The sequence below is a fragment of the Streptomyces sp. NPDC091209 genome, from assembly GCF_044757755.1.
Taxonomy (GTDB): Bacteria; Actinomycetota; Actinomycetes; order Streptomycetales; family Streptomycetaceae; genus Streptomyces.
Map to the genome: position 1 here is coordinate 131283 of NZ_JBIVVR010000004.1, position 115343 is coordinate 246625.

Sequence of the window (115343 nt, forward strand, 5' to 3'; positions counted from 1 at the left end):
CCGGCTCCCCCCGGGCCCGGGGGGCGGGGCCCCCCCCCCCCCCGGGGGGGCCCCCCCCCGGCCCCCCCCCCCCCCGCGGGGGGGGGGGCCCCGCTGCCGGTTCGAAGCCGGATCGGGGAGAACCGGCTATCCGGCGTCCGTGTCCTCGAGCGCGGCGAGCACGGCCGGTACCGGGATGCGCCCGGAGGCGACCATCTGGGCACCGCCCCGGCGCAGGGCGGTGGCGAAGGGCGCCGCCCACACGTTCTCGTAGACCAGGATTCCGGCGGAGTTGCCGGGCTCCAGGGCCCGCCCGGCTTCCTCGATGTCGTCCTCGCCCAGCAGGCCGGAGGACACGCCCTCGAAGACGGCGAGGTCGAGCGCCCCGTCTCCGTCGAAATCCGCGATCTCCATGCCGACCACGGATCCGTCCTTGTCCTTTCTCACGAACAAGAGGTCGAGGATCCGAATGACGCCGCGGTCCACCAGATCCACCAGGATCGGAAATCCCTCGCCGGTCATTCGGTTGCCGGGAAACTCCACGACCACATAGTCGATCGGTCCCATCTCGACGAATTCATCTTCGCTCACGGCTTCACCCCTGCATGGTCATGGTGGTCCCCCTGCCCCTCGTCCATGCCATTGCAGCATCGGACGCAAGCCGCCGCATTTCGGGTTTTCAGGGGGTCAGGGGGTCAGGCGGTCAGCTGGTAGATGCTCTTGCCCACCAGCCACAGCCCGAGGAACAGCACCAGCGACACCAGCGCCTGGTCCTGGTGTCCCTCCAGCCACGTACGCAGTTTCCCCAGCCGGGCGTGCGCCGATCGCGGCGCGAACGTCGCGTAGAGCTCCATCGTCAGGATGCTGGAAGTGGCGAGCAGGACGTAGCCCATCAGTGCCGCGTACGACGACGCGTGCGAGAGGTCGGCTTCCACGACGGTGGCGGCGCCGGCCGCGACCATCCCCCACGGCTGGAGCAGCAGCGCCAGCCCGGCCGCCGACCAGGTCGAGATCCGTTCGATCCGCGACATGAAGCCGGAGGACCTCTGCCGCTTGCCGAGGTTGCGGCGGGTGCGCTCCGCGTAGAGGACGAGTCCGACGCCGATGGCGAGCTTGGCGGCCAGCGCGGCCGTGGACGGCGCGGACTTCGCGGCCGGTGGCTGCCCGCCGGTCATGAGCAGCACCGCGGCGATGATGCCGACGAAGGTGGCCAGCCAGGTGAGGATGAAGACGAGGCCCTTCCAGATCCCGTTCCGCGACGACAGCACCAGCACGAATCCGGTGACCGGCAGCGGGTCCAGGGCGATCACCAGACCGATGAGGAGCAGGTCAAGGACCATCGCCGCCTCCGCGTGGTCTCGCGCGGCTCGCGGCCGCGGCATCGCGCATGCCTTCATCGTCACCTCCCCCGCCCGCGTCCACAAATCCGCGCATCCGCCCTGGTCGTCGCGGCTCGCGGCGCACTCCCGTACGGCCCAACGGCACTCGCGCCGGGCGCCCGGCGAGCGCGCCGGGCTGCACCCTGGTGGCTCGGTCACCCTCGACGGGGTGCGCGGCCAAGACCCGGCACGGGGAGCGGAATGCACGCAGGCGAAGGACCCGGCCCGGACGGCGGCGGCCGGGGCCGCAGCCGCCTGCGCGAGCGGTCGGCAGCGCTGCGGGCCCGGCTGCTGGGGCTGCGCTCCGGCGCCGAGACGCGCTTCCCGGTGATCACCCGCCTCTCCTCCCATCTCATCGCGGTGAACCTGCTGGACTCCGCGACCCGGCTCGCCGCCCAGGCCTTCCTGACCGCCGTCCCGCTGCTCTTCGTGGTCGCCTCCTTCGCCCCTCAGTCGGTACGCAAGGAGATCGTCGACTCCGTGCACGACATCCTCGGCATCACCGGCTCCGCCGACGAGCAGCTGAAGAAGGTGTACGGCGCCGACTCCGCGGGCCTGCGGCAGAGCACCGGGGCGGTGAGCCTCCTGATGGTGCTGCTCTCCGCCACCGCGTGCAGCCGGGCGATGCAGCGGCTCTGTCAGCGCGCCTGGCTGCTGCCGGCCGCGAGCGCGCGGATCGCCGTCTGGCGCTGGTTCGTGTGGATCGTGACCCTGCTGGCCGTCATCGCCCTGCAGGGACCGCTGCGGACCGGCTTCGGCGTGGGGTCCTGGCTGGGCTTCCCCCTGCTCCTCGTCACCGAGATCGGCGTGTGGTGGTGGACCCAGCACCTGCTGCTCGCGGGGCGCGTCCCGTGGCTTCCGCTGCTGCCCGGCGCGATCGTGACCGGGGTGGCCCTGACCGTGCTGTCGGTGATCGCCAAGGTGTACGTGCCCAACGCCCTCAACCACAGCCTGGAACGCTACGGATCACTGGGCGCGGTCTTCACCGTGCTGTCCTGGCTGATCGGACTGTGCGTCGTCATCTCCGTGGGCATCACCGCCGGTGCCGTCATCGCGCGGGAGTCCGCCGTGGTCCGCCGCCTGGGCTCGCCCGATTAGCTCAACTCGCCGGACATATCGCCCAGAGCTACCTTGGTGATCGGGCCGGATGCCCTCGTCTTCCGGCAGGGCCGGATGCCCTCCTCCACCGGCAGGCCAGGACCACGATCCAAGGGCGGTGGCCGGCATGACCGACTCACGTCACTACGACGTCATCGTTATCGGGACCGGCGCGGGCGGCGGGACCATCGCCCACCGGCTGGCTCCCACCGGCAAACGGATTCTCCTCCTCGAACGCGGCGGCTATCTCCCCCGCGAACGCGACAACTGGGACTCCACCGCGGTGTTCGTCAAGGGCAAGTACCGGGCTCCGGAGTTCTGGTACGACCGGCACGGCGAGCAGTTCCCGCCCGAGGTCAACTACTACGTGGGCGGCAACACCAAGTTCTACGGCGCCGCGCTCTTCCGGCTGCGTCCGGAGGACTTCGGCGAGCTCCGCCACCACGGCGGAGTCTCCCCCGCGTGGCCGCTCGGCTACGCGGACCTGGAGCCGTACTACACCCAGGCCGAACACCTCTACCTCGTGCACGGCCGTCACGGCGAGGACCCGACCGAGGGGCCGGCAAGCGCCCAGTACGCCTGTCCGCCGGTCCAGCACGAGCCGCGCATCCAGCAGCTCAGCGACGACCTGGAGAAGCGCGGGCTGCACCCCTTCCACCTCCCGATCGGGGTGAACCTCACCCAGGACGACCGGGGCCGGGCCACGCACACCAGCGCCTGCATCCGCTGCGACCGCGTCGACGGCTTTCCCTGCCTGGTCGGCGCGAAGTCCGACGCGCAGGTCATCTGCGTCGACCCGGCCCTCGAACACCCCAACGTGGAGATGGTCACCCACGCGAACGTACGACGGCTCGACACCGACCCCACGGGCCGCAGCGTCACCTCCGTCGTCGCGACGGTGGGAGAAGACGCCGGAGGCGCGGACGGGGGCGGCGACGATGCGGCGGGCGGCTCGACCGTCGAGTTCAGCGCGGACATCGTGATCGTCGCCTGCGGTGCCGTCAACTCGGCCGCGCTGCTGCTGCGTTCTGCGAACGACCGCCATCCGCGGGGCCTGGCCAACAGCTCGGACGTGGTGGGCCGCCACTACATGCGGCACAACAACCTTGCCCTGATGGCCATATCCGAGGAACCGAACGACACCAAGTTCCAGAAGACGCTCGCGCTGCACGACTGGTACCTGGGGTCCGACGACTGGGACTACCCGCTCGGCGGCATCCAGATGCTCGGCAAGTCCGACTCCGAGCAGATCCACGGCGAGGCGCCCCGCTGGGCGGGAGCCGTCGCTCCCGACATGCCGTTCGAGGTACTCGCCCACCACGCCGTCGACTTCTGGCTGTGCGGCGAGGACCTGCCCACCGCCGACAACCGCGTCACCCTGGACGGGGACGGCGCCATCCACCTCGCCCTCGACGAGAAGAACAACATCGCCGGGCTCCAGCGCCTGCGTCACGAACTGCAGCGCATGCTCGGCCACTTGGGGATGCGCGAACACCATCTCCTGTCGCACAGCATCTATCTGCACAAGGGCATGCCCATCGGCGCGACGGCACACCAGGCGGGAACGGTCCGCTTCGGCCACGACCCCGCCGATTCGGCTCTCGACATCAACTGCAGGGCCCACGACCTCGACAACCTCTACGTCGTCGACACGAGCTTCTTCCCGAGCATCGGCGCGGTGAACCCCTCACTGACCGCCATCGCCAACGCACTCCGTGTCGGGGACCACATCGCGGAGCGTCTGCAATGACCCCCAAGCACCCGGCCGACAGCCACCCCCCGCACCACACCCCGGCGCAGCGAGCCGCGCTCGGCAAGGCCGCCCGCTCCGCCGTACCCCGCTCCAGCCACGCCGACTTCGTCCCCTCGTCGAAGCGGACCGATCCGGTGGACGTCGTGGAGGGGCAGTCGGCGACCCGGGTGCCCGAACTCGTGCCGATCCGCTACGGCAGGATGACCGAGTCGCCCTTCCGCTTCTACCGCGGGGCCGCCGCCATCATGGCCGGGGACCTCGCCGACACCCCCCGGTCCGGGATCAGGGTCCAACTGTGCGGTGACGCCCACCTGTTGAACTTCCGGCTGCTGGCCTCGCCCGAGCGCCGCATGATGTTCGACATCAACGACTTCGACGAGACCCTGCCCGGCCCCTGGGAGTGGGACGTCAAGCGGCTGTCCGCCAGCTTCGTCATCGCGGGCCGGGCGAACGGCTTCGGCAGCAAGGAGCGCGCCGACATCGTCCGGGCGACCGTACGGTCGTACCGCGAGTGGATGAGACGCTTCGCCGGTCTCGGCAATCTCCCCGTGTGGTACACGCACTTCGACGAGGACTGGGTACGGACCCATATCGCCGGGGAGTTGAGCGCGCGGGGCCGCGAGCGCTGGTCGAGGACGACGGCCAAGGCGCGTACCAGGGACAGCCTCCAGGCCTTCGCCAAGCTCACCCACCTGGTCGACGGCAAGGCTCGCATCGCCCCGGATCCGCCGCTCATCACGCCGCTGCAGGACCTGCTTCCCGACGTCGAACGCGGCGCGCTGGAGAAGCAGATCCGCCGGCTGATCGAACGCTACGGACGCAGCCTGAACTCGGACCGGCGGTTCCTGCTGGAGCAGTACGAGATCGCCGACGTGGCCCGCAAAGTGGTCGGGGTCGGCAGTGTGGGCACCCGCTGCTGGATCATCCTCCTGCTCGGCCGCGACGACTCCGATCCGCTGCTCCTCCAGGCCAAGGAGGCCGACCAGTCGGTGCTGGCGCCGTTCGCCGGCGCCAGCGAGTTCCGGACGCAGGGCGAGCGCGTGGTCGCCGGCCAGCGGCTCATGCAGGCCACCAGCGACATCTTCCTGGGCTGGGAGCGGGCCGACGGCATCGACGGCCGCCGACGGGACTTCTACGTACGGCAGTTGCGGGACTGGAAGGGGATCGCCGAACCCGAGGCCATGGTGCCGTCCGGCATGCGTGCCTTCGGTGAACTGTGCGGTGCCACGCTGGCCCGCGCCCACGCGAGGTCGGGCGACCGGATCGCCATCGCCTCCTATCTGGGCGGGGGTGATGTCTTCGACCGGGCTCTCGTCCCGTTCGCCGAGAGCTACGCCGACCAGAACGAGAAGGACCACCGGGCACTCGTCGACGCGGTCCGCTCAGGACGCGTCAAGGCCGAAGCGGCCTGACGAGCCTGCCGAGCCGGACAAGGAGACCAGCATGGATCGCTATCCGCCCATCGCCGACCACGGCCTGGTCGGGGACCTGCAGACCGCGGCCCTGGTGTCGTCCCAGGGAGTCGTCAACTGGTTCCCCGCTCCACGCTTCGACTCCCCCAGCGTCTTCGCCTCACTGCTGGACCACGACGGCGGCGGCTACTTCCGCCTCGCGCCCGACCACCCCGAGGGAACCTGGCGGCAGCTCTACTACCCGGACACGGCGGTCCTGGTCACCCGTTTCATGTCCCCGGACGGCGTGGGCGAGATCATCGACTTCATGCCGGTCCTGCCGGGCCCGACCCCGACCGACCGGCACAGCCTGGTGCGCATCGTCCGCTCGGTCCGCGGCACCGTGCACTTCGGTCTCGAGTGCCGTCCGCGGTTCGACTACGCGCGGGCGAGCCACGAACTCGACCTGGCCCCCGGCACGGCGACGTTCCGTTCCCCCGGGGCGGTCGCCTATCTCCAGGGCAACATCCCGTTCGAACGCGACGGCCAGGACGTGCGCGGCGGCATCACCCTGGACAACGGCGAGTCGGCGGGCGTGGTGTTCACGGTGTGCGGGCCGGACGGCGAAGCGCCGCCGCTGCCCACGGTCGACACGGTCACCGAGGGCCTCTGGAGCAATGTCGACTTCTGGCAGAAATGGGTGCGCACCTCGAACTACCGGGGCCGCTGGACGGAGATGGTGCACCGCTCCGCGATCACCCTCAAGCTCCTCACCTACGCCCCGACCGGCGCGCCGGTCGCCGCCCCCACCATGGGGCTGCCCGAGCAGGTCGGTGGTGAGCGCAACTGGGACTACCGGTACACCTGGGTGCGGGACGGCTCGCTGTCGGTGCGGGCGCTGCTCGACCTCGGCTTCATGGAGGAGGCGCACCAGTTCACCCGCTGGATCGGTGACCGTCTGGAGGCGCGCGAAGGACCGGACGACGAAGTCCTCCAGATCATGTACCGGGTCGACGGCGACCCGCATCTGACGGAGGAGATCCTGGAACACTTCGAGGGCTACCGCGGCTCGTCCCCGGTACGCGTCGGCAACGCGGCCTCCGACCAGTTGCAGCTCGACATCTACGGCGAGGCGCTCTACGCCCTGGCCGAGGGCCGCGCGGTCGGTGAGCGGGCCGGCTACCACGGCTGGAAGGGGCTGGCCGGCATCCTCGACTGGCTCTCCGACAACTGGGACCGCCCCGACGAGGGCATCTGGGAGACCCGCGGCGGGCGCAAGGACTTCACCTACAGCCGGGTGATGTGCTGGGCCGCGTTCGACCGGGGCCTGAAGCTGGCCGCCGAGTTCAGCAGACCGGCCGACACCGTCCGCTGGACCACGGCCCGGGACGCGATCTTCGAACAGGTGATGGCGCGCGGCTGGAGCGACAAGCAGCAGGCGATGGTCCAGCACTACGACGGCGACGTGCTGGACGCGTCCCTGTTGCTGGCTCCTCGCGTCGGCTTCGTCTCCCCGCGCAGCCCCGGCTGGCTGAGCACCCTGGACGCCATGGACCGGGTCCTCGTCTCCGACAGCCTCGTCTACCGCTACGACCCCGAGGCCTCGCCGGACGGACTGCGTGGCTCCGAGGGGACGTTCAGTCTCTGCACGTTCCTGTACGTCGACGCGCTCGCCCGGGCGGGACGGCTCCCCCAGGCCCGCTACACCTTCGAGAAGATGCAGACGTACGCCAACCATGTCGGCCTGTTCGCCGAGGAGATCGGCCCCAGCGGGGAGCAACTGGGCAACTTCCCGCAGGCCTTCACCCATCTCTCCCTCATCATGGCCGCGACGACGCTGGACGAGGCACTCGACCGGCTGCGTCCCTGAAGGGCGGGATGTCCGGGCCCTGCGGCAGCAGTTCCACGGTCACGAAGGACACCACGGCGGCGAGCACGATCACCGGCACCGTTCCCGAGTTGCCCACCAGGAGCACGACCAGCACGACACCGCTCACCGGCAGCCGGAGCGCGGCGGCGGAGGCGGCGGCCATACCCGCCGCCATGGCCGGCACGACGCCGAACCCCGGGAGCGGCGCGAGCAGGGCTCCCATCGCGCCGCCGAGGAACAGCGCGGGGAACACCGGACCACCGCGCAGGCTGCCCAGGCACAGTGCGTACGCGATGGCCTTGAACACCAGTACCGCCACCAGGCTGCCGACCGACCACGCGTGCGGGTCGGCGGCGAGTTGCGCCAGGGTGGTCTGGCCGGACAGCGCCACCTCGGCCGGCGAGCGCCCGGTCAGGGCCGCGTAGAGCGCCGCGCAGCCGCCCGCGCCGAGTGCGCAGAGCACCGTGGTCCGCAACGTGTGCGCGGAGACGGAACGGGCCGCGTACCGGCCGCCCACGATCACCCAGTGGATACCGACCCCGATGACGAAGGCCATGAGCACCGACCAGAACACGTCCCCGGCGTCGAGGGTCGCGGGCGCCGGCAGCCCGATCCTGAGGCTCCCGGTCTGCAGTCCGGTCCAGTCGCCGAAGCCGGTGAACACGATGGCGCCGACTCCGCTGGCGAGCAGGGCGGGAAGCATCACCGCGAACAGTTGCGGCCCGCCCACCCCGGCGACTTCCATCAGCAGCACGGCGGCGACCAGGGGGCTGCCGAAGATCGCCGAGATGGCCGCGGCGGCGCCCGCGGCACCGAGCAGCGCCGTGCTCGCCTGCGTCGCGGGAGCGCGTACGAGGTCCCTGAACAGCAGCGCCAGACCGCCGCCCAGCGCGATCAGGGGCGACTCGGGCCCGAGCACGGCTCCCAGCGGAAGGCTGGCCAGGGCGGCGAGGGCGACACCCGGCAGCGCGGATTTAGACACCCCGCCGGCGTGCAGGCCCGAGGCCGGGATGTGTCCGCCCCGGCCCGGAATCCACAGCACGATCAGGGAAACGATCAGGCCCGCCACGAGCATCGGCGGAAGCGGCCACCACCACGGCGGATCCGACCACCCGAGATCGTGCGGCCACTGCGCCCACATCAGATGTTCCAGTTGGTGGAGGAGCACCAGGAACCAGAACGCGGCCAGCGACACGGGGACACCGATCAGAGCGCAGAACACCAGCGCCCGCCGGTACCCCGGCTGCATCAGCATGTCCCTCAGCCGCGCGGCCTCCGTGGGCTGGTCGCCCGGAACGGACTCGGCCCCGGTGGACTCGCCACCCGGAACGGGCTCGGCCTCCTCGGACCTCGGCTCGGTGATCGGTCTTCTCCTACGTCCGCTCGGAGGGGTTCTGCGGGGGATCGCGCTGTCGAGCGCGAGCGTACCCACGACACCGGCCGCACCCGCGCCGCCCGCGCGCCGGGCCCCGAAAACCCTCCGGGTGGACGCGCCTCCCCCTCCCGCACGGGCGGGCGCGGACCTCCCGCCCAGGCGCCCCGCTTATCCGTTCGCCCGAACCGGACAGGCGCCCTACCCTCACCCCATGACCAAGCCCCTCGTCGCGCTCCTCAGTGGCGCAGGCATCTCGACCGATTCCGGAATCCCTGACTATCGCGGCCCCAACGGCCTGTGGCGGAAGGACCCCGAGGCCGAGAAGCTCGTCACGTACGAGTACTACATGGGCGATCCGGAGATCCGGCGACGGGCGTGGCTGATGCGGCGCGAGAACGGTGCGCTCCAAGCCGAGCCGAACACCGCGCACCGGGCGGTGGCCGAGCTGGAGCGCTCCGGCGTTCCGGTACGCGTGATCACGCAGAACGTCGACGGACTCCACCAGCTCGCCGGCATGCCCGCCCGCAAGGTGCTCGAACTGCACGGCACCGCGCGGACCGTGGTGTGCACCGAATGCCACGCGCGCGGGCCCATGGAGGACGCCCTCGCCCGGGTCGACGCCGGCGAGGACGACCCGGACTGTCAGAAGTGCGGCGGCATCCTCAAACCGGCGACCGTGATGTTCGGCGAACGCCTCGACCCCGTCGTCCTCGGTCAGGCCGCCGCCATCGCCAAGGCCTGCCAGGTGTTCATCGCGGTCGGCAGCAGCCTTCAGGTCCAGCCCGCCGCCGGTCTCGCCGGCGTCGCCGCCGACCACGGAGCCCGGCTGATCATCGTCAACGCCGAACCGACCCCGTACGACGACCGGGCCGACGAGGTCATCCGCGAACCGATCGGCACCGCGCTGCCGGCACTGCTGCGCGGGCTGCGTACCCAAGGGGACTGAAACGCGCGGTCACCCGGGCGGCGCCCCCGGGTCGGACCTGGGGTCGCCCGCGTTGCCCGTGTCAGTGGACGGACTTGGCCACTCGGGTGAGCAGGGCAGCCGACTGCTCCGGGGCGAGGGCGTGGTCGAACACGAGCTCGCCGGTCATGCCGGGGAAGAAGCGGCCGGCGCTCCAGCTCCGCCGGTACGGGGGTGGGTCGATGACCACGAGCCGGACGCCGTCCACGACCGGGATGTCCGCCGGTGTGCCCTCGTTCCAGATCCATTCGCCGTCGGCGCCGACCAGGTTGAAGGATCCGGTGGTCGGCACCATCCCGGCCCGGTCGCGGCAGCGGGCGACCGCTTCGGCCGACGGCGCCTCGCCCTTCACCAGGCCCCGGCCGATCAGGGCGTCGGCGAGGAGCGTGTGCAGTTGGAAGTTGTCGCCGATGCCGGAGGCACGCAGCGCGTAGCCCGCGCCGGTGGCGCGGTCGAGCGCGACGAGCGGCTCGTCGTCGAGGACGGCGAGGGCGTACGCGAGACACCTGAACGGATCTCTGGACAGGTCCGCGACCCGGGCGACGGCGGCGCGCAGCCCCTCGCGGCCGGGCACCTCACGGCGTACCCGCGGCGAGTTGAGCATGGCCACACAGGCCGGCTCGAACTGCGGAAGCGCCTGCCAGGCCATGACAGGCTCGAAGCCGATCCGCTCGAAGTCGGCCTCCTCCATGCCCTCTCCCTCGTGACCGGGCAGCTTGCCGCGGCCGTCGGCCGCCCACCGCTCGCAGAAGACGGCAGCCTGCTCGAAGGCGTCCAGCGCGCCCGCGAAGACGGCGGGCGCGCAGGCCACCGGGTCGGCGCCCCGCTCGACGCACGCCCCGGTCAGCACGGCCACCCTCGCTCGCGGACCGGGCGGCACCTCACCGAGCAGGGCGGCGAGCCGGGGCCCCGCTGCCCGGAGTTCGGAGTCCGTGGCCTTGCCGAAACCACGCGTCAGCCGCGCGAGGGCATCCTCCGCCGCGTCCCCGTCCTGGGCCTGTACAGCCGCTTCGAACCTCTCCACAGCGGCCGCGAGCCGCCCACGCCCGAATATCATCCGCGCACCCTAGCCGACACCTCGGACACCCCCGGAGCCGTCTCCTTGAGAAGGCCGCAGGGGCGCGGGCGCGCCGAGCCGGGTCAGAAGAGGGCTGATCCGCTCTCGAAGTCCAGGAGTTGCCGTTTGCGGTCCAGGCCGCCGCCGTAGCCGGTGAGGCTGCCGCTCGCGCCGATCACACGGTGGCAGGGCACGATGATGCCGATCGGGTTCTTGCCGTTGGCGAGGCCGACCGCCCGGGAGGCGCCCATGTTGCCGAGGGCTTCCGCGAGTTCGCCGTAGGAGCGGGTCTCGCCGTAGGGGATCTGCCGCAACTGGTCCCACACGCTGCACTGGAAGGGCGTCCCGAACATGCGCAGTTCGACGGTGAACTCCTTCAACTCGCCCTCGAAATAGGCGTGCAGTTGCTCCGCCACCTCGTCGAAGAGCGTGTCGTCGCGTTCGCCGAAGCTCTCCTCCGGCGGGCGGTGACGCTGCCCGACCATGTGCAGGCCGCACAGGACACCGTCGTCGTCGGCGACGAGCGTCAGCGGGTCGTAGGGGCTGTCGATGACCGTGTGCCGTTTCACTGGGCGTCCTTGATGCGTGAGGTGCGTGGAGTGCGTGATGTGCGTGGAGCGTGCGTGCCTGGAGTCGGCTTCGTGGTGCGTGCGGGGTTCGGGGTGCCGGCCTGTGAGGGGAGGAAGTTGATCGGGTGGGTGTCCGTCGCCCACAGGTACTGGACCGCGTAGGCCCTCCAGGGGCGCCAGGCCGCGGCACGGGCCGTCAGGGCCGCGGGGGTGGACGGGAGCCCCAACTCCCGTGCCGCGCGCCGGATTCCGAGGTCGGTGGGGAGGAAGGCGTCCGGGTCACCGAGGGCGCGCATCGCGATCACGTCTGCGGTCCAGGGGCCGAAGCCGGGGAGCGCGAGGAGCCTGGCCCTGGCCTGTGCCCAGTCGTTCTCCACTCCCAAGTGCAGTGTTCCTTCGGCGAGTTGGCTCACCAAGGTGGTGAAGGTGGTGCGTCGGGTGCAGGGCATCGCAAGCGACTCGGGGTCGAGTGCGGCGAGCGCCTCCGGCGAGGGGAAGAGGTGGGTGAGGCCTCCTTCCGGGTCGTCCACCGGATCGCCGTGCGCGGTGACCAGGCGCGCGGCGTGGGTCCGCGCGGCGGCCGTGGAGACCTGCTGCCCCAGTACGGCCCGTACGGCGAACTCGGCCTCGTCGACCGTGCGCGGTACCCGGCGGCCGGGGGCCTTGTCGACCAGCGGCGCCAGCAGCGGATCCGTCCGCAGCTGGCCGTCGACCGCCACCGGATCGGCGTCCAGGTCCAGCAGACGGCGGCAACGGCTGATCGCGACGGACAGGTCGCGCAGGTCGCTGAGGGTCAGGCGGCACGCGATGTGGTCCGGCATCGGTGTCAGTCCGGCGATCCCGTGCCCGTACGGCAGCCGCAGGGTCCGCCGGTACGCCCCGTCGCGCCACTCCTCCACGCCGGGTACTGCGGTCGCCGCGAGGTGTCCGAAGAGGTTGTCGGGGTTGAGCGGGGCGCGGAAGGGGAGCCGGAGGTTCAGGACGCCGGGCGTGCCCGGGGTTCCCGCGGTGGCTCCGGCCCGGTTCCTGGGCAGGCGGGCGCGCAGCTCGCTCGGGGACAGCGCGAAGACCTCGCGGACGGTGTCGTTGAAGGTGCGGATGGAGGAGAAGCCTGCGGCGAAGGCGATCTCGGCCATCGGGAGCGGTGTCGTCTCGATGAGCAGCCGGGCCGTCTGGGCACGCTGGGCACGGGCCAGCGCCAGGGGCCCGGCGCCCAGCTCGGCCAGGAGCTGCCGCTCGATCTGGCGGGTGCTGTAGCCGAGCCGGGTGGCCAGACCCGGCACGCCATCGCGGTCGACGACACCGTCGCCGATCAGCCGCATCGCGCGGGCCACCAGGTCGGCGCGGTGATTCCATTCCGGTGAGCCGGGACTGGTGTCCGGGCGGCACCGCTTGCAGGCCCGGAATCCGGCCTGCTGACAGGCGGCCGCACTCGGGTAGAAGGTCATGTTCTGCGGCTTCGGCGGCACGACCGGGCAGCTCGGCCGGCAGTAGATCCTCGTCGTCGTCACCGCCGTGAAGAACCATCCGTCGAAGCGGGCGTCCTTCGACTGGACGGCACGCACGCAGCGCTCCGTGTCCGTGTGCATCCCGTTCTGCATGCCTCAAGCATCGGACACCCCGGAGGGCTGGGCTGGCGAGAATCCGACATCTACCTTGCCCGGCCTGCGACCGGCCCGCGCCCCCTTCTCCGTCCTGTCGCGCACGCGCCCCGGAGCCGCCGATCCGCTCTCGCGCACGCGATCCCGAACCGTCGCCCGACCCGCCCGATCCACCAGACCCGGCCCCGCCCGACCCGGCTCGACGCTCGGCGGACCGGTACCGGGCGATCGGCGCCGGAGCTCGTCGGCGGGCCGGGGACACCGCCCGCATCCGACGAAACAGATCCGGCGAACCGCGCGCCGGACCGCTTGCCGAACCGACACCCGCACCGCCGAACCCGTCAGCGGACCTCCTCGCCCTGCGCGACCTCCACCTCGTGGTGGAAGGCGAGGACACCCGCCCCCGACGCACCGGCCGAGACGGCGGCGCAGGCGGCGAGGAGGAGGGCGATCCAGGCGGCGGCGCGGGGGCGGTGCCGCGGGGTGGAGAGGAGGGCCGCGACCCGCTGGGGAACGGGACCCGTCGTGGCCGCGGGGGCGAAGTCGGGACGGTCGGAACGGGCGTCGCCGACGGCCAGGGCCGCGCGGGCGATGGCCCGGGCGATCAGCCTGCGGTCCCCCACGGCGACGGCGGCGGCCTCGTCCGCGGCGCGCTCGGCCGAGAGCGCGACGGTCGCGCGGACCGGACGCAGGCCCGGGTGGCAGTGGGCCGCGAGTTCGGCCACGACGAGGAAGCGGTGGTGGCCGCCGGCGTTGTGGGCCCGCTCATGGGCGAAGAGAGCCTCGCGCTCGTCGGCTCCGAGGCTGCGCAGCATCGCCGTCGTGACGACGATGCGATGTGGCCGGCCCGGGAGCGCGTAGGCGTCGGGGTGCGGCGATTCGATGACGCACAGGTCGCCCGCGGCGGGACGGCGGTCGGCCTGGCTGCGCGCGGAGCGGAAGGCGCGCAACTGGCGCAGGGCCGATCGGACGACGGTCCAGGCGCCGAGGGTGAGGGCGCCGGTCGCGGCGGCGGCCGCGGGCAGGACGACGTAGTCCGAGGCCGTGTGCAGGGGGTGGACGAGGTTGCCGAGGCCCGCGAGCAGGGGCAGCTTCAGCAGCCCGGTCAGGACCAGCGCGCCCAGTGAGGCCACCGAGGCGACGGCCAGCACTACGAGCGCGAGGGTCACCGCCCACAGCGCGGCCACCGGGGCGAGCCGGTCCAGGCAGCGGCGGGCCAGCGGCCCCAGGGCGAAGGGGACAAGCAGGGGGATCAGCAGCAGCAGGATCATCCCTCACCCGGTTCCGGACGTGCGTCGAGACCGGGCTCCAGCAGATCCCGCAGGAGCCGCTCGTCGTCGGGGCTCAGCTGGGCGACGAAGCGGGCCAGGGCCGTCCCCCGGTCGTCGTCCCGGTCGAGTTCGCTGTGCATGCGACGCGCGGTGAGGCCGTGCGGATCCTGGACCGGGAAGTACGCGTAACCTCGGCCCAGCCGCTCGCGGCCGACGATGCCCTTCTCGTGCAGCCGGGAGAGAATCGTCGTCACCGTCGTGCGGGCCAGACCGGAGTCCAGCTCGCGTTGCACGCGGCCGGGCGTGAGCGGCACACCGGCGGCCCAGAGAGCCGCCATCACACTGGCCTCCAGCTCGCCCGCCGGTCGGCGCTCGTCCTTGTCACTGCTCATGGGAACGATCCTCACCCCGCCATCGTCTACAGTTCAGTAGACCGTCTACAGAATTGTAGTCAGTCGGGTACGAGTATCGACCGTGCCCGCCCGTCCCAGTATGAGAGGGCCCGCGACGATGGCCGCATCTTTGTTCACAGCGTCACACCTCGCCGTGAATATTCTCAGCGCCCAGTCCCTGCTCGCCGCCTTCGGCGTACTGGGGGTGGGCATGGTGATGTTCGCGGAGACCGGCCTGTTGATCGGCTTCTTCCTGCCCGGGGACTCACTGCTGTTCACCGCGGGCCTGCTGTGCACCGGATCGGGGCACAACGGTCCGAAGCTGTCGCTCCCCCCGCTGCTTGTCGCCGCGGCCGTGGGCGCGCTGATCGGCGCGCAGACCGGGTACCTGATCGGGCGGAAGGCCGGCGGCGCGATGCTCGCCCGCACGTCCTCCCCCCGCCTGCAGTCGGGCGCGCAGCGCGCCGAGGAGCTGCTGGAGCGGTACGGCTACGCCAAGGCGATCGTCCTGGCCCGCTTCGTCCCGGTCGTGCGTACGGTGCTGAACCCGATGGCGGGCGCCCTGCGCGTGCCCGTGCGGACCTTCACCGTGTGGCAGGTGGTCGGCGGCCTCGTGTGGAGCATCGGCCTGACACTCGCCGGGTACGCGCTGGGATCGTCGATCCCGAACGTCGACCGCTATCTGCTCCCGATCATCGCGGTCATCGTCCTCGTGTCCCTGGCCCCGCTCGCCGCTGAGCTGTACCGCTCCCGCCGAGAGGCGGCGGCGAGCAAGGAGGTCCAGGGATGATCCTGGCTTTCGACGGCTCCTCGATCGACGGCTCCGCCTACCGGTACGTCGCCGATCTCGCTCAGGACTCCCCCTCGTGGCTCGACAGCGTGGTGTCGGTGTGGTCGACGTACGGGCTCGGCCTGTTCGCCGTACTGATGCTGCTCGGCTGGTGGCGGGCGCGGCGCGAGAGCCCGCGGGCCGCGCTGGCCGCGCTCGCCGTGCCGGTCGTCGTGGTCGTGGCGTACGTGGTGGATCTGGGCCTGAAACTGCTGGTGCGCGAGGACCGGCCCTGCCAGAGCCTGCACGTGGCGACGCTGGAGGCGTGCCCGGCGCCCGGTGACTGGTCGTTCCCCAGCAATCACGCGGCGATCGCGGCCGCGGCGGCCGTCGCGCTGTTCTTCGTCTCGCGGAGCCTCGGCGGCATCGCCGTCGTGGCCGCGGGCGCCATGGCCGCTTCCCGGGTCTGGGTCGGGGTGCACTATCCGCACGACGTCGCGGTCGGTGTCCTCGTCGGCGCGCTGGTCGCGATGGCGATGACGGCCGGCCTGCGCAGGCTGCCCGACGTGTCGGGGCACCCGCTGGCCGCCTCTCGGCTCGGAGCCCTGCTCATCGCGCCCGGGCTCGCGAAGAGCGGGTGAGCGGGTGAGCACGCGCCGGCGGATCCTGGTCGTCGAGGACGACCACGCGTTGCGTGACGTCCTGCGGCGCGGGCTGCGGGACGAGGGCTTCGACACCGTGCCGGCCCAGGACGGCGCGACCGCTCTGCGGCTCGCCGGGGACGACATCGACGCGGCCGTCCTCGACGTCGGCCTGCCCGACGCCGACGGACGGGACGTGTGCCAGGCGATCCGGGCCAACGGCTTCCCGTCCCCCGTGATCTTCCTGACCGCCCACCACCACCTCACCGACCGGCTGGCCGGCTTCTCGGCCGGCGGCGACGACTATCTGCCCAAGCCGTTCCATCTGACGGAGCTGGCGGCCCGGCTGCGGGCGGCCCTCAAGCGCGCCGGACCGGGTCCGTCCGGCACGACCGGTGACCTGGTGCTGGACCCGGTCGCGCACAGCCTGACCGTGCGGGGTTGTCGCGTCGGCCTGACTCCCACGGAGTTCCGTCTGCTGGCGGCGCTGATGGCGGCGTCCGGGGGAATCGTCAGCCGGAGGGAGCTGATCCGGGCCGGCTGGCCGGAGGGCGCTCAGGTCAGTGACAACACGCTCGACCAGTATCTGACCCGGCTGCGGCGCAAGCTGCGGGACGGCGGCAGCGAGCTGACGGTCACGACCGCGCGCGGTATCGGTCACCGGCTGTCATGAAACGCGCTCCTTCACCCGCCCGGCCGGCCGGCGCGGCGGGTTTCACGACCGGAGGCGCGCGCCCGCCCATGAGAACGTTCGCCTCCCGTTGGCGGCCGCACACCCTGCGGGGCCGGCTCTCGCTGGTCGCGCTGACCACCGCGACCCTCCTGATGGTGATCCTCACGGTGGCGTTCAACACGGTCGTACGACAGCACCTCCAGCACCAGGCGGACGACGAGCTGCGTACCCGGGGCACCGCCGTCGCCGCGACCGTCGACACCAGCGGCGCCCGCGTGCGCGTCCTGGAGACGCCGGGCGAGGAGCTCCTCGACGCGAACGTGTGGATCTACGCGGGCGACCGCCTCCTGGAGAAGCCGCCCTCGGCCACCGCCGTCGGCCCGCTCACCCGCGCGGCCGACGCACTCGCCGGGCGGGGCGGGACCCACTGCGTCACCGCCCGCGCCCACGGCCCGGTCCGGCTGTGCGCGCGACCGGTACCGGGCACCGGCACCGGCGCGACCGTCGTCACCGCCCTGGACCTGTCCCCGTACCGCAGTTCGGCCGACACCCTGCTCTTCGCGTCGCTCGCCCTCGACGCGGCCATGCTCGCCTGCACGTACGCGCTGACACGCCTCGCGGTGGGGCGCGCCCTGCGTCCCGTGCGCACGATGACCGACCAGGCCACCCGGTGGAGCGCCGTGGCCTCCGAGGAACGCTTCGGGAGCATCGCCCGGCCCGTCGAACTCGCCCAGCTGGGCGGGTCGCTGGACGCGCTCCTCGACCGCATCCGGGCCCTGCTCCGGCACGAGCGGCAGCTCACCCAGGAGCTGTCGCACGAGCTGCGCAATCCCCTCGCCCGGATCATCGCCGAGCTCGACTGGTGGCAGTCCCGGCCGCGCTCCGCCGAGGAGACCCGGACCACGCAGGAGGCCATAGCGGACGCCGCCCGGTCCATGCGCACGATCTGCGACACGCTGCTCGACGACGCCCGTGACGGCGCGTCCGCCGCGCCGGGCACCAGTGAGGTCGGGCCCGTACTGCGCCGGCTCGCGGACCGTGCCGTCTCGGCGCGGCCGGCGGTGGAGATCGTCGTCACCGGCCCGCAGGCGGGCCTCGTGGCCGGGGTGCCGGACGCCCTGCTGGAGCGCATCGTCAGCCCCCTGCTCGACAACGCGCTGCGGCACGCCTCCGCCCGGATCGAGCTGCGGGCCGACAGAGGGCCCGGTGGCGTCCGGGTGGAGGTCACGGACGACGGGCCCGGCGTACCCGCGTCGTTCACGCCGCAGCTCTTCCAGCCGGGTCGGCGCGCCGATCCCGGGGACGGACACGGCGGAGCGGGCCTCGGTCTGCCGCTCGCGCGACGCCTGGCCCGCTCCGCCGGAGGCGAGGTGCTCCACGAGGAGGCGGGCACCGCGGGCGCGACGTTCGTGGTCGGCCTTCCGTCGGGCTGAGGGGCACGGTGCCGGGGCCGCCTCGGGCCCGGTCGTCCCGGAGACCGGCCGGCCTCCGGGACGACCGGCCGAGGTGCGTGCGGCAACACACGCGGTCGGACGGTGAGGCGCGGTCGGACGTGAATCGGCCGACGGGCGTGCTGGCAGGCCGATTGAGCCCCGGCCCCCGGACACCGGGCCACCTCCCGGGCGAACCGGCCGGGGTCCGGCACACTTCCCGCACGCCCGTCGTAGACCGAGCCGCCCACCGCGTCGACGGGCCGGGTCCGGCGAGCTTGCGGCCCGGTCCCCTCGGACACCGGGCCACCCCGGGCGAACCGGCCGGAGTCCGGCACACTTCCCGCACGCCCGTCGCAAACCGAGCCACCCACCGCGCAGACGGGCCGGGTCCAGCGAGCTTGCGGCTGCCCCCTCGGACACCGGGCCACCTCCCGGGCGAACCGGCCGGGGTCCGGCTCGCTTCCGGCACGCCCGTCGCAGACCGAGCCGCCCACCGCGCAGACAGGCCGGGTCCAGCGAGCTTGCGGCTGCCCCCTCGGACACCGGGCCACCTCCCGGGCGAACCGGCCGGAGTCCGGCACACTTCCCGCACGCCCGTCGCAGACCGAGCCACCCACCGCGCAGACGGGCCGGGTCCGGCGAGCTTGCGGCTGCCCGGGCCACCTCCCGGGCGAACGGCCCGGGACCGGCACACTTCCGCCCCGGTCCCTCGGGCATCGGGCCACCTCCCGGGGATCCGGCCCGAGACCGGCACGCTTGCGAGCCCTCGGGCGTCTGGCCACCTCTCGGCTGAACCGGCCGCGAACCAACCCGTCTCCGCCGTGAAAACGGCCGGAGGCGGGCCCGTCTCCGGAAGGAAGTCTCCGGAAGCGGGCCTGCCTCACCAGTGGACCGTGCGGGGTCAGCTCGCCTGAAGGGCGGGCTCCTCGACGGTCGCGACGTCGCGGCGGGTGATCGAGAGGTAGACGACCAGACCGAGGATGACCGCCAGGAACAGCACGCTGGTGACGACGGTGCCGAAGCCCAGGCCGCCGTCGCCGGTCGGCTGCGAGAGGTAGTCGCCGATCGACGCGCCCAGCGGGCGGGTCAGGATGTACGCGATCCAGAAGCTCAGCACGGCGTTCAGGCCGAGCGCGAAGTGCGCGACGGCCACCGCGGCGATCGCGAGACCGAACAGCACGGCGGAGACCCAGTACCCGAGGGCCATCTTCTCGGCGACCATGTCACCGGCCGCGGTACCGAGCGCGAAGGTGAACAGCACGGCGAGCCAGTAGTAGGCCTCGCGGGAGAGCGTGTCGACGCTGTGGATGGACAGCGTCCCCTCCCGGCGGTACCAGACGAAGAAGGTGACGGCCAGGGCGACCGCGAACACGGCGGTGCTGGTCTCCAGCGGCACGCCCAGGTTGTCGGTGAGGTTGTCGCTGATCAGCGTCCCCACGACGCTGATGAGCGCCACGGCGAGCCAGTACACGCCCGCCCGGTAGGTCTTCGTACGGAACTGGACCACCAGGACGACGGCCAGCAGCCCGCTCATGAGCAGCGAGACACCGGTCAGGCCCATGCCCAGCTTCTCGTTCAGGAGGTCGGCCGCGGTCTCGCCGACCGTCGTGCACAGCACCTTGATGATCCAGAAGTACGCGGTGACTTCGGGCACCTTGTTCCAGCGCAGGCTCGGCCCGGCGGAGCGCGGGGCACCGGTGCGGCCGTACGCCTCAGGAGTCCCGGAGGTCTCTGTTGTCTCGTAGGTCATGAGGCCCGAGGGTGTCAGCGGGAGCCTGAACGCATCCTGACTGGCGTACGCCCCCGTGCGCGCCCCTCCTTCACAGCACCCGGCGGCGGATCAGGACCCCCAGCGCCACCAGCCCAGGGAGCAGCGGAAGCCATACGGTGAGCAGCCGGTAGCCGAGAACCGTCGAGGCCGCCGCGCCGCCCGGCGCTCCGGCGAGGGTGAGGGCCAGCGCGAGGGCGGCGTCCAGGGAGCCGAGGCCGCCCGGGGTGGGCAGCAGGACGGCGGCGCTGCTCGCGGCGAGGTAGGCGAGGGCCACCCGCCCGGGGGACAGCGGCAGGTCGATGGCCTGCGCGACGGCGATGACGACGGTGGCGTGCAGCGCGGCGAAGGCGAGCGAGCCGCCCCACAGCGCGGCGGCCCGCGCCGGGACTTCGTGCACGGCGCGGACGTCCAGCAGTACGGAACGCAGCGCGCGCCGCAGCGGCCGGGCCAGGAGGACCGCGGCGACGGCGGCCACCACGCCAGCCGTCGTCCAGGCGGTCACGGTCCAGGCGTTCGCCGTCAGCCGGGGAATGCGAAGGGCGCCGGGGCAGGCCAGGGCGAGGCCGCCGATCAGACAGCCGCGCACGACGGTTCCGGCGCAGGCCTTGACCGCGAGCGCGGTCGCGGACCGGGCGACGGGCAGTCCGCAGCGGGTCAGGAAGCGCAGATTGACGGCGCCCGCGCCGAGTCCCGAGGGCAGTACGTGGTTGGCCGAGGCGGCCGCGAACTGCACCGCCACCAGTCGGCCGGCGGGCAGCGGCTCGGTCACCGCGCCCTGCTGGGCGAGGGCCGAGCACGCCCAGGTCGCCAGGGTGGCGACGGTCGCCACCAGGAGCCAGCCGCGGTCGGCGTGGGTGAGACGGCCGGCTCCCGCCTCGATCACCGGCCAGTGCCGGTGGGCGAGAAATCCGGCGCACAGCAGCACGAGCAGCGAAAGCCCGGCATGCCACCCCATCCGCCCGTCCCCTGCGGCCAGCCGCCTGCCGACGGTCATCCATCTGCCGTCGGCCGTCATGGGCGAAGACGGCCCGCTTGGTCCCGGCACGGGCTCGGGCGACGACGCCCCCTGGCCGTCGGTCGTCGGTCCCGCGACGGGGCCGAAGCCGGCCACGGACACCGGCGCTCGGCCGGGCAGAGCGCTCCCGGCCTGTCCTCGCGTCGGAGGGCCCACCGGTTCGCCGCCGGGAGACCGGCTGGGGCCGGCCGCTCGACCGCCGCGGGCCGCGGGCCCGCTGTGCGCCGGCGAGGGCGTCTCCGGCGGAAGGGTCACGGCGTACGGCTCCCCGCTCCTGGGGAGACGTAGACGTCCAGGTCACCGGCGCGATGGGGTGCCCAGGTGCGGGCGTACGCGGGCGGCCTGCCCCCCGGAGCGGTGACGACGGCGACCGGCGTGCGCCGGGCGGAACGCGCGATGCTCTCCGTGGTGGCGTTGGCGTTGTGGCCGCCGATCGCCAGGGAGGAACAGCCGGTGTAGAAGGCGATGGGGACGGACTGAGTGCCGGTCAGCGCGCAGGGCGGCCGGACACCGAGCCGGTGCAGTTCCGCCGCCGTCACCGACCAGCCGTGGTGGCTGTCGGTGGTGCGCCGCACCGCGGCCTCCAGGACCGCGAACTGCACGGCCAGATGTCCGGCCAGACCGACGGCCACGAGGGTCACGATCACCGGCCGTCGGCGGGGGCTCGCGTCGGTGACCAGGTGCACGAGCGCGTCCGCGACGGGGATCGCGACGAGCGCGTAGAGGGGCAGCAGGAAGCGCGGGGCCGCGTATCCGATCATGAAGAGGTACGGGATTGCGGCTGTCGTGGCGCAGGCCAGGAGCAGCAGAGTGGGGGCCGTGCGGCGGGCCCTGAAGGCGATCACCAGGCCGAGGACGGCGATCAGCGGCAGGACGAACCACCAGGCCATCACCACGGGGTTCGGCATTCCGCCGGTGCACGGCCGGCACAGCACGCGTCCGCCCAGGCTGCGCATCTGGTCGCCGACGGCGATGTTCCAGCCGAGGCCGCCCTGGATGCGCGAACCGTCGGAGAGCCGTTGCCCCAGGCCGCCGTAACTGACGTAGGCCTCGATGATCCACTCGGCCGCCCCGGCCAGCAGGCCCCCGACGAGCGCGAGGAGCGGCCGGATCCGCCGCCACCCGGGGACGCCCACGGCGAGGACGAGGGGCGGCAGGGTCACCCAGACCGCGTCCGGGGGCCGCATCCACGCCATCAGGGCGGCGCTCAGCCCGATCCCCCACAGTGCCGCCCGGTCACGGCCGCCGTCGTGTGCCCGCAGAAAACACCCGACGCAGACCAGGGCGCCGATCGCGACCCAGTAGTTGGGCATGGCCTGCGGACCGTAGAAGAGGGTCACCCACAGCGTGGCGAACAGGGCGCCCCCCAGGGCGAGGACCCGCACGGGGAAGAGCCCGCGCCAGACGCGCAGGGCCACGAACAGGCCGAGTCCGGACAGCAGGGCGAGGTAGACGCGCAGCAGGACGGTGGACGACGACCAGGAGGCTATCGGCGCCACGAGCAGCGAGACACCGCGGGCCCGTGGCGCGCTGAAGAAGGCCGCGGGGGCATGCGGGGAGACCTGGCTGACGTAGACCGTCTCGTCCCAGCCGAGACCCATCCCGGGGTGCACGATGATCAGTTGGGCGAGCGTGAAGGCGGCCGCGACCAGGGCGAGCAGGCCCAGGTCAGAAGGGAACCGGGACACGCGGGCCGCTCCGTCCGGCGGTTTGGGCCGCCGGGCGCCGATGAGCGGGACGTTCAGGGTCTTGGCCATCGTCCACCCTTCAGCCCTACACGCTGTAGGGTTTCTTCACCCTACAAGACGTAGGGTGAAGGCGGGAGCCAGGGGAATCATGGACAAACTACCGCCCACCGGAAGAAGGCGCCGAACGGGACGGGCATTCGAGGAAGTACCGGGGGGCGGTATGCGACCCCCCACGCCCGGGGGCGTGCGCCCCGGGCGTGGGCACCCTTTCCGGCTCCCCTACGCGCTGTAAGGTGACGGGCATGGCTGGGACAGGTCCCCACGGACGGGTGGAACGGCGCAGCGCGGGCGAACTGGAGAGTGAAGTCCTCGCCGCCCTGTGGGCCACCGACGACGCGCTGACACCCGCCGAGATCCAGGCCGAGATCGGCGGTGGACTCGCCTACAACACGGTGCACACCATCCTCAAACGCCTGTACGACAAGGGCCTTGTGCTCCGTGACGTTGACGGCCGGCGCGGCGCGTACCGGCCCGCCAAGAACGCGGCACAGCTGACCGCCGAGGCCATGCACGAGGCGCTCGACCGCGGGCCCGACCCGATCGCGGCCCTCCAGCAGTTCGTCACCGGGCTCAGCCGCCAGGAGGAGGAAGCCCTGCGCGACCTCCTCGGAGGGACCGGGCCATGAGGATCGACGTCTACGTTCCGCTCGTACTGGCGCTGTTCCTCACCGGAATCGCCCCGGGGGTCGGCAGGCGGGTGTCGCCGGCCCTGGCGGCCCGGGTCCTCACGGCGGCCGCCGTGCTGACCGCGGCCGCCTCGACCTGGGCGCTGCTGCTGCTCGGGGCGACCCTGATCGACCAGGCGCCGTCGGTGATCGCCGAGGCCGGTGAGGAGGGCCGGGCGCTGCCCGAGCCCGTCCCGGAGGCCGTCGCCGTCCTGGCGGTGGCCGCCCTCGCCGTGATCGCCCACCGGCTCCTTCGTGTCGTACGAGCGCGCGTCGCGACCCGCCGGGTCCTCCTCAGGCTCTGCGAGGGTCACCCGCCGGACAGCGAACTCGTGGTCGCCGCCTCGCCGACCCCGCACGCCTTCGCCATCCCCGGCAAGCCGGGCCGGATCCTGGTCACGGCCGCGATGCTCGGGGCGCTGGAACCCGCCGAACGGCGCGTCCTGCTCGCGCACGAGCGCGCCCATCTCACCCACCGGCACGCGGGGTTGTCGACCGCCGTCGCCCTGGCCGCGGCGGCGAACCCGCTGCTCGTGCCCGTCCGTGACACCGTCGCCTTCCTGTTGGAGCGCTGGGCCGACGAGGAGGCCGCGAGCAGCGTCGGGGACCGGCACACGACCGCCCGCGCCCTGGCCCGTGCCGCCCTGGTGTCCCAGCGTGCCCGACCGGGATGCGCCCTGCACTTCTCCGAACACGCCGTCACCCGCCGGATCGCGGCCCTGCAGACCGCTCCGCCGCCCGTCATGCGGTCCGTCGGCGCGGCCGTTCTCGCGCTCGGCGCGCTGCCCGCGCTGGGCGCGGCCGACGCCACGGGCGATCTGCTGCGACTGCTGGGCGAGACGCTGCCCTAGGGGTAGGAGACCGGGCCACCGCTCGCGGCTCCCACTGTCTGTACGGTCGCGCTCATGACACCTTCCGAGACGGCTCATAACGACCCCTCGCGCTCCGGGCGGGTGCGGTTCGCGACGTTCAACGTGCTGCACGGCCGGCCGATGGCGGACGGCAGGCCCGTTTCGGTCCCGGCCGGGAGCGGCCCCGAGGCGCCGTTCGTCCGGGCCGTCGTATCACTGGACGCGGACGTGCTGGCGCTTCAGGAGCTGGACCGGCTGCAGGAACGTTCGGGCGGGGTGGACCAGGCGTCGGCCGCCGCCGCTGGGTCCGGGGCACCGTACTGGCGCTACGCCTCCGCGTTCCACGGCGTCGCGAAGGCGGCCGGCGGCTGGGTCCCGGAGCCGTCCGAACCGGGGCTGCGGGTGTACGGCCCGGGCGACGTGGGGGACGGTGTCCCCTCGCACGGCATCGCGCTGCTGTCCCGGCTGCCCGTACGGCACTGGAGGGCCCGGCGGCTGTCGCCGGCACCGGTCCCCATGCCGCTGCGGACGCCCGGACGCCGTGGACTCACCGCCTCCAGGGACCAGCCACGGGCGGCGCTGGCCGCCGTCCTGGAGGGGAGCCGCGGGCCGTTCACCGTGGTGGCCCTGCACCTGTCGTTCGTGCCCGGCTGGAACATCCGCCAGTTGCTCACCGTCCGCGCCTGGATCGCCGATCTGCCCCGGCCCCAGGTGCTCCTCGGCGACTTCAACCTGCCCGGCGCGCTTCCGCGGGCGGTCCTCGCCGCGCCCGGGCCGTTCCGCGGCAGCGGGCTCCAGTGGACCCGGCGAACCCGGCGAACCCGGCGAAACCGGCGGGGAGACACCCCGCCGCCGCGCGGCTGGCGGGATCTGGCCCGTACGCCCACCTACCCGGCACACCGGCCGCTCGTCCAGTTGGACCATGTACTGGCCATCGGACTCTCCGCGGGCGCGGCCGGTGCCGCCCACACCCCGAACACCGCGATCTCGGACCACCGGCCGCTGGCGCTCGAACTGCCCTTGTAACCGACCCCACGACCGCGCGGCGAACGGCCGGCCCGGGCCCACAGTTGGCCCGGCGCCCGGCGCCCGGCTGGCATGGCCCCCAGCTGGCATGGCCCCCGGCTGACCCGGCGGCGCGACTGGCGGGGGGCGGCACGACTGACAGGGGCGGCATGCTGACCGGGTCGGACCGCTGATCGAGCCCGCGGCCGACCCGACAGCGCGACCGATCGGAGCGCACGACCGCCCGGCGAACGGCCGGCCCGGGCCCACGCCTGGCCCGGCGGCACGGCCCACGGCCGGCACGGGCAGCACGCCGACCGGGTCGGACGGCTGATCCGGCGCACGGCCGACCCGACGGCGCGACCGATCGAGGCGCACCGCTGACCTGGCCGCATGGCTGATCCTGCGCACGACCGGCGGGGGCGGCACGACCGACCCGGGCCCCACGGCCGCCCGGCGAACGGCCGGCCCGGGCCCACGCCTGGCCCGGCGGCTCGACTGACCGGGCCACACGGCTGATCCGGCGCACGGCCGACCCGACAGCGCGACCGATCGGAGCCCACCGCTGACCTGGCCGCATGGCTGATCCTGCGCACGACCGGCGGGGGCGGCACGACCGACCCGGGCCGCGCAGCCGACCGGGCCCGCACGGCCCACCGTCGGCACCCGCACCCGCGCCTCGACGGCTCTCGGCCGCCCGGGGCGCTCAGTCGGCTCGGCCCGGATTGCGGCCCGTCAGCGCAGGTGGCCGGTGAACGCTTCGTACGCGCGTTCGTCGAAGAGTACGAAGCGGACCTCCTCGACGTCGGTCTTCGCGGCCCGGACGGTCTCCACCGCGATGCGTGCCGCGTCGTCCATCGGCCAGCCGTAGATGCCCGCGGAGACGGCGGGGAAGGCGACGGTACGGGCGCCGAGCTCGTCGGCGACCCGCAGCGACTCCCGGTAGCAGGAGGCCAGCAGCTCCGACCGGTCGTCCCCAGGTGCATAGCGAGGCCCGACGGTGTGGATCACCCAGCGGGCATCGAGGTCACCCGCGGTGGTGGCGACCGCCTGGCCGGTCGGCAGTCCCTTGCCGTAGTGGCCGGCGCGCAGCCTGCGGCAGTCGGCGAGGATCGCCGGGCCGCCGCGGCGGTGGATGGCCCCGTCGACGCCTCCGCCGCCGAGCAGCGAGGAGTTCGCCGCGTTGACGACGGCGTCGACGCTCTGCCGTGTGATGTCGCCCAGCACCAGCGTGATCGTGGTCATGACTCCCTCAGCCTTCGCCAGACGGCTTTCGCCGCGTTGTGCCCCGACATGCCGTGCACTCCGGGACCGGGCGGGGTGGCCGAGGAGCACAGGAAGACGGCGGGATGCGGGGTGCTGTACGGGAAGACGGACAGCTTGGGGCGGAGCATGAGCTGGAGTCCGGAGGCGGCGCCGCAGGCGATGTCGCCGCCCACGTAGTTGGCGTTGCGGGCCGCGAGTTCGGGCGGTCCGGCGGTCGCGCGGGCCAGTACGCGGTCCCGGAAGCCCGGCGCGAACCGCTCCAGCTGGCGCTCGATGGCGTCGGTGAGGTCGCCGGTCCAGCCGTTCGGGACATGGCCGTACGCCCAGAAGACCTGCTTGCCCTCGGGTGCCCGGGACGGGTCCATGACGCTCGGCTGCACGGTGATCAGGAACGGCGCGTGGGGTGCCCGGCCCTCCCGCGAGGCGGCCCGCAGCGCGGTACCGATCTCCGCTCTGCTCGCCCCGACCTGCACCGTCCCGGCGACGCGGGCCTTCTCGGCGGTCCAGGGCACGGGCCCGTCCAGCGCGTAGTCGATCTTGAAGGCGGCAGCCCCGTACCGGTAGCCCTCGTAGTACCGCCCGAACCCCGCGATGCGGGCCAGCGCCTGGGGAGACGTGTCGAAGACGTACGCGCGCGCGGGCGGCAGATCGTCGAGGCGCTTGACCTCGTAGTCGGTGTGGACGGTGCCACCGAGGTCCTTGAGATACGCGGTGATGGCGTCCGAAATGGACTGGGAGCCGCCGCGTGCCACGGGCCAGCCCCGGGCGTGCGCGGCCAGCGCGAAGACCAGGCCGACGGCGCCCGTGCCGACGCCCTCCAGCGGCGCGATGACGTGCGCGACCAGACCGGCGAACAGGGCTTTGGCCCGCTCGTCGCGGAAGCGGCGCATCAGCCAGGTCGACGGCGGCAGCCCGGCCAGACCGAAACGGGCGAGGGTGACCGGGTCCCGCGGCAGTGCGGTCAGCGGCAACGACATGAAGTCGTGCGCAAGGGTGTCCCACTTGCTCAGGAACGGCGCGACGAGCCTGCGGTACGCGCCCGCGTCGCGCGGCCCGAAGGATGCCGCCGTCTCGGCCACCGACCGCGAGAGCACCGCCGCCGAGCCGTCCGGGAACGGGTGCGCCATGGGCAGCTCGGCGTGCAGCCACTCCAGGCCGTACCGCTCCAGGGGCATCGCCCGGAAGGCGGGCGAGTTGACGCCCAGCGGATGCGCCGCCGCACACGGGTCGTGCCGGAAACCGGGCAGGGTCAGCTCTTCGGTGCGCGCTCCCCCGCCCACCGTGTCCCGGGCCTCGAACACGGCCACGGAGAAGCCCCGGCGGGCCAGCTCCACGGCAGCCGTCAGTCCGTTCGGCCCCGCACCCACCACGACGGTATCGAGCATCGACGGCACCTTCGGACTCCTTTGTCAGCCGACGGCCACTGAGGATCAGGATATGCCGGAGGACTGACAGCCTTGACGGCCCGGGGTGTTGGAAGGAAACGCCCCGGAACCGAGTGCCGCCGCCAGGCGGACCGTGTGGCGCCGCCGGACGGACCGTTGGCCCCCGCCCGACGGGAACCGGAGCCCTGGCCGTTCCCGGAGCCCTCGCCGGCCCCGGAGCCCCGCTCAGGCCCCGGAGCCCCGCTCAGGCCCCGGCAGCCACCTGCTGTTCGGTCCGGGCCGTCAGCAGGCCCGTCACCCGGCGGGCCGTGGCCTCGTCCCGGGCCGCCGTGAACGGCAGCGCGTTGCCCCCCGTCACTCGGAACGGCTCGCCACCGAGCGTCAGATGAGCACCGCCCGCCTCCTCGACCAGGAGCAGCCCCGCCGCGTGATCCCAGGCCGCCTCCCAACTGAATGCGGTGGCGTCCAACTCGCCGCGGGCGATGGCCAGATATTCCAGCCCTGCCGAGCCGCACGGGCGCGGGACGACCCCTTCGACCCGCAGTCCGAGCAGCGCGCGCTTCTGCTCGTCCGTGGTGTAGTCCGGGTGGGAGGTCGCGATGTCGAGATCACGGCCGGGCTCGGGCGAACCGGAGCGCAGCGGTATGCCGTCGAGCACGGCTCCCCGGCCCCGGATCGCGGTGGCGAACTCGTCACGGGCGGGCGCGTACGTCCACGAGGCGTGCACCACGCCGTCCAGCACGAGCGCGACCAGCGTGCAGAACCCTGAGTCCCCGTGCACGAACTGCCGGGTGCCGTCGACGGGGTCGACGATCCAGACGGGCGCCGTGCCGCGGATCGCCTCGTAGCTCGCGGGGTCGGCGTGCACCGCCTCCTCGCCGACGACCACCGAGCCGGGCAGCAGGACGGTGAGGACCTCGGTGAGGTACTTCTCGGCCAGCCGGTCGGCGTCCGTCACGAGGTCGTGCGGGCCGGACTTCTGGTCGATCTCGTGCGCCGCGAGCTGCCGGAAGCGGGGCATGATCTCTGCGGCGGCGGCCTCGCGGATGGCGTGTTCCACGTCGGACGCGCGGTGTGCGAGAAACTCGTCGATGGTTTCGATGTCTTCGATCATGGCTCCATGACAGCACGCGCCACTGACAATCCCCACCCCTCCGGGGTACTCAGGGTGGAATCACCATGAATTCCCGGGGCTGACGATCACTCCCGCCGACCGGCGGTAACCGCCACCGACCTGCGATCACCGGCGCCCGGCCCGAGATCACCGACGCCCGGCCCGCCAGCACGCGCATCGGCCCGTCGGCACGCCCGTCGGCCGCCTCACGTCCGACCGCGCCTCACCGTCCGACCGCGTACCCCTGCATCCCGCGCGGATTGGCTCCCGCCGACAGGACACCCGTCGCGGGATTCCGGGCCACCGCGCACAGCCGGCCCTCGGACCAGGACTCGGCGACCGTGACGTCATGGCCCCGGCGGCGCAGTTCCTCGACGACCGCCTCGTCCGTGCGGGACTCGACGGTGAGACTGCCCGGACGCATACCGCGCGGATAGAAGGAGCCGGGGAAGCTGTCGTTGTGCCAGTTCGGGGCGTCGATCGCGCCCTGGAGGTCGAGTCCGCCGCGCACGGGCGGGCGCAGCGCCACGGACAGGAAGAAGTGCGTCTGCCACTGGTCCTGCTGGTCGCCGCCGGGGGTGCCGAACGCCATGACCGGCACGCCGTCGCGCAGGGCCAGGGAGGGCGTCAGCGTGGTGCGCGGCCGGCGGCCCGGGGTCAGGGAGTTGGGCAGTCCCTCCTCCAGCCAGGCCATCTGGAGCCGGGTGCCGAGCGGGAAGCCCAGTTCGGGGACGACCGGGTTGGACTGGAGCCAGCCGCCGCTGGGGGTGGCGGCGACCATGTTGCCCCAGCGGTCGACGACGTCCAGGTGGCAGGTGTCGCCCCGGGTGCCGCCGTCCGCTGCCACCTCGGGTTCCGCGGCCGCGCGGGCCATGGTGGGCTCACCGGCGCCCGGCACCGCGAGCGCGTCGAAGCCGGGCTCCCCGGCGGCCACCACGCGCGCGTGCCCGCTGAGCCGCGGATCACGGCCGCCGGGACTGCCGGGACGCAGCTCGTACGACGCCTTGTCCCCGACGAGCTCCCGCCGGGTGGCGTTGTAGGACTCCGACAACAGCTCGCGAAGCGGCACCTCGGCCGCGTCGCCGTACCAGGCCTCCCGGTCGGCCATGGCGAGCTTGCAGCCCTCGACGAGCAGGTGGACGTACTCGGCGGAACCGTAGCGGGGCAGTTCGGGCGGGAGCAGCGCCAGTTGCTGGAGGAGGACCGGGCCCTGGCTCCAGGGGCCCGCCTTGCACAGGGTCCAGCCTTGCCAGTCGTACGTCGCCGGGGCCTCGTAGGTCGCGGACCAGCCGGCCAGGTCGGCGGCCGTGAGGGTGCCGGTGCGGCGCTCGCCGCTGGTGTCCATGGTGGGCCGGCGGGCTTGCCGGACCAGGGCCTCGGCGATGAAGCCGGAGCGCCATACTTCCCGCGCCGCGTCGATCTCGGCCTCCCGGTCCCCCGCTCCGGAGACCTCGTCGAGCAGCCGTCGCCAGGTCGCGGCGAGGGCCGGATTGCGGAACAGCTCGCCGGGGCGCGGGGACCTGCCGCCCGGCAGATACACCTCGGCCGACGAGGTCCACTCCGTCTCGAACAGCTCCCGTACGGCCTCCACGGTCTCGCCGACGCGCTCCACGGGCGCGTGCCCGTCCTCGGCGTACCCGATGGCGTACTTCAGGACGTCGGCGAGCGGCTTGGTGCCGTGGTCGCGGAGCAGCAGCATCCAGGCGTCGAACGCGCCCGGCACGGCGGCGGCGAGCGGGCCGGTGCCGGGTACGAGATCCAGACCGAGTCCCCTGTAGTGGGCGATCGTCGCTCCGGCGGGTGCGACACCCTGTCCGCACAGCACCCGTAGGGCACCGTCCGCCGGGGCGAGGATGATCGGGACCTCGCCGGCGGGCCCGTTGAGGTGGGGCTCGACGACGTGCAGGACGAAACCGGCCGCGACGGCGGCGTCGTACGCGTTGCCACCGTCCTCCAGGACGGCCATCGCGGACTGCGAGGCGAGCCAGTGCGTGGAGGACACCATGCCGAAGGTGCCCTGGAGGGTGGGTCGGGTCGTGAACTGCATCTGTCACCTCGGGGTTTGCGTTACGTCGGTCGGCGATCGAACATCAAGTGGGGCGTGGGGAGACTCTGGGGAACATGGGCGCGAGACCATTTCCTCCACTTCCTGCATGTAATCCCCGTTGGCCCCGCTGCGCCGGGCAGTCGCCGGCCGATACAGGCTCCCATCGGTTCATGCGCCCCAATCCCCGCCGCCACTGCAACGCATCACGGACGGCTTCTGCCTTCCCCCCCTCAGCCGGGCCGCCTGGCGCCCCTCCTGGACATCTTGGAGCGGGCCGGAAGTTGCGCACGTCGCCCGAGCTGCCGTACGTGACCGACTTGGGCTGGGACAGTGCGTTGTACTGCGAGGTCAGCGTGATGCCGGTCGCCGCGTCGGTGTCGGATTTCAGCCGTCCATCGGTGTCGTAGGTGTAGCTGCTGGTGCCGGAGGCGTCGGTGCGGGTGAGCGGGGATTCGTCGGCGTTGTAGGTGAAGGACGAACTGCCCGCCTGGCCGGAGGTGGTGAGGACGTCGCCGAGGGCGTTGGTGTCGTAGTACTCCGAGGTGCTGCCGACCGCGGAGGCCACCGGACGACCGTTCAGTGAGTGTGTGAAGTGGCGGTCGGCTGTGGTGGCGTCGGCGCCTGTGCCGGTCTGTGCGGTGAGGTCGTCGAGGGCGTCGTCGCGCAGGTCGTAGCTGTAGGTCGTGGTGTCGCCGGTGGTGCAGGCGACGGTGTGGGTGCGGCCCAGTCCGTCGTAGGCGTACGTGGCAGTGACGCCGCTGATGGAAGTCGTGCTCGCGACGCGGCCCGCGGTGTCGTAGGCGGTGTCGGTCTCCTGCTTCGTCTGGGCGCTGGTGGAGGTGTACGCGTACGCCCAGGTGCTGCTGTCGCGGCCCAGGTCGTCGTAGGTGTGGTGGGTGACGGCGCCGTAGGGCGAGGTCTCGGTCAGGCGGTTGCCGGCCAGGTCGTAGGCGTAGGCGTACGTGCCGCGCGTGTCGGTCCCGTTGATCGATATGGCCGGGTCGGTCTGCTGGACCAGGTCGCCCGACTGGTCGTAGGTGTTGTCGGTTTCGCCCTTGGCGTCGGTCTCGCTGAGGACGTCGCCCGCTGCGTCCCCGGGGAGGCTCCGGGGAATTCGAGCGGCACAAGCCCGCACCCTGCCGAAAGGCGCCGAAAGGCGCTGAAAGGCGCGTTTCCGCAGGTCCTGGACTCGACGGGTAACAAAGGACCAGGCCGGCGACCCGGTCACGGAACGTTCAGGACGCGGGCGCCCAGGCCGTCGTCCCCAGGGTGTTGTCCGGGCCGATGTCGAGGAAGGCGGGCAGCCGCAGGATGACCGCGTCCTGCCCCTTCTGCGGTGCGACGCGCAGATACGTGCCGTACTGGGCCGCCATCCGCCAGTAGAGGACGGCCCGTGCGCTGTCGCCCGGGTGGAGCGTGAAGGGCTCCGGGCCGGGGTCGGCGGGCGCCATGGGCACCTTGTCCGTCCCCACCACGCTGTGCACGCCCGTGATCGGGGCGCCCTCCCCGTCCAGGACATGGGTGACGGCCGGGTGGCCGTTCACCTTGTAGGGCCGCTTGCCGCAGTCGGTGAGGGTCAGGGTCATACCGCGCAGGCCCATGGCCGCGTCGACGGGTCCGGCGTCGAGGCGCAGGCCGGAGGGCGGGCAGCCACGGTCCTGTTGCAGCGGCAGGGCTTTCGGCGCCCCGGGCACCACGATGACGAGAGGATCGCCGGTGGAGGTCCCGGCCGCGTGCGGGGCGTGGGCGGCGTCGGTCCCGACAACGCTCGGGACCGGGTCCGGGGCGGAGGTCCGTCCGGGGTCACGCTCACGGTCGATCTCGGCGGACAGGCCGCAGCCGCTGGTGGCCGTGGCGACCAGGCAGGCGAGGACGACCGGGCGGATCCACTTCGTACGGAGACCGACGGCCGGGAGCGTACGGCCACCGCGCGGAGGCACGGCGACGGTGGGGGCGCCGGACCGCCTCGGAAGCTCGACGACGACGGGGGCGCCGGCCCGTCCCGGGCTTGCCGCGATCACGGGCCGATCATGGCACGAACGCTCGGCGGAGGACGTCACCCGGCCTGCCCTCGTGCCGTCACCAGGCCCGACTCATAGGCGAAGACCACGAGTTGAGCCCGGTCGCGGGCGGCCAGCTTCGTCATCGCGCGGCTGATGTGGGTCTTGGCCGTCAGGGGGCTGATGACCATGTGCGCGGCGATCTCCTCGTTGCTGAGGCCGCGTGCGGCGAGCGCGGTGACCTCGCGTTCGCGGCGGGTGAGGCCTTCGAGGCCCGGCGCCGTGGCCCGGTCGGGAGGACGGGCCACGAACTCCCCGATGAGGGTGCGGGTCACCGAAGGCGACAGCAACGCCTCTCCGTGGGCGACGACTTCGATGGCCTGGAGCAGTTCGGCGGGCTCGGTGTCCTTGAGCAGGAATCCGCTCGCCCCGGCCCGCAGCGCCTCGAAGACGTATTCGTCCAGGCCGTAGTTGGTGAGGATGACGACCCGGACTCCGGCGAGCTGCGGGTCGGCGGCGATCCGACGGGTGGCCTCGATGCCCGTCATCACGGGCATCTGCACGTCGACCAGGGCGACATCCGGCAGTTCGGTACGGACCAGGGCGAGCCCCTGGGCCCCGTCGGCCGCCTCGCCCACCACCTCGATGCCCTCCTCCGCGTCCAGCAGGGCACGGAATCCCGCGCGCATGAGTGCCTGGTCGTCGACGAGGGCGACCCTGATCGGGCGGCCCTCCCCGTTCGGCGCGCCCGGATCGATCATCGCGCCTCCTCCAGTGCTTCCAGGGGCAGTTCGGCCCGGACCGAGAAGCCGCCCTCCGCGCGCGGGGCGGCCCGCAGGGTGCCGCCGAGTGCGGTGACGCGTTCACGCATGCCGGTGAGGCCGACGCCCGGGATGGGCGGCCGGGACTGCCGGGCCACGCCGTCGTCATGCACGCCGATCGTCAACTCGTCCGGGGAGTAACCGAGTTCGACCGTCACCTTGGCGGGGCCCGCGTGCCGGGCGGCGTTGGTCAGGGCCTCCTGGACGATGCGGTACGCGGCGCGGTCCACGGTCGCCACGAGCGGGCGCTCCTCGCCGGTCACCCGCAGATCCACGGCGAGCCCCGCGGCACGGGCCCGCTCCACCAGCAGCGCCGGTGTGCCGGTCGGCTCGTCGGTGCGCAACACCTCCAGTGTGGCGCGCAGTTCGCGCATCGCCTCGCCACCGGCCTCCTGGATGGCGAGGAGCGCGGGCGGCACCTCCTCGCCGCGCTTGCGGGCCAGATGGACGGCGACTCCCGCCTGGAGCTTGACGATCGAGATGCTGTGTGTGAGCGAGTCGTGCAACTCGCGGGCGATGCGCAGGCGTTCCTCGCCTGCCCGGCGCAACGCCACTTCCTCCCGGGTCCGTTCGGCCTCCAGGGCGCGCTGTTCGGTCTGACGGAGATAGGCCTGCCAGTTGCGGTCGGCGAGGCCCGTGACCAGGGCGCACAGGAACCAGCCGGCCAGCAGCAGCGTCCGCTCCACCGCTTCCCGCGTCCCCGGTCCGGTCGCCACGAACCCGGCCAGGTACACGGCACTCGCGAGCGCCGCGACTCCCCGGTGGCCTGCTCTGGCCGCCGTGTGCACCGCGCCCAGGACGGGGAGGGCGGACAGGGTGCCGGGGTGGGCGTGCACGACGTACCCCGTCGTGGTGGCGGTGGTGATCGCCAGGACGGCGCGCGGGGCGCTGCGGTAGGCCGCCAGTGCCAGCGAACCTACGGTGATCAGGGTGTAGTCGAGGGGGGTCGCGCCGTCGCCGAACGCGGCCGCGGTCACCACGAGGGCGCCGACCACGACCGCGAGGGCCGCGTCGGCCGGACGCCCGCGGACGACCTGGTCGAGCTGCATGTACGGCACTCTATGCGGGCGTGCCGGCCACCGCGTCAGACCTGTGGACGGATGTCCGGCTACTCCCGCCGGAGTAGTCGGCGCCGGGCACCGGGCCGACCGGGGCAGCCAGGATCACCCTCGCCCGTACGACGCCCGCGACGCCTCCCCCGGGCCATCGTGGACCGCGGCCGCCGTTCGCCCGGCAACCATCCGGTCCCCTCAGGAGGCACCCATGGCCCTGTCCCTCGCCACCCCTTTCAGGTACACCGCCCCGCCCGCGCGGAAGTCCGCCACCGGGGTGACCGCCGACGTCTACGCCCAGCTCGCCTCGGACTTCGGCATGGAGCGTCCGGCCACCTTCGTCGTCCTTTCGTCCGCACCCGAACTCCTCGCCGCCACCTGGGCGTTGATGCGGGAGTCGCTGATCGCGGGCGAGGGCGACCGGACCGGGAAGGAACTCGCGGCGCTCGGCGTGTCGTTGGCCAACCGGTGCCCCTTCTGCGTGGACGCGCACACGATGCTGCTGCACGCGACGGGGGACCACTCCCTCGCCGAGGCGATCGCGCGCGGAGAGACACCGTCCGACGAGGGGCAGGCGCGCGTGCTGGCCTGGGGCCGGGCCAGCCGGACGCCCGGGACACCGGAGTTGACGCCGTATCCGTTCCCCGCCGCGCACGCCTCCGCGTACATCGGCACCATGCTCACCTTCCACTTCATCAACCGGATCGCGTCGGCGCTGTTGACCGAGAGCCTCCTTCCGGGCCATGCGCAGCGGTTCCGGGCGGTGCGGAGTCTGGGCGGCCGGTCGCTGGCCAGGACGGTGCGCCGGCGGCCCGTCCCGGGTGCGGGTCTCACGCTGCTCGACGCCCCGGGGCCCGGTCCCGGCTGGGCGCGGGGCAGTACCGTCGGCCCCGCCTACGCGGCCCTTCGCGACGCCGCCACCGCGGGCGGAGCGCTGCTCGACGAGGCGGACCGTGCCCTCGTACGGGAAACGCTGCAGGGGTGGGACGGCGCGCATCCGTCGCTCGCGTGGGAGGGTCTCCCGGACCGTTCGCGCCCCGGCGCGCGACTGGCTCTGCTGGCCGCCCTCGCCCCGTACCGCGTCACGGACGAGGACGTGGCGGCCTGGCGCACACCTGATCATTCCGACGGCTGCATGGTGCGTCTCGTGGCCTACGGCGCGTTCGCGGCCGTCGACCGCGTCGAGCGGGCCCTCCCGGTCCGGACCGCGAAGCGGTAGTCGTGATCGCGATGCGACGGGACACGGAGAGTGAAGCGATCAGCAGGTCGAACAAAACAGACATCTTGCCACAGCATCAGCCAATCGGCGCCAAGGTGAGTCACTGTCATGACACGGGCATGAAACCTGTTGGCCCTTTCGCACCACAGCGTCTCGTGTGACACTGGCGTCCCGTCCGCAGTGCGGACCATCTCCGCACCATCCCCCACGAGAAGTGCGCTTTGGGTTCTCTTCCTCTGCCGCTCGCGCTCGCCGCGCGCCTGTTGCCGGTCGCTCTGCTCGCCTCCGCGGGCTGGGCCCTGGCCGCCGGCCCGTCCGCAGCGACCCCCAACGCCGAGGACACATCTACGCAGAAGCAGACATCCGGCTCGGCGTCGACTCCGTCGGCCTCAGCTGCCGTCAAGACGTTCGCCGCGTCGCCCGCCCCGTGCAGCGGCATCCAGGTCGCGACGATCAAGTCCCTGGTCCCCGGCGCCAAGACGGCCGGCCAGGAGATCGCGTCGACCGACAAGGCGCTGCGCCGCACCTGCTCGTGGAACGCGCTGAAGGGCTTCGACTACCGCTGGCTCGACGTCTCCTACGAGATCAAGGATTCGAACGCCGCCGCGGCGAAGGCCTACAAGGAGCGGGTGGCCGACAAGAGCGGCGGCGGGGCGGTGCCAGGGGTCGGTGACTCCGCGTACTCCGTGGTGAACCTCACCACCGAGGACAAGCAGCAGACCCGCGAGGGAGTGGTGATCGTCCAGGCGTCCAACGCGCTGGTGGTCGTCACCTACAACGGCAGCGACTTCGAGACCAAGAAGGCGCCCGGCACCGAAGAGATCAACAAGGGTGCCATCAAGGCGGCCAAGGACGCGACGGCGGCGCTGAAGGCCGGCCAGTAGACCTCACTGCGGCAATGAAGGCCGGCCGGTAGAGCCGGAGGACGGCCAGAAGAACTGGCCGTCCTCCGGTCGCCGCGGTCAGACCGTGGTTCTGTCCTTTCCGCGCAGCAGCATCAGGACCAGGTACAGCGCCATCGACGTGCCGAGGCCGACCGCCCATCCGTAGTCGGCGAGCGACTTCAGCGCCGGGATCGGCCGCCCGTCGATCAGCGGGTGGAAGTCCGCGCCGCCGACGGCCAGGACACCGCCCGTGACGAAGGCGGCCACGGCCCGCCAGTTCCAGCCGCCGTCGTACCAGTAGCGGCCGCCCGTGCGGTACAGATCCGCGAGGTCGAGCTTGGTGCGGCGCAGGATCCAGTAGTCGGCGATGAGGATGCCGGCGACCGTCCCGAGCAGACCGCCGACCAGGCCGAGCCAGGTGAAGATGTAACCCTGCGGGTCGGAGTACAGCTTCCACGGGAAGATCAGCACGCCGAGGACACAGGTGACGAGCGCGCCGGTACGGAAGTTGATCTTCCTGGGCGCGATGTTGGAGAAGTCGAAGGCCGGGGAGACCAGGTTGGCCGCGATGTTCACGGACAGTGTCGCGATCAGCACGGTGACCAGCGCGAAGATGATGCCGGCGACGTTGTCCGTCTTCGCGGCGAGCTGGACCGGGTCCCAGATGGCCGTGCCGTACACCGCCTGCGAGCCCGAGGTGACCATGACGGACAGGAAGGCGAAGAGCGTCATCGTGGTGGGAAGGCCGAGAGCCTGCCCCCAGGTCTGCGCCTTCTGGCTTTTGCCGTAGCGGGTGAAGTCGGGGATGTTCAGCGACAGGGTGGACCAGAAGCCGATCATGCCCATCAGGGAGGGCCAGAAGAGCTTCCAGAAGTCGGCGCCCCAGCCGAGCTTCGACGGCTGGTCGAGCAGCGGCCCGAAGCCGCCGGCCTTGCTGCTCATCCACCAGAGCATCACGCCGGCGCCGACGAGCACGAAGGGCGCGGCCCAGTTCTCGAACCGGCGGATGGTGTCCATGCCCCGGTAGATGATGGCTACTTGGAGCGCCCAGAAGATCGCGAACGACAGCCACATGGTCCAGGCGTGGCCACCGACCTGTGAGGCGTTGCGCCAGCCGTCGCCGAAGAGCTTGCCCGCGAGGAAGTAGATCGCCTCGCCGCCGATCCAGGTCTGGATGCCGAACCAGCCGCACGCCACCAACGCCCGTACGACAGCGGGGAGGTTGGCCCCGCGGACCCCGAAGGAGGCGCGGGCGAAGACCGGGAAGGGGATGCCGTACTTCGGTCCCGCGTGCCCGGTGAGCAGCATCGGGACGAGCACGATCAGGTTGGCGAGGGCGATGGTGAGGACGGCCTGCTTCCAGTCCATGCCGACGGCTATCAGGCCCGAAGCCAGCGTCCAGGAAGCGGTGTTGTGGGCCATGCCGACCCACAGGGCCGAGAAGTTGTACGTGGTCCAGGTGCGCTTCTCGACCGGAACCGGCAGCAGGTCGTCGTTGGCGTAGGGGCCGGTGGGCGCGGGAGCGTCGGGCGCGATCTCCACCCGGCCGTCGGGGAGCGTGACTTGTCCGGTGGGCGGGCTGTCCGGGGGGACGGTTTCTGTCATGAGCAGGCCAATCAATGAGGAGTGACGGGAAAGGCCGTGCGGGGACGGACTGCGGGGGGTGCGCGGGGAGCGCCCTGGTCCCCTTCCCGGGACGGCGGGAAGGGGAGAACGAGGGGTTGACCTTCGGTTACTGCCCGTTGATGCCGGGGATGACCCGCGTTCCGTACGCGTCGATGGTGGCCTCCTGGGCGTCGTGCATGTCGTAGACCGCGAACTGGTCGACGCCCAGCTCGCGCAGCGCGTTCAGCTTCTCGATGTGCCGCTCGGGCGTGCCGATCAGGCAGAACCGGTCGACGATCTCGTCGGGCACGAACGCCGTGTCGGGGTTGTCGGCCCGGCCGTGGTGGGAGTAGTCGTAGCCCTCACGGGCCTTGATGTATTCGGTGAGTTCGTCGGGCACGGCCGCCGAGTGCTCGCCGTACTTGGAGACCAGGTCGGCGACGTGGTTGCCGACCATGCCGCCGAACCACCGGCACTGCTCGCGGGCATGGGCGAGCGCCTCCGGCGAGTCGTCCTCGGTGACGTACGCGGGCGCGGCCACGCAGATCTTCACCTCGGCGGGGTCGCGCCCGGCCTCGGCCGCCGCGTCCTTCACGGCCTTGACCATGTATTCGGTGAGGTAGAGGTCGGCGAGCTGGAGGATGAAGCCGTCGGCCTCCTCGCCGGTCATCTTGAGGGCCTTCGGGCCGTACGCCGCCATCCAGACGGGCAGTTCGGCACCCGGCCTGACCCACGGGAATTTGATGACGGTGCCGCCGAGGTCGGCCTCGTCGCCGCGGCCGAGGGCGCGGATGACCTTCATCGCACCGCTTATCCGGGCGAGCGTGTTGGGCTTGCGTCCGGCGACGCGCATCGCCGAGTCGCCGCGCCCGATGCCGCACACCGTGCGGTTGCCGTACATGTCGTTGAGCGTCGCGAACGTGGAGGCGGTGACCTCCCAGGTGCGGGTGCCCGGGTTGGTGACCATCGGGCCGACCGTCAGTTTCTCGGTGTTGGCGAGAATCTGACTGTAGATCACAAAGGGTTCCTGCCAGAGCACGGCCGAGTCGAAGGTCCAGCCGTACGTGAAGCCGTTGGCCTCGGCCCGCTTCATCAGCTCGATGACACGGGAGGCCGGGGGGTCTGTCTGCAGGACGAGTCCGAAGTCCATTGGCGCCACTCCTGGTCGCTCAGAGAAGGTACTGACAGGTGGATCGGGGGGTGTAGACGCCGTGGCCCGCGCGTCCGGTGAACTCCCGCTCGGTGATGACCGGTTCGCCCCGTGAGAGCACGGTCTCGACCCGTCCGGTGACGCGCTTGCCCTCGTACGCCGAGTAGTCGACGTTCATGTGGTGGGTCTCGACCGACATGATCTGCTCGGCGTGCGGGTCGTAGATGACGACGTCGGCGTCGGCGCCGGGTGCGATGGTGCCTTTCTTCGGATACAGGCCGAACATCCGGGCCGGGGTGGCGCAGGCGATCTCGATCCAGCGGCGGCGCGAGATGTGTCCGTCGACGACGGCCTGATGGAGCAGGTCCATGCGGTTCTCGACGCCGGGGAGGCCGTTGGGGATCTTCGAGAAGTCGCCGCGGCCGAGCTCCTTCTGGCCGGTGAAGCAGAACGGGCAGTGGTCCGTCGACACGACCTGGAGGTCGTTGGTGCGCAGGCCGCGCCACAGGGCCGCCTGGTGCTCCTTGGGTCGGAGGGGCGTACTGCACACGTACTTCGCGCCCTCGAAGTCCGGTTCCGCGAGGTTGTCGGTCGACAGGAACAGGTACTGGGGGCAGGTCTCGCCGAAGACGTTCAGGCCCTCGTCGCGTGCACGGGCGATCTCGGCGACGGCTTCGGTGGCGGAGACGTGCACGACGTAGAGCGGGGCGCCGGCGACCTGGGCGAGCTTGATGGCGCGGTGGGTGGCCTCGGCCTCCAGGAGCGCCTTGCGCACCTCTCCGTGGTAGCGCGGGTCGGTCTCACCGCGGGCCAGCGCCTGTTCGACGAGCACGTCGATCGCGATGCCGTTCTCGGCGTGCATCATGATGAGGCCGCCGTTCTCGGCGGAGCGCTGCATGGCGCGCAGGATCTGGCCGTCGTCGCTGTAGAAGACGCCGGGGTAGGCCATGAACTGCTTGAAGGAGGTGACGCCCTCCTCGACCAGCAGGTCCATCTCCTTGAGCGTCTCCTGGTTGACGTCGGAGACGATCATGTGGAAGGCGTAGTCGATGGCGCACTGGCCGTCGGCCTTGGCGTTCCAGGCGTCGAGGCCTTCGCGCAGGGAGTGGCCGACGCTCTGGACGGCGAAGTCGATGATGGTGGTGGTGCCGCCCCAGGCGGCGGCCCGGGTGCCGGTCTCGAAGGTGTCGGAGGCGAAGGTGCCGCCGAAGGGCAGTTCCATGTGGGTGTGGGCGTCGACGCCGCCTGGGATGACGTACTTGCCGGTGGCGTCGATGGTCCGCTCGGCCGTCCACGACTCGGCCGCGGTCGTGCCCGTCGCGGCGAGGGCGGCGATCCGGCCGTCCTCGATCAGGACGTCGGCGTGGATCTCGTCGGACGCGGTGATGACGAGACCACCCCGGATGACGGTACGGCTCATGCTGCCTCTCCTTCCGGTCGTGCGTGCGCTGAGGGGGGTGCGGGGCTGTCAGGGGCTGAGGCCGGCGCTGTTTCCCGGCGGGAGGGCTCGTGAGGCGGTTCGCGAGCGGGACCGTAGGGACCGCCGTGCCGCGGGTGGCTCCGGGCGCCGCCGTCCGGCGCCCGGAGCCGGTCCGGGCCCGCGGCACGGAACGTCCCTAGGGCGCGGTCAGCGGACCGTAGGTCCCCGGGGCGCGGTCGCGGTAGAACTGCCACCGGTCGCGGACCTCGCGGAGTTTGGCCATGTCCAGGTCGCGGACGACGAGTTCGGTCTCCTTGTCGCTCGCCACCTCCCCGACGAACTGCGCTTCGGGGTCCACGAAGTACGAGGTCCCGTAGAAGTCGTTGTCGCCGTACTCCTCGACGCCCACGCGGTTGATCGCGCCCACGAAGTACTCGTTGGCGACGGCCGCGGCCGGCTGCTCCAGCTGCCAGAGGTAGCCGGACAGGCCGCGTGAGGTGGCCGAGGGGTTGAAGACGATCTCGGCACCCGCGAGGCCGAGGGCCCGCCAGCCTTCCGGGAAGTGCCGGTCGTAGCAGATGTAGACGCCGATCCGGCCGACGGCCGTGTCGAAGACGGGCCAGCCGGAGTTTCCGGGCCGGAAGTAGAACTTCTCCCAGAATCCGGGGACTTGGGGAATGTGGGTCTTGCGGTACTTGCCCAGGTAGGAGCCGTCCGCGTCGATCACGGCCGCGGTGTTGTACAGGACGCCCGGCTGTTCCTCCTCGTACATCGGCAGCACGAGGACGAGGCCCAGTTCCTTCGCCAGCGCCTGGAAGCGCCGGACGATCGGGCCTTCGGGGATCTGCTCGGCGTACGCGTAGAACTCCTTGTCCTGGACCTGGCAGAAGTAGGGTCCGTAGAACAGCTCCTGGAAGCACAGGACCTGTGCGCCCTGCGCGGCCGCGTCGCGGGCCGCCTGCTCGTGGACCTGGATCATCGATTCCTTGTCGCCGGTCCATGCGGTCTGGAAGACGGCGGCGCGGATCACTCTGCTCATCGGGACCTCCGGTCGCTCGGTGTGCGAGGAGCTTAGGAATCCCGGACCCGGTCTTTGAGTTGCACCGTGTCACGTCCGAAGTGCTGTGCCGTTCCACGGTGTCACCTCCGCGTCCTTCCGTGTTTCGTCTGAGTCGTCGTGTGTTTCACCGCTGTTGCCCGTCGGGCTCTCGCCGTTGTCGGGCGCCTGGATTCCCTTTGCCCCGCAGACACCTTCACCGTGGTGGCGCATGGAGCTTCACCGTTGTTGTGCGTCGTGCGCGAGCAGGGCGATGTGGACGGAGGCGGCCTGTTCGAAGTCGTCGAGGTCGACGCCGAGGCGCGCCTGTATGACCTCCAGACGGCGGTAGAGCGCGGGCCGGCTGACGTGATGGAGTTGGGCGGTGCGCGACTTGTTGCGGCCGGTGGCAAGGTAGGTCCGCAGGACGGGCAGGAGCCGTGGGTCGGTCTGCGGCCCCGAGAGCAGCCCGTCCAACTCCCGTTCCGCGAACGACTGGACGTGCGGGTCGTCCCGGAGCAGCCGGACGAGACCGCGCAGATGGACGTCACGCAGCCGCACCAGCGCGGGCCGGTCCTGGTCGGCGGGTGTGTCGGCGGCGGCCTCGGCGACGTGCAGGGCCTCCCGCAGTCCGGCGGGGACGTCGTCCCAGGCGGTACGGGGTCCGGCGGCGGCCACGGTGGTGGGCACACCGGTCTCGTGCCGCAGCCGGAGGGCGAAGTGCGCGGCCAGGGCGTCCGCGTCCTGGTCCCGGGCGAGGCTGAGCAGCAGGGCGGTGGCTCCGTCGGACAGTTCGGCGACGAGCCCCGGCAGCCCCAGCAGCCTCAGCAGCCTCAGCACCCGGTCGAGTTGGGCGGGATCGCCGTTGCGGACCACCAGCGGGACGAAGGTGCGCCGGTTGACGGGCAGTCCGGCGGCCCGCGCGCGCGGCAGGAGTTGGCGGGCCGGTACGACACCGCTCGCCAGGTCGGTCAGCAGGCCCTGCGCGGACTCCTCCTCCCAGGTGTGGGCGGAGCCGCCGAGCATGCGGTGCAGGACCAGTGCCTCGGCGGCACGGTCGGCGAGCAGCCGCCCGGTCGCCGCGTCGCCCCGGTGGCCGCACAGCACGATGCGGCCCCATCTCTCCCCCCGTCCGCCCAGTTCGGCACGGATCCATCCGTCGCCCTCGCTGCCGCCCGCCTGCCGGGCGATGCGGTCCCAGTCGCGCAACACGTCGTCGACGGCGGAGCGTTCACCGGCGGTGGCGAGGACGCGGTGGGCGAGGTTGGTGACGACGACGGGGCAGGCGGCGTGCACGGCGATCTCGTCGAGCATCCGCTGGAGCGGGGCCCCGGTGGTGATGAGTCCGGTGAGCGCGGTGCGTACGGCCTCGGAGAGGCTCACGGCGGCGAACTTGCTCCGCACCAGCCTGGACTGCACCTCTTCCGTCAACTCGGCGAAGGGGAAGGGCCGGTGGAGGACCACCATCGGCAGTCCGCAGCGTTCGGCGGCCCGGCGCATCACGTCCGGGGGCGTGGGAAAGGCCCGGCCGAGTCCGAGGACGACCGCGGCGGCCTCGGCGCGGTGCAGCGAGCGGATGTACTCGGACTGGGCGTCGGGGTCACCCGCGAGCAACACCCCTGTGGTCAGGACCATTTCGCCGCCGCTGAGCATGACGCCCACGTCGGCGGCCTCGGCGACGTGCACCCAGCGGACGGACCGGTCGAGGTGGCCGGCGCCCGCCACCACCTCGGGCTCTCCGGCGAGCACCCGGTCCAGGGCGAGGACCTGGCGTACCGACAGGGCGGGTTCCAAGGCGGTGGTCATGGCGGCGTTCCCCTTTTTCTGTGGCTCGGTTCGCCTCCGGTTCGCTGCGGCCGGTGCCGGTGATCGGGCGCGTACCCGATCCTTCGAGTCTTCGCGCGCCCGGTCCTCGACACCGTCCGCCTCTTCGGCTCACCCGCCCGTGCTCAAAATCCGTTACTGGGCCCGCCTCAGGGCGTGTTCCAGGATCGCCGCGCCCTCCTCCGCCTCCGCGACGGTGAGGGACAGCGGCGGTGCGATGCGCAGCACGCTGGTGTTGTGACCGCCGCCCTTGCCGATCAACAGGCCTTCCTCGCGGGCCGCTTCGAGTACGGCCGCGGCCCCTTCGGGGTTCGCCCGGTCGGTGCCGGGCTGGACGAGCTCGATGCCGATCATCAGTCCGCGCCCGCGTACCTCGCGTACACCGTCGAACTGCGCGGCGACCGCGCGGAGCCGTTCGATGAGCAGGCCGCCGACGCGCCGGGCGTTGCCCTGGAGGTCGTGTTCGAGGAGGTAGGTGAGGTTCGCGAGCCCCGCCGCCATCGTGACGGGTGAACCGCCGAAGGTGGAGATGGAGTTGGAGTCGAGGCAGTTCATGATCTCGGCGCGGGCGACGACGCCGCCGATGGACATGCCGTTGCCGATGCCCTTGGCGAAGGTCAGCATGTCGGGCGGGCCGGAGGCGGCGTGGGCCTGCCAGCCCCAGAAGTGCTCGCCGGTGCGGCCCCAGCCGGTCTGCACCTCGTCGGAGATCCAGAGGATCCCGTACTCCTGGAGGACGTCGCGGAAGGCCGCGTACAGGCCGTCGGGCGGTGCGGTGAAGCCGCCGACGCCCTGGACGGGTTCGGCGATCAGCGCGGCGGGCGGGCGCACATGGCCGAGCAGGTCCCTGAGGTCCTCGACACAGGCGTCGATGAACGCGGCGTCGCCGAGGTCGGCGTAGGGGCCGCGGGTGCGGACTCCGCCGTGCACGTACAGCGTCTGGAGCGGTGACAGGGAGGTGGGTGACCAGCCCTGATTGCCGGTGATCCCGACCGCGCTGAACGACCGGCCGTGGTAGCTGTTGCGCATGGCCAGGATCTGGTTGCTCCGCCGGTATGCGGTGGCGAGCAGCAGGGCCGTGTCATTGGCCTCGGTGCCGGACGTGGTGAAGAAGACACGGGCGTCCGGGATGCCGGACAAGTGGGCCACGCGCTCGGCGAGTTCGACCATCGGCCGGTTGAGGTAGAGCGTCGAGGAGTGGATGATCCGGCCGGCCTGCTCGCTGACCGCCTTCGTCACCTCGGGCAGGGCGTGAGCGGTCATCGTGGTGAGGATGCCGCCGAAGAAGTCGAGGTACTTGTTGCCCTCGGCGTCCCAGACGTGGCGGCCTTCGCCGTGGGTGATCTCGATCGGGTCCGCGTAGTAGAGCGCGAGCCAGTCGGGCAGGACGGCCTGGTGGCGGGCGTACAGGTCGGTCATGGCTGCACCAGCCCCTCGTAGGCGTCGGGGCGCCGGTCGCGGTAGAACGCCCACTGCTGACGTACTTCCTCGATGAGGTCGAAGTCCAGTTCGCGGACGACGAGTTCCTCGGCCTTGTCGCTCGCCGTCTCGCCGACGAACTGTCCGCGCGGGTCGACGAAGTACGAGGTCCCGTAGAAGTCGTTGTCGCCGTACTCCTCCTGCCCGACCCGGTTGATCGCGGCGATGAAGTACTCGTTGGCGACGGCCGCCGCGGGCTGTTCGAGCTGCCAGAGGTGGGCGGAGAGACCGCGGGAGGTGGCGGACGGGTTGTACACGAGCTGGGCGCCGTTCAGGCCGAGTTGCCGCCAGCCTTCGGGGAAGTGCCGGTCGTAGCAGATGTAGACGCCGATCCGGCCGACGGCCGTGTCGAAGACGGGCCAGCCGAGGTTGCCGGGCTTGAAGTAGTACTTCTCCCAGAAGCCCTTCACCTGCGGGATGTGGTGCTTGCGGTACTTGCCGAGGTAGGTGCCGTCGGCGTCGATCACGGCCGCGGTGTTGTAGTAGAAGCCGGACTGCTCGATCTCGAACACGGGGACGACGATCACCATGCCGGTCTCGCGCGCGAGCTCCTTCATTCGGGTGACGGTGGGCCCGTCGGGGACCGGCTCCGCCCAGCCGTAGTGCTCCGGCTCCTGGACCTGGCAGAAGTAGGGGGCGTTGAAGACTTCCTGGAATCCGATGACCTTGGCACCCTGCCGGGCCGCCTCGCGTGCGTGTTCCTCGTGCTTGGCGACCATGGATGCGGTGTCGCCGGTCCAGGTGGCCTGGACCAGGGCGGCACGTACGACGTTGGCCATGAGCTGCTCCTTCGACGGGACGTCAGAGAGCCTCTACGCCCGTAGACAAAGGCTGTAGAGGCTCGAAAGTAAGCCCCCCGGACAGCCTTGCCAAGACCATCGTCGTTAACCCGCTGAGTCGATCACGTTTCTGACCCCCACGGGTGAGTGACGTGGCCGGTGTGACCGGCCGGTGCGGCCGATCGGAGGACCGGCGGAGGGCGGCACGCGCCCGCGCGCGGCCGCCCACGCGCGCCGCCCTCCGCAGACACCCACCGCCGTCCGGGAGCACCACCGTCCGCGCGCAGGGTCGGCCGGGGTGACGTGACCGGCCGGGATGGCGTGACCGCCTCGCCGCGCGGGCGGTCACGCCGTGAAACCGGCGACGCGCAGGGCGTGGACCAGGTCCCACTGACATTCGTCGGACACGCTCCGGGCCGCCTGCAGGAGGAGCGGTACGAGGCGCTGCGGGTCCGACTCGGCGCTGCGGGCGGCCTCCTCCGGAGTGCGTACGCGGACGTACGCGTCGAGGAGCGCGCCGATCTCGCGTCCGCGGCCCTCGTCGGCGAGGCCGAGTACGGCGGCCCCGATCTCGGGTGCGGGCCGGGTGACACCCTGGCGCAGCATCTGCCGGCCGTCTTCGGTACGGCCGGCGGCGTCGAGCGCGTCGGCCGCGGCGACCAGCCGGTCGGCTGGCAGTGAGGCCGCCTCCCAGAGCAGCGTGGCCCAGTCGGCGTCGAGGCCGGCGCGGTGGAGTTCGGCGGCGAGCAGCGGGAAGCGTGCCGGGGGCCAGTACGCCGCTTCGACGAGCAGGGCGTGTGCCTCACCGCTGCGGCCCTCGCTCCGCAGCCGGGTGAGCGTGGCGACGGTCTGCGCGGTGAGCCGGCGCGCGTCCGCGTCCGGCGGCTCCGCCCCCGTCCCCGTCTCCGTCCGCGGGCGCGCGGGTTCCTCGGCGGCCCCCGCGAAGCGTGCGCCGCGGGGCGTACGCCTGCCCTGCGCGGGCGGTGCGGGCAGTATCGGTGCGGTCTCGTGCACGGACGCGGGCGTCACGTCCGGCTCCGTCATCCCGGCGAAGCGGGCGCTGCCCCGGGGGCGACGCTTCGAGCGTCTCTTCGGCTGCGTGTCGGGGCCGGGCGGGGTCGTGCCGTCGCCCGTCGCGCCCGACGGGGTGCCTTGGCCGTACGCCCGCTCGGCGCCCGGCGCGAGGTCCGCGGGCGGGGAGCCGGGCTCCGCGTCGACGGCGGGCGCGGGGCTCGCCGGAGGGGACCAGGGCCCCGTCCGCTCGGGGATCGTCCGCTCGGGGACGTTCGGGCGGGGGTCGGGGCTCGATCCGGGACCGGGGGCCTGTCCGACACCAGGGGATTGTCCGGCATCGGGGGCGGGGCCGGGGGCGACAGGGCTCGCGGCGGGGTCGTACGTACCCGCTCGTGCGCCCAAATATGCGCGGGGGCGCACGCTGGGCGTGTCCTCCTCCGCGCCGCGCCGGGCATCTCCCGTGCCGGACGGGCCCCTTTCGAAGCGGTCCCTTTCGGAGCGGCCCCCTTCGGACAGTTCCTCTTCGGACGGGTCCGCCCAGTTCTCCGGCTGCCGCGTCCAGGCGCCGTCTTCGGCGGCCGGGGCCGGAAAGCTCAACGCGCCCTGCGCGCGGGTGCGCAGGGCGTGACGGTCGACGTTGTCCATGCGGTGGCGCAGTTCGGTGCAGCGGGCTCTGGCGCGTTCGTGATCGTCCTGAGCCCAGGCGAGGTCCAGGCGGATCCCCTCGGCCTCTTCCCGGGAGGCCGCCGAGGGAAGCAGCCTGGCCAGTTCGGCCTGGCGTTCGGCGGCGTAGCGCTGTTCGCGGAGCATGACGTCCAAGCGGTCGCCGAGGGCGTCCCGGCCGCCCGGACGGGTGTCGTACGCGGCCAGCGAGGCGTTGTGCAGGGCGCGGGCCCGTCCGGTCTCCTGGGCGTGGGCTCGCTCCCCGTACTCCGCGAAGACGTCCTGGAGGAGCGCCTCCACGACGTCCCAGGGCGGTACTTCCGAGCCTTCAAGGCACGCCCGCATACCGTCGGGGTCGCGTTGCCAGAAGACCCCGCACCAGCCGCCGCCCCGGTCGAGCCGCTTCACCAGCCCGTTCAGGTACCGCGCGAACTCCAGTACCTGTCCCGGGAGTTGTTCTACAGCCATGGCCCAACTCCCCGCCCGACGTGAGTACTCCGACCCGATAGAAAACACCAACCGTGTTACGGATCGACTACGGGGAGTTTTCGGCACGGACGCGGTGCCGCCGGCGATGGACACCTCGCCGTACTGCCGTTCGGACTTGCCGAACGCCGGGAGACCCCGCACGCCTCCCCCATCGGCCGCAGACGACGGGGCCTGCCGCACCCACCACGCGCGGACCGGCGCCCGGGGCGCGCGGAGGGCCACCGCCGCCCGGCACGCGCGGAGCGCTACCGCCTGGCACACCCGGAGCACCGATGCCGGTACGCGCGGAGCCCCGATGCCGGCACACGCGAAGCGCCGATGCCCGGCACTCACGGAGGGCCAACGCCGACACACGCGGGGTGGGGGCCGATACCCACCCGCGCGGAGGGCCGATGCCCAGCCCGCACCAAGACCGCCGCTCCGGCCGACACCCGGACCGCGGGCCCGGACCCGCAGGCCCGGCCCCGTAGACCCGCACCCGGAAGCGGCCCGGCCCACGGTGGGCGCGGGCCTTCGCGCCCGCCCGGCAGCCGCCCCGTCCCCCGCCGGAGCGGGGGACGTTCCGGCGGCCTCAGATGCGACGCGCCTCCCCCGCGGCCACGCGGGGCAGGACGAGCCGAATGAGGGCGGCGACGCCTTCGTCGTCGTTGCTGGGCAGCACGATGTCGGCGGCGCGCAGGGTGTCCTCGTGGGCGTTGGCGACGGCTGCGGCGAGCCCGGCCGCGTGCAGCATGGGGATGTCGTTGGGCATGTCACCGACGGCGGCGGTGTGTTCCGGCGCGAGTCCGCGCCGCTCGGCGAGCAGCCGTAGCGCCTCCCCCTTGTCGACACCGGGGGCGGACAGTTCCAGGAACGCTCCGGTGGACCGTGTGATGACCGCGCGGTCACCGATGACCGAGGCGAGCACGGCGGCCAGTTCGTCCACGAGCAGCATCGGGTGGGCGACGAGGATCTTGACCACCGGGTCCGAGTCCACCGCTGCGGACGCGCGCTCCACCACCGTGTGGCGCCAGAGGTTCGGCACCAGCCGGACGAAATCCGTGTCCAGCCGGAGCCCGGACACGGAGTCGACCCCCACCGCGATCCCGGGCACCGCGTCCCGCGCCGCGCGCAGGATCCCCGCCGCGTCGCCGGAACCGAAGCCCCGGCAGTCCAGCAGCCGCCCCGACACGACATCGACGGTCACCGCGCCGTTGCCGCACACGATGGGCCCCGTGAGGCCGTAGCGCCGGGCAAGGTCCAGGGTGTCCCGGGGCGGCCGGCCGGTCACCCCCACCACGGCCACCCCGGCCCGCGCCGCCTCCGCGAGGGTGCTCAGGGTGCGTTCGCGGATGGCGCCGGCCGAGTCGAGCAGGGTGCCGTCGAGGTCGGTGCAGACGAGCCGCACGACCGTACGTGCGCGGCGTCCGCGCCCGGCCGTGGTTTCCGTACGGATGGAAGGCCGCGCCTCGCCGGGCGGCGGCTCCTGCGAAGTCGCCACGCCGGAGCGGGCGTTGGTGTTCGACATGGCCGGAGGTTAATGACTACGCGCGTAGACGACAAGGGAATATTCCATGAATTCAACAATCTCTTGATCACGCGCGAGCGCGGGCACCCGACACGGGACGCTCGAACCCGGGCCGGCACCCCCGTCCCGCATCGACCGAACCGCCCCGGACCAGGCACGACCACCCTCGGCAGGCACGACCGAGGGCCCGGCAGGCACGACCCAGGGGCCCGGCAGGCACGACCGAGCGCCGGGCGGGGGCGGCCGACCGGGACCCTCCGCCGATGGGCGGGAATCGGCCGGTCGACAGGACCGGCCGGCTGGCGCAACCGATGCGGCCGTCAGACCATCGGCACCAGGGCGCACCGCACGACAAGGTCGTCCATCGAGAGTCCGAGGGCCCGCGCCAGCGCCGCGACCGTGAAGAAGGCCGGCGTGGGTGCCCGCCCGGTCTCGATCTTGCGCAACGTCTCCGCGGAGATCCCGGCCACCCCCGCGATATCCGTCATGCTGCGCCCCGCACGGGCCTCCCGCAGCAACCGGCCGAGCCGCTCGCCGCGTTCGCGCTCTTCGGGGGTCAAGGGGTTTCGGACCATGGGCCCATTCTAATACCGGTATAGTAATTGGCATGGTGGAACTGAAGACGGACACATCGATCGACGAGATGCACGCGGCCGGCCAGGTCGTGGGCAAGGCGCTCACGGCGGTACGGGAGGCCGCCGACGTGGGCGTCTCCTTGCTGGAGCTGGACGAGGTGGCGCACCAGGTCCTGCGCGACGCGGGCGCGAAGTCGCCTTTCCTCGGCTATCGCCCCTCCTTCGCTCCCACGCCCTTCCCCGCGGTCATCTGCGCCTCCGTGAACGAGGCGATCGTGCACGGCATCCCGACGAAGCACCGGCTGCGCGACGGCGACCTGGTCTCCATCGACTTCGGCGCCGAACTGGGCGGCTGGGTGGGCGACTCGGCGATCAGCTTCATCGTCGGCAGGCCGCGCGCCGAGGACGTACGGCTCGTGCAGACCGCCGAGCGTGCCCTGGCCGCGGGTATCGAGGCGGCCGTCGTCGGCAACCGCATCGGGGACATCGCGCACGCCGTCGGCACGGTGTGCCGTGCGGCGGGGTACGGGATCCCGGAGGGCTTCGGCGGGCACGGCGTGGGCCGCCACATGCACGAGGACCCGCCCGTCCCGAACGAGGGCCGTCCCGGCCGCGGACTGCGCCTGCGGCACGGGATGGTCCTGGCCATCGAGCCGATGCTCATCGGCGGCGGCACGGACGGCTATCACGAGGCACCCGACGGATGGACACTGCGGACCAACGACGGCTCCCGAGCGGCCCACGCGGAGCACACCGTGGCCATCACGGACTCGGGCCCCCGCATCCTGACGGCGCGCTGACCGTTCGGGCGTCGGACGGCGCGCCGACCGTTCCGGCGTCGGACTGCGCTCCGAACCGTTAGGGCGTCGGATGGCGCGCCGACCGTCGGGTGTCGACCGCCGCGGGGCAGAAGGGCGCTCCTGCCCCGCGGCCCGACCGCTACGGCGTGGGCCGCACGACCATGGCCGATCCTCCGCCCCGCCGGACCTTCTCCGCCGCGGCCAGCCACCTGCCGTTCGCCAGGCGCTGGACGCCCGTTGCCGCGCCGATCTCCGGGTTCACCTTGAAGGAGTGGCCGATGCCTTCGAGCCGCGCCCTCAACGGGCTGTCGTACAGACCGGGTTCGAGCTCGGTCTGGGCGGCGTTGCGCTGGCTCGCGCGCGGTGCGGCGATCGCGTCGACCAGCGGCAGGCCTCGGTCGACGAACTCGGTCAGTGTCTGCAGCACGGTTGTGATGATGCTCGCGCCGCCCGGCGAACCGAGTGCCACGACGGGCCTGTTGTTCCGGTCGAGCACGATGGTCGGCGAGATCGACGAGCGCGGGCGCTTGCCGGGACCCGGCAGGTTGGGGTCGTGCACGGCCGGGTTGGCCGGGGTGAAGGAGAAGTCCGTCAGCTCGTTGTTGAGGAGGAAACCGCGTCCCGGCACGGTGATGCCGCTGCCGCCGGTCTGTTCGATGGTCAGCGTGTAGGCGACGACGTTGCCCCACTTGTCGGCCACCGTCAGATGCGTCGTGTTCTCGCCCTCGTACGTCGTCGGGGCGGCGGTCCCGGCGGTGGCGCAGGCGGCGGGACGGCTCGGGTCGCCCGGAGCGAGCGGGCTCGTCAGCACCGCGTCGTCCTTGATGAGGCAGGCACGGCCGTCCGCGTACTTCTGCGAGAGCAGGCCCTTGGTGGGTACGTCCTCGAAGGCCGGGTCGCCCACCCAGCGGCCCCGGTCCGCGAAGGCGATCCGGCTCGCCTCGATGTAGTGGTGCAGGTACTGCGTCTCGCTCGCCTTCGAAAGGTCCGTCTTCTCCAGGATGTTGAGCGCCTCGCCGACGGTGGTGCCGCCGGAGGAGGAGGGAGCGATGGAGTAGACGTTCAGACCGCGGTACGAAGTCCTGGTGGGCGCCTGACGCTTCGCCCCGTACGCCGCGAGATCCTTCAGGGACAGCTTGCCGGGGCGGGCGTTGTAGCCGGACGCCGGGTCCACGGGCGGCTCGTCGACGGTGTGGACGATCTCCCGGCCGAGGTCGCCGTGATAGACGGCGCCCATCCCCTTCCTGCCCAACTCCTTGTACGTACGAGCCAGTTCGGGATTCCTGAACGTCGATCCGACGACCGGCAGCGAGCCGCCGGGCAGGAAGAGCTTCGCGGTGGCGGGGAAGTCCTTGAAGCGGTCCTGGTTCAGCTCGGTCTGCGAGCGGAAGGTCGCGTCGACCGTGAACCCCGCGCGGGCGATGCGCTCGGCGGGCTCCAGGACGGTGCCCAGGCGTCTGCTGCCCCAGGTGTCCAGGGCGGTCTGCCAGGTGGCGGGCGTGCCCGGCGTGCCCACGCTCAGCCCGCTGGTGACGGCGTCCGCGAAGGCGAGCGGTTTGCCGTTCTCCAGGAACAGTCCGGAGTCGGCGGTCAGGGGGGCCGTCTCACGTCCGTCGATCGTATGCACCGTACGGGACTTGGCGTCGTAGTAGACGAAGTAGCCGCCCCCGCCGATGCCGGACGAGTAGGGCTCGGTGACACCGAGGGCCGCGGCCGTGGCGACGGCCGCGTCGACGGCGTTGCCCCCTTTCCTCAGCACCTCGATGCCGGCGGCGGAGGCGTCCGCGTCGACGCTCGCCACGGCGCCTCCGTAGCCGACCGCGACGGGCACCTTCGCGACGGACGGCCTCACGGCCGTGCCCGCCGCCGGCGCCCCTGCCGGCGCCGCCGCACCCACTAACACCGTCGCGGCCGAAACCGCCAGGACCGTCAGATTCCTCGCAAGAGGGCGTCGCATCCGTACCTCCAGTCAACAGCCGTCTGCGCAGCGTAACTGCACTGCCATGCCCGCGTCAGGCCCCCTCGAACACGGTTCCGTGAGCCCGCTAGCATGCGCGCACATGACTGACGACGTGCGCAACATCGTTCTCGGCGTCCTGGCGGCCGGCATCAGTGCCGCGCTCGGCTGGCTCGCCCGTACCTATCTGTGGAGGCGCAAGCTCCGCCGCAAGCAGGCGTTCTTCGGGCTGCCCGACAACTCCGAGTCGCTGCTGGTGGTGAACCGCGAGGCGGGCGGCCCCGAGCTCACGGTGATGCGCCACGACGTGTTCGCACTCCTCGAACTGTCCGCGCTGATCAAGGACTGCGGCGCGCACGCCCAGGTCATCGCGCACGACGCGACCCAGCAGGGATTCGGCGAGCGGACGGAGTTCTGCGTGGGCGGGCCGGCCTCGAACCGGCGCATGGCCGCGCATCTGCACTCCCTGCTGCCCGGCGTCCACGTCAACGTCGACTCCGAACCGGGGCCCGACCGGGGCGCCTTCCAGATCGGCACCGAGCACTACCGCCTGGAACCGGGCAAGGCCGAATACGTGATCCTCGCCCGGCTCACCGCGGGCCAGAGCCGTGACGTGAGACCGGTCTTCCTGTTCTGCGGCCAGCGCGCCATCACCAACCAGGCGGCGACCCGCTATCTCGCCCGCAACCACACGCGCCTCGCCCGCAAGCACGGCGGCAACAGCTTCGCCCTGCTCCTGAAGGTCGTGAACTCCCAGGCGTACGGCCCCGATGTCGTCGAGGTCGTCGCGGACGTCACCCGCGCCGCCCAGACGCCGCTGCCGACTCCCCCGGAGCCGGAGACGGCAGCGGGCGCCAAAAAGGGCGCGGCGTCCTCGACGACACCGGCCACGGCTCGGTCACGCCGGCGCACGACGCCCGACTCGCAGGACGCCTGACCCGCCCGACGCTCCGGCAGTCCGCGCGGACACCCCCCGGCAGGGTCCCGGCTGATCGAAATGAACACTTCAACAATCGTTACTCGCACGTAACTTACCGACGGGTTACTTCAAGTAAGGCGCCAAGGTTACCGTCGGGTCACTTTGCACTGACCATGTGAGGAGTGACCCGTTGGGAAACGGTCGCAACCCCCTGCGCACATCCGCCGTCGGCGCCGTCTCCGCGACGCTGATCGCCGCGGCGGGCCTGGGCCTGGCGCCTGCCGCCCAGGCCGCCGGCAGCCCGAGCGCCGTCCGCTTCGTCGACATCTCCGGTGACGGCGGCACGACGCTCAAGGCCAACGTCGTCATCCCCGCGGGAGCCGACGGCACCCGCGGCTACCCGCTCATCGTTCTGCCCACGAGCTGGGGCCTGCCGCAGGTCGAATATCTGGCACAGGCCCAGAAGCTCGCGAACTCCGGGTATGTGGTGGTCAGTTACAACGTCCGCGGCTTCTGGCAGTCGGGCGGGGAGATCGACGTCGCCGGCCCCCGCGACACCGCCGACGTGTCCAAGGTGATCGACTGGGCACTCGCCAACACCCCGGCCGACGCGCGGAAGATCGGCGTGGCGGGCGTCTCGTACGGTGCCGGGATCAGCCTGCTCGCCGCCGCGCACGACCAGCGCATCAAGGCGGTAGCGGCCCTGAGCGGCTGGGCCGACCTGACCGCGTCGATCTACTCCGGCCGTACCGAACACGTCCAGGCGGCGGCCCTGCTGGACGGCGTCGGCCACATCACCGGCCGTCCCAGCGCCGAGACCCAGCAGGTGTTCAAGGACTTCTTCGCCTCGAACCTCTCGAAGGAGCAGGATCTGATCGACTGGGGGAAGAAACGTTCTCCCGAGACCTACGTCGATCAGCTCAACAAGAACGGCGCCGCCGTCTTCATGGCCAACGCCTGGGGCGACACGGTCTTCTCGCCCAACCAGTACGCGAAGTTCTACGGGGAGCTGACCGGGCCCAAGCGGCTGGAGCTCCGCCCCGGCGACCACGCCACCCCCGAGATCACCGGCCTGTTCGGACTCCCCAACGACGTGTGGACCGACACCGGCCGCTGGTTCGACCACTATCTGGCGGGCAAGGACAACGGCGTCGACCGCGAACAGCCGGTGCGGATCAAGTCCCGTTCCACGGACGGCTACGAGGGCTACCCGGACTGGAAGTCGATCGGCGCGACCACGCGGAAGATCGCCCTCGAGGGCACCACCACGATCCACACCAACGTCGACTCGGGCGCGGACGGCGGGGTCATCTTCCTGTCCAGCATCCTCGACCAGCTCACGCGGATTCCGCCGATGGCCGCGATCCCGCTGCTGCCGCGCTACTGGGCCGCGGTGTGGCAGTCGGAGCGGTACGCGAGCACCCAGCGCGTACGCGGCACCGTCAGGCTGCACACCACGGTGACCGGCACCAAGGAGAGCGGCACCCTCGTCGCGTACCTCTACGACGTGGGCCCGTTCGGCCTCGGCAAGCTGGTCAGCAACGCGCCGTACACCTTCCACGGGCAGACGCCCGGCGAGCCGTTCGGCGTGGACCTGGACCTGTTCTCCACGGCCTACGACGTCCCGGCGGGGCATCGTCTCGCCCTGGTCGTCGACACGGTCGACCCGCTCTACATCGAGCACAACCCGTCCGGCGCGCAGCTGACCTTCTCCTCGCCGGAGCACGACCCGTCGTATGTGTCGGTGCCCCTGCGCGAGCAGTGATCTCCGGCTGCCGCCGGCCGGGCCTGGCCCTGTGAGCTGCTGCTCCCCCTGCAGTGTCGGGGCTGTGGGGGGTACCCCACCCGGCAGCAGCGTCCCTGGTTCGGCCGGAGCCACGTCCACGGCCTCGGTCTCGGGACTGCGCCGCTCCCACCGGAACACCCACGAGGCGAACCGGAAGAACAGCACACCCATCCCGATGCAGATCGGCGCGATCACCGTCACCACGGGGATGAACGGCAAATCGTAGTCGAGGATCGGTGCGATCAGCTTCCCAGCGCCGAGGAAGTCTTGATACGTGAAGGGCGCGGGACCTGGCCGCGCCCCCAGCGCCAGGAGAACTGCCGCCCGGAGGGGCACGGGCGGGGCGGCACCCGGGCGGCAGGGCCCGGCGCGTCGGCCCCGCGTGGGACGCGGTCGCCGTACGGCCGACCGGCCTCGCCGCCGACGAGACGTGCGCGTTCACCCGTCCACGGACGGATCGACTGATCCGGATACCGATTCCCTTGCCTCACCCGGCAGTTGAGGATCCGTTCGGGGACAGGCCCCTGGACGGGCGGATCACGGCCACCTCTCCCTCGGCGCCGGTGAGGTCGACGTCCCGCGGAACATGCGGCTCCCCTAAGAACTCCTAACAGAATGAGGCTGGACGACCTTGTTGTGCCTGAAGATCTGGTTCAGCACCATGAGCCCTGACAGATGCAGGTGGGCAGAGTGGAGGGTGCACGGTGGAACTGATCAGTCTGTCGGATGGTGACAACAGCTTCCGGGTGCGTGTGCTGGGGCGTCGGTCGCCGGGTGTGCTGCATCTTCACGACCAGCTCGATGCAGAGGTGCTTGTCACGAGCAGCTTCGTCAGCGGTCGACTGGTCATGTGTCTGTTTCCTTCCGATCTGGAGGACTGGTCCCGTGCTCTGGACCTGCTTGCTGCCGGTCAGGACATCTGCTGGCGGGATGACGACCACAGCCCCGAGATCAGGATCCAGCCGTGGAACGAAGAACATGAGACTGTCGCTGTCCGTGTAGAGGATCTGGGTAGTTCATGCGTCTCTGTGTTCCTGCCCATGGGGCTGAAAGAGGATTGGCTCGACGAACAGCGGATGCTGCTTGGTCGGGTGCTGGAGCAGTGGCCGCGCGAGGTCCTGGAGTCCTCACCGGGCGTCTACGAGTGGCGTCGCTGAACTGACGCCAGGCGGCGCCAGCAGATGAGTGCGCATCCGAGGATGAGGAATGCTTCGTGGATGTCGTCGCGTATCTCCCAGCGGATCCGCAGGCGACGGAACCAGTGCAGATGAGCGAACGCGCGTTCCACGACCCAGCGTTGGGTGCCCAGGCCGGAGCCGTGCTCGGTACCGCGGCGGGCTATCAGCGGCTTCACACCGAGGTCCCAGACCAGTCGGCGGTACTTGTCGTGGTCGTAGCCACGGTCGCCCAGCACCACGTCCGGGCGGCGCCGGGGCCGGCCGCGCTTGCCGCGCACCGGTGGCACGGCTTGGAGCAACGGGATCAGCTGGGTGACATCGTTGCGGTTACCGCCGGTCAAGGTGGCAGCGAGCGGGACGCCGGCGGCGTCAGTGATCAGGTGATGTTTGCTGCCCGTCCTGCCCCGGTCAACGGGACTTCGTCCCGTCTTGGAGCCCCTTTTAACGCGCGGATGTGGGAGCCGTCGACCGCAGCACGGGAGAAGTCCAGGGCATCCGCGCCGCGGAGCTTGGCAAGGAGGACCTCGTGCAGCCGGGCCCACACCCCGGCCTCGGTCCACTCGGCCAGGCGGCGCCAGCAGGTCATGCCCGAGCCGAAGCCGAGTTCCTGCGGCAGGTGTTCCCAGGAGATGCCGGTGTGCAGCACGAACAGGATGCCCTGGAACACCAGCCGGTTCGGATGTCGCTTGCGTCCCGGATGCCGGGCCCGACGCTCAACCTTGGGCAACAGCGGCTCGACCACCGCCCACAACTCGTCATCGACTTCCCACGGCTTCGGCCGAGCCACCCCACACCCCCGGATCATCAGTCCCGGAGTGATCCAACCACCAAGAAGATCATTTCGTTAGGAGTTCTAAGTACGTGTGACGCGGTACGGCTCGATCGACGGATCGACAGCCATTCCGGCCCTGCCCACTCTCGGCCGGTTCGGTCAGCGCAAGCCATCCACGCACATCGTCACGAGACGGGCGACACGCACGCGGGGGGATCAACCGTATGTGAGGCTGGACAGCGGGCGGATCGCGCCGCTCCGGGCGTTCCCCCGGATGCCGCTTCCCCTGCTTCAGGCCTCCGCGGCCTCGGAGTACATCTGGGACAGCTCCGGGACGCCCTGCACGGCCCAGTCGAGGCCGGCCTCGACGACCGGGATCTCGCGGCCCGAGGCGAGCCGCACCGCCGGGCTGCCGCCGGGCCAGACATGCCAGGCGGCACCCGGCACCGTGCGCACCACGACAGTGCCGAGGTAGAGACCGGCGTCGTTGCCGAGCCAGGGCAGCGCCTCGGGGTCGTCGCGCCACAGCGGCAGGAGCTGGTCGAGCGCCACCAACGAGGCCGGAGTGTCATCCAGTTCGATGCCCACGGCCGCGGCCTGGGAGCGGAGCAGCTCGCACTCCGAGAGCAGCTCGGCGACGCCCGCGGGATCGTCCTCGAACGCGGCGGCGAGGGCCCCGTCCTGCCGCGCCGGATGCCGCTTGAGCCACTTGTCCAAGAAGGGGATGTTCATGACCGGCCTCTCCGTGGGGTGCGCGATCGCCGAAGCTCCGCTTCCCGGCATGTGAACAAAATGTAGCTTGCGGCAGTTGATCACGGAAACAGTCGTATGGTGACGCCCGACGGGCCGCCTCCCGGGCCTCACCCTCATCCTTCCCCTACCGGGCGAGGCGCACCCTCATCCCGGATGCGCGTCATCGATGGAGTTCAACCTGCCATGACGCCAAGGCTTGTTGACCTTCGCTCGCAGGGCGCGCGAGGACGTCCGTCCGACCGTACGGCACTTCGCGGAAGGGGAGTTGGCCGTACGGGAACGAGCTGCGGTCGGTGGAGCGGACCGCGCGCGCCATGACGGCCGTCCACCCGGCGCGGCCGGCCGACAGCGCCACCGCCGGCGTGCTCAGGCTCCAACGCCGGCCTCGGTGGAGGACGCGGAACCAGGACAGGTCCTAGACGTCCAGGTCCACGACGACGGGTGCGTGGTCCGAGGCGCCCTTGCCCTTGCGTTCCTCGCGGTCGACGTACGCGTCCTTGACCGCCGTCGAGAACGCCTCGTTGCCGTAGACGAGGTCGATGCGCATGCCGCGGTTCTTCGGGAAGGCGAGCTGGCGGTAGTCCCAGTACGTGTACGGGTGCTCGTACTTGAGGGGGCGCGGGACCACGTCCGTCAGACCCTCCTCGCGCAGGGCCGCCAGCGCGGCACGCTCGGCCGGAGTGACATGGGTCAGGCCCTCGAACGCGGCCACGTCGTAGACGTCGTCGTCCGTGGGTGCCACGTTGTAGTCGCCGAGCACCGCGAACGGCCGGCTGCCCGCCGCGTCGCCCGCCACCGCGGCGCGCAGGGCCTCGAACCACTGGAGCTTGTACGCGTAGTGGGCGTGCTCCACCTCGCGGCCGTTCGGCACGTACACCGACCAGACGCGGACCGGGCCGCAGGTCGCGGAGACGGCCCGGGGCTCTTCCGTACCCTCGTACCCGGGGTCGCCGGGCAGGCCCTTGACCACGTCCTCCAGGCCGACCCGGGAGATCACCGCCACGCCGTTCCACCGTCCCGTGGCGTGCACGGCCGACTCGTAGCCCAGCTCGCGCAGCGGTTCGACCGGGAACTGCTCGGCGGCGACCTTGGCCTCCTGGAGGCACAGCACGTCCGTGCCGCTGCTCTCCAGCCAGGCCAGCAGCCTCGGGAGACGGGCGGTGATCGAGTTCACGTTCCAGGTGGCGATGCGCATGCCTCACAACCTACCGGGCGGGTACGACAACGGGCCCGCCGATGACACTCCGCCCGCCCCTTCGCAGCCGGGACGGGGCGGAGCGTCACGGGTTCACGCACGGCCGGCTCAGACCTCCGCCGACGCTCCCGGCGTGAGCCGCAGGTGTTCGGAACCGCCGAGAGAGCCGATCTGGTGGTCGTAGATCGGCCGGGCGAGGTCCGTGAGCAGGGCGTCGTGGATGTCGTACGCGCGTTGCGGCTTGACCTCGCGGACGTACTCGATGACCTCGGAGATCTTGTTCCACGGGGCCATCACCGGGAGCATCAGCGTCTCGACCGGCTGGTCGGGGACCGTGAGGGCGTCGCCGGGGTGGAAGACGCGGCCGCCGTCGACGAGATAGCCGACGTTGGTGATGCGCGGGATGTCCGGGTGGATCACGGCGTGCAGTTCGCCGTGCACCTGGACGTCGAAACCGGCGGCGGTGAACGTGTCACCGTGGCCGACGGTGTGGACCCGGCCGGGGAAGGCGGCGGAGACCTGCTCCGCCACCGACCGGAGGGTCCAGATCTCCGCCGCCGGGTTGGCCTCCATGCCGGCCCGAAGGCGGTCCTCGTTGAAGTGGTCGAGGTGCTCGTGCGTGACCAGGATCGCGTCCGCTCCGACGGCCGCGTCCTCCTCCGTGAAGGTCCCCGGGTCGATGACGAGTACACGCCCGTCCTTCTCGAGTCGGATGCAGGCATGCGACTTCTTCGTGAGCTTCATGGGTCCATCCTCCCCCTTCTCGGCGCCCGGGAGGGCTGCCCAGAGGGGTGCTCCCACTACCAGGCTCAAGATCACTCCTGGGGTGTGGTCTCCTCCCGGATGACCTGCTGCGCCACCTTGAAAGCGCTGTTGGCGGCCGGAACACCGCAGTACACGGCCGTCTGGAGCAGCACCTCCTTGATCTCCACCGGGGTGAGACCGTTGCGCAGGGCGGCGCGGGTGTGGACGGCCAGCTCGTCGAGGTGGCCGCCCGCGACCAGGGCGCCGAGCGTGACACAACTGCGTGCGCGTCGGTCGAGTCCGGGCCGGTCCCAGATCTCGCCCCACGCGTAGCGGGTGATGAACTCCTGGAACTCGCCGGAGAACTCGTCCGCCGAGGCCAGCGCCCCGTCGACATGAGCGTCCCCCAGCACCTCCCGGCGCACCTTGATCCCGACCTCGAAGAGATCCGACCGTCCCGTGGTCTCGGGCCGTTCGGGGGCCGGGGCGATCTCGGCGAAGGGCGCGACCGGCGGCGGGGCGTCCTGGACGGGGAACACGGGCGCGGCCTGGATCGCCAGCCGGCCGGTGGTCGAGTCGAAGGCGGGCTGCCAGGCCCCGGAGAAGTGCCGTACGAGCAGGTCCGTGACGGCGGCGGGCTGCTCCACGGGAACCAGGTGCGAGGCACCGGGGACGACCGCGAGGCGGGCGTCCGGTATCCCGGCGACCAGGGTGCGCGCCTCCGCCGGCCCGGTGACCTGGTCGTCGGAGCCGGCCAGGACGAGGGTGGGCACACCCACCATGCCCAGTTCGTCCCGCACGTCGAAGGCGGCGAGCGCCTCGCAGGCCGCGATGTAGCAGCCGGGGTCGGTGGTGCGGACCATCTGCACGGCCCACTCGGTGATCGCGGGCTGGGCCGCGGCGAAACCGCTCGTGAACCAGCGTTCGGGCGAGGTACGGGCGATCGGGTCGAGGCCGTTCGACCGCACGATCACTCCGCGCTGGCGGAACTCGTCGGCCGTGCCGAAGCGGGGCGAGGCGGCGATCAGCGCGAGGGAGGCGACGCGCTCCGGACGCCGCAGCGCCAGCTCGATCCCGAGGGCGCCGCCGAACGCGCAGCCCGCGTACCCGAAACGCTGGATGCCGAGCCGGTCGAGCGTGGCGAGCAGCCGCCCGGCGAGTTCGGCCACCGATCCGGCCGGATACGCGGGGGCGCCGCCGTGTCCCGGCAGGTCGAAACGGAAGACCCGCCAGCTCTTCGAGAGCTCCGGGACCTGCCTGTCCCACATGTGCCAGGTGGTGCCGAGCGAGGGACCCAAGATCAGGACTGGGGCATCATCTCGCCCGTCAAGGCGGTATTGCAGGGTGTTCGTCGGCGTCTCACTCACGCCCTGCACGTTCTCACATCACACAATTTCTCACTTGATTGGGGCGGAATCCCGCGCAAGTCGTCCCACAATGTGGTGACGCCGTAGAGATCCTCCGCGGTCGGCTTCACGTCCGCGTTCATCACGCCCCGAGGTTCAGGGCGGACCAGAGCTCCCGCTCCAGGTCCGTCGGCGGGATGTGCGCGGCGAGACACTCCGGGTGACCGGACGGCGGTCGGCCGCTCGTCTCCGGCGTCGGCTCCGCCTCCTCCCCGAGGACGGACGGTCCGGGCACCGGACACCCCGACAGCAAGCAGGCGACCGCCGGCAGGCCCGGGGTCCATCGGGCGATCACATCGGCCCATCGGCGTGCGCTTCTCATCGGTCTCACCTCAGTGGGGCCGTCGGCCAGAGCGGTTCGGGCGCACGATGTTCGGCCTCCCGCAGGATGCGCAGCACCTTGCGGCCGGCCGGCGCTTCCAGGCCGGCCCCGCACCAGCCGCGGTCGCTCAGCACCTGCTCGACCAGGTCGGACACGGCGTCGGTCATGCGCTGGTCACTCCTTCGTCGAGGACGTCGAGAGCATGGCGGACGTGGGGGTGCCGGGAACGTCGGTGATCGGGTCCCGGCGGCGGGCCTGCCGGAGCGGGTCGGGGACGGGCAGGGCGGCGACGAGCCGCCGGGTGTAGTCGTCCTGTGGACTGCCCAGCACCTCGGCCGGCCCGATCTCGAAGCTCACGCCGTCGACCGCCCGGAAGCCCTTTCTCCCCAGTCGCCCCGGGAAGTCCACGACCAGCCCGGCAGCCCGTACGACCGGCCGCTCGTCCCGTGCCGTGGACGCCGGCGTACGGCCGCCCGTGCCGAAGGCGGGCACGGCGGCGAGCAGTTCGCGGGTGTACGGATGGCCGGCGCCGCGAACAACTCGCGGACCGGGGCCTGTTCCACCACCTCGCCCTCGCTCATCACCGCCACCCAGTCCGCGAGGTCGGCGCCCACGCCCATGTTGTGGGTGATGAGAAGCACGGCGGTGCCGAAGTCGGTGCGGCAGCGGTGCAGGAGTTCCAGGATCTCCGCCTGGACGGTGACGTCCAGGACCGTGGTGGGCTCGTCGGCCACGATGAGCGTCGTGGTCGGACCCCTGCAGGGGGTGCGACGGGCCGGTTCGGCAGCGGAGCGGGGAGGGCGGCAGCACGGCGTCGCGCGAGGACGTCGCGGGCGCGTACGCCGGGCAGCGGGGCCGGTTCCCGCTCCTGGGTGGCACGGGCGGCGCCCTGGCCGCGCCGGCGGCACGCGGGCACGGCCAGGCGGTTCGCGGGAAGTCCGGTCCTGCGCGCGAGAAGTCCGGTCGTAGCGGGGCCAGGCGACGGGTCCGCTCAGAACTCGCCCGGTGCGCCGAGGCCCGTCAGCGCGCCGACCGGGTCGAGGTCGGGGGTGCCGCGGGGCCACCAGTCCTCGTGATCCGGCTCGGACTCGTAGGCGTACCACAGGCCGTTGCGGCCCAGGCGGAGCTGGGCGTGGCCGCGCGGGTGGGTGAGGTGGTTGCGCCAGGGACGGAAGGCCGGGAAGTCGGCGGCCATCAGCAGCGGTCTGGCCCGGTCGAACCGGCCCGCCGGCGGGTCCCAGGGTTCTTCGAGCACGCTGAGCGCCTCGAACCCGCCCTGCCGCCAGGCCGCGACCGCACGCGCCAGATCGGCCGGGGTACGGCCGGTCGCGGAGGCGAGCGAGGAGTAGAGGGCACGCGTGCCGGCCGTGAGTCCCGATCCGGGGCGCGCCGCGGCGATACGCACCGCGTCCTGCCAGAGCGTCAGTTCCGCCACGGGATCACGGCCCGAGGTGAGCAGGGCGTGCGCGCGGGCGGCCGCGTCCGTGGCCAACTGGTCCAGCGCGAACGGGTCGGGGCCGCCCGGCGCGCCCGGGTAGGTCGGCGGCTGCTCGGGATGCGCGGGTGGCCGCAGCGGAGCGGGAAGGGGCGGCAGCACGCGTCGCGCGAGGGCGTCGCGGGCGCGTACGCCGGGCAGCGGGGCCGGTTCCCGCTCCTGGGCGGCGCGGGCCGCGCGGGCGGCGTTGCGCCGGGACAGCGCGTCGAGCAGCTCGCGCTCGCCACGGCCGCGCACCAGGAACAGGACGAACGGGTCCTGGTCCAGCAGCCGCGCGAGCTGGTAGCAGAGCGCGGCCGCGTGCTTGCAGGGGTGCCCGAAGTCGGGGCAGCTGCAGTGCGGTTCGAGTCCGCCGGGGCCGGGAAGCAGCTCGACCCCGCAGTCCGCCAGCGACTTGGGCATCTCCTTGTCGAGCAGCGCGGCGATGTGCCCGGGCCGCTCGGCGGCGGCGTCGAGAAAGCGGTCCCAGTCGTCGTCGGACAGCGTCCGCACCCTGACCTGGACGCGGTACGGGCGCGGCCGGCTCCCGTGCACATACGCGAGCACCAGACCGGGAGTGACGGTGATGGCGTCGACGTATCCCTGCCCGGCATACGTCCGCCCGCGCGCCAGCCGGGCCGCGTCCAGCGCACCCTCCTCCAACGCCGTGACCCACGCGTTGCCCCACCACGTCTCCGCGAACCCGCCGGTCGCCCGAACCCGCGCGGGGAAGGCGGGGAACGTACGGCGCAACTCGCCGTCCCGGCCCGGAGATGCCATGGACCGGGGGAGCCGCTCGACGGGGCCGGGAGTAACCGGCTCGCCGGGGGCTACCACCCGCTCGCCAGGGGTGCCGGTCGGGTCGAGGGGGCCGGTCGACGGGTGCGGCTCGGTGGCGGTCGGCGTCTCCCTCCCGGACACGGGGTGCGCGGGGTGGCCGAGTTGGTCATGGGTGCGGTCGCGAGCCGCCTCGCCGGTGTCGTCGGCCGGATGGGAGGGCTGCCCGTCGTCGTCCGTCACGTCGGGAGGCAACCGGAAGGCGGTCGCGAGCAGTTCGCGAAGTTCCCGCTCCCGGGATGCCCGTTCCGTGTTCACCGGGTGCACCGAATCACGGCGCCGCCCGGCGCCGACGGAGGGTGTCCTCGCGGATCGCCTCCTCGGGCCGACTCCCCTGCCCTCAGCCCCGGTTGCCCGCTCCCCGCTGCCGTCCGCGCTCTCGGGCCGAAGTCGCCTCGCCTCGTCCCGCGCGGCGCGCAACGCCTCGCGGGCGATGTCACCGGGGCGTGCGCCTCCCGCGGTCCCACCGGAACGGCCGGTCGTGGCGGCCTCCGCCGTCTCCGGACGCCCCGCCGGGGCCTCGGCGGGAAGCCGCCCCGGGCCGGCCTCGCTCCCGCCGCCGGATGCCGGAAGCACCACCTCACGCGCGTCGCGCACAGCACTCGCCCCCCGCACACGAGCACCGTCACCCACACCGGCACCGGCACCAGCACCAGCACCAGCGTCCGGTCCAGCGTCGGGGCGCGCGTTCGTACCCGCTCCGGCACCCGTATCCGCCTCGCCGCTCTCAACGGAACCGGCACCGACGCCGGCACCCGCAGCCGCCCGGCGCAGAGCGTCGCGGGCCGCGTCACCGGGCCTCGCTCCCGGGGTGGACCCCCTTGGAGGCGCCTCGGGCACCTCGGACCCCTCTGACACCTGGGACAGCTGGGACAGCTGGGACAGCTGGGACAGCTTCGGCGAAAGGCCGGCGCCCGCACCCGGGTGTTCGTCGGCCGCCGCCGCGGCCTCCCGGGCGGCGCGCAGCGCCCGACGGGCCTCGTCGGCGGGGCGGTCTCCGGTCACAGGGCGGGGCCGATCGGCACCGTCGGCCGGTTCGCCGGCTCCGGCCTCCGGCCCGCGTGGCTCCTCCCCCTCGGTCCCGCTCATGTCGGCCTCCGCAGGGACACGAGGTCGGAGAGCTCGCGGTCGGTCAGCTCTGTCAGGGACGCCTCGCCGGAGCCCAGGATCGCGTCGGCGAGGGCCCGCTTCGCTTCGAGCATCTCGGCGATCCGGTCCTCCACCGTGCCCTCGGTGATGAGGCGGTGGACCTGGACCGGCTGGGTCTGGCCGATGCGGTAGGCGCGGTCGGTGGCCTGCTCCTCGACCGCGGGGTTCCACCAGCGGTCGAAGTGGACGACATGGCCCGCGCGGGTGAGGTTCAGACCGGTGCCGGCTGCCTTGAGGGACAGCACCAGGACGGGGGTCGCCCCGCTCTGGAAGCGGTCCACCATGTGTTCGCGCTCGGCGACCGGTGTGCCCCCGTGCAGGAGCTCCACCGGGACCGCGCGGGCGGTGAGGTGTGCCGTGATCAGCCGGGCCATGCCCACGTACTGCGTGAAGACGAGAGCGGAGCCGTCCTCGGCGAGCAGGGTGTCCAACAGCTCGTCGAGCAGGGCCAGTTTGCCGGAGCGGGCGGAGGTCCCCCGCGCGACGGCCGCCGCGTCCTCCTTCAGGAACAGGGCCGGGTGGTTGCAGATCTGTTTGAGGGAGGTCAGGAGCTTGAGGACCAGTCCCCGGCGGGCGATGCCGTCGGTGGTCTCGATCGCCAGCATGGACTCGCGGACCACCGCCTCGTAGAGAGAGGCCTGTTCGCGGGTGAGCGGGACCGGGTGGTCCGTCTCCGTCTTGGGCGGCAGCTCGGGGACGATTCCGGGGTCGGACTTCTTGCGGCGGAGCAGGAACGGGCGGATCAGCCGGGCCAGTCGCGCCACCGCCTCCTCGTCCTCGCCGTTCTCCACGGCGCGCGCGTGCCGGGCGCGGAAGGACTTGAGGGGACCGAGCAGCCCGGGGGTCGTCCAGTCCAGCAGGGCCCACAGCTCGGAGAGGTTGTTCTCCACGGGGGTGCCGGTGAGCGCGACGCGGGCGGGGGCCGGGATCGTCCGCAGGGCCTTGGCCGTCGCCGAGTAGGGGTTCTTGACGTGCTGTGCCTCGTCGGCGACGACCATGCCCCAGCGCCGCTCGGCGAGGTGGGCGGCGGCCGACCGCATCGTGCCGTAGGTCGTCAGGACGAAGCCGCCGTCGAGACCGTCGAGGGTGCGGTCGGGGCCGTGGAACCGGCGCACCGGGACACCGGGCGCGAAACGGGTGATCTCCCGCTGCCAGTTGCCGAGGAGCGACGCGGGGCAGATCACCAGGGTCGGTTCGCTGCGGGCCCGCCGCAGGTGGAGCGCGATGAGCGTGACGGTCTTGCCGAGTCCCATGTCGTCGGCGAGGCAGCCGCCGAGACCGAGGGAGGTCATGAGGTCCAGCCAGGCGAGACCGCGGAGTTGGTAGTCCCGCAGCCGGGCGTCCAGGCCGGGCGGCGGTTCCACGGGGGTCACGCCGGCCGTGAGGCGGTCGCGCAGCGTGGCGAGGGCGCCGACCGGCACCGCCTCGACGGTCTCGCCGTCGACCTCGGCGCTTCCGGTGAGCGCGACGGAGAGGGCGTCCACGGGGTCGAGCAGGCCCAGTTCCCGCTTGCGGGCCTTGCGGACGAGCGCGGGGTCGACCAGGACCCACTGGTCGCGCAGCCGGACGACCGGCCGGTGGGCCTCGGCCAGGGCGTCCATCTCGGCCTCGCTGAGCGGATCTCCGCCGAGGGCCAACTGCCAGCGGAACTGGAGGAGTTCCTCGCTCTCGAAGAATCCGGTCCCGTCGGTCGCCGACCCGGGCGCGGGGCGCACCACCGCGGCGGCGCTGAGGTCGTGGGCCAGATCCCGGGGCCAGTGCACGGCGACACCGGCCGCGCCGAGCCGGGTGGCCACGACCCCGAGCAGATCGGACAGCTCCTCCTCGGAGAGGGCGAGCACATCGGGCACGTCCTGTTCGGACAGGCGGTCGAGGGGTGGCCAGACCCGGGCGGCACGACGGACGGCGAGGGCGGCGTCGACGCGGGCACGGGGTCCGAACACCGTGTCGGCTTCCCCCGCCCACAGGGCGGCCGCGTCGACGACGATGGTGGGGTCGGCGAGGCTGTGCACCTGGACGACGGCGGCGCCCGCGCGCCGCGCTCCCTCGCCGTCGTCGAAGAGCTGGTGGGCGGACAGGTCCAGACGCAGCGAGATGCGGACGCCCGCGTCCATGCCCGCGGCGACCTCGGCCGCCCAGTCGTGGGCGCCGGTCAGCCGCTGCGGTTCACGTGCCGCGAACGGTTTGCCGGAGGTGTAGGGCGCGGCGGGGGTGCGGGGCAGGGTGTCGGCGACCGCGTCCAGGAAGGACCGCATCAGCGCTTCCGGTTCGGGCAGCCGGATCGGTCCCTTGCCGGGCAGCGGGACGGCGTGTCCTTCGTACGGAAGGGCGGCCGCGACCGATCGCAGGTGGGCGATGTCGTCCGGGTCCAGCGGGCCCGCGCGCCACGAGTCGAACCCGTCGGGGGTGAGTCCCGGCAGCAGCCGTCCGCGGGCGACGAGGCGCAGCGCGTGCAGTGCGGCGGCGCCCCAGCAGGCGGTGGCGGGATGCGCCGCGGGGTTCTGCCGGGCCCCGGCCAGCAGGGGCAGGGCTTCGCCGACGGAGAGGGTCAGCGCGGGGACGGTGCCCCTGCGGACTCCCGAGCCGTGCGGCCGTACGACCGTCAGCTCGGTGTGCTCGCGCGCGGACGCTCCCGCGCGCGAGGTGCCCGGCGACGCGGCTTCGGGGTACTCCCCCGCGGGCGCGCTCTCCCCGTGGTCCTCGGCGGGCAGGGATTCGCCCTCCGGGTCCCAGAACGCGATCCGTCCCTCGCGGGGCAGCGGCGCGGGCAGGAAGACGGCGGCGAGCCGTACGGAGGGGGACCGGTCGGGAAGCGGCTGCGCGGACAGCTCCCGTGCCCGGGGATCCAGCGCCGACGCGGGGCGCACCCAGGCGGGCGGCGCGTCCGCGGACGGCACCCGCGCGGTCACCACATCCCCGTCCCGCATACGCCCGGTCACCTCCCGCCCCTCGGTCGAATCAGTTGTCTTCGACTCTACGGGCGGGGTCTGACAATCGGCTCCCACGTCCGCGCCGGACGGCCGTGGGCCCGGCCGGGGCCCACGGCTACGGGATCGTGCGCGAGACGACGTACACCATGGGGTGACCGGGCACGGAGCCGTTCACGAGGATGTCCTGGGTGGGCGCGGGGTCCTTCTGCTTGTGGACGAGCCCCCACTGGGGGCCGGGGCGTGTGAAGTCCCAGCCGACGACCTTCTGGTTGCGGTCGCTGATGGTGACGTGGTCCCTCTTCAGCGCGGCGCGGGTGGTGCCCACGCCCTTGAGGAACTCGTCGAGGCCCGCCTGGGTGGTGCCGAACTGGACGTACAGGCGGCTGGTCTTCCAGTTGTTGGTCTCGTAGTACGCGACGTCGGTGGACTTGAGGGGGATGGGCACCTGGTAGAGCCGGCGCTGGACGCGCGAGGGCCAGCCCGCGGTGAGGCCGGTCGCCGAGTACTTCTCCTCCTTGACCTTGCCGCTGTTGCGGCTCTGGTCGGCGGAGATCACCAGATAGCCGGCCGGCACGCCGATGAGCAGCACGATGATCAGCAGGGTCAGGGCGCGGCGGCGGAACTTGCGGCGCGGGTCCTCCGGCGGCCGCTGCGGCTCGTCCGGGGACGACGACGCCTGACGGGGGAGCGAGGCGGTCACCGCGACTCCCGCTGCGTCGTGCGACGGGACTCGGTGTAGCGCTCGTACCGCTCGGAGCGCTCCACGCGGCGCCGCTTGGCGCGCCGGAAACGGCGGGCGACCAGGCGCGCCAGGTCGGCGGCGCCGACCATGCCGGCCTCGGGGCCGAGCTGGGCGCGCGCGATCCGCGCCTCGGGACGGTAGCCGCGGCCCGTGAGGTGGCGGCGGAAGGCGTCGCGGGCGGGGCCGATCAGCAGGTCGTCGGCCGCGCTGACGCCGCCGCCGATGACGAAGCAGGAGGGGTCCAGGGCGGCGGCCAGGTTGGCGATGCCGACGCCGAGCCACTGACCGATGTCCTGGAGGAGTTCGACGCACATGGCGTCGCCGTCGCGGGCCAGCTCGGTGATCATCGGGCCGGTGATGTCGCCGATGTTGCCCTTGACATGCTCGATGAGCCCGTACGCCACCGGGGAGTCGGCCGCGGCGAGTTCGCGGGCCTCGCGGACCAGCGCGTTGCCGGAGCTGTACTGCTCCCAGCAGCCGCGGTTGCCGCACGGACAGCGGTGGCCGCCGGGCACGACCTGCATATGACCGAACTCGCCCGCGACACCGAACTTGCCCCGCTTGACCTGGCCGTCCTCGAGGATCGCGCCGCCGATGCCGGTGCCGAGCGTGATCATCACGAGGTGGTCCTCGCCGCGCCCGGCGCCGAAGCGCCACTCGGCCCAGGCGGCGGCGTTGGCGTCGTTGTCGACCAGGACGGGCACCGCGAGCCGACCGGCGAGACGGTCGCGCAGCGGCTCGTTGCGCCAGGACAGGTGGGGGGCGAACAGGATGCGGCTGCGCTCGGCGTCGACCCAGCCGGCCGCGCCGATGCCGACGGCGTGCACGTCGTGCCGGTCGGAGAGGTCCAGCACCAGTTCGACGATGGTGTCCTCGACGACCTTGGGGCTCTTGGACTTGTCCGGCGTCTCGGCGCGGACCTTCTCCAGGATGTTGCCGTCGGCGTCCACGACGCCCGCCATCACCTTCGTGCCACCGATGTCGATGCCGACGGTGGGCACGCGGGGTGCCGTCAGATGGGAACGGCGCTCGCGTGTCCCCACGGTCCGCAGGACGGTGGCCCGCGCGGAGCCGATGGGGGTGCCCCCTGCTCGAGCGGAGCCGAGAGCTCGGGGCAGCGCGAGGTCGCGGTAGGTGCTCATCGCGCCGATTCTGCCCTACCCCGCACCGGGGCCGCACCGTGAAAGCGTCGGGACGCGTGTGACCCGTGGGCCGTCTGTGGCCGGTCCCGCCCGGCCGGAGGAGCCGTACGGGTCGCGGCCCCGCACCCCTCACCGGGCACGGTTCTTCCGCTCGTGCCACAGGTCGTCCGGCGCGCTTCCGCCCGTCGTCCGGCGGGTCGGCCCGTCCGCGGTGATCCCGTCCGGGTGCGGCCGCCCGGCACGGAGCCGCGCCGCGGCAGGACGGAACGATCACCCGCCAGGCAGGCGTGATGCGGATCGCGGGTGATGAACACAACACCCGGTCCGGCGTCGGTCACGGCCGGACGGGACGCGGGCGGATCAGGGCTCTACCAGGAGCCGGCGGGTCGCGGCCGAACGGAACGCGCGCGGTTCACGGCCGTACCGGAGCCGGACTCGGCGGTTCACGGCCGTACGAGGAGCTGGAACTCGAAGGAGTAGCGCGAGGCGCGGTAGATGTGGGTGCCGAACTCGACGGCGCGGCCGGTGTCGTCGAAGGTCGTGCGCTGCATGGTGAGCACGGGAGCCCCGGCCGGTTCGCCCAGCCGCTCGCCCTCCTCCGCGCTGGCGGCGCGGGCACCGACGGACTGGCGGGCACTGTGGAGGGTGATCCCGGCGCCGCGCATCAGCCGGTACAGCCCGGTGGCCTCCATCCGGTCGCTGTCCAGTTCCAGGAGCCCGGGGGGCAGGAAGTTGCAGAGGTACGCCATCGGCTCGCCGTGCGCGAGACGCAGCCGCTCGACCCGGTGGACCTCGCTGTCCTCGGCCACCGCTAGGGCGGCCGCGACCTCGGTGGACGCCGGCTCGACGGTGTTGACGACCACCTGGGTCGCGGGGCGCTGGCCCGCCGATTCCAGGTCGTCGTAGAGGCTGCTGAGCTCCAGGGGGCGCTTGACCTGGCTGTGCACGACCTGGGTGCCGACGCCTCGGCGCCGTACGAGCAGGCCCTTGTCGACGAGGGACTGGATGGCCTGGCGGACCGTGGGGCGGGACAGGCCGAGCCGCGCGGCGAGCTCGATCTCGTTGCCGAGCAGGCTTCCCGGGGTCAGCGCTCCGTGCTCGATGGCGGCCTCGAGTTGCTGCGACAGCTGGAAGTAGAGCGGGACCGGGCTGGTGCGGTCGACGCTGAGCTGGAGCGACACGGTCGGGTCCACATCTGGTTTGGCCACGGATCGAGCGTAGCTCCGGGAGATGTTGACGGGAAGTTGTGAAGTTCGATTGTCCGGACAAACCATTGACAGCATGATGGGTCGGCCATCAGTTTGTTCCCATGCGCATCGGACTCATCGGAGCGGGTCGTATCGGTACATTTCATGCGACCACTCTCAGCCGTCACCGTGAGGTCGGCGGCTCTCTCATCGTCACGGACGCGGACCCCGTCCGGGCCCAGCGGCTGGCGGACCGGCTGGGCGCGACGGCGGCGCCCGGCGTGAACGAGATCTTCACCTGGGGCGTGGACGCGGTGGTGATCACCGCCGCCACTTCGGCACACGCCGAACTGATCGGTCGGGCAGCACGCTCGGGGCTCCCGGTCTTCTGCGAGAAGCCCATAGCCGTCGACCTGGCGGGCACCCTCGCCGCGCTCGCCGAGGTCGATGCCGCCGGCACGGTTCTGCAGATGGGTTTCCAGCGCCGCTTCGACGTGGGCTACACGGCCGCCCGCGAGGCGGTGCGCTCGGGCCGGCTCGGCCGGCTGCACACGGTACGCGCGATGACCTCGGACCAGGCGCCGCCCCCGCCCGGCTACCTCCCGCTCTCCGGAGGTCTCTACCGCGACTGTCTGATCCACGACTTCGACATGCTGCGCTGGGTCAGCGGCCGCGAGGTCGTCCAGGTGTACGCGACCGGCTCCGACGCCGGGCCCGCGATGTTCCGCGAGGCGGGCGACATCGACACCGGCGCGGCCGTCCTCACCTTCGACGACGGCATGCTCGCGACCGCGACGGCCACCCGGGTGAACGGCGCGGGCTACGACGTCCGCATGGAGCTCTCCGGCGAGCTGGACCAGATCGCCGTCGGACTGGACGACCGTACGCCGATCGCCTCGACCGAACCGGCCGGACCGCCGCCCGCGGACAAGCCGTGGACGGGCTTCCTGGAGCGCTTCGGCCCCGCGTACGAGGCGGAGCTCGCCGCCTTCGTCGAGGTGGTCCGCGGCGAGCGCGCCAATCCCTGCGACGGCCGTGAGGCGCTGGAGGCGCTGCGCATCGCCGAGGCCTGCGAGCTGTCCCGGCGCGAGCGTCGCCCGGTCTCACCGGCGGAGATCCCGGGTGGCCGGTACTGAGACGGGCGCACCCGTCCGGCCGCCATGGAGACAGGGCGCACCCGACGCCCGGCCGTCACCGGGGTCGGGCGCACCCGGCGCCCAGGAACCGGTCCCCGGCCGCGCCGTCCGTCATCCGAGGAGCCGGACGGCCGGGGTCTCCGTGTCGACGCCGAGCAGCCGGTCGCAGTGCTTGCACGTCAGGCGGCACGGCCGGACCGCGTTGCTCTGGATGCTGTCGGTGCCCGACTCGTTCGCCTCCGGGCAGTGATAGGCGAGGTGCAGCCGCACCCAGGGGTGGCTGGTGGGCGCGGCGGCCTTCCGGCCGTCCCGGGTGTCGGTGAACGGCGCCCACCAGAAGTCGACGAGAGCACGGACGGCCAGCCGCTCCCGGCCGCTCGTCGTGTCGAATCCCGCGATCCTGCCGGCGGTGTGGTGGCGCTCGAATCCGCTGCGGCTTCCGGAGCACAGGGCCTGCTCGGCCCCGCGCTCGAACACCGTCGTGCGCCCGGTCCGCTCGCAGATGAAGCAGTCGAGGCTGAACTCCAGCCGGGAGCGCCAGTAGAGCCGGTGGGAGTCCTCAATTCCTGTCAGCTCCGCGGTCATCTCCGCCGTACGCAGCACGGTCGACGCTCCTCACCCGGCACAGGGCCGCTCACCAGCGCACCGGCATACGGCGCACGCCTCTCATCAGCATGCCGGGCAGCCAGCCGCTCGGCGGTCCGTCGAGCGCCAGGTCCGGGCACCGCTCCAGCAGGGAGCGAAGGGCCACTTGGGCTTCGAGCCGGGCCAGCGGCGCGCCCAGACAGTAGTGGATGCCGTGCCCGAAGGCGAGATGCCCACGGGTCTCGCGCCGGATGTCGAAGCGGTCGGGCGCCGGATAGCGCACCCCGTCACGGTCGGCCGCGGCGAGGCCGATCATCACCTCGTCCCCGGACGCGATCGCCGTGCCACCGATGTCGAGGGGCTCCGCCGCATAGCGGAAGGTCGCGTTCTCCACCGGCCCCTCGTAACGCAGGGTCTCCTCGATGGCGCCGTCGAGGAGCGTCATGTCGGCGCGCACCGCGGCGAGCTGGTCGGGGTGGCCGAGCAGCGCACGGACCGCGCCGGAGATGAGGTTGACCGTCGTCTCGTGTCCGGCGACCAGGAGCACGAAGGCCATGCCGCGCAACTCCTGCGGCGAGAGCCGGTCGCCGTCCTCCGCGGTGGTGCGGATGAGACCGCTGAGCAGGTCGCCCGTGGGCCCCGCGCAACGCTTGTCCTCGATCAACTCGCGCAGATAGGCTGCAAGTTCAACGAACGCTTGGTACTCGCTCTCGGCGCTGGTGGGGGCGACCGTCTCCGTGGTCATCGCGCGGAAGGCGGCCCGGTCGGGCTCGGGCACCCCGAGCAGCTCGCAGATGACGGTCAGCGGGAGCGGATAGGCGAACGACTCGACGAGGTCGGCGCGTCCGCGCGGCAGCATGGCGTCGAGCAGCTCGTCGGTGATCTCCTGGATCCGCGGGCGCAGCGCCGCGACCCGCCGGCCGGTGAACTCGCCCGCGATCAGCGTCCGAAGCCGGGTGTGCTGCGGCGGGTCGGCGACCAGCAGATGCTTGCCGATCATCCCTTCGCCGTAGAACGCGATGCCGAGCTTGTCCGCGTCCTTGGCCAGCCGCGGGTCGGCGAGCGCGGCCCGCGCCTCCTCGTGACCGACGACGAGCCAGGTCTCGTGGGAAGCGTCCGGCGGGGGTAACCGCACCCGGTGCACGGGGCCGAGCGCGCGCAACTCGGCGTAGACCGGATGCGGGTTCTCGTTGAACAGCGCTCCGTATTTCCCCAGATCGATCACGACTTCCCCTCCCGTTACCCATCGAACGCGCGAGGGTCCCGGTCAGTGCCCGTCCTCCTCCAGCATTCCGGCGTCGTACGTCAACAACGCGATCTGCACGCGGTTGTTGAGGCCGAGTCTGGCGAGGATGCGGGAGACGTGGGTCTTGACCATGGCAACACTCATGAACAGTTCGACGGCGATCTCCGCGTTCGAACGGCCCCGGCCGACCGCGACGGCCACCTCGCGCTCACGCTCGTTCAGCACGGCCATCCGCGAACGCGCGCCTGACCTTCGGATGTCGAGGGCCGAAGCAGCCGCGTGCTCCATCAACTGGCGGGTGACGGTGGGAGAGAGCACCGGGTCGCCGGCCGCGACCCGGCGTACCGCCGCCAGGATCTCCGCCGGCGGTGTGTCCTTGAGGACGAACCCGGCTGCGCCCGCCCGCAGCGCGCGCAGCACCTGCTCATCGGCGTGAAAGGTGGTCAGGACCACGACCTGGGGCGCTTCCTCACGTCCGCGCAGCCGCTCGGTGGCGGTCAGCCCGTCGACACCCGGCATCCGGATGTCCATCAGGACGACGTCGGGCCGGACACGGTCGACGAGTTCCTCCACCTCGCTGCCGTCGGCGGCCTCACCGACGATCTCCACATCCTCGGCGCCGCCCATCATGAGCGCCAGCCCGGCCCTCACCAGCGGATCGTCATCGACGAGCAGCAGCCGGATCGCAGTCATGACCCCCACCTAACCAGTACCAGTTCCCCGTGCGGTTCATCCGCCCTGACCAGTTCTCCGGCAGTTCATCGCCCCCGCCGCCCTTGCCTTGACCTTCTCCTTGCCCTTGCCCTTGCCCTTGCCCTTGGCCTTGGCCAAGATCACGGCTTCGCGCGGCCGGGAGACCCGCATCGCCCATGAGGCTCCGCCCCGGACCCCGCTCGTCGTACGCCTCAGGGGGTGAATACCGCGCGCGGAGGGGGCATTCGCACCGTCACCGGCCCCACGGCAGCCAGGCCCGGACCCGAAAGCCCCCGCTCCCCACAACTCCGTGCTCAAGCCGTCCTCCCGCCAGCGTCGCCCGTTCCGTCAGCCCGATCAGCCCCTGTCCGGACCCCGGAACCTTCGGCACCGGACCGGGCGGCGCGGGGTTGGCGACGGTCACGGTCAGACCGTCTCCGGCGGCGCCCCGAACCGTCACCGTGACCTCCGCACCCGGCGCGTGCTTACGGGCGTTGGTCAGTCCCTCCTGGGCGATGCGATACGCGGTACGGCCCACGGACGCGGGTACGGCGGCCGGGTCGGCGACACCGTTGTCGAGGACGACCTGCGCACCGGCCGAGCGGGACTCGGCGACCAGCCCGTCCAGCGCCGCGAGCGTCGGCTGCGGCCGCCCCGCGTCGTCGGAGTCCCCGGCCCGCAGCACCCCGATGATCTCGCGCAGATCCTGCAGGGCCTCGTGCGCACTCTCCCGGATGACCCCCGCGGCCCGGGCGACCTCCTCCCGGGGGGCGTCCGGCCGGAACTCCAGCGCTCCCGCGTGCACGCTCAGCAGGGTGAGCCGGTGCGCGAGCACGTCGTGCATCTCGCGCGCGATCGCCTCGCGGGCGAGCCGCTGCGCCTGCTCGGCCCGCAGTCCCGCCTCGGTCTCGGCCCGCCGCGCACGGTCGCGCAGACTCAGCATGAGCTGGCGCTTGGACCGTACGAACATGCCCCAGCCGACCACCGCGGAGGTGAGCAGCGCGGTGACGGCGAGGGCGGCGAGGTAAGGCAGGTCGGGATCGGGCCGCAGCCAGAAGAAGGCCGGGAGCAGTGCGAGCTGGACGCCGGCGACACAGGCCACGTACCGGAAGGGCCGGTGCACGGCGAGGGTGAAGAGGGCGACCAGGCCCGCGCCGCCCGCCGTGTTCGAGACCAGCCCGACCGGGATCATGGCGACGGCGAACCCCAGCGGCCACCGCCGGCGCAGCCAGACCGCCGCACAGGCGAGCGCGCCGATCAACTGGTCGGCGACGGCGAGGCCGTGCGGGATGTTCGGGTCGTCGGTCACGGTGTTCGCGGCCAGGACACCGATGGCGACGGCCAGCAGGAAGCAGCCGAAGTCGACGACCCAGTCGCGCAGGGTGCGGCGCGGCCGTCCGGAGTGCCCCGCGCGCTCGGCGTCGGAGTCGAGCTCCGCGGCCACCGCCGACGGCAGCAGCCAGCGTCGGCCGGTCAGGGGCGGCGCGGGAACGTCACGCGGCACAGGCGCCGGATTGTCACCACTCACGGTCGACAAATCTACGCAGCCGAACCCGCCTGCACCTCCTCGTGAGCACCTTCACCGACCAAAGTCGGCACACTTCAGACTTTCGTCCACCGAGGGCGCGACGCCGGCGATCCGGCCGGACATGCCTCGCCCCGCGGCCGGTGTTCCTTGGGGGGTCCGCGGGGCGAGGGTCGTCCCATGAAGCAACTGCTGGGGTACTGAGCTCAGCCCGAGGTCAGCAGCCGAAGTTGATCAGCTTGAACGTGACGTAGTGGTCCGAGGTGTAGTAGTCCTCCAGGGTCTTCTTGCCGGTCACGATGCGACGGGCACCACGCGTCGAGGAGCCGGGCGTGATGACCGTGTACTCGTGGTAGTACCCGGTGGACTGGGAGGGCAGGACACCCTCCCGGTTCTGGAAGACGACGCCGTCCTGCGAGTAAGGGAAGGGGCCTCCCGAGTCGATCAGGTCCAGCGTGTCGTACGCCTGGGAGGGCAGCGCGCCATAGCAGATGCTGCCGACGGAGGCCGCCGCCGCGTTGGCCGGAGCCACGGCGGTGCCGCCGACGAGCAGGGCGGACATGAGGGCCACGAGGGCGCCGATTCGGGTGGTTCGTGGGGGGAATCTCATGGGTCTAGAATGACGCGCGTAGACCATGACATGTCAATGTCAAGCAAGCTGATTTCTCCCGCCAAGTCCGATGAATTTTCCGGGAGTTAACCTGTCCCGCGACGCTCCCACACGGCCTCCGCGAGCACCTCGACACCGCCCACCAGGCCCGTCGCCCCGAGACGTTCACCGCCGGGCACGAAGTCCGTGGGAGCGGCCGGGGACGGCCCCGACGGCCCATGGCACCCGGCGACACGCGAGGACGAGGCGCGGCGGACGGCGGACGGCGGACGGCGGACGGCGGACGGCGGACGGCGGACGATACGTCTAGTAGCTGCCGTACGTGGGGCTGCCCTCACGCTCGTACGTGTGGATGGCGACACCCGCGCCGGTGGTCATGCCGGCGGCGTGCCGGAACGCGGTGGGGACGGCGCCCTCGGCGAAGAGACGGCGGCCCTCGCCGAGCAGGACGGGGAAGGTCATCAGGTGCAGGGTGTCGATCAGGCCGAGCGCGAACAGGGACTGGGCGAGAGCGGCGCTGCCGTGGATCTGGAGCTCGCCCTCGGTGCGCTCCTTGAGGGCGGTGACCTCCTTGCCGAGATCGCCGGTGATCACGGTCGTGCCCTCCCAGGCGGGGTCCGTGAGCGTCGAGGAGGGGACGTACTTGGGAAGGGCGTTCAGCTTGGCGGCGATGAGGTTGTCCGGGTCGGTGATCTTCGGCCAGTAGCCCGCGAAGATCTCGTACGTGCGCCTGCCCAGCAGGAAGGCGTCCACGCGGGAGAAACCGTCGGTGACGAAGCGTCCGAAGTCCTCGTCGCCGTAGGGGACGCTCCAGCCGCCCTGACCGAAGCCTCCGCTCGTGTCCTCCTCCGGACCGCCCGGCGCCTGATGGACTCCGTCGAGAGAGACGAAAGCGGTGAGGGTGAGCTTGCCCATGACGCTGCCTTCTTCCTTGCGGTGGGTGTGCTGTCATCAGGGCAGACCCCACCGGCGCCCGCAACTCATCGGTCCCGCGACGGAGGCACCCGGCGTTCGTTCACCGGACCCGCAGCCCCCTCGTCCCGCACCCGCCTCGTCCCACGCCGGTCGAGAACGCGCCCCGCGCAGGCCGACGACTCGCCCAACCTCACGCTCACCTCGCCTGGGCCGACCGCTCACCCCTCGTTGGTCGAGAACAGCCCTCCCGTCGGGCCCTGCTTGTCGCCGCCCTGGGCCTTTCTCAGGGCGTTCGCGAGGCTCTCGATGGTGAGCGACTGAAGGATCACCCGTCCGTTGCCCTCCAGGGTGGCCAGCGACAGGCCCTCGCCGCCGAAGACCGCGTTCATCAGCCCCTGCCGGTTCAGGCCTCCGATGCGCTGGACGCCGTACTGAATGCCCTCCTCGAAGGCGACGACACAGCCCGTGTCGACCTCGATGCGGCCGCCGAAGTCGGCCGGATTCAGGTCGATGAAGTTGCCCGCGCCCGCGATGATCACCGTGCCGCGTCCGGTGAACTTCTCCAGGACGAATCCCTCGCCGCCGCTGCGCCCGGTCCGGCCGCCCTGGAAGGCGATGCCGAACTGCACGGTCGACTCCGCCGCCACGAACGCGTCCTTCTCGGCGAACCACGCGCGCGTGCCGTCGAGCTCCAGCGCACGCATCTCACCCGGCAGCACGCCCGCGAAGCCGACGGTGCCCTCGCCGCCCGTGGACGTGAAGTACTGGAACGCCAGCGACTCGCCCGCGAGGGCGCGCTGGCCTGCCTGCATGGCGGTGCCCACGGCCTGGCGCAGCATGCCGCCCATGCCGCCACCGCCCTGCCGGCCGTCGGCGCCGCCCGACGGCCCGGAGAGCCGTGTCTCCATGGTCACGTTGGTCGTCTTGAACAGGAACTTTCCCGCCTCGCAGTACACGGTCTGGCCGAGGCCCAGGTTGACGACCGTCATCTGCATCGCGTTGCCGACGATTTCTTGCTGAAGAGTCACGCCGAAAGAACGCGGGAGACGGACCGAAGAGTTCCGGCCCTTCGGGTGACAGGGGATCCGGGTGCGGCGCCGCCCGGCGAACACGGTGTCCTTTGAGGATCTTGCCGCCCTTCTCGATCAACGCCCCATCCGCGATGTTTTAGCAGGTCAGGCGGGGATCGCTAGGGCGGCGCTACTCGGCCCTTGTCAGTCCGTGCCTATCGCTGCTTCCCGAACGCGTCCCTGATCCGTCGCTTGTCCAACGAGGTCCGCCCGTATCAAATTCGTTGCCTCAGCTCGGAAATGGCTCTCGAACTCGCGTGCAGCGGATTCCTCTGCCAATGCGCAGGGGCTCTGCCCGGACACCGGAGCGGATCCTCCATGGTGGTCCGGGTGCGCTCGGCAGCCGTCCGGTGCAAATCGCTCCTTCCCTCTGCTAAGGGTGCGGCGATCGCGTGTTCTTCGTGCTGGTCAACGCCTCCGGGGCGGAACGGAAGTGTTCGGGCTACGGCGGCCGTGCGTTCCTCGCGGTTACCGAGTAATACTGGGAGGACGACGAGCCCGGTGCAGTCATCTGCCCCCTGTGGTAGCGCGGAGTTCGAGGCCGCAGTCGTTTTCTCACTCGGCGACGACGAATCGGGCCCGCTGGGCAACCACGGGCCTGCAGGCATCAAGGACGGATTCTGCGAAACCTACGCCGACTGGAAGATCGGGTACAGAGTCAGAGAACACCTTTTGACCATAGCCTAGGTCTGCGGAGCAACGGCCCGGACCGACTCCGGTTCGTAGAAGGTGCCTGGCGTCGAGCGAGGCAGAGCACGGCTTGGGTGTGATACTGCCCTGGGCGATCTTCTTGTACCGGGTCGGCCAGGGCGGCGAACACGGAAAGGAAGAAGGCGCGTTGGAGCTGCTTGTTTCCCCGCTTTGAGGGCTGTTCACCGCGGACCGAAGATCCTGAATTCCGGGTCGCCGGGGCGAGACCGACGTAGGCGGCACTCGCTTGCCACCACGCGGTACGTGCAGAGCAAGCAGGAGAACGAACTGACCGACGCCCGTGGCCCTGTGCTCGGGCTGCACTGCGCCAGACTACCGCCTGAACGGCGGTGGCCCGGGATTTGCCGAGCGAGTGCTCCGTCGCCGCGGGGACGACGAGGAAGAGCCGAGCCGTCAGGACACATACGGCCGACGGTGGGCGGGTAGCTGGTGGAGGCCGACGGATTCAGGCCCCACTAGCACCCTCCATTGCGATGGGCCGGTTTACGGCGGTCATCAACCCAGGGAAAGAGTCGCAACTCCAACCACTACAAGAAAAAGGCCGCCAGCGATGGCAACGCCCGCAAGTACGGCAAGAAAGGTGGGCCGGTGGAGCAACGCAGAAGGCGCACCAGCAGCTGAGCTCAACGCTCGACGCCGCATCGCCACTGCCCGGCGGCCGGCGAGCAGACTTATGAGACCGATGATTACATACGGCAATTTTCAGCCCTTCAGAATGTCAGACAGTTTTGCGGCGACAAGGAAACCTCGCCTGTCTCGAGATCAAGTTCTTCTTTTGCTCGTTCACTGAACTTGACCTTGACGCCACCCTCAAGTGTGATGTTCTTGACCCCGCCGAAGCCCGCCTTTGTCAGGGGGGTGGTTGTTCGCGGTTCAGCGAAGTGCCTGCGCCGCACGGCGATACACGAGCGCTTGCTTTCCGACCTCATCCCGTAGGGCCCGCGCGCCACCGCCGCCAAACACGTCGACTGCCGCGTTCTGACAGTCGGCTTCGAACTCGACAAGCGATGCCCGACCCCCCGCAACGATGGCAGTCGGCCAATAACCTGCGGCCTCTTGGGCCTTTTGGTTGATCCGCTGCAACGACCCGTCGGAGCGATCCTCGCCGATCATTTCAAGGACCATCCGGATCATCAAGATGCCAGCGCCGAAGAAGGCCGCGGCATTCGCCGTTCCTGGATACTCGGCGCTCAGCGAAGCACAGTCATCGATGGCGGCGTGAACGACGTCGTGGTTCAGTTCTCGTTGCCGCGTAATCGCGATGATCCCGGCCTGGATTCCGGCATCCGCACCATAGTAGGCGTCCTCCAGGCCCGCCGCTTCGGCCAGAATGTACAGCGCGCCACCAACTCGAATCGCCGTAGCACAAGCCAACGCCTTCGACTCGTGGCTTTCGGCCGTCTCCTGGGAATCAGGCATCTCGATCTCCGCTCCGTACTGCTCCGTAATCCCCGGGCACGACTACTACCATTCTGCCGACCTGTCGGATGTCAGAGTGGCGCCTCTCCGGGTCAAGAAGGTCTCACACTCCGGGCAGATCGGTCTGCTGACCACCAAAATCATTGGTCGCATCTGCAAGACGCCTGCCACCTCGTTGAACAGTTTCACCTCGACGTGCCACAGGTCCTCTTTGTTCACCAGCTTCTGCGGCTGGGGCACGCGGAACCCGAATTCTCCCTCACCAGCCGGGTCCAGCTCGTTGTACTGAGCCCCGGTGAGGTCGGAACGCGCTCCTGCCGCGTAGAAGTCCATTCCGCCCTTCCCGGTCGGCAGGTCGGCATGGAGTCCACCCATCGTCCGGTACTTCGCACCACCACCGGCCGCGACCGTAATGTCGTCGACACCGTCCTGGACGTGGCCGACTCCACCGTGCGGGCAGAAACCGTCCTCGGTGTTGTGCACCAAGATCGAGATGCCGCCTGCGAGCACATAATACGTATGCAGTTCCCGGACCGTGAGGTTCCAGCGATTCGCAGTACCAGGCGTAATCCTGATCTTGACGACGGAAGCGTGACCGTTTTCGACGGTGTTGAGGTCGTCGCCGTGGTGAAGTTCGCCAGCCGGTTTCCAGGTGTGGGTGGTGTCGTCCCAGAAGGGGTGGTTGGCGGTGGTGTGGAGGGTAGCGGTGTGGCCGTCCTTGTCGCGGACGGTGACGTCGAGAAGGTCCTTGTCGTGGTTGATCCAGATGTGCTGAACGGTGCGGGCGCCCTGATGCTTGCCGGTCTTGGGGTCGGCGGACTCGACCTTGTCGCCGGTCTTGATCTTGCCGATTGCCTTGGTCTTGCCGCCTGCCATGAGGACGGGCGTCTTGGGCGAGAAGCTGCACCGCGAACGGTTGCCTCTGCCGGAACTTTCGGCCGTGGTTCCCGAGTTGCCCGTGCTGGGTTCGTCCGGTGCAGCCGCTGCCCTGCTTGAGGAGGCTGCCTCGTCCTGGGCGCTGGCCTTCTTGGGGGCCGCCCCATTGGTGCCTGCGGAGTCGCTGGTGGATTCCTTGCCCGCACCCGATGCCGCGGCTGCGTCGCCCGAGCCGCTGCCGGCCTCGTGAGGGGCAGCGTCAGCCGATCCCTTCGGAGCTTCGCCGGCCCCACCGGCGCTGCCTCCTGCGGGTGGCGAATCCCCTTCGTCTCCGGCTATTGGTTCGCCTCCGCCGCAGCCCATGGCCATGCAGTCGGCGCCGCCGGCCAAACCACCGACTGCTCCGACTGCTTCACCAGCGGCTATGAGGCATGCGGGGGCCGCGACCACGGTCCCCGCGCAGGTGACAATGGCCACGACCACTACCGCGATCACGGCGACGACCGCCACCACGGTCGCAACCTTCTCGGCAACCGGGAGTGCCTTCTTGAAGTAGTGCCCGGCGCATCCCCAGAAGCCCGAGCAGCCGCTGCTGTGCTTCTTCGTTCCGCTGGAGGTGGTGGTGGACGCCGCCTTGTCGTTGGCTGCAGCGCACTTGGCGCTGCAGCCGCCGCCACTGGAGTCCATCATTTCCATCAGGCCGCTCGGGTCGGAGGAGCTGGCCGGGTTGTCGCCGGCGTAGGTGTAGCCGCCCATCTGGTTGGGGTCGCCAGGCTCGAAGACCGGGTCGGGTGTGAGGAAGCGGCCCAGAACGGGGTCGTAGTCGCGGGCGCCCAGCAGGTTCAGGCCGCTGACAGGGTCGGCGGGTTGTCCCAGGAAGCCGTGGTTCTCGTCCGCGGCCACCCAGGAACTCGGTTTGGTACCGCGGGGGTTGCCGAAGGGGTCAAAGGAACGGCGGGTGACGGCCAGGGTGGTGGCGTCCACGGCGGTGACGGCGGTGCCCTGGCCGTTGGCGACCTGGTAGGAGACCGTGCCGGTGCTGGAGCGGGTGACGGTGGTGCCGTCCGGGCCGGTGATGTTACGCAGTCCGGTCCACGTCTTGGCGGAGACGTTGAGGGTGATCTGTTCGGCGCCGCCGAAGAGATAGAGGATGCGGGTCTTGTCGGTGCCGTCCACGGCGGCGGTCTGCTCCAGCAGGCCGCCCTGAGCGTCGTAGAGGTACTTGCTGGTGTTGCTGTGGGTGCCGGAGGTGGTGGCGACGGTGGCCGTTCGGCCTTCGGCGTCATAGGTGAAGGTCTGGCCCTGGCCGGCGGGGACGGCGCCGGTGGCGGCGTTGGTCCAGGTCTGGCCGGTGCCGCCGCAGGCGGTGAGGGTGAGCTGGGTGCCGGTGGTGGCGGAGGCGGCGGGGTCGGTCAGGCACATCGCGGTGTTGGCGTTGCTGACCAGGGTGCCGGTGGTGGTGACCTTCCACTTCTGGGTGGCGTCGGTCTTGCAGGTGTCGATCACCACGAGGGTGCCGCTGGTGGTGGCGTTGCCGGTGGTGTCCAGGCACAGTCCGAGGACCTTGACCGTGCCGTCCGTGCCGATCGTCCACTTCTCGCTGGTGGCGCCGTTGCAGGTGTTGATCTGCACTTTGGTGCCGGCCGTGGTGGAGCCGCCAGTGTCGTCGACGCACCGCTTGACGCCGCCGGTGATGGTGAAGGAGCTGGTCAGCGGGCCGGTGGTGGTTACCTTCCGGCTGATGGTGTCGCCGGCGTTGACGTTGCTGTAGGCGGGGTCGGTGTAGGTCGGGGCGATGGTCGCCGTACCGGCCGGGTTGGTGAGGGTCGCCGTTCCCGCCTGGTTGGGCAGGGTCGCGGGCGCCGTGCCGTTCACGCCCGGGTAAGTGATGGCCTGCGTGGTGTCGTTGAGTGCGTTGCCGGTGGTGTCGTGGTTGACCGTGCCGGTGCGGTCACCGAGCTGGTCGTAGGTGTAGCTCTGCCAGTACGGGGCCGGACCGCCGACGGTGGAGGCGGTGATGGGGGCCGTGGTGGTGGTCTGCACCCGTGCGGTGGTGCAGCCTCCGACCGCGCCGGGTGTGGCCGCGGCCGGATCGGTGATGCCGGCGGTGTCGGTCCAGGCGGTGGTCAGACGCTGGAAGGAGTCGTAGGTGAAGCACTGGGTGTCGTGTGTGGTGTTGTCCTGCAGGTCATCGACGGCGGTGAGTTCACCGGCCTGGTTGTAGCGCAGGTTGGTGACGTCCAGGGCGTTTGCCGAGGTCTGCAGCATGCTGCTGGTCTGGGTGACGCGCCCAGTGGTGGCGTCGTACTGGGCGAACGTCGCCAGTTCCTTGCCGGTGCGGCCGTAGTCGGCCTGCAGGACGCGTCCGAACACGTCGTGGACGGTGGTGTCGAGGTAGGCAGGCGTGTTGGCGTTGTTGATGAAGCCGCCGATGCCGTCGAGGTTGCCCTGCTGGGTGTAGCCGAAGTCGATGTCCTCGGCCGGCAGGTTGCCATCCGCCTGGAAGTGCGTGGTGGACAGCAGCCCGGCGGTGTCGGTGTAGCGGTTGGTGGAGGTGTAGGTGACACTGCCGGAGGCCGGTGCGCTGGACTGCCCGGCGGCGGCGAAGCCGTCGGAGGACGGGACGGTCAGCGTGGTGCCCAGCGGCTGGTAGGCCGTGTTGTAGTCGGTGACGGCCTGGGTGTAGGCGGATCCCGAGGCTCCACCGACGTAACGGGTGGCGGAGGTCTCGTAGCCCTTGGCCAGGGTGTCGTAGACGTGGGAGACCAGCAGCTTGGACTGGTCGGGGGTGGCTGACCAGGCGGCGGCGTACTCGGCGGTGGGGCGGTTGTCCCAGTCGTAGGTGAACGACATGGCCTGGCCGCGGCCGTCGGTGGTCTGGAGCAGGTTGCCGGCGACGTCGTACTTGTCGAACGTGGTCTTTCCGGTGTTCGGGTCGGTCTGGGTCAGCCTCTGGCCGAGCAGGTTGTAGGTGTACGACCAGGCGTTGCCCGCGTTGTCCTTGATCGTGTCGACTTGGCCGGCGGGGGTGTAGGTGTACGTGCTGGTGGCGTCCGCGGCCGCGACGGCGCCTGCCGTGCCCTGCTTCCACAGCATGGTGGTGCCGTTGGAGGCGACGACGGCCGCGGTGGAGTCGTTGCGGACCTGGAAGGTGGCGCCGGTGGTGGCGCTCAGCCCGGTGGTCCACAGCTGGGCTGCGGCCGTGCTGTAGATGACCAGGTTGCCGTCGGTGCCGAACTTGGCCCAGGCGCCGGCGTGGCCGGAGGTGCCCGACGACCAGATGGTCGCGCCGCTCGCCAGGGCGGTCAGGACGAGGTTGCCGTCCGACTGCATCGTCAGGCGCACGCTGTCGGAGGTCAGCGATGTCCCCGAAGGGATCACCGAGCCTGCGGGCAGGGTGACGGTGGAGCCGGTGTTCTTCACCACGGTGCTGGTGGTCTGGCCGACGGTGTTGGTGAAGGAGGCGGTGGAGCGGCCTCCGGCCGCTGCCGTGGTGTCGACTTCGTCGGCGCCCGGGTAGCTGGTGGAGGTGTGCCACTGCTCGACGGCCTGGTGCCAGAGGGTCGCCTTCAGGGACCGGCCTTCACCGTCGTAGGCGGTGGTGGTCTCCGAGGGGATCTGGTTCTCGTTCGCCGCGTACAGCGTGGTCGAGGGGAAGTTGTTCGGCTCCGAGTACGGCGCGTAGGCAGCGACCTGCCAGCCGTGGGAGTCGTAGAAGGTGTCGGAGATGATCCGGCCCGCGTTGGAGTCGCCCATGGCGGTGGCCTGGGTCTGGCGGGGCTGGAGCAGGCCGTCGTAGATCGAGACCGACGTCGCGTACGTGCCGTCGTCCCGCAGGGACTTCGTGGTGACCGACGTCGGCGCGCCCGGCTGGGTGATCGTGTCTCCCAGCCCGGGGACGGCGCCGGGGTTGATGGAGTACGCGAAGGTGCGGTCCGCGCTCTGGCCGGCCGCCTTGTCCCGGCCGGGCAGCCACACCGCGGTGCGCCGGCCGAGCGCGTCGTACGTCATGTCGGTCTTACGACCGTTGGCGTCGACGCTCTCCAGCGTGGCGCCGCGCAGGGCGTCGAGTGTGGAGGTGACCTTCCACCCCTGGCTGTTGACAGAGGTCTCAGCAAGGGCGTTGGTGTTACCGCCCGCGTTGCTCCAAGCCGGGCTGAAGTCGGTGTGCGTCTTCTGTCCGGTGGCGTCGTAGGAGTCGGTGACCCGGCCGGCGCCGTCGTAGCCCATGGCCGAGGTGGTCAGCCAGTTCTCCGTCGTACCGGTGAAGCCGCTGGCCGTCTGAGTGGCGGTCGGCTCGCCGGAGGCGGAGACCTTCCCGAAGGTGCCCAGCCCGCTGGGGGTGCCGTCGCCGAGGTAGTAGATCTTCTTGTCCGTCAGCAGGTTGCTCGCACTCGCCGCGGTGGAGCAGTCACTCGCGACCGAGGTGACCCGGTCGGGGTAGGACAGCATCATCGTGTTCGACGACGGCGGGTCGGCGTAGGCCGTGGTGGCGCACTTCTCCTGCTTGGCGTCGACGCCGTCGCCGTGGGCATTGACGGTGGACAACCGGCCCTGGCTGTCGTACGCGGTGTCGGTCTTGGTGTGCCGCCACGTGCCGTTGGCGAGGAGCTCGTACTGGAGGGAGCTGCTGGACTTGATGCGGTGGGCGGTGAGGTCGGGCAGCGTGGACGGGTCGGGCTTGGTCTCGCCGGGATTGTCGTCCTGGGTCCAGGCCGTCCAGGGTGTCTGGGCGGAGGAGGCCGTGGTGGTGAAGGTGAACGGGCCGTTGATGCCGACCGTGTCGATCGTGCCGCCGGCCTTGGTGTAGCCGGTGTCCTGGAAGTCGGTTCCGGCCAGGTGGTCGGCATCGGTGACGCTCAGCACGGTGTTGCCGCCGACCTTGGCGTCGACGGTGACGGAGCGACGGGTGCCGTCGGCCTTGTAGTCGCCGTCCATGCCCTGCAGATAGGTGGTGGTCTGCTGGGTGACGGGTTCCGGGGCCTGCCCGGTCTGCACGGTGACGGTGCGGAAGCCGCGGAACTGGTCCCAGGTGCGGTACTGGTCGTCGGTCTGTGCGGAGTCGTCGCGGTGCCAGGCCGGACCCGAGTAGCTGTAGTGGAAGCTCTGCGCCTCGGAGCCGGCCGGGTTGTTCTGGGCGTCCGGTTTGTACTGGCCGGCAATCGTCAGGTCGGACGTGACCACGCTGTCGACCGTGACCTTGTTGAACCAGTCGGCGATCGGCTTCGAGGCGCCGGGCACGGTCCAATAGACGGGGTAGCAGGATTCGGTGTTGCTGTCGGCGTGGGAGATCGAGAGCGTCTTGCCCGCGCACGGGGCGGAATTATATTCGGCGGCTATCGACTCGCCGGTCTCCGTCTGGATGCTGGAGATCCGTGGCCGGTACAGCGGAGGCGCGGACGGGGAGTCGTCGTTGACGCGGTTGTCGATCTCGGTACCGGTGAAGGACACCTGGTTGAGGGCGATGTCGCTGTTGCCGTTGCCGTAGGTGCCTTTGCCGGTATGCCGGACGGACTGCAGCCACATCACGGCCTGCAGCATTCCGGCGTCCTTCGGGTCCACCGTGGTGCCGGTGACCGGGTCGACGGTGCCGCCCGCGTCCGAGTAGACCTGGCCCAGCTTGTAGGTGTCGACCGCGGTGAGCTGGTCGGTCGCCTTCACATGGACCTTGGTGGTGATGGAGTCCAGCCGGGTCGTGGTCCAGAAGCTCGGGCCGGCAGTGACGCAGACGTCAGCAGGCACGGTGGTGGCGCCATCGGGAAGCTTGGTCTTGTCCGTGGAGTCGCAGTGCAGGTCCCACGGCACGTCCGGCCAATGGGGGGCGGTGCTGTCCTTCAGGTTGTCGGCAGAGCAGTCGGTGAACGTACTGGTCGTCTGGCACCGCTGCGCCAGACCGAAGTCCACCTGGGCGGCAGGGGTGCGCCCGGCCTGCTCGTCATCCAGGGTGTAGCCGTACGAGATCAGCGTCAGCGCGCCGCCGCGGGTGTAGGAGGTGAGGGTCCCGGTGTCGTCCGGGTCGTCGGTCGCGGCCGCCTGGCCGCCGCCGAGGTCGTAGTAGTTGGACTCGCTGGTGTAGTCGTAACGCTGCACGAACCCGTCCGGTGCCACGACGAAGTCGAGGTTCCAGCGCCAGCCCTCGGGCTTGTCGCACTGCGATGCCTTGCCCTTGGCGTCGTCGTGGCAGGGGTCCGTTGACCGCGGGTGCAGGACGGGGACGCCCCACGCGGAATGCGTGGAGGAGTCTGCGGGATCGGCGGGCATGGTGGCGCTGGTGCCAGGGTCCTTCGGCGAGTGGTCGGCCCCGAAGTAGGCGGCCGTGCCGTCCGTGGTCAGCACCCGGTAGTAGAGGCCGTCGTGCAGCCCGTTGGCCGCGCCGGACAACTCCTGCACGACCGTGCCGTCATCGCCCTGGATCCGCCACTGGCGGATCTCACCGGCCACGCCGGAGTCGACGCCGTCGGGCACCAGCTCGCCGGAGTGCGAGCCGAAGGAGAGCGTGGCATTCTCCCCGCCCCAGCACTCGTCCGCCGAACCCTTGACGAGCTGCTTGCCGTCGGAATCCAGCAGCGAGCTGCAGCTGCGGTAGCGCCGCTCCACGTAACCGACCTGGTAGCTCCAGCCGTCACCGACCCAGGACGCCTGGGAGTTGCGGGCTGTGGTCTCCCCGTCGACAGACTGGGAGTCATAACTCAGGCCCAACGAGGGAGCGTTGCCGCCGATCGCGGCAGGCACGGAGATCGGGTAGGCGTAGGTGAAGGAGCCGGTGGCCGACGCCTGCCAGGCTCCTGCGGCCGACAACTCCGTTGATCCGTAGTCGCCTTGAGAGCCAGAGGCGCCGGAGGTCACAGCGAGCGCCGTGGCGCTGACGGCGGCGCTCAACGGTGCGGTGCGCTCCGACATCGCCTGCGGCCCGTTCGCGCTCTCGGAGGGCTTGGGGGATGCGGTGCTCTGGTCGGGCTTCGGGGATTCCGTGCCGGTGGTCGGCTTCGCGGTGTCGGTGGGGGTGGCGTCCGGGGACGGCGAGGGGTCGGCGCTCGCGGTCGGCGTCGAACTAGCCGTGCCGGTCGGTTTGGGATCGGCTGTGCCGTCGTCGCCGGACGCGGAGGCCAGGGTGACGGTGGCTGTCAGCTGTTCGGCGGAGGCCCGGTTGACGAACTTCAGCGGGGTGGCCTTCTGGCACTGCGCCTTCTGTGGGGTGGTCAGCGCGCAGCCCGGCAGTTGTACCAGCCGCAGCCGGGAGCCGTAACCGCCGCCGTACGCGCGGGCGATGGCCGAGTAGTCGATGACCACCTTGACCCGGCTGCGGGTGGGCGCGGTGCCTGAGGGGGTGCCGGACGGGCTACGGGAAGGAGTGCTGGACGGCCTGCCGGAGGGGGTGATGCCCAGGAGCATGCCGTTGGCGCCGGTGCGCAGCGTCTGGGTGTGGGACGCGGTCTGCACCTGTACGGAGTCGGCGCTCTGCTTGGTGTCGGCTGGCGCCACCCAGACGGGCAGGGAACCCGCCTTGACCGGCTTGGTGTTGCCTGGTGCGCCGAGGTCGACGACCGCGGTGCCGGCCTTGGGCCACCGGGCTGCTGTCGCCCGGTAAGTACCCAAAGGCTTGTACCCCTTGGGGTGCCGTTGCGTCTTGGGCTGCAGGAGGTGCGCGCCTACGGCGTTGGTGGCGGGGAGTTTCTTGGGGCGCCACGCGGTGCCGTCGAAGGTGAAGCCGCCGTGGTGGCCGAAGCCGTCGTCGCCCGAGTGACCTGACAGGAAGCCGGGTGTGCCGAACCCTGTGGTGATCGCCACCGGCACCAGGAGCGCGAGCAGGGCGACCGGAACGGTCCACAGCCCCAGTCCCCCGAAGAATCTCCGGTGCCACGTTCCCGCGAACCAGCGCCGTCTGCCACTCACGCGTAAACCCCCCACGACACAACCCTTTTGACGGGCCGTCACACAGTCAGATCACCGGTGAGTGATCGACCGGAGGTTAGGTAGCTTCATGATCACATCTCAAGACACTTTGCTGTTTCCAGGGAGAAACCATGCATGTCCATGACAGATCCTGTGTAGTTTCTGTGCCGGAATTGATCACTTGTCAGATCACTGTGGCAACCGGGCTCCCCCACCCCCGCTGCCCTCGACCCGAAGGAAACCCACCAGGTGTTGAGACCTCCGATACGCAACCGCCGTAGGCGCGCTGTTGCGGCCGGTAGACTGGCTATGTTCGCCGCCGCGCTGAGCCTGGTGGCGGCGCTCCCTCAACTGCCCGCCGTCGCCGACGACTCCGCGCCCGCTCCGGCCGACCCGCTGTTGGCAGCCCGAGCCGAGGCCCTCTCCACGGGCAAAACTGTCCCGGTGGACGCGCTGACCACAGAGGTCTCCACCACCGACGCCCTGCCGGACGGCACCTTCACCAGCACCACCAGCGCGCTGCCCACCCGCGTACTCAAGGACGGCACGTGGATCCCGGTGGATTCCACCCTGACCACCGACGGGCACGGCAACTTCGCACCCCAGGCCACTCCGAACAAGGTCACTCTCTCCGGCGGCGGCAACGGCCCGTTGGTCACCCTCACCCGCGCCGACGGCCCCAGCATGGCACTGACCCTGCCCTTCACCCTGCCCGCGCCGACCGTCAGCGACGACACCGCCGTGTACCCCTCGGTACTGCCCGGCGTCGACCTGTCGGTGTCCGTCACCGACCAGGGCGGCTTCAGCGACATCCTGGTCGTCCACAACGCCGACGCGGCGACTGACCCACGCCTGAAGAAGCTCACCCTGGCCGCCGACACCCACGGCCTCACGCTCGCCACCACCGACTCCGACACCATGCAGGCCACCACCACCGACGGCGACCTCGCCTACACCAGCCCACAACCGCTGATGTGGGACTCCGCCACCACCGCGCCCAAGCTCAGCGGACCGGTGGCCGACGTCACGTCCTCCGTGGACGGCCCCGGCCCCGAAGCAAACACCAAACCGGTCGCCATGACAGCCACCTCCAACGCCGTGACACTGACCCCCGACGCCGGCATGCTCAACGGCCCGGACACCACCTACCCGGTGTACATCGACCCCTACACCAACCCGGTCACCCCGACCGCCGGCCACTACACCGAGGTCTACTCCAGCTCGACCTGCGACAACTCCCCGCAGTATGACAAGGCACAGACCAACGGCCAAGGTGCGGGCTACCAACGGTGGGGCGGCGCCTGCGGAGTCGGTCTGGAGCGGTCCTACTGGGCCATCAACACCAGCGGACTGCACGCATCGTTCGTGATCTCCGACGCCTTCGTGAAGGTCTCCACCACCTTCGCAGCAAGCTACAACTGCAGCCAGAACCAGCCCCTCACGCTCCACACCACCAACGCGATCAGTTCCAGCACCGACTGGCTGTCCCGGCCCGGCGTCCACGACACCGCCTTCCCGCCGGTGAGCGACACGGTGCCCAGCGGCGCCAACTCCGGCAGCTCCTGCAGTGACAGCACCGCCACCTTCCACGTCAAGAACCAGGCCCAGAAGATCGCCGACGAAGACGGCAACGGCTACGACGCCGACGGCACCTTCGGCGACGGCACCAATGCCTGGACCATCGGCCTGTACGGCAACGAGTCGGAGTCCTCGAGCAACGACGACTACCTGCGCATGTCGACCTCACTGGCCCTCACCGTCAGGTTCGACATCCCACCGGGCATACCGACCAACCTGCACATCACCCCGGGCGCCACCGGCGCCGCAGCCGCATGCACCACCAGCGGAGTGGGCTGGATCGGCGCCACCACCTACTCCGACGCCGGCAGCAACATCACCCTGCACTCCACCGTCACCAGCCAAATGACCGGCGAAAAGGTCAGAGCGCACTACTACGTCTGGGACCGCACCATCGACCCCGACGGAGACGGCAGCGGCGCCGCCGTCTCCAGCCCGGACAGCAACTGGCTACCCAAAGACACGGACGCCGCGATGCCGATCGGCGCCACCCTAAAGGACGGCCACCAATACGGCTGGGACGTCTACGCCGAGGACGACTCGGACCAGGGCCTGACCTCGGGCAAGTCCGACCACTGCTGGTTCAACACCGACTTCACGGCACCACAGGCCCCAGACATAACCGGAAACCCCGCCTTCCCACCGGTCGGCACCCCCAGGACCGCCGACCCCGTCTACGCCGGCCCCAACAAGACCACCACCTTCACCGTGGCCGGTACCGACGCACCCTCCTCCGACGACAGCTGCAACCCCAACGCCTGCAAATCCAGCGGCATGGCGTCCTTCCTATGGCAACTCGACTCACCACCGACCGCCTTCGACGGACAACCCGCCACGATCATCGGCACCGACAGCCAGGGCCGATCCACAGCCACCATCCCGGTCCCGATCCAGGACTGGGGCGTACACACCCTGTACGTGACCGGCATCGACAAGGCCGGCAACATAACCACCAGCCCCACCAGCTACACCTTCACCGTGCCATGGAACCCGGCCACCACCATCAAGCCGGGTGACATCTCCGGAGACGGAATCCCCGACCTGCTCGCCACCACCAAGACCGGTGACCTCGACCTGATCCCCGGCAACCTGGACCCGGCCCAGACCGTCGCCCCCGTCCACAGCGACCCGGTCCAGGACGCCGCACCGGCAGTCACCGGTCCGGTCACCGTGTCCACCCCAGAGGACTCGCCCGACGGCACCGGCTGGAACAACTACCTCATCGCCCACCGCGGCAATCTGCACGGCGCGAACGGCGACGACTTGTTGGCGTACAACAAGAACAGCGCGGAACTCTATATCGTCAAGAACGACCTGGACCCGAAGAACGACACGTCCTTCCCGAGAGAGCCCTGGTCCATGATGGGCGGCTTTGTGGGCAGAAGGGGGCTCGACCCCGTCGGCAAGGACGTCTGTGCAGCGCCCGACGTCGTCGCCGATGACACCCGCTGCCGCAGCACGGACTATGACAGCAAGAACTGGAACATCACCCAGCTCATCGCCCCGGGCAACGTCTTCGGCAACCCAGACTTCCCCGCCGTCATCACCGTCGAGAACAAGGAACTGTGGATCTACCAGATGGACGGCGGCCTCAAGCTCAAGAACCCGCTGCTGCTGGGCGACGGCGACTGGACCGGCCAGAGCCTGATCGCAGCGGGCACTCTCAAAGGCAAGCCGGTCCTGTGGTCCCGCGACAAAGCGACCGGCGAGTTGTACAGCTACCCGATCACCGTCGACCCGACCACCCTGGTCCCCTCTCTCCTCCACCCGGCCATGCACACCAGCCTGCGCCTCACCCTGCCGCCGACCGCCTACCCCGTCGTCGCCTCTCCCGACGACGTCAACAGCCCCGTCAAGGGGACCGACGCCAACCCCGGCGGCCCGGACGGCATCCCTGACCTGTACACCGTCGATGCCTCCGGTCAACTCATCGAGTACAACTACCGCCAGAGCCTGGTCCTGACCTCCCCGCCCACCTACGACTTCGCCCCACCGGTCACGCTCGGCTCGGTCACCGACACCGCCACCCACTGGTTGAAGCTCGCCGAGGGCACCGGGGCCACCACCGCCGACAGCACCGGCACCCTCAACGCCACCCTGTCCGGCGGCTACTCCTGGACCACCGACACCACCCGCGGCAACGCCCTCACCCTGAACGGCACCACCGGATACGGCAGCGCGACCGGTCCGGCCGTGGACACGTCCAAGAGCTTCACCGTCTCGGCCTGGGTCAAGCTCAACTCACTTGCAGCCAACAGCACGTTCCTCTCGCAGAACGGCACCATCAACAACGGCTTCCAGCTGTACTACTCCTCCGGCGCCCAGGCCTGGGCGTTCGGCCGGCACAGCACGGACACCAGCAGCGCCGTCTGGCGCGCGACCTACGGCACCAAGCCGATCGTCGGCCGGTGGACGCATCTCGTCGGCATCTACGACGCCTCCGCCAAGGAGATCCGCCTCTACGTCGACGGCAGACTGACCGCCACCAATGACTGGACCTACACCCCCTGGAACGCCGCCGGCCCCCTACAGATCGGCCGCAAGCTCTCCTCCGGCACCTACGGCGAATACACCAACGGCGCCATCAGCAACGTCCGTATCTATCCCACCGCCCTCCCCCCGGCCGACGCCGCGGCCGGCGGTGACCTGCCGAAGGTGACTCAGCTCGACTGACGACGCAGCCCACAGGCACTCATGCCCGCACCCGGAGCCGCCGGGTGCGGGCATGTTCCATAGCGCCAGCAATCTGCTACGTCGTTCCTCAACCGAGGTCCCACAGTTGGCTGGAAGCGGGGTGGGGTATGTGACAGGGGCGGAGTTCGCGGTGGACGGAGGCCACGCGGCGTGACGCGTCGCGCCCGGCCCAGATCCGTCGGCTGGACGGCCCGGACCTCCTGGACGGCTTGAACCGCCCGGACCGCCCGGACCGCCCGGACCGCCCGACAGACGTGGTAACCGACGGCGGGAGCGTGGCCCGTGGGGCGCACCGGTACCGGCACGCCCCGGGAGACCCACATGACCGGCGCTGTACCGCGGGCCCGTAGGACCGCGGGGCCCCCAGGACGCAGGGCCGCAGGAATGCGGGACCGCGGGCCCACAGAGGACCAGGGTCAGGCTCAGGTCGTGTGGCCCGCGGCTCCGGATGACCGGCCGGAAGGCTCAGCCGCCCAGTTCCTGGTGGCGTGCCGTCAGGCGTGACGCGCCCTCCTCCGTCAGGGAACCGAAGAGGCGCAGGCGGGAGATACCGCCGTCGGGGAAGATGTCCACGCGCGCGTGGGTGCCGACCACGGGTTCGGTGAGGGTGAAACGGTGGTTGGTGTCGGGCTGGAGACGCGTGCGGGGCAGGACCTCCGTCCACTCCCCCGCGGCGCCTTCACCTCCCTCGCCGTTCCTCACCGAGACCGAAGCCCATCCGGCGCTGTTGCCCTTCAGGTACGCCGTGTCGATCTCGACGGCGCGGATCTCGGACTGGGCGACGAGCCGATAGCTGATCCAGTCGTTGCCGTGGTCGCGGCGCCGGCGGGTCTCCCAGCCGTCGTCCATCTTGCGGGAGCGGCCCGGCTGGATGGTGTTGGTGGCGGGTGAGTAGAAGAGGTTGGAGGCGTCCTCGGCCTGTCCGCCGTTCTCCAGGGCGACCACGTCGAAGGTGTCGAGGGCGGACAGCCAGCGCGGGTCGGGCACGACCTCTCCGTGCACGCGCAGGCGCGCGATGCCCCCGTCGGGGTGCTGGTTGACGCGCACGTGGGTGAAGCGCTGCTCCACGGAGACGGCGAATCCGTTGGCCGCGTGACCGCCGACCGGCGTGCGCGGCACGAGGGCCGTCCACTTCACATCGTCCGCGAGGAGTTCCTCGGGAGAGGGCGAACCGGGCACCGACGCGCCCTCGACCGACACCGCCTGCGGATAGTTGCCGCGGAAGTGGGCCGTGTCGACGACGATCCCGCGGATCACACCGGGGGCGCCGAGGCGCACCAGGGCCCAGTCGTGGTCCTCGGCGGTCGGCCACGGATGCTCGGCCGAGGCACCGCGGCGCCGCCGGGTCTCCCAGCCGTCCATGATCTTGCCCTTGTGGCCGAAGTGCTCGGGATCGAACGCGGCGGGCTCGGCCACGAGGAGGTTCTCGCGCTCGGCGAAGAACTCGTCGTTGGCGGCGACGACCCCGGCGCCGAGCCGCCGGTCCGCCAGGTTGGCGTACTGGGTGAAGGGGAAGTCGGCGGTGCGGTAGTCCGCGTACGGGTCCCCGCCTCCGTAGGGGTTCGCGTCTCCGGTGAAGGTGGCCGGAACGGGTGGGCGCTGCGCCGTCACGATGATCGATCTGCCTTTCGGGGGTCGGCCGTTGCGGGTGCGGATGCGGTGCGGGTGCCGGAGTGCGGTGCGGCGGTCGGATCCGTGAAGCGAATCGGTTCACACGAATCAGGGTGATCGCGGTTCGGTGGTGGGTTTACGGGTGGCGGGTGAGGAGGTGCCCGGTGGGCTCGGCGAACCGGCCGTCGGCGGCGATGCGTTCACCGCGCAGCCAGGTCGACTTCACGACGCCGCTGAGGGTCCTGCCCGCGTAGGCGGTCACCCGGTTGCGATGCTGGAGGGCGGCGGGGTCGACGGTGAACGTCTCGTCGGGGGCGAGCACCGCGAAGTCGGCGTCGCGGCCCGCCTCGATGGCGCCCTTGCGGTCGCCGAGGCCGACCAGTTCGGCCGTACGGGAGGACATCCAACGGACCACGTCCTCCAGGCCGTGGCCGCGCCTGCGGGCCTCGGTCCAGACGGCGGACAGGCTCAGTTGGAGGCCGGAGATGCCGCCCCACGCGGTCGCGAAGTCGTCCGTCTTCAGGTCGGCGGTCGACGGCGAGTGGTCGGTGACCACGCAGTCGATCGTGCCGTCGGCCAGCGCCTGCCACAGCAGGTCCTGGTTGGCGGCCTCGCGGATGGGCGGGCAGCACTTGAACTCGCTGGCGCCGTCCGGTACTTCCTCGGCGGTCAGGGTGAGGTAGTGCGGGCAGGTCTCCACCGTGAGCCGGACGCCGTCGGCCTTCGCGGCGGCGATCAGCGGAAGCGCGTCGCTCGACGAGAGGTGCAGCACGTGCACGCGCGCGTCGAGGCGCTTGGCCTGCGCGACGAGGCTCGCGATCGCGGTGTCCTCGGCGTCACGGGGGCGCGAGGCGAGGAAGTCGGCGTACTTCCGGCCGCTCTTCTGCGGGGCGGCGGCCAGGTGGCGCGGGTCCTCGGCGTGCACGATCAGCAGGCCGCCGAATCCGGCGATCTCGGCCAGGGACCGGGCCAGTTGCTCCTGGTCCAGTTCGGGGAACTCCTCGACCCCCGAGGGCGACAGGAACGCCTTGAACCCGAAGACACCGGCGTCGTGCAGGGGTCGCAGATCCTTGACGTTGCCGGGCAGCGAGCCGCCCCAGAAGCCGACGTCGATGTGCGCCTTGGAGCGGGCGACGTCCTGCTTCGTACGGAGGTTGTCGACCGTCGTCGTGGGCGGGAGGGAGTTGAGCGGCATGTCGATCAGGGTGGTGATGCCGCCGGCGGCCGCGGCGCGCGTCGCCGTCCAGAAACCCTCCCACTCGGTGCGGCCGGGGTCGTTCACATGGACGTGTGTGTCGACGAGGCCGGGCAGCAGGACATCGTCGCCGAAGTCCTCGAACCGGGCGCCGGGCGGTACCTCGGCGTCGTGCGGGAGCACGGCCGTGATCTTCCCCGCGGCGACCGCGACCGAAGCGGCGCGCGTCCCTTCGGGAGTGATGACGCGCGTCGAGCGCAGCACCAGTTCGGCATCGGACACCCGGACCCCTCTCTCCGTGGCCGTTGACTCCCGCTGTCGCCGGTTTACTTCCGCGTAACGGAATTCAACTTTCTGTTGAAGAAGTCTTCACTCCGGCCCTCCCGCCGTCAAGGGTTCATTTCTCCAGCCTCCCCCGATCCCCCCGGTCCCGCCTCCGACCCGGCCGACTCTGGAGGTTTCCACAAGACGAAATCTGACTTCCGTCAAGCAGAATGTAGTGATGTACAACCCGGGAGTCGATCGACTGCCGGGTAGGCTGCGTTTCCGCCCGCCCGCCCGAAAGGACCGCCGCCGTGCCGCCGTCCAGCGCCAGCACCACCGACGCCGCCAAATCATCCGCTCCCAGTGGCGGCGTCCAGTCCCTCGAGCGCGCTTTCGATCTGCTGGAACGCATGGCGGACGCCGGGGGCGAGGTCGGTCTGAGCGAGCTCTCCGCGAGCAGCGGGTTGCCGCTGCCGACCATTCACCGGCTGATGCGCACCCTGGTGGCCTGCGGATACGTACGGCAACAGACCAACCGCCGCTACGCGCTCGGCCCCCGTCTGATCCGCCTCGGCGAATCCGCCTCCCGGCTGCTCGGCACCTGGGCCCGCCCCTATCTGGCGCGCCTGGTCGAGGAGACCGGCGAGACCGCGAACATGGCGCTGCTCGACGGGGACGAGATCGTCTACGTCGCCCAGGTGCCGTCCAAGCACTCCATGCGCATGTTCACCGAGGTGGGGCGCCGGGTGCTGCCGCACTCCACGGGCGTCGGCAAGGCGCTGCTGGCCCACACCCCGGACGACGAGGTGCGCGCGCTGCTCGCCCGTACCGGGATGCCCGCCGCGACCGAGAAGACGATCACCACGCCGGACGGCTTCCTCGCCGCGCTCGACGAGGTGCGCCGGATCGGTTACGCGGTCGACGACAACGAGCAGGAGATCGGCGTCCGCTGCCTGGCTGTCTCCGTGCCCGACTCCCCGACGGCCGCCGCGATCTCCATCTCCGGTCCGGCCGGCCGGGTCACCGAGGCCGCCACCGAGAAGATCGTGCCGGTGCTCCAGCAGGTCGCGGCCGAGCTGTCGGAGGCCCTGGCCAGCTCGGGCCCGGGCACCAACTGACCCGACCTGATCAACCCAGGCAGGCCAGGTCACTCCGCCCTGCCTGGCCCAGGCAAGTCCAGGTCACATCGCCTCTGCCTGGCCCCCGTGCAAGTCCAGGTCACATCGCCTCTGCCTGGCCCGGGCAAGTCCAGGTCACACTGCCCCTACCTAGCCCAGACAGACCCAGAACACCCTGCCCCTACCTGGCCCAGGGCAGGCCAGGTCACCCGCCCCTACCTGGCACGAGCAAGTCCAGGTCACCCCGCCTCGGCCCGCAGCCGGCTGCGCTCCGGCACCGGCCGACCGGCCGAGCGAGCGAGCGAGCGACCTGAGCCCGGCCCCACCGTCCGCGCTCACCCGCGCCGCGCCGCCTCAGTCGGGTCCCGCGGTTCCGACGGGTGCCTCCAGGCGCCCGTCCGCCATCTCCCGTACCGCGTCCGCCTCGCCGAGGTGGGCGCGGTCGTGCGTCACGAGGACGGTCGCCGTGGCACGTTCACGGGTGAGCCGGACCAGCAGGTCGAGCACCGCCGTGCCGCGTTCGTGGTCGAGGGCGCTGGTCGGTTCGTCGACCAGGAGCACCGACGGCTCGTTGACGAGCGCTCGGGCGATGTTCACCCGCTGCCGCTGACCGCCGGAGAGCTGGTGGGGACGCCGGTGCGCCAGCTCGCCCAGCCCGACCGCTTCGAGCAATTCCCTTGCCCGGTCCGCCACTTGGCGACGTCCGTCCAGGTGGCCCATCACCTGGAGCTGCTCCAGCGCGGTCAGCGAGGGCAGCAGGTTCGGCTGCTGGAACACGATCCCGATCTCGCGCCGCCGCAGCACGGCCCGCTCCCCGGAGGTCAGCGTCCCCGTCTCCGTACCGCCGACGAGAACGCGCCCGCGGTCCGGGGTGACGAGGGTCGCCGCGACCGCGAGGAGGCTCGACTTGCCGGATCCCGAGGGGCCGACGACGGCCGTCATGGTTCCGGCCGGCACCAGGAGACCGACGCCGTCCAGAGCGGTCAGGCGGCCGTCGCCGTCCGGGTAGGTGAGGGTGATGTCGTCAAGGGTCAGGCTCATCGGGCACTCTCTCGCGGTTCGGTCCGGCGCTTCGGCACACCGTCGCCGGGTACTCCCGGCACCTTCATCGGCACTTTCGGACGCCCTCGGCGGACACTCCCGGCCCCCTCACCGAGCACTCCCCGTCGCCCACGGACGCCCGGACGCCCCGGACGCACCGGACGGATACTCCCGGCGCCCTCATCGGGCGCCTCCCAGCGCGGTCAGCGGGTCGACGGCGGTGATCCGTCGTACGGACAGGCCCGCGCCGAGCGCCCCGAGGGCGACCATCACGGCGGCGGGTCCGAGCACGGTCGGCCCGTCCAGCACGAAGGGCACGTCGCCGCCCCGTACGAGGGCGCCGGCCGCGGCGGCGAGGCCGGTACCCAGCAGCGTCCCGGCGGCGAGCATGAGCACCGCCTGACCGAGCGCGTCCCGCAGCAGATACGGCGTGGAGGCGCCCAGCGCCTTGAGGACCGCGATGTCGGACGACCGCTGGATCGTCCAGACCGTGAAGAACGCCCCTATGACGAGCGCCGAGATGACGAAGAGGAATCCGCGCATGAGCTGGAGCGAGCCGTTCTCGGCCCGGTAGGAGCCGATGGCGGTGAGGGCGTCGTCCCGGGTGAGCGTCTTCGTCCCGGCGGCACGGTCGGCCGCCGGGAGATCGGCTCCGTGGGTGCGGAGGGCGATCACCGTCGCCGGGCCGGAGAGATCCGTCCACACGACGGGGGTGTGGCTGTACGAGGCATGGCCGGCCACGGCCGCGACGGCCAGCTCGGTGCCGCCGAGCCGCACCCGGTCCCCGGGCGTGACGTCGAGCGCCGTGGCGGCCTTCTCGGATAGCACGACTCGGCCGGGGGCGACCCCCGCCGGGGCGATCCCCGAGCCCGGCCGCACCGCGAAGGAGGACACCGCGGCCGTACGGTCCCCGGCGGCCGCGTTCACCGTACGGATGCCGATCGGCTCGGCCGAGGTGACGCCGGGCCTGTCGGCCCAGCTCTCCCGGGCGCGTGAGGGCACCTCCGAGCCGGTGAAGGAAACGGACTGCCCCGCGGGTGGCGCGGCAAAGGCGAGGTGGTCGGCGGGCAGCGCGGTGACCGCCGAGGTGTTCTCCTCGGCGAGCCCGGCGGTCAGCCCGGACAACAGCCCCACGAGCAGGGTGATCAGTACGACCACGGCTCCCATGAGGGTGAACCGCCCCTTGGCGAACCGTAGATCTCTCCATGCGACGAACATGCCGCAACCCTGCTGCCCGGACCGTGTCCGGGGCATCGCGCCACGGCATGGTTCACCCGCGCCGAAGGAGGGGCGCCCGTGCCACCGGGAGTCGGACCGGCCGGAACCGGGGGAACGACGGCCCGCGGACGCCGGATGGAGGCCGCGCGGCCGAAGGGGGCAGCCGGCTTTCAACCTTTCGGTTGACCGGGGCCGGCCCCGCCCCGCCTACCCTGGAACGACCATGAATGTCCGCCGCCGCTCCCCCGTCGTCGCCACCCTGCGCCTGTGCCTGTACGTCCTGCTCGCGGGGCTTCTCCTGCTGGCCGCGCTGCGTTCCGGGGACAGCGGGCACCCGGCGGCGGTCGTCCTGTCCGTCCTCGTGACCGGCGCGCTGCTCGTCGCGGGCGCGGCCGGCCCGGCGGTGCACCGCTCACGGCGTGCGGCCGCGGTGTGGGTGGCCGCGCTCAGCGTGAGCTGGCTGGTGCTGGTCACGCTCTCACCGGACGGGCTGTGGGTGGCGTTCCCGCTCTACTTCCTGCAACTGCATCTGCTGCCGGTGCGCTGGAGCCTGCCCGCGGTCGCCCTGACCGCCGGGGCTGCCATCGCGAGTTTCGTGGCGCACGGCGCCCCCCTCACGCCCGGCGCGTTCATCGGCCCGCTGCTGGGGGCGGCGGTCGCGGTCGCCACGGTCCTCGGGTACGAGGCGCTGTACCGGGAGAGCGAGCGCCGCCGCGAGCTGATCGAGGAGCTGATCGCCACCCGCGCCGAGCTGGCCGAGGCCGAACGCGCCGCGGGCACGCTCGCCGAGCGGGAGCGGCTCGCCCGCGAGATCCACGACACGCTCGCCCAGGGCCTGTCGAGCATCCAGCTCCTGCTGCGCGCCGCCCAGCGCCTCTTGCCCGCCGGCTCCCCGGCCGCCCCGCATCTGGAGCAGGCCCGCGCGACCGCCCAGGACAACCTGGCCGAGGCCCGCCGTTTCGTCCGCGCGCTGACCCCTCCCGATCTGGAACACGGCTCGCTGGCCGCCGCGCTGGAGCGGCTGTGCCGGTCGGCCGCCGTGGACACGCCGAAGGTCCACTTCTCGGTGAGCGGCCTGCCCGCCGAGCTTCCGACCCCGTACGAGGTGGCCCTGCTGCGGATCGCGCAGTCGGCGCTCGGCAACACGCTGCGCCACGCGCACGCCGACCGCGCGGAGATCACGCTCAGCTTCATGGACACCTCGGTCGCCCTGGACGTGGTCGACGACGGTGTCGGCTTCGCCCCCGGCGGCGTACGGCCGGACCGGGACCGCGCGGAAGAGGACCGCACGGAAGAGGACCGCACCGACGCGGACCCTGCCGACGCGGGCCATGTCGACGGAGGCCATGCCGACGGGGGCTTCGGTCTCCCCGCGATGCGCTCGCGGGCCGAGTCGCTGGGCGGGACGTTCACCGTCGAGTCGACACCCGGACAGGGGACGGCGGTGGCGGTCACGCTGCCGCTCCCCGTCACCGGCGAGCCGCCGGAAACGACGTCCGGGCGGCCGCCGGAGACGGCGTCCGTGGGCGCCGATCGGCTTGCGCCGCCGCGCGCCGCGGGGCGCCGCACATGACGGTCCGCCTGCTGCTCGCGGACGACCATCCGGTCGTCCGCGCCGGACTGCGCGCCGTGCTGTCCGCGGAGCCGGACTTCGAGATCGTCGCGGAGGCGCCGACGGCGGAGGCCGCGGTGGAGCGCGCCCGGGCGGGCGGCGTGGACGTCGTCCTCATGGACCTCCAGTTCGGTGCCGGGATGCACGGAGCCGAGGCCACGGCGGCCATCACGGCACGCCCCGGCGCGCCCCGGGTCCTCGTCCTCACCACGTACGACACCGACGCTGACATCCTCGCCGCGGTCGAGGCGGGCGCCTCCGGCTACCTCCTGAAGGACGCGCCTCCCGAAGAACTCTCGGCCGCCGTGCGCACCGCCGCGTCGGGTCACTCGGCGCTCGCCCCGCGGGTCGCCGACCGCCTCATGGACCGCATGCGCACCCCGGCCGCCGCCCTCAGCCGTCGCGAACTGGAAGTCCTCGAACTGGTCAAGGACGGTCTCTCGAACCAGCAGATCAGCAAGAAGCTGTTCCTGAGCCAGGCGACCGTGAAGTCCCATCTGGTGCACATCTACGCGAAGTTGGGCGTGGACTCCCGCACATCGGCGGTGGCGGCGGCCACCGAGCGGGGCGTCATCCGCAGACGGGGCTAGATTCCCCGGGAGCCCGGCCGGTGGCGAGGGTCGCCGTCAGGGCGGGCCCGGCAACGGAGTGCGGCTACCGCAGGCTTCGGTGCGGGGGTTCTCCGAAGAGTTCGACCGCGGTGCGGACGTCCGCGAGGCGGGTCGCCAGGGCGCTGACCGAGCCGATCGCACCCGCGACCAGAAGGAGCGAGCGGCGCAGCCGGGGGATCTCCGGGAGGCCTCCGGCGGCCATCGCGGCGAGCGCCGCGAGCTCGTCCTCCGCGATGCCGCGGTCGGGGAACTCGACCGGGTGCGCGGCGAGTTCACGGCGCAGTCGGGAGACGGCGGTGCTTAACTCCGCCACCCTCGGATCCTCGTCGCTGCCGGTCACTGGCCTCTGCCCCAAGCTCCGCAACACAGCTCTCCCCCTCGCGCGCCGTTCTGCGTCGGTCCCTCTTGTGCCTGCGTCGGTCCCTCTGATGTCGGCCCCAGCTCCCCCGTGGCGGTGGTCGGTCGCCGGGGGGACGCGGGCCAGTAAACGCCACCCGGTGCGCCGGGCGCCACCACGCGGACCGAAATTCAGCCCGGCGACACCCGCGCGACGGCCCGGGTTCCGGGGCGCGGTCCGGGGCGGTCGGGTATGCAGGAGACATGACGGAGAACAAGGACGAGGTGGCCGGGCTGTTGCTGGCGGCCGGCGGCGGACGCCGCCTCGGGGGCCGCCCCAAGGCACTCCTGTCCCACCGGGGACGGCCCCTCGTCGAACACGCGGTCGGGGTACTGCGCGCCGGCGGCTGCACCCGGATCCATGTCGTCCTCGGCGCGCGGGCCGAGGCCGTACGGGAAGAGGCGTCGCTGGCCGGGTGCGTCCTCGTGGACAACCCGCGCTGGGAGGAGGGCATGGGCTCCTCGCTGCGGGCCGGGCTCGACTCGCTGAGGGACTCGGGGGCGCGGGCCGCGCTGGTGTCCCTGGTCGACCAGCCGGGGATCGGCCGGGAGGCGGTGGCCCGGGTGCTCGCCGCGTACGCCTCGCCGCTGACGCTCGCCGCGGCGGCCTACGACGGGGAACGCGGCCATCCGGTGCTGTTCGGGGCCGGTCACTGGGCCGGGATCGCGGCGACCGCCACCGGCGACCGGGGAGCGCGCGCCTACCTGAAAGCCCATGACGACGCGGTCACCCTCGTCGAGTGCGGGGATGTGGCGCGGGCGTACGACATCGACACGGAGGCCGACCTGGTCCACCTTGAGTGAGCGGGGTGGCACCGAGCGCCACCTTCTGTCGACCCGGAGAATCTTGACGTCAACAAACCATTGAACTTCCACCATGAGGAAATTAGTATCCACTTTCCAGAGCGCCCGTCCGTGTCGAGGGCGCCGGGCGTCGTCCCCGCGCGCCACGGCACCGGGTGCCAGGCGCGGTGACGCCGCGCATGGTTCGCTCGCATGACCCGTATACGGACCGCCCGAACACGGTTCGTCCGTATATGACTCGTCCGTATGTGGCTCGTCCGCACGTAGCTCGCTGAAGGAAGTGACAGCTCATGTCCGCACCAGCGCCGTCCCCGCTGGCCATCGTCGACGCCGAGCCCCTGCCCCGGCAGGAGGAGGTCCTGACCGACGCGGCCCTCGCCTTCGTGGCCGAGCTGCACCGGCTGTTCACCCCCCGGCGTGACGAGCTCCTCGCCCGCCGCGCGGAGCGCCGTGCCGAGATCGCCCGCACCTCCACGCTCGACTTCCTCCCGGAGACCGCGGCGATCCGTGCGGACGACTCCTGGAAGGTGGCCCCCGCTCCGGCCGCGCTGAACGACCGCCGGGTCGAGATCACCGGCCCCACCGACCGCAAGATGACGATCAACGCCCTCAACTCGGGCGCCAGGGTCTGGCTCGCGGACTTCGAGGACGCCTCCGCTCCCACCTGGGAGAACGTGGTCACCGGTCAGCTCAACCTGATGGACGCGTACACCCGCAGCATCGACTTCACCGACCCGGGCTCCGGCAAGTCGTACGCCCTCAGGCCGGAGGGCGAACTCGCCACCGTCGTGATGCGGCCGCGCGGCTGGCATCTGAACGAGCGTCACCTCGTCGCCACCGACGGAACGCCCGTGCCCGGAGCGCTGGTCGACTTCGGCCTGTACTTCTTCCACAACGCCCAGCGGCTGATCGACCTCGGCAAGGGCCCGTACTTCTACCTGCCGAAGACGGAGTCCCACCTCGAAGCCCGCCTGTGGAACGACGTGTTCGTCTTCGCGCAGGACTACGTCGGCATCCCGCAGGGCACGGTCCGCGCGACCGTCCTGATCGAGACGATCACGGCCGCGTACGAGATGGACGAGATCCTCTACGAACTCCGCGAGCACGCGGCCGGGTTGAACGCGGGCCGCTGGGACTACCTGTTCTCCATCGTCAAGAACTTCCGTGACGGGGGAGCCAAGTTCGTCCTGCCGGACCGCAACGCGGTGACGATGACCGCCCCGTTCATGCGCGCGTACACCGAACTCCTCGTCCGCACCTGCCACAGGCGCGGCGCGCACGCGATCGGCGGCATGGCCGCGTTCATCCCCTCGCGGCGCGACGAAGAGGTCAACAAGGTCGCCTTCGAGAAGGTCAAGGCCGACAAGGACCGTGAGGCGGGCGACGGCTTCGACGGTTCGTGGGTGGCCCACCCGGACCTCGTCCCGATCGCGATGGCCTCCTTCGACGCCGTCCTCGGTGACCGGCCGAACCAGAAGGAGCGGCTGCGCGAGGACGTGTCGGTCGCGCCCGGCGACCTCATCGCCGTCGACTCGCTCGACGCCCGGCCGACGTACGACGGTCTGGTCAACGCCGTTCAGGTCGGCATCCGTTACATCGAGGCCTGGCTGCGCGGGCTCGGCGCGGTCGCCATCTTCAACCTCATGGAGGACGCCGCCACCGCCGAGATCTCGCGCTCGCAGATCTGGCAGTGGATCAACGCCGGTGTCGTCTTCGAGCACGACGGCCGGACCGTGGCGGCCACCCCGGAGCTGGCCCGCGAGATCGCCGCGCGGGAACTCACGGACATCCGCGCCGAGATCGGCGAGGAGGCCTTCGCGGCCGGCCGCTGGCAGCAGGCCCACGACCTGCTCCTGAAGGTCGCGCTGGACGAGGACTACGCGGACTTCCTGACGCTACCGGCGTACGAGCAGTTGAGGGGCTGACCCGGTAGCGGCCGGCCGGCGGCCCCGGTAGCGGCCGGCCGGGCGGCCCCGGTAGCGACAAACCGGCCGTCCCCGCTCTCGGTTCTCCAGTGTTTGCGGTCTCAGGTCGGCAGTCCGGTCCATCCGGTCCGTCCGGTCTCAGCTCGCCGGTCCGTCCGGTCCGTCCCGTCTCAGCTCGCCGGTCCGTCCGCGTTTCTGTCCGAGTGGCCCAGGGATCTCTCCGGGGCCACTCGGTCGCGTACCAGGCGCTTGACCGCCGTGGGCTCGGGGAAGCCCTGCTCGCGGCGGTCCCAGATCACCTCGTCGTCGACCCGGACGACGAAGACGCCGCCGGTGCCGGGCTTCAGCGACAGCTCGTCGATCTCCGCCTCGAAGGTGGTCAGCAGTTCCTGGGCCAGCCAGGCCGCGCGGGGCAGCCAGCGGCACTGGGTGCAGTACTCGATCTGGACCCGCTGGACGTCCGTCATCCGAGATGCACCGACCAATCCTGTTCCGCCGCCGGTTTGCCGTGCAGGTCAGGGACCTGCTTGAGCCAGTCCGGCCTCCCCCGCCGGGTCCGCTGGGCGCGCTCGGCGTCCTCCGCGGCGAGCCGCTCGCGGGTCGGGAAGTCCGTCGGGAGCCAGGCCGCGGAGGCCCGGACCCGGGCGAGGAGGTAGCCGACGTACGCCTCACGGACCGCGTCGGGGCCCGCGAAGCCGGGCTCGTCCGTGAGCCAGGCGTCGGGCACCTCGGCCAGGACCGCGCGCAGCAGTTCCTCGGTGACCCGGGGCGCGAGTTCGGCGTCGGCCGCGCGGGTGTCCGGGTGGTGGCCGCCGAGCGCGTGGCGCCGGAAGTCGTACGCCTTCTCCGGCGACGAGGCGTCCCAGCGGTGGTGGAAGACGAGGGCGGCGCCGTGGTCGATCAGCCAGAGCCGCGGCGGCGCGATGCCGAAAGTGGGCCAGATCATCAGGTTCGAGCTGTGCACCGTGCGGTCCACGTTGACCGTGAGGGCGTCCAGCCAGATCACCCGGCCCGCCTCCAGCGGGTCGACGGGGAAGGTCCGCGCGACCTCCGGGGTGAAGTCCTTCGCGCCCGGCAGATAGTCCATGCCGAGGTTGAGCCCGGCGCTGGCCCGCAGCAGGTCCTGGACCTCCTGGTGGGGCTCGTGCCCGCCGACGGCCGGATCGAAGTGGACGAGGACCAGCTCGGGGAACCGCAGCCCGAGCGCGCGGGCCAGCTCACCGACGACGATCTCGGCGACCAGCGCCTTGTGGCCCTGGGCGGCACCGGTGAACTTCACGACGTAGGTGCCCAGGTCGTCGGCCTCGACGACCCCGGGCACGGAGCCACCGAACGTCAGAGGCTCGATATAGCGGGTGACGGTGACCTCTCTCAACATCTTCCAAGGCCCCACAACTCGATTGCCTTACATTCCATGACAGGCACCAACACGGCGCATCCTCGGGAATCCTCCGCGACCAGCTCTGGGCAGGATCCGGGGAGTTTCGGCTGACGTCCTCGCCTCCCTCTCTCCCCAGCGATCCGTCAATGGCGGTGCGGCCCTCGGCTCCGGCCTCGGGCATGAAGTGAGCATAGTGACCAGGCGTGACAGCCGGGGAGGAGTGCCCGAGCCACCGTGCCGGCGCCACGACGGACTCCCCCGCCTCCAGCATGATCGAGGCGCAGGTGTGCCGCAGCACGTGGAAGCCGTCCCTCGGAGCTGCTTCCCACCGCCCATCCGCCACCTGGTGGTGGGCCCGCCTTCGGGTTCAACGGCGGGTCTCCCACCACAGGATGATCAGCGTCCTGTCCCCGGCCCCACCCGCGCTCAGCCCTGGGACGCGGTCCGCTGACTCGGGCGGCCGGCGGAGGCCTGCTGGATGTCCGCTCCGGAACTGACGTGCCGCTGGGTCTCCTGGGGACCGTGCCAGTCCAGACACATCACGGTGGCATCGTCCTGAAGCGGGCCACCGGCCGCCTCCCGGACCGCGGACGTCAGCGTCAGCACGGTCTCCCGAGGGTGCAGGTCACGGGTGCTCGCCGACAGAGCGAGCAGATCGACCTCCTCCCCCTCCCCGCGATGTTCGAACATGCCGTCCGTCAGCATGAGCAAACGGTCACCGGGGCGCAGATCGACATCCTGAACGCGGTAGGAGTGCGGAACGCGCACGGACAGCCCGAACGGCTGGTCCACCTCGCAGGTCATCACCTCCGCAGCCCCCTCGCGCACCCGCAGGGGCCAGGGATGACCGGCGTTGACGAGCTGGGCCCGCCCGGTGGGCAGGTTGATGCGCAGCAGCTGCCCGGTGGCGTGACCGTGGCCGTGGGCAGCCAGGGCCTTGTCGGCCCGGCGGGCCTGCTCGGCCAGGTCGGCTCCCGCGCGGCGGGCGCCGCGCAGGGCGCCCACCAGGACCGTGGCGGCCAGAGCGGCGCCGATGTCGTGGCCCATCGGGTCGGTCACCGACACGTGCAGGGTGTCCCGGTCCAGGGTGTAGTCGAAGGTGTCGCCACTGAGGTCTTCGGAGGGCTCCAGATTCCCGCACAAGGTGAACTGCGCGGCCTCGCAGGACAGTGACGGGGGCAGCAGCTGGTACTGGATCTCCGCTGCCAGGGTGGGGGGCCTGGAGCGTTTGCCCCAGGTGTAGAAGTCGGTGAAGCGCCCGTTGGCGATCACGACATAGGCCAGGACGTGGGCGGCCTCCCCGACCGCTTCGAGGACATCGTCGCCGGGGGCGGCCGGCAGGAGCAGCTCCAGCAGTCCGATGGCGTCACCCCGGTTGGTGACCGGTACGATCACACGCTGCCCCCGGCCCGTCGACTCCTGGTACAGCCGCTGGGTACGGATCACCTGCTCGTACACGCTGCCGAACATCGGTATCCGCTCGGCTTCCGGCCCGCCCTCCACCGCCCCGGCGGTGGACAGCCGTGCCACCGCCCTCCCCGTCAGATCCACGATGAGGAAGGAAACCTTCGTCGCCTCGAAACGCCGCCGCAGGTCTTCCGCGACCACGTCGACGGCGTCCATCGGCGCCGCCGTCTCCGCCGCCGTCAACAGCCGGGGAAGTTCACTCTTTCCACCGCTCACGGCAGCAGTCCCTTCCACCCGCCCTCATCCCGGTCTGGGCACCACCACGATCAGCGGCAACCGGTGCGGCTCGGTGAACGCTGGGGGTGTGACCTGTCCCTTTCGGAGCTGCCAGACACGAAAGGCGGGGTCTTCGTCGCCCCGTTCGGCGGGAGTGACTGTGGCCGGGCCGGATAAGGTCACCGGGGTCAGGACTCACGACGTGAAGGGGGTGTGTCGGGTGGCCCGGGTTGCGGTCCTCTCCGCGGGATCTTGGGGAACGGCCATGGCGAAGGTCTTCGCCGACGCGGGCAGCGACGTCGTGGTCCACGCCAGGAGGCCCGAGATCGCCGACGCGATCAACGTCCGGCATCAGAATCCGTCCTACCTGCCGGGCGTCCTCCTGCCGCCCCGCCTCCGGGCGACGACGAGCGCGGCCGAGGCCCTCGCCGGTGCGGCGTACGTCGTGCTGTCGATCCCCGCGCAGACGCTGCGGGAGAACCTCGCCGACTGGGCCCCCCACAGCGCCCCGGACGCGGTCGTCGTCAGCCTGATGAAGGGCATCGAGACATACTCCGGGCTGCGCATGTCCGAGGTGATCAACGAGGTGACGGGTATCCCGGTCGAGCGGATCGCCGTGCTGTCCGGGCCGAACCTGGCCCGGGAGATCGCCGACGGGCAGCCGGCCGCCTCCGTCATCGCCTGCCCCGACGAGTCCGCGGCCGCCGCGCTCCAAAGGGCCTGCCACAACCCCTACTTCCGCCCGTACACGACCACCGATGTGACGGGCTGCGAGCTCGGCGGCGCGACCAAGAACGTCATCGCCCTCGCCGTCGGTCTCGCAGCCGGTCTCGGCCTGGGCGACAACTCCCGCGCTCTGCTCATCACCCGCGGCCTCGCGGAGACCGCCCGGCTCGGCGCTGCGATGGGCGCCGACCCGCTCACGTTCTCCGGGCTCGCCGGGGCCGGCGACCTCATCGCCACCTGTTCCTCGCCGATGTCCCGCAACCGCACCTTCGGCGAGCACCTCGGGCAGGGCATGAGCGTCGAGGAGGCCACCGAGGCGACGAACCAGACCGCGGAAGGCGTGAAGTCCTGCCGGGCCATCCTGGACCTGGCGCGGGCCCACGGGGTCGAGATGCCGATCACCAAGGTCGTCGCCGCCGTGATCGACGGTACTGCCACCGTGGAAGACGCCGCGGCGGCCCTGCTGTCCCGGGCTCCGAAGCCGGAACACTACGGCTCTTGAAGCCATCAGCCGACCGGCAGGCGCATCGACCGCCCGTAAAGACAGAATCCTGACCGGCCGGGCCATCCCGCGGAGAGCCCTTCGCCCCAAGGGGCCGCACTCACGAAGGCCCCTCCGAGCGGCCCGAGGGCGACCGGATACAGTGCGCGAGGCGGCAGCCTGGTCAGAGACTGCTGCCTGGTCAGGGAGGGGAAGCGTGACCGACGCCGGCAACACCCGATCCGCCGACAGCGAAGCGCAGGCGCCGCGGCCGAGCCGACTGCACCGCCTGATGCGCTACATCCCCCTGATCGCCCCCGTCCTGCTGTGGGCCGTGCCCTGCTGGGTGCTCCTGTTCACCGGCCAGCACTGGCCGCTGCCCGTCGCTCCGGTCGGCACCGCCCTGTTCGTCCTCGGCCTCATCGGTATGCCGCTCGCGATGGGGCGCGGCCACGGCCGGCGTCAGCAGGACCGGGCGGCGATCGTCGGGGACAGCTTGCTGGGCGCCAGTTGGGTTCTGTTCACCTGGTCCGTTCTGCTCGGCGTCTTCTTGCGTCTCGCCCTGACCCTGGCCGGCGTCGGCGGGAGTCAGGACCGGGCCCGAATCGTCTCGTGGGCCGTCCTCGGCGTAACCGCCGTACTGCTCGCCTGGGGATACGCCGAGGCCCGCCGCGTGCCGCGCGTGCGCCGACTCGACGTCCAACTCCCGCGGCTGGGTGCCGGGTTGGACGGCCTCCGCGTCGCCCTGATCACCGACACCCACTACGGACCGCTCGATCGCGCCCGCTGGTCGGAACGGGTGTGCGAGACGGTGAACACCCTGGAAGCCGACCTGGTCTGCCACACCGGCGACATCGCGGACGGCACGGCCGAACGCCGCCGCGCCCAGGCCGCCCCGCTCGGTACCGTGCGGGCGACCCGGGCCCGCGTGTACGTCACCGGCAACCACGAGTACTACACCGAGGCCCAGGGCTGGGTCGACCTGATGGACAAGCTGGGCTGGGAGCCGCTGCGCAACCGCCATCTGCTGCTCGAACGCGGCGGCGACACCCTCGTGGTCGCCGGCGTGGACGACGTCACCGCCGAGTCCTCCGGCCTGGCAGGCCACCGCGCCCACCTCGCGGGAGCCCTGAACGGAGCCGACCCCGACCTGCCCGTCCTGCTCCTGGCACACCAGCCCAAGTTCGTCGACCGGGCGGCGGCCGAAGGCATCGACCTCCAACTCTCCGGCCACACCCACGGCGGCCAGATCTGGCCCTTCCACCACCTGGTCCGCATCGACCAGCCCACCGTCGCCGGCCTCAGCCAGCACGGCACCCGCACCCTCCTCTACACCAGCCGAGGCACCGGCTTCTGGGGCCCGCCGTTCCGCGTCTTCGCCCCCAGCGAGATCACCCTGCTCGTCCTCCGCTCCCCGCACCGGCCCACCTCGCCGTAGCACCGGGCGGGCCGACACATCCGCCTGGAGCGCCGAACTCGTCGTCGGCGCCCTGGACATGGCCGCCGCGCTGGGCCGCCTGGAGCCCGGCCCCGTGAGCCACAGCAACCGCGGATCGGAATGCACCTCCACCCAACTCCGCACCAAAACAGGTGAGTTGAGGCACAGGCACAACACGGGTGGAACCGGAAGCTGCTTCGACAACGCCGCCGCGGGGAGCTTCTGAGCCGTCCTGAAAGAAGAGATCGGCACGACGCCCACGCCGGGATCCCGTACGCGCCCGCGTTCGTCGGTGCGCGACGAATTCCGGAACCTCGGGTTCCACGCCCCCGGCGGCCGGACGGTCAAGAGGCGTCGGCTTGAGCGCCCACATCTGCCGCTCATGGTGCGGGCACGCGCGGCACTGACGCAGTTCGGCCCGGCAGTGCGCAGGCGTCGTGTGCCGGTGGGCAGCCCAGTCGGCCGCGGGTGGTGATCAGCAGGACGAGGGCCGCGGCGGTGGCGCTGAGCAGGAAGGCGTGTGCGGCGTCTTCGCGGGACAACGTGGGGAACATGCCGGACCAGGCGACGGACATGTAGTTGTTGACGCCGCAGTGCAGCAGCATGGCCATCGGCAGGCTCTCGCCGGTGCGGTTGAACACCCAGGTCATGACGAAGCTGAAGGCGATCGCGGTGGCGACGAACTCCAGCGGCGTGGTCCAGGACACGTGCGGCCAGTTGCCCCACTGGGTCAGGAACAGCGGGAGGTGCCAGGCGCCCCACAGCGGACCGACGACGAGGGTGCCGCGCAGCGGGCCGTAGCGGCGCTGCAGGCGGGGCATGGCGAACTCGCGCCAGCCGGGCTCCTCGGCGAGGCCGGTGGTGATCATCTGCACGAGCAGACCGGGCAGGAACGCGGCCAGCACCACGACGGGCGGCATCGCGGGACCGCGGCCGGACAGCGCGACCGCGGTGAGGGTCAGCCCGGCGGGCACCGAGAACAGGACCACGGCGTACCAGCGCCAGCCGACCTTGAACTTGGTCATCCGGCCGCGCCAGGCCCGTAGTCCGCGGCGTCCTTCGGTGGTGCCGGTCACCAGGAGTGCCGACAGGATCGGGCCGAGGTAGGCGCCGGGCAGGACGCCGAAGAGCTGGCTGCCGGGGCCGCCTCCGGGGAAGGCGAAGTGCCAGACGCCCAGGCCGTTCTCGGACAGGACGTACGGCGTCCACGCGGTCCAACTCAGCAGGTAGGCCAGCGAGAAGAACCAGGTCAGGGGGCGGCGGCGGATGCTGCCCCGCAGGCCGGTGCCGGCCTCGCGGCTCGTGTCGGCCGGTCGGTTCTCGATACTGACGGGGTCTTGGATGCTGCTCACCATGGTGTCCCTTCGGAAGCGGTCGGAAGCTGTCGGAGCTGTGTCGGAAGCCGGCTGACGTGACGTGTTCAGCACGCCAGTCACGCGTCACTGGGCGCGGATGGCGTCGGCGGGTGGTGTGCGCAGCGCCTGGCGGGTGGGGAGTTCGATGGTGAGGAATGCCGTGACGGTGACGGTGAGCGCGAGGGCGGGGAGCAGCCAGGCGGGGCCCGCGGGCCAGGGGCGGCCGAGGAAGCCCTGGCCCAGGAGGGCGAGGGGCACGGCGGACAGCAGCAGGGCCGTGGTGAGCGCGGTGGCGGCGGTCACCGCTGCCTCGCGCCGCATCATCGCGCGGATCTGACGGGGTGTGGTGCCGATGAGGCGGAGCGCCCCCAGTTCGACCCGGCGCTGGGCGGTGGCGGCGACGAGTTTGTTGGCGATGCTCAGCAGGAGGTAGACGAGCAGGACCACGATGACGGCCAGGTTGATCCACACCTCGGGCGGGGCGTCCCTCAGACCGCCGCCGGATGTGGGGTTCGTGTCCTCCAGTGCCAGACCCGGGTGGGACGCGGCGAGGTCTGTCAGCGCCCGGCGGGCGGTCGCCGTGCCGTCCGTGCGGACGAGGATGCTCTGGTCGAGCCCCGTCGTGGTGTGTCCGGCCGCCAGGTCGTGGGACAGCACCACCGTGCCGAAGCCGAGACCACGGCTGTAGACGGCGACGACCTCGGCGTCGACCCGTGCGCCGTCCCCGAGGACGAGGCGCACCCGATGGCCCACTTCCGCGGCGCGCGAGCGGGCGACATCGCTGCTCACGGCGATCGTGGCGCCGGTGAGACGGTCCAGGCTCCCCGCCCGTACACCGAGGTCGAGGACGTCCGACGCGTCCGGGGTGAGGATCGTCGCGGAGCCGGACTCGGTCTCCGTGTCGCCGAACATCTTGTACGGCCACACCACCGTGGTCGTGCTCACCGGGGCCGCCGCCCGTACGCCGGTGGTGTCCCGTACGTCGGCGAGCGTGCCGTCGGGCAGTCCGCCCAGGCCCGGCGCGCCGAGGCGCTGCTGGGCGAGCGTGCCGGTGCGGGTCTCGTCCGCGGTGGCGGCCAGCACGGTGGTCTGGCTGAGGGTGTACGTCAGGACGAACACGACCGCCATGGCCAGGGAGCTGACGATTCCCGCGTTGCGCAGGGCGTACGCGCGGACGTTGGCCATCGCCAGCCAGGTCGGCGCGGAGACGCCGGAGCGGGTGCGCCGGGCCGCCGCGTTCCCGATGCCCCGGACGAGAGCCGGGCCGGCCAGGGCCAGGCCGATCGCACCGAGGATGCCCGCGATGGAGGTGGCCGTCGCGCTGATGGCCGTGCGGGAGAAGAGGGGTACGGCCGACATGGTGGTGGCGGCGACGATGACGAGGAGGCCGATGCGCGTCCGGGTCCGCGACGGATCGCGCGGCTCGCTGCGCGACTCGGCGACGGCCTCGGTGGCCGGCATGCGGGAGGTGCGCCGGGCCGAGCCCCGGGCCGAGACCTGTACGACCAGGGCCATCAGGACGATCGTCGCGAGGGCGGGCAACGGGCTGATGGTCAGCGGGAGTTCGGCGGGAACGAGCCCGCGGTCCGCCAGCAGTCCGCGGAACTGCCCGGCCAGCAGGTAGCCGAGCGCCACACCGGG

General features: G+C 71.6%; 90 protein-coding genes and 3 pseudogenes (1 of these 93 only partly in view). 27 read left to right on the forward strand and 66 right to left on the reverse strand.

Annotated elements, in window-relative coordinates; translation table 11 throughout:
- Nucleotides 1–126 precede the first annotated feature (126 nt).
- Together ACIQRL_RS13520 and ACIQRL_RS13525 are read right to left on the reverse strand one after the other, a co-directional pair.
- The gene (locus tag ACIQRL_RS13520) at nt 127–546 is read right to left on the reverse strand and encodes a DUF6325 family protein (protein ID WP_401331736.1); all 420 of its coding nucleotides are present in this window, start codon (nt 544–546) and stop codon (nt 127–129) included.
- A 128-nt stretch (nt 547–674) separates the two neighbouring features.
- Entirely contained in the window at nt 675–1319 is a 645-nt protein-coding gene (locus ACIQRL_RS13525; protein ID WP_401331054.1) for a GAP family protein, read from the reverse strand.
- A 240-nt stretch (nt 1320–1559) separates the two neighbouring features.
- Here ACIQRL_RS13525 and ACIQRL_RS13530 point away from each other — a divergent pair, with 240 nt between their 5' ends.
- From ACIQRL_RS13530 to ACIQRL_RS13545, 4 genes are all read left to right on the forward strand, one after another.
- Nucleotides 1560–2456 (forward strand): YhjD/YihY/BrkB family envelope integrity protein, encoded by an 897-nt coding sequence (locus tag ACIQRL_RS13530; protein WP_401331056.1) that lies wholly within the window; start codon nt 1560–1562, stop codon nt 2454–2456.
- 127 nt (nt 2457–2583) lie between these two features.
- Nucleotides 2584–4206 carry a GMC oxidoreductase gene (locus tag ACIQRL_RS13535; RefSeq protein ID WP_401331058.1) on the forward strand — a complete coding sequence of 541 codons (1623 nt, stop codon included), beginning with the start codon at nt 2584–2586 and terminating at the stop codon, nt 4204–4206.
- The gene (locus ACIQRL_RS13540) at nt 4203–5621 is read left to right on the forward strand and encodes a DUF2252 domain-containing protein (protein ID WP_401331060.1); all 1419 of its coding nucleotides are present in this window, start codon (nt 4203–4205) and stop codon (nt 5619–5621) included. Before ACIQRL_RS13535 ends, ACIQRL_RS13540 begins: the two co-directional genes overlap by 4 nt.
- 31 nt (nt 5622–5652) lie before the next feature.
- Nucleotides 5653–7470, forward strand: coding sequence for a glycoside hydrolase family 15 protein (locus ACIQRL_RS13545; RefSeq protein ID WP_401331062.1), 1818 nt, complete (start codon nt 5653–5655; stop codon nt 7468–7470).
- Here the strand turns inward: ACIQRL_RS13545 and ACIQRL_RS13550 are convergent.
- Nucleotides 7421–8725 carry a chloride channel protein gene (locus ACIQRL_RS13550; RefSeq protein ID WP_401331737.1) on the reverse strand — a complete coding sequence of 435 codons (1305 nt, stop codon included), beginning with the start codon at nt 8723–8725 and terminating at the stop codon, nt 7421–7423. The two genes, ACIQRL_RS13545 and ACIQRL_RS13550, sit on opposite strands and share 50 nt — an antisense overlap.
- 331 nt (nt 8726–9056) lie before the next feature.
- Between ACIQRL_RS13550 and ACIQRL_RS13555 the strand changes: the two genes are divergently transcribed.
- Nucleotides 9057–9791 (forward strand): SIR2 family NAD-dependent protein deacylase, encoded by a 735-nt coding sequence (locus tag ACIQRL_RS13555; RefSeq protein ID WP_401331064.1) that lies wholly within the window; start codon nt 9057–9059, stop codon nt 9789–9791.
- Nucleotides 9792–9852: 61 nt separating this feature from the next.
- On the opposite strand, the gene ACIQRL_RS13560 is transcribed toward ACIQRL_RS13555, so the two are convergent.
- The 5 genes from ACIQRL_RS13560 to ACIQRL_RS13580 form a co-directional block, all read right to left on the reverse strand.
- Nucleotides 9853–10866, reverse strand: a complete 1014-nt coding sequence (locus ACIQRL_RS13560) for a hypothetical protein (protein ID WP_401331066.1) — start codon at nt 10864–10866, stop codon at nt 9853–9855.
- Nucleotides 10867–10949: 83 nt separating this feature from the next.
- Nucleotides 10950–11435 (reverse strand): methylated-DNA--[protein]-cysteine S-methyltransferase, encoded by a 486-nt coding sequence (locus ACIQRL_RS13565; RefSeq protein WP_401331068.1) that lies wholly within the window; start codon nt 11433–11435, stop codon nt 10950–10952.
- Complete coding sequence (locus ACIQRL_RS13570) at nt 11432–13024, reverse strand: AlkA N-terminal domain-containing protein (RefSeq protein WP_401331738.1); 1593 nt, start codon at nt 13022–13024, stop codon at nt 11432–11434. Before ACIQRL_RS13570 ends, ACIQRL_RS13565 begins: the two co-directional genes overlap by 4 nt.
- Nucleotides 13025–13377: 353 nt before the next feature.
- The gene (locus ACIQRL_RS13575) at nt 13378–14307 is read right to left on the reverse strand and encodes a M48 family metalloprotease (protein WP_401331070.1); all 930 of its coding nucleotides are present in this window, start codon (nt 14305–14307) and stop codon (nt 13378–13380) included.
- Nucleotides 14304–14699 (reverse strand): BlaI/MecI/CopY family transcriptional regulator, encoded by a 396-nt coding sequence (locus ACIQRL_RS13580; protein ID WP_401331071.1) that lies wholly within the window; start codon nt 14697–14699, stop codon nt 14304–14306. The genes ACIQRL_RS13575 and ACIQRL_RS13580 overlap by 4 nt, the downstream gene beginning before the upstream one ends.
- A 100-nt stretch (nt 14700–14799) precedes the next feature.
- On the opposite strand from ACIQRL_RS13580, the gene ACIQRL_RS13585 reads away from it, so the two are divergent.
- From ACIQRL_RS13585 to ACIQRL_RS13600, 4 genes are all read left to right on the forward strand, one after another.
- Complete coding sequence (locus ACIQRL_RS13585) at nt 14800–15489, forward strand: DedA family protein (RefSeq protein ID WP_401331073.1); 690 nt, start codon at nt 14800–14802, stop codon at nt 15487–15489.
- The gene (locus ACIQRL_RS13590) at nt 15486–16109 is read left to right on the forward strand and encodes a phosphatase PAP2 family protein (RefSeq protein WP_401331075.1); all 624 of its coding nucleotides are present in this window, start codon (nt 15486–15488) and stop codon (nt 16107–16109) included. The genes ACIQRL_RS13585 and ACIQRL_RS13590 overlap by 4 nt, the downstream gene beginning before the upstream one ends.
- Nucleotides 16110–16113: 4 nt before the next feature.
- Entirely contained in the window at nt 16114–16782 is a 669-nt protein-coding gene (locus ACIQRL_RS13595; protein WP_401331077.1) for a response regulator transcription factor, read from the forward strand.
- 68 nt (nt 16783–16850) lie between these two features.
- Complete coding sequence (locus ACIQRL_RS13600) at nt 16851–18215, forward strand: sensor histidine kinase (protein ID WP_401331079.1); 1365 nt, start codon at nt 16851–16853, stop codon at nt 18213–18215.
- A gap of 901 nt (nt 18216–19116) precedes the next feature.
- On the opposite strand, the gene ACIQRL_RS13605 is transcribed toward ACIQRL_RS13600, so the two are convergent.
- From ACIQRL_RS13605 to ACIQRL_RS13615, 3 genes are all read right to left on the reverse strand, one after another.
- Nucleotides 19117–19965: a hypothetical protein gene (locus tag ACIQRL_RS13605; protein WP_401331081.1), complete on the reverse strand. Its 849-nt coding sequence runs from the start codon at nt 19963–19965 to the stop codon at nt 19117–19119.
- Between the two features lie 70 nt (nt 19966–20035).
- On the reverse strand, nt 20036–20980 hold the full coding sequence (locus ACIQRL_RS13610; RefSeq protein WP_401331083.1) for a YbhN family protein: 945 nt from the start codon (nt 20978–20980) through the stop codon (nt 20036–20038).
- A 272-nt stretch (nt 20981–21252) separates the two neighbouring features.
- The gene (locus ACIQRL_RS13615; protein ID WP_401331085.1) at nt 21253–22758 is read right to left on the reverse strand and encodes a hypothetical protein; all 1506 of its coding nucleotides are present in this window, start codon (nt 22756–22758) and stop codon (nt 21253–21255) included.
- A gap of 233 nt (nt 22759–22991) precedes the next feature.
- Here ACIQRL_RS13615 and ACIQRL_RS13620 point away from each other — a divergent pair, with 233 nt between their 5' ends.
- From ACIQRL_RS13620 to ACIQRL_RS13630, 3 genes are read left to right on the forward strand one after another with little or no spacing between them, the layout of a single operon-like run.
- A complete protein-coding gene (locus ACIQRL_RS13620) occupies nt 22992–23375 on the forward strand; it encodes a BlaI/MecI/CopY family transcriptional regulator (protein WP_401331087.1) in 384 nt (127 codons plus the stop codon).
- Complete coding sequence (locus ACIQRL_RS13625) at nt 23372–24265, forward strand: M48 family metalloprotease (RefSeq protein ID WP_401331089.1); 894 nt, start codon at nt 23372–23374, stop codon at nt 24263–24265. Before ACIQRL_RS13620 ends, ACIQRL_RS13625 begins: the two co-directional genes overlap by 4 nt.
- A 54-nt stretch (nt 24266–24319) precedes the next feature.
- Nucleotides 24320–25291: an endonuclease/exonuclease/phosphatase family protein gene (locus tag ACIQRL_RS13630; protein ID WP_401331091.1), complete on the forward strand. Its 972-nt coding sequence runs from the start codon at nt 24320–24322 to the stop codon at nt 25289–25291.
- A gap of 714 nt (nt 25292–26005) precedes the next feature.
- On the opposite strand, the gene ACIQRL_RS13635 is transcribed toward ACIQRL_RS13630, so the two are convergent.
- The 8 genes from ACIQRL_RS13635 to ACIQRL_RS13670 all read right to left on the reverse strand — a co-directional run bounded on the left by ACIQRL_RS13635 (nt 26006) and on the right by ACIQRL_RS13670 (nt 34952).
- Nucleotides 26006–26515, reverse strand: a complete 510-nt coding sequence (locus ACIQRL_RS13635) for an O-acetyl-ADP-ribose deacetylase (protein ID WP_401331093.1) — start codon at nt 26513–26515, stop codon at nt 26006–26008.
- Nucleotides 26512–27921 (reverse strand): phytoene desaturase family protein, encoded by a 1410-nt coding sequence (locus tag ACIQRL_RS13640; protein ID WP_401331095.1) that lies wholly within the window; start codon nt 27919–27921, stop codon nt 26512–26514. The genes ACIQRL_RS13635 and ACIQRL_RS13640 overlap by 4 nt, the downstream gene beginning before the upstream one ends.
- 244 nt (nt 27922–28165) lie before the next feature.
- Complete coding sequence (locus ACIQRL_RS13645; protein WP_401331097.1) at nt 28166–29035, reverse strand: inositol monophosphatase family protein; 870 nt, start codon at nt 29033–29035, stop codon at nt 28166–28168.
- A 223-nt stretch (nt 29036–29258) separates the two neighbouring features.
- Nucleotides 29259–31082 carry a gamma-glutamyltransferase family protein gene (locus tag ACIQRL_RS13650; protein ID WP_401331099.1) on the reverse strand — a complete coding sequence of 608 codons (1824 nt, stop codon included), beginning with the start codon at nt 31080–31082 and terminating at the stop codon, nt 29259–29261.
- A gap of 43 nt (nt 31083–31125) precedes the next feature.
- Nucleotides 31126–32217: a hypothetical protein gene (locus ACIQRL_RS13655; protein ID WP_401331101.1), complete on the reverse strand. Its 1092-nt coding sequence runs from the start codon at nt 32215–32217 to the stop codon at nt 31126–31128.
- Between the two features lie 100 nt (nt 32218–32317).
- Nucleotides 32318–33103: a DUF4232 domain-containing protein gene (locus ACIQRL_RS13660; protein ID WP_401331103.1), complete on the reverse strand. Its 786-nt coding sequence runs from the start codon at nt 33101–33103 to the stop codon at nt 32318–32320.
- Nucleotides 33104–33138: 35 nt separating this feature from the next.
- Nucleotides 33139–33843 carry a response regulator gene (locus ACIQRL_RS13665; protein ID WP_401331105.1) on the reverse strand — a complete coding sequence of 235 codons (705 nt, stop codon included), beginning with the start codon at nt 33841–33843 and terminating at the stop codon, nt 33139–33141.
- Nucleotides 33840–34952 carry a sensor histidine kinase gene (locus tag ACIQRL_RS13670; RefSeq protein ID WP_401331107.1) on the reverse strand — a complete coding sequence of 371 codons (1113 nt, stop codon included), beginning with the start codon at nt 34950–34952 and terminating at the stop codon, nt 33840–33842. The genes ACIQRL_RS13665 and ACIQRL_RS13670 overlap by 4 nt, the downstream gene beginning before the upstream one ends.
- A gap of 214 nt (nt 34953–35166) precedes the next feature.
- On the opposite strand from ACIQRL_RS13670, the gene ACIQRL_RS13675 reads away from it, so the two are divergent.
- Together ACIQRL_RS13675 and ACIQRL_RS13680 are read left to right on the forward strand one after the other, a co-directional pair.
- Nucleotides 35167–36174 carry a carboxymuconolactone decarboxylase family protein gene (locus ACIQRL_RS13675; protein ID WP_401331109.1) on the forward strand — a complete coding sequence of 336 codons (1008 nt, stop codon included), beginning with the start codon at nt 35167–35169 and terminating at the stop codon, nt 36172–36174.
- 221 nt (nt 36175–36395) lie between these two features.
- Nucleotides 36396–37058 (forward strand): hypothetical protein, encoded by a 663-nt coding sequence (locus tag ACIQRL_RS13680; protein WP_401331111.1) that lies wholly within the window; start codon nt 36396–36398, stop codon nt 37056–37058.
- 78 nt (nt 37059–37136) lie between these two features.
- Here the strand turns inward: ACIQRL_RS13680 and ACIQRL_RS13685 are convergent, their stop codons facing one another.
- From ACIQRL_RS13685 to ACIQRL_RS13730, 10 genes are all read right to left on the reverse strand, one after another.
- Nucleotides 37137–38663 carry an NCS1 family nucleobase:cation symporter-1 gene (locus ACIQRL_RS13685; RefSeq protein ID WP_401331113.1) on the reverse strand — a complete coding sequence of 509 codons (1527 nt, stop codon included), beginning with the start codon at nt 38661–38663 and terminating at the stop codon, nt 37137–37139.
- A 127-nt stretch (nt 38664–38790) separates the two neighbouring features.
- Entirely contained in the window at nt 38791–39813 is a 1023-nt protein-coding gene (locus ACIQRL_RS13690) for a TIGR03842 family LLM class F420-dependent oxidoreductase (protein ID WP_401331115.1), read from the reverse strand.
- 19 nt (nt 39814–39832) lie between these two features.
- The gene (gene hydA / locus ACIQRL_RS13695; protein ID WP_401331117.1) at nt 39833–41233 is read right to left on the reverse strand and encodes a dihydropyrimidinase; all 1401 of its coding nucleotides are present in this window, start codon (nt 41231–41233) and stop codon (nt 39833–39835) included.
- 196 nt (nt 41234–41429) lie between these two features.
- Nucleotides 41430–42272, reverse strand: coding sequence for a nitrilase-related carbon-nitrogen hydrolase (locus ACIQRL_RS13700; RefSeq protein ID WP_351125899.1), 843 nt, complete (start codon nt 42270–42272; stop codon nt 41430–41432).
- Between the two features lie 237 nt (nt 42273–42509).
- Entirely contained in the window at nt 42510–44075 is a 1566-nt protein-coding gene (locus ACIQRL_RS13705; RefSeq protein ID WP_401331119.1) for a PucR family transcriptional regulator, read from the reverse strand.
- Between the two features lie 153 nt (nt 44076–44228).
- Nucleotides 44229–45512, reverse strand: a complete 1284-nt coding sequence (locus ACIQRL_RS13710) for an aspartate aminotransferase family protein (RefSeq protein WP_401331121.1) — start codon at nt 45510–45512, stop codon at nt 44229–44231.
- Nucleotides 45509–46351: a nitrilase-related carbon-nitrogen hydrolase gene (locus ACIQRL_RS13715; protein ID WP_401331123.1), complete on the reverse strand. Its 843-nt coding sequence runs from the start codon at nt 46349–46351 to the stop codon at nt 45509–45511. Before ACIQRL_RS13715 ends, ACIQRL_RS13710 begins: the two co-directional genes overlap by 4 nt.
- Before the next feature lie 345 nt (nt 46352–46696).
- Nucleotides 46697–48496, reverse strand: coding sequence for a hypothetical protein (locus tag ACIQRL_RS13720; RefSeq protein WP_401331125.1), 1800 nt, complete (start codon nt 48494–48496; stop codon nt 46697–46699).
- A gap of 592 nt (nt 48497–49088) precedes the next feature.
- The gene (locus ACIQRL_RS13725) at nt 49089–50024 is read right to left on the reverse strand and encodes an HAD hydrolase family protein (RefSeq protein WP_401331127.1); all 936 of its coding nucleotides are present in this window, start codon (nt 50022–50024) and stop codon (nt 49089–49091) included.
- Between the two features lie 320 nt (nt 50025–50344).
- A complete protein-coding gene (locus ACIQRL_RS13730; RefSeq protein ID WP_401331129.1) occupies nt 50345–50599 on the reverse strand; it encodes a helix-turn-helix domain-containing protein in 255 nt (84 codons plus the stop codon).
- 32 nt (nt 50600–50631) lie between these two features.
- Here ACIQRL_RS13730 and map point away from each other — a divergent pair, with 32 nt between their 5' ends.
- Nucleotides 50632–51399 (forward strand): type I methionyl aminopeptidase, encoded by a 768-nt coding sequence (gene map, locus ACIQRL_RS13735; protein ID WP_401331131.1) that lies wholly within the window; start codon nt 50632–50634, stop codon nt 51397–51399.
- 139 nt (nt 51400–51538) lie between these two features.
- Here the strand turns inward: map and ggt are convergent, their stop codons facing one another.
- The gene (ggt, locus tag ACIQRL_RS13740) at nt 51539–53356 is read right to left on the reverse strand and encodes a gamma-glutamyltransferase (RefSeq protein ID WP_401331133.1); all 1818 of its coding nucleotides are present in this window, start codon (nt 53354–53356) and stop codon (nt 51539–51541) included.
- Between the two features lie 103 nt (nt 53357–53459).
- On the opposite strand from ggt, the gene ACIQRL_RS13745 reads away from it, so the two are divergent.
- Nucleotides 53460–54293, forward strand: a complete 834-nt coding sequence (locus ACIQRL_RS13745) for a hypothetical protein (RefSeq protein WP_401331135.1) — start codon at nt 53460–53462, stop codon at nt 54291–54293.
- Nucleotides 54294–54465: 172 nt separating this feature from the next.
- Nucleotides 54466–56040, forward strand: coding sequence for an alpha/beta fold hydrolase (locus ACIQRL_RS13750; RefSeq protein WP_401331137.1), 1575 nt, complete (start codon nt 54466–54468; stop codon nt 56038–56040).
- A gap of 75 nt (nt 56041–56115) precedes the next feature.
- Here ACIQRL_RS13750 and ACIQRL_RS13755 read toward each other — a convergent pair.
- Nucleotides 56116–56337 (reverse strand): annotated as a pseudogene (locus ACIQRL_RS13755) (amino acid ABC transporter permease); the annotation flags it as partial.
- Nucleotides 56338–56765: 428 nt separating this feature from the next.
- Here ACIQRL_RS13755 and ACIQRL_RS13760 point away from each other — a divergent pair.
- Complete coding sequence (locus ACIQRL_RS13760) at nt 56766–57218, forward strand: DUF5959 family protein (RefSeq protein ID WP_401331139.1); 453 nt, start codon at nt 56766–56768, stop codon at nt 57216–57218.
- On the opposite strand, the gene ACIQRL_RS13765 is transcribed toward ACIQRL_RS13760, so the two are convergent.
- The 14 genes from ACIQRL_RS13765 to ACIQRL_RS13830 all read right to left on the reverse strand — a co-directional run bounded on the left by ACIQRL_RS13765 (nt 57200) and on the right by ACIQRL_RS13830 (nt 71886).
- Nucleotides 57200–58044, reverse strand: a protein-coding gene (locus tag ACIQRL_RS13765; protein WP_401331141.1) for an IS5 family transposase whose coding sequence is annotated in 2 segments (ribosomal slippage) — nt 57200–57684 and nt 57684–58044 — 846 coding nt in all. Because the reading frame shifts where the segments join, the coding sequence is not laid out codon by codon here. The two genes, ACIQRL_RS13760 and ACIQRL_RS13765, sit on opposite strands and share 19 nt — an antisense overlap.
- 258 nt (nt 58045–58302) lie before the next feature.
- Nucleotides 58303–58743: a DUF6278 family protein gene (locus ACIQRL_RS13770; protein WP_401331143.1), complete on the reverse strand. Its 441-nt coding sequence runs from the start codon at nt 58741–58743 to the stop codon at nt 58303–58305.
- Between the two features lie 436 nt (nt 58744–59179).
- Nucleotides 59180–59959 carry an exodeoxyribonuclease III gene (locus ACIQRL_RS13775; protein ID WP_401331145.1) on the reverse strand — a complete coding sequence of 260 codons (780 nt, stop codon included), beginning with the start codon at nt 59957–59959 and terminating at the stop codon, nt 59180–59182.
- A gap of 108 nt (nt 59960–60067) precedes the next feature.
- Nucleotides 60068–60703 carry an MBL fold metallo-hydrolase gene (locus tag ACIQRL_RS13780; RefSeq protein ID WP_401331147.1) on the reverse strand — a complete coding sequence of 212 codons (636 nt, stop codon included), beginning with the start codon at nt 60701–60703 and terminating at the stop codon, nt 60068–60070.
- Nucleotides 60704–60774: 71 nt separating this feature from the next.
- A complete protein-coding gene (gene pcaC, locus ACIQRL_RS13785; protein ID WP_401331149.1) occupies nt 60775–62070 on the reverse strand; it encodes a 4-carboxymuconolactone decarboxylase in 1296 nt (431 codons plus the stop codon).
- Between the two features lie 121 nt (nt 62071–62191).
- Nucleotides 62192–62431 (reverse strand): DUF6059 family protein, encoded by a 240-nt coding sequence (locus ACIQRL_RS13790; protein WP_401331151.1) that lies wholly within the window; start codon nt 62429–62431, stop codon nt 62192–62194.
- A gap of 5 nt (nt 62432–62436) precedes the next feature.
- Entirely contained in the window at nt 62437–62598 is a 162-nt protein-coding gene (locus ACIQRL_RS13795; protein WP_401331153.1) for a hypothetical protein, read from the reverse strand.
- A 7-nt stretch (nt 62599–62605) separates the two neighbouring features.
- Nucleotides 62606–62788 carry a hypothetical protein gene (locus ACIQRL_RS13800; protein WP_401331155.1) on the reverse strand — a complete coding sequence of 61 codons (183 nt, stop codon included), beginning with the start codon at nt 62786–62788 and terminating at the stop codon, nt 62606–62608.
- Nucleotides 62785–63165, reverse strand: a complete 381-nt coding sequence (locus ACIQRL_RS13805) for a hypothetical protein (protein WP_401331157.1) — start codon at nt 63163–63165, stop codon at nt 62785–62787. Before ACIQRL_RS13805 ends, ACIQRL_RS13800 begins: the two co-directional genes overlap by 4 nt.
- A gap of 257 nt (nt 63166–63422) precedes the next feature.
- A complete protein-coding gene (locus ACIQRL_RS13810) occupies nt 63423–65000 on the reverse strand; it encodes an SWIM zinc finger family protein (protein ID WP_401331159.1) in 1578 nt (525 codons plus the stop codon).
- An 827-nt stretch (nt 65001–65827) separates the two neighbouring features.
- Nucleotides 65828–68818 carry an SNF2-related protein gene (locus ACIQRL_RS13815; RefSeq protein ID WP_401331161.1) on the reverse strand — a complete coding sequence of 997 codons (2991 nt, stop codon included), beginning with the start codon at nt 68816–68818 and terminating at the stop codon, nt 65828–65830.
- A 118-nt stretch (nt 68819–68936) separates the two neighbouring features.
- Complete coding sequence (locus ACIQRL_RS13820; RefSeq protein WP_401331163.1) at nt 68937–69521, reverse strand: sugar kinase; 585 nt, start codon at nt 69519–69521, stop codon at nt 68937–68939.
- On the reverse strand, nt 69518–70705 hold the full coding sequence (locus tag ACIQRL_RS13825; protein WP_401331165.1) for an ROK family glucokinase: 1188 nt from the start codon (nt 70703–70705) through the stop codon (nt 69518–69520). The genes ACIQRL_RS13820 and ACIQRL_RS13825 overlap by 4 nt, the downstream gene beginning before the upstream one ends.
- A 443-nt stretch (nt 70706–71148) precedes the next feature.
- Nucleotides 71149–71886: a GntR family transcriptional regulator gene (locus ACIQRL_RS13830; protein WP_401331739.1), complete on the reverse strand. Its 738-nt coding sequence runs from the start codon at nt 71884–71886 to the stop codon at nt 71149–71151.
- Between the two features lie 128 nt (nt 71887–72014).
- Here ACIQRL_RS13830 and ACIQRL_RS13835 point away from each other — a divergent pair, with 128 nt between their 5' ends.
- Nucleotides 72015–73028, forward strand: coding sequence for a Gfo/Idh/MocA family oxidoreductase (locus ACIQRL_RS13835; protein ID WP_401331167.1), 1014 nt, complete (start codon nt 72015–72017; stop codon nt 73026–73028).
- 111 nt (nt 73029–73139) lie between these two features.
- Here the strand turns inward: ACIQRL_RS13835 and ACIQRL_RS13840 are convergent, their stop codons facing one another.
- The 10 genes and pseudogenes from ACIQRL_RS13840 to ACIQRL_RS13885 all read right to left on the reverse strand — a co-directional run bounded on the left by ACIQRL_RS13840 (nt 73140) and on the right by ACIQRL_RS13885 (nt 90571).
- Nucleotides 73140–73631, reverse strand: coding sequence for a hypothetical protein (locus tag ACIQRL_RS13840; RefSeq protein ID WP_401331169.1), 492 nt, complete (start codon nt 73629–73631; stop codon nt 73140–73142).
- Between the two features lie 31 nt (nt 73632–73662).
- Nucleotides 73663–74838 (reverse strand): cytochrome P450, encoded by a 1176-nt coding sequence (locus ACIQRL_RS13845; protein ID WP_401331171.1) that lies wholly within the window; start codon nt 74836–74838, stop codon nt 73663–73665.
- Between the two features lie 42 nt (nt 74839–74880).
- Entirely contained in the window at nt 74881–75552 is a 672-nt protein-coding gene (locus ACIQRL_RS13850) for a response regulator (RefSeq protein ID WP_401331173.1), read from the reverse strand.
- 253 nt (nt 75553–75805) lie between these two features.
- The gene (locus ACIQRL_RS13855) at nt 75806–77080 is read right to left on the reverse strand and encodes a sensor histidine kinase (protein WP_401331175.1); all 1275 of its coding nucleotides are present in this window, start codon (nt 77078–77080) and stop codon (nt 75806–75808) included.
- Nucleotides 77081–77294: 214 nt separating this feature from the next.
- Nucleotides 77295–77687, reverse strand: coding sequence for a ribonuclease domain-containing protein (locus tag ACIQRL_RS13860; RefSeq protein WP_401331177.1), 393 nt, complete (start codon nt 77685–77687; stop codon nt 77295–77297).
- A 306-nt stretch (nt 77688–77993) separates the two neighbouring features.
- A complete protein-coding gene (locus ACIQRL_RS13865; RefSeq protein ID WP_401331179.1) occupies nt 77994–78602 on the reverse strand; it encodes a dihydrofolate reductase family protein in 609 nt (202 codons plus the stop codon).
- Between the two features lie 218 nt (nt 78603–78820).
- Complete coding sequence (locus tag ACIQRL_RS13870; protein ID WP_401331181.1) at nt 78821–79630, reverse strand: AIM24 family protein; 810 nt, start codon at nt 79628–79630, stop codon at nt 78821–78823.
- 775 nt (nt 79631–80405) lie between these two features.
- Nucleotides 80406–80603 (reverse strand): annotated as a pseudogene (locus ACIQRL_RS13875) (transposase); the annotation flags it as partial.
- A 653-nt stretch (nt 80604–81256) separates the two neighbouring features.
- Entirely contained in the window at nt 81257–81802 is a 546-nt protein-coding gene (locus ACIQRL_RS13880) for a hypothetical protein (protein WP_401331183.1), read from the reverse strand.
- A 45-nt stretch (nt 81803–81847) separates the two neighbouring features.
- The gene (locus ACIQRL_RS13885) at nt 81848–90571 is read right to left on the reverse strand and encodes a ricin-type beta-trefoil lectin domain protein (RefSeq protein WP_401331185.1); all 8724 of its coding nucleotides are present in this window, start codon (nt 90569–90571) and stop codon (nt 81848–81850) included.
- 309 nt (nt 90572–90880) lie between these two features.
- Here ACIQRL_RS13885 and ACIQRL_RS13890 point away from each other — a divergent pair, with 309 nt between their 5' ends.
- Nucleotides 90881–94822, forward strand: coding sequence for a LamG domain-containing protein (locus tag ACIQRL_RS13890; RefSeq protein ID WP_401331187.1), 3942 nt, complete (start codon nt 90881–90883; stop codon nt 94820–94822).
- Nucleotides 94823–95308: 486 nt separating this feature from the next.
- On the opposite strand, the gene alc is transcribed toward ACIQRL_RS13890, so the two are convergent.
- Nucleotides 95309–96454, reverse strand: a complete 1146-nt coding sequence (gene alc, locus ACIQRL_RS13895; RefSeq protein ID WP_401331189.1) for an allantoicase — start codon at nt 96452–96454, stop codon at nt 95309–95311.
- 136 nt (nt 96455–96590) lie between these two features.
- Nucleotides 96591–97931, reverse strand: a complete 1341-nt coding sequence (gene allB, locus ACIQRL_RS13900) for an allantoinase AllB (RefSeq protein WP_401331191.1) — start codon at nt 97929–97931, stop codon at nt 96591–96593.
- Nucleotides 97932–98224: 293 nt separating this feature from the next.
- On the opposite strand from allB, the gene ACIQRL_RS13905 reads away from it, so the two are divergent.
- Nucleotides 98225–99031 (forward strand): IclR family transcriptional regulator, encoded by an 807-nt coding sequence (locus ACIQRL_RS13905; protein ID WP_401331193.1) that lies wholly within the window; start codon nt 98225–98227, stop codon nt 99029–99031.
- Between the two features lie 354 nt (nt 99032–99385).
- On the opposite strand, the gene ACIQRL_RS13910 is transcribed toward ACIQRL_RS13905, so the two are convergent.
- Nucleotides 99386–100072: an ABC transporter ATP-binding protein gene (locus tag ACIQRL_RS13910; RefSeq protein WP_401331195.1), complete on the reverse strand. Its 687-nt coding sequence runs from the start codon at nt 100070–100072 to the stop codon at nt 99386–99388.
- 180 nt (nt 100073–100252) lie between these two features.
- Nucleotides 100253–101290: an ABC transporter permease gene (locus ACIQRL_RS13915; RefSeq protein WP_401331197.1), complete on the reverse strand. Its 1038-nt coding sequence runs from the start codon at nt 101288–101290 to the stop codon at nt 100253–100255.
- A 223-nt stretch (nt 101291–101513) separates the two neighbouring features.
- On the opposite strand from ACIQRL_RS13915, the gene ACIQRL_RS13920 reads away from it, so the two are divergent.
- Nucleotides 101514–102863 (forward strand): sensor histidine kinase, encoded by a 1350-nt coding sequence (locus tag ACIQRL_RS13920; RefSeq protein ID WP_401331199.1) that lies wholly within the window; start codon nt 101514–101516, stop codon nt 102861–102863.
- On the forward strand, nt 102860–103492 hold the full coding sequence (locus tag ACIQRL_RS13925) for a response regulator (RefSeq protein ID WP_401331201.1): 633 nt from the start codon (nt 102860–102862) through the stop codon (nt 103490–103492). Before ACIQRL_RS13920 ends, ACIQRL_RS13925 begins: the two co-directional genes overlap by 4 nt.
- A 64-nt stretch (nt 103493–103556) precedes the next feature.
- On the opposite strand, the gene ACIQRL_RS13930 is transcribed toward ACIQRL_RS13925, so the two are convergent.
- Complete coding sequence (locus ACIQRL_RS13930; protein WP_401331203.1) at nt 103557–103880, reverse strand: DUF5955 family protein; 324 nt, start codon at nt 103878–103880, stop codon at nt 103557–103559.
- A gap of 233 nt (nt 103881–104113) precedes the next feature.
- On the opposite strand from ACIQRL_RS13930, the gene ACIQRL_RS13935 reads away from it, so the two are divergent.
- Nucleotides 104114–104713, forward strand: coding sequence for an NTP transferase domain-containing protein (locus tag ACIQRL_RS13935; protein WP_401331205.1), 600 nt, complete (start codon nt 104114–104116; stop codon nt 104711–104713).
- Between the two features lie 290 nt (nt 104714–105003).
- Nucleotides 105004–106638 carry a malate synthase A gene (gene aceB, locus ACIQRL_RS13940; protein ID WP_401331207.1) on the forward strand — a complete coding sequence of 545 codons (1635 nt, stop codon included), beginning with the start codon at nt 105004–105006 and terminating at the stop codon, nt 106636–106638.
- A 170-nt stretch (nt 106639–106808) separates the two neighbouring features.
- Here the strand turns inward: aceB and ACIQRL_RS13945 are convergent, their stop codons facing one another.
- The 4 genes and pseudogenes from ACIQRL_RS13945 to ACIQRL_RS13960 all read right to left on the reverse strand — a co-directional run bounded on the left by ACIQRL_RS13945 (nt 106809) and on the right by ACIQRL_RS13960 (nt 109642).
- Entirely contained in the window at nt 106809–107105 is a 297-nt protein-coding gene (locus ACIQRL_RS13945) for a SelT/SelW/SelH family protein (RefSeq protein ID WP_401331209.1), read from the reverse strand.
- Nucleotides 107102–108016 (reverse strand): HipA family kinase, encoded by a 915-nt coding sequence (locus ACIQRL_RS13950; protein ID WP_401331211.1) that lies wholly within the window; start codon nt 108014–108016, stop codon nt 107102–107104. Before ACIQRL_RS13950 ends, ACIQRL_RS13945 begins: the two co-directional genes overlap by 4 nt.
- Nucleotides 108017–108212: 196 nt before the next feature.
- Nucleotides 108213–108362: pseudogene (locus ACIQRL_RS13955) on the reverse strand (site-specific integrase); the annotation flags it as partial.
- Between the two features lie 83 nt (nt 108363–108445).
- Entirely contained in the window at nt 108446–109642 is a 1197-nt protein-coding gene (locus ACIQRL_RS13960; RefSeq protein WP_401331740.1) for a PP2C family protein-serine/threonine phosphatase, read from the reverse strand.
- Between the two features lie 271 nt (nt 109643–109913).
- Between ACIQRL_RS13960 and ACIQRL_RS13965 the strand changes: the two genes are divergently transcribed.
- A complete protein-coding gene (locus ACIQRL_RS13965; protein ID WP_401331741.1) occupies nt 109914–110930 on the forward strand; it encodes an NAD(P)H-dependent glycerol-3-phosphate dehydrogenase in 1017 nt (338 codons plus the stop codon).
- Between the two features lie 196 nt (nt 110931–111126).
- Complete coding sequence (locus ACIQRL_RS13970) at nt 111127–112347, forward strand: metallophosphoesterase (protein WP_401331213.1); 1221 nt, start codon at nt 111127–111129, stop codon at nt 112345–112347.
- Nucleotides 112348–112727: 380 nt separating this feature from the next.
- On the opposite strand, the gene ACIQRL_RS13975 is transcribed toward ACIQRL_RS13970, so the two are convergent.
- Both ACIQRL_RS13975 and ACIQRL_RS13980 read right to left on the reverse strand, forming a co-directional pair.
- Nucleotides 112728–113702, reverse strand: coding sequence for a CPBP family intramembrane glutamic endopeptidase (locus tag ACIQRL_RS13975; protein ID WP_401331215.1), 975 nt, complete (start codon nt 113700–113702; stop codon nt 112728–112730).
- Nucleotides 113703–113786: 84 nt separating this feature from the next.
- Nucleotides 113787–115343: the 3' portion of an FtsX-like permease family protein gene (locus ACIQRL_RS13980; protein ID WP_401331217.1), read on the reverse strand. It continues 1011 nt past the right edge of the window; the window shows 1557 of its 2568 coding nt (coding positions 1012–2568); the start codon falls outside the window, past its right edge — the gene reads right to left on this strand; it ends in the stop codon at nt 113787–113789.

Coding starts and splice junctions, on each gene's coding strand:
- ACIQRL_RS13770 (WP_401331143.1), bottom strand. CDS start 58,743: ATGAACATCCCCTTCTTGGACAAGTGGCTCAAGCGGCATCCGGCGCGG.
- ACIQRL_RS13645 (WP_401331097.1), bottom strand. CDS start 29,035: ATGATCGAAGACATCGAAACCATCGACGAGTTTCTCGCACACCGCGCG.
- ACIQRL_RS13975 (WP_401331215.1), bottom strand. CDS start 113,702: ATGGTGAGCAGCATCCAAGACCCCGTCAGTATCGAGAACCGACCGGCC.
- aceB (WP_401331207.1), top strand. CDS start 105,004: ATGTCCGCACCAGCGCCGTCCCCGCTGGCCATCGTCGACGCCGAGCCC.
- ACIQRL_RS13635 (WP_401331093.1), bottom strand. CDS start 26,515: ATGACCACGATCACGCTGGTGCTGGGCGACATCACACGGCAGAGCGTC.
- ACIQRL_RS13535 (WP_401331058.1), top strand. CDS start 2,584: ATGACCGACTCACGTCACTACGACGTCATCGTTATCGGGACCGGCGCG.
- ACIQRL_RS13890 (WP_401331187.1), top strand. CDS start 90,881: ATGTTCGCCGCCGCGCTGAGCCTGGTGGCGGCGCTCCCTCAACTGCCC.
- ACIQRL_RS13935 (WP_401331205.1), top strand. CDS start 104,114: ATGACGGAGAACAAGGACGAGGTGGCCGGGCTGTTGCTGGCGGCCGGC.
- ACIQRL_RS13780 (WP_401331147.1), bottom strand. CDS start 60,703: ATGAAGCTCACGAAGAAGTCGCATGCCTGCATCCGACTCGAGAAGGAC.
- ACIQRL_RS13640 (WP_401331095.1), bottom strand. CDS start 27,921: ATGCTCGATACCGTCGTGGTGGGTGCGGGGCCGAACGGACTGACGGCT.
- ACIQRL_RS13560 (WP_401331066.1), bottom strand. CDS start 10,866: ATGATATTCGGGCGTGGGCGGCTCGCGGCCGCTGTGGAGAGGTTCGAA.
- ACIQRL_RS13880 (WP_401331183.1), bottom strand. CDS start 81,802: ATGCCTGATTCCCAGGAGACGGCCGAAAGCCACGAGTCGAAGGCGTTG.
- ACIQRL_RS13590 (WP_401331075.1), top strand. CDS start 15,486: ATGATCCTGGCTTTCGACGGCTCCTCGATCGACGGCTCCGCCTACCGG.
- ACIQRL_RS13520 (WP_401331736.1), bottom strand. CDS start 546: ATGGGACCGATCGACTATGTGGTCGTGGAGTTTCCCGGCAACCGAATG.
- ACIQRL_RS13545 (WP_401331062.1), top strand. CDS start 5,653: ATGGATCGCTATCCGCCCATCGCCGACCACGGCCTGGTCGGGGACCTG.
- ACIQRL_RS13670 (WP_401331107.1), bottom strand. CDS start 34,952: ATGCAGCTCGACCAGGTCGTCCGCGGGCGTCCGGCCGACGCGGCCCTC.
- ACIQRL_RS13730 (WP_401331129.1), bottom strand. CDS start 50,599: ATGGTCCGAAACCCCTTGACCCCCGAAGAGCGCGAACGCGGCGAGCGG.
- ACIQRL_RS13525 (WP_401331054.1), bottom strand. CDS start 1,319: ATGGTCCTTGACCTGCTCCTCATCGGTCTGGTGATCGCCCTGGACCCG.
- ACIQRL_RS13745 (WP_401331135.1), top strand. CDS start 53,460: ATGACTGACGACGTGCGCAACATCGTTCTCGGCGTCCTGGCGGCCGGC.
- ACIQRL_RS13850 (WP_401331173.1), bottom strand. CDS start 75,552: ATGACTGCGATCCGGCTGCTGCTCGTCGATGACGATCCGCTGGTGAGG.
- ACIQRL_RS13720 (WP_401331125.1), bottom strand. CDS start 48,496: ATGGCTGTAGAACAACTCCCGGGACAGGTACTGGAGTTCGCGCGGTAC.
- ACIQRL_RS13960 (WP_401331740.1), bottom strand. CDS start 109,642: ATGGACGCCGTCGACGTGGTCGCGGAAGACCTGCGGCGGCGTTTCGAG.
- ACIQRL_RS13540 (WP_401331060.1), top strand. CDS start 4,203: ATGACCCCCAAGCACCCGGCCGACAGCCACCCCCCGCACCACACCCCG.
- ACIQRL_RS13815 (WP_401331161.1), bottom strand. CDS start 68,818: ATGCGGGACGGGGATGTGGTGACCGCGCGGGTGCCGTCCGCGGACGCG.
- ACIQRL_RS13700 (WP_351125899.1), bottom strand. CDS start 42,272: ATGAGCAGAGTGATCCGCGCCGCCGTCTTCCAGACCGCATGGACCGGC.
- ACIQRL_RS13950 (WP_401331211.1), bottom strand. CDS start 108,016: ATGTTGAGAGAGGTCACCGTCACCCGCTATATCGAGCCTCTGACGTTC.
- ACIQRL_RS13775 (WP_401331145.1), bottom strand. CDS start 59,959: ATGCGCATCGCCACCTGGAACGTGAACTCGATCACCGCCCGTCTCCCG.
- ACIQRL_RS13865 (WP_401331179.1), bottom strand. CDS start 78,602: ATGGGCAAGCTCACCCTCACCGCTTTCGTCTCTCTCGACGGAGTCCAT.
- ACIQRL_RS13610 (WP_401331083.1), bottom strand. CDS start 20,980: ATGACCGTCGGCAGGCGGCTGGCCGCAGGGGACGGGCGGATGGGGTGG.
- hydA (WP_401331117.1), bottom strand. CDS start 41,233: ATGAGCCGTACCGTCATCCGGGGTGGTCTCGTCATCACCGCGTCCGAC.
- ACIQRL_RS13945 (WP_401331209.1), bottom strand. CDS start 107,105: ATGACGGACGTCCAGCGGGTCCAGATCGAGTACTGCACCCAGTGCCGC.
- ggt (WP_401331133.1), bottom strand. CDS start 53,356: ATGCGACGCCCTCTTGCGAGGAATCTGACGGTCCTGGCGGTTTCGGCC.
- ACIQRL_RS13715 (WP_401331123.1), bottom strand. CDS start 46,351: ATGGCCAACGTCGTACGTGCCGCCCTGGTCCAGGCCACCTGGACCGGC.
- ACIQRL_RS13915 (WP_401331197.1), bottom strand. CDS start 101,290: ATGTTCGTCGCATGGAGAGATCTACGGTTCGCCAAGGGGCGGTTCACC.
- ACIQRL_RS13605 (WP_401331081.1), bottom strand. CDS start 19,965: ATGACCTACGAGACAACAGAGACCTCCGGGACTCCTGAGGCGTACGGC.
- ACIQRL_RS13665 (WP_401331105.1), bottom strand. CDS start 33,843: ATGATCGATCCGGGCGCGCCGAACGGGGAGGGCCGCCCGATCAGGGTC.
- ACIQRL_RS13825 (WP_401331165.1), bottom strand. CDS start 70,705: ATGAGCACCTACCGCGACCTCGCGCTGCCCCGAGCTCTCGGCTCCGCT.
- ACIQRL_RS13685 (WP_401331113.1), bottom strand. CDS start 38,663: ATGACAGAAACCGTCCCCCCGGACAGCCCGCCCACCGGACAAGTCACG.
- ACIQRL_RS13615 (WP_401331085.1), bottom strand. CDS start 22,758: ATGGCCAAGACCCTGAACGTCCCGCTCATCGGCGCCCGGCGGCCCAAA.
- ACIQRL_RS13555 (WP_401331064.1), top strand. CDS start 9,057: ATGACCAAGCCCCTCGTCGCGCTCCTCAGTGGCGCAGGCATCTCGACC.
- ACIQRL_RS13725 (WP_401331127.1), bottom strand. CDS start 50,024: ATGTCGAACACCAACGCCCGCTCCGGCGTGGCGACTTCGCAGGAGCCG.
- ACIQRL_RS13920 (WP_401331199.1), top strand. CDS start 101,514: ATGAATGTCCGCCGCCGCTCCCCCGTCGTCGCCACCCTGCGCCTGTGC.
- ACIQRL_RS13600 (WP_401331079.1), top strand. CDS start 16,851: ATGAGAACGTTCGCCTCCCGTTGGCGGCCGCACACCCTGCGGGGCCGG.
- ACIQRL_RS13650 (WP_401331099.1), bottom strand. CDS start 31,082: ATGCAGTTCACGACCCGACCCACCCTCCAGGGCACCTTCGGCATGGTG.
- ACIQRL_RS13860 (WP_401331177.1), bottom strand. CDS start 77,687: ATGAGATTCCCCCCACGAACCACCCGAATCGGCGCCCTCGTGGCCCTC.
- ACIQRL_RS13705 (WP_401331119.1), bottom strand. CDS start 44,075: ATGACCACCGCCTTGGAACCCGCCCTGTCGGTACGCCAGGTCCTCGCC.
- ACIQRL_RS13675 (WP_401331109.1), top strand. CDS start 35,167: ATGGCCCTGTCCCTCGCCACCCCTTTCAGGTACACCGCCCCGCCCGCG.
- ACIQRL_RS13835 (WP_401331167.1), top strand. CDS start 72,015: ATGCGCATCGGACTCATCGGAGCGGGTCGTATCGGTACATTTCATGCG.
- ACIQRL_RS13570 (WP_401331738.1), bottom strand. CDS start 13,024: ATGCACACGGACACGGAGCGCTGCGTGCGTGCCGTCCAGTCGAAGGAC.
- ACIQRL_RS13690 (WP_401331115.1), bottom strand. CDS start 39,813: ATGGACTTCGGACTCGTCCTGCAGACAGACCCCCCGGCCTCCCGTGTC.
- ACIQRL_RS13530 (WP_401331056.1), top strand. CDS start 1,560: ATGCACGCAGGCGAAGGACCCGGCCCGGACGGCGGCGGCCGGGGCCGC.
- ACIQRL_RS13625 (WP_401331089.1), top strand. CDS start 23,372: ATGAGGATCGACGTCTACGTTCCGCTCGTACTGGCGCTGTTCCTCACC.
- ACIQRL_RS13795 (WP_401331153.1), bottom strand. CDS start 62,598: ATGACCGACGCCGTGTCCGACCTGGTCGAGCAGGTGCTGAGCGACCGC.
- ACIQRL_RS13585 (WP_401331073.1), top strand. CDS start 14,800: ATGAGAGGGCCCGCGACGATGGCCGCATCTTTGTTCACAGCGTCACAC.
- ACIQRL_RS13580 (WP_401331071.1), bottom strand. CDS start 14,699: ATGAGCAGTGACAAGGACGAGCGCCGACCGGCGGGCGAGCTGGAGGCC.
- ACIQRL_RS13925 (WP_401331201.1), top strand. CDS start 102,860: ATGACGGTCCGCCTGCTGCTCGCGGACGACCATCCGGTCGTCCGCGCC.
- ACIQRL_RS13620 (WP_401331087.1), top strand. CDS start 22,992: ATGGCTGGGACAGGTCCCCACGGACGGGTGGAACGGCGCAGCGCGGGC.
- ACIQRL_RS13630 (WP_401331091.1), top strand. CDS start 24,320: ATGACACCTTCCGAGACGGCTCATAACGACCCCTCGCGCTCCGGGCGG.
- map (WP_401331131.1), top strand. CDS start 50,632: ATGGTGGAACTGAAGACGGACACATCGATCGACGAGATGCACGCGGCC.
- ACIQRL_RS13910 (WP_401331195.1), bottom strand. CDS start 100,072: ATGAGCCTGACCCTTGACGACATCACCCTCACCTACCCGGACGGCGAC.
- ACIQRL_RS13710 (WP_401331121.1), bottom strand. CDS start 45,512: ATGACCGACCTGTACGCCCGCCACCAGGCCGTCCTGCCCGACTGGCTC.
- ACIQRL_RS13575 (WP_401331070.1), bottom strand. CDS start 14,307: ATGATCCTGCTGCTGCTGATCCCCCTGCTTGTCCCCTTCGCCCTGGGG.
- ACIQRL_RS13790 (WP_401331151.1), bottom strand. CDS start 62,431: ATGAGAAGCGCACGCCGATGGGCCGATGTGATCGCCCGATGGACCCCG.
- ACIQRL_RS13550 (WP_401331737.1), bottom strand. CDS start 8,725: ATGCTGATGCAGCCGGGGTACCGGCGGGCGCTGGTGTTCTGCGCTCTG.